Annotated in this window: 97 protein-coding genes (2 of these 97 only partly in view); 48 read left to right on the top strand and 49 right to left on the bottom strand. The window is 33.7% G+C overall.

Annotated elements, in window-relative coordinates; translation table 11 throughout:
- Together DFQ06_RS09710 and DFQ06_RS09705 are read right to left on the bottom strand one after the other, a co-directional pair.
- On the bottom strand, window positions 1–693 hold the 5' end (the start) of the coding sequence (locus DFQ06_RS09710) for a TonB-dependent receptor (RefSeq protein ID WP_042502457.1). Its footprint begins 2,046 nt before the window's first position; 693 of the gene's 2,739 nt are visible here — the first part of the coding sequence; the start codon lies at window positions 691–693; its stop codon lies beyond the left edge, outside the window.
- 271 nt (window positions 694–964) lie between these two features.
- A complete protein-coding gene (locus tag DFQ06_RS09705) occupies window positions 965–1,357 on the bottom strand; it encodes a carboxypeptidase-like regulatory domain-containing protein (RefSeq protein WP_052415189.1) in 393 nt (130 codons plus the stop codon).
- Window positions 1,358–1,524: 167 nt separating this feature from the next.
- Here DFQ06_RS09705 and dgt point away from each other — a divergent pair, with 167 nt between their 5' ends.
- The 6 genes from dgt (at window position 1,525) to DFQ06_RS09675 (ending at window position 6,092) form a co-directional block, all read left to right on the top strand.
- Window positions 1,525–2,865, top strand: coding sequence for a dGTP triphosphohydrolase (dgt, locus tag DFQ06_RS09700; protein WP_074936824.1), 1,341 nt, complete (start codon window positions 1,525–1,527; stop codon window positions 2,863–2,865).
- A 164-nt stretch (window positions 2,866–3,029) separates the two neighbouring features.
- On the top strand, window positions 3,030–3,965 hold the full coding sequence (locus DFQ06_RS09695) for a 2-hydroxyacid dehydrogenase (RefSeq protein ID WP_133967450.1): 936 nt from the start codon (window positions 3,030–3,032) through the stop codon (window positions 3,963–3,965).
- A 24-nt stretch (window positions 3,966–3,989) separates the two neighbouring features.
- Window positions 3,990–4,445 (top strand): DUF1801 domain-containing protein, encoded by a 456-nt coding sequence (locus DFQ06_RS09690; protein WP_042502461.1) that lies wholly within the window; start codon window positions 3,990–3,992, stop codon window positions 4,443–4,445.
- Window positions 4,446–4,478: 33 nt separating this feature from the next.
- Window positions 4,479–4,862, top strand: coding sequence for a VOC family protein (locus DFQ06_RS09685; RefSeq protein ID WP_042502462.1), 384 nt, complete (start codon window positions 4,479–4,481; stop codon window positions 4,860–4,862).
- Window positions 4,863–4,894: 32 nt separating this feature from the next.
- The gene (locus tag DFQ06_RS09680; protein WP_133967448.1) at window positions 4,895–5,659 is read left to right on the top strand and encodes a sulfite exporter TauE/SafE family protein; all 765 of its coding nucleotides are present in this window, start codon (window positions 4,895–4,897) and stop codon (window positions 5,657–5,659) included.
- A gap of 67 nt (window positions 5,660–5,726) precedes the next feature.
- Window positions 5,727–6,092 carry a TM2 domain-containing protein gene (locus DFQ06_RS09675; RefSeq protein ID WP_081958594.1) on the top strand — a complete coding sequence of 122 codons (366 nt, stop codon included), beginning with the start codon at window positions 5,727–5,729 and terminating at the stop codon, window positions 6,090–6,092.
- An 81-nt stretch (window positions 6,093–6,173) separates the two neighbouring features.
- Here the strand turns inward: DFQ06_RS09675 and DFQ06_RS09670 are convergent, their stop codons facing one another.
- From DFQ06_RS09670 to DFQ06_RS09660, 3 genes are read right to left on the bottom strand one after another with little or no spacing between them, the layout of a single operon-like run.
- Window positions 6,174–8,009, bottom strand: a complete 1,836-nt coding sequence (locus DFQ06_RS09670; protein WP_042502464.1) for a GNAT family N-acyltransferase — start codon at window positions 8,007–8,009, stop codon at window positions 6,174–6,176.
- 31 nt (window positions 8,010–8,040) lie between these two features.
- Entirely contained in the window at window positions 8,041–9,291 is a 1,251-nt protein-coding gene (locus DFQ06_RS09665; protein WP_133967446.1) for an aspartate kinase, read from the bottom strand.
- A gap of 25 nt (window positions 9,292–9,316) precedes the next feature.
- Window positions 9,317–9,802, bottom strand: a complete 486-nt coding sequence (locus DFQ06_RS09660; RefSeq protein ID WP_042502467.1) for a GNAT family N-acetyltransferase — start codon at window positions 9,800–9,802, stop codon at window positions 9,317–9,319.
- A 124-nt stretch (window positions 9,803–9,926) separates the two neighbouring features.
- Between DFQ06_RS09660 and fbp the strand changes: the two genes are divergently transcribed.
- Window positions 9,927–10,934, top strand: coding sequence for a class 1 fructose-bisphosphatase (fbp, locus tag DFQ06_RS09655; protein ID WP_074936831.1), 1,008 nt, complete (start codon window positions 9,927–9,929; stop codon window positions 10,932–10,934).
- 85 nt (window positions 10,935–11,019) lie between these two features.
- On the opposite strand, the gene DFQ06_RS09650 is transcribed toward fbp, so the two are convergent.
- Entirely contained in the window at window positions 11,020–12,378 is a 1,359-nt protein-coding gene (locus DFQ06_RS09650; protein WP_133967444.1) for a BNR-4 repeat-containing protein, read from the bottom strand.
- An 11-nt stretch (window positions 12,379–12,389) separates the two neighbouring features.
- Window positions 12,390–14,477: a glycoside hydrolase family 88/105 protein gene (locus tag DFQ06_RS09645; protein WP_133967442.1), complete on the bottom strand. Its 2,088-nt coding sequence runs from the start codon at window positions 14,475–14,477 to the stop codon at window positions 12,390–12,392.
- Between the two features lie 236 nt (window positions 14,478–14,713).
- Here DFQ06_RS09645 and DFQ06_RS09640 point away from each other — a divergent pair, with 236 nt between their 5' ends.
- A complete protein-coding gene (locus DFQ06_RS09640; protein ID WP_133967440.1) occupies window positions 14,714–15,874 on the top strand; it encodes a hypothetical protein in 1,161 nt (386 codons plus the stop codon).
- 159 nt (window positions 15,875–16,033) lie between these two features.
- Here DFQ06_RS09640 and DFQ06_RS09635 read toward each other — a convergent pair whose 3' ends face one another.
- Window positions 16,034–17,497, bottom strand: a complete 1,464-nt coding sequence (locus DFQ06_RS09635) for a glutamate synthase subunit beta (protein ID WP_133967438.1) — start codon at window positions 17,495–17,497, stop codon at window positions 16,034–16,036.
- Window positions 17,498–17,500: 3 nt separating this feature from the next.
- Window positions 17,501–22,015, bottom strand: coding sequence for a glutamate synthase large subunit (gltB, locus tag DFQ06_RS09630; RefSeq protein ID WP_231961830.1), 4,515 nt, complete (start codon window positions 22,013–22,015; stop codon window positions 17,501–17,503).
- 452 nt (window positions 22,016–22,467) lie between these two features.
- On the opposite strand from gltB, the gene DFQ06_RS09625 reads away from it, so the two are divergent.
- The 4 genes from DFQ06_RS09625 (at window position 22,468) to DFQ06_RS09610 (ending at window position 26,565) form a co-directional block, all read left to right on the top strand.
- Complete coding sequence (locus tag DFQ06_RS09625; protein ID WP_042496780.1) at window positions 22,468–23,454, top strand: outer membrane beta-barrel protein; 987 nt, start codon at window positions 22,468–22,470, stop codon at window positions 23,452–23,454.
- A gap of 81 nt (window positions 23,455–23,535) precedes the next feature.
- A complete protein-coding gene (locus DFQ06_RS09620) occupies window positions 23,536–24,825 on the top strand; it encodes an ammonium transporter (RefSeq protein WP_042502734.1) in 1,290 nt (429 codons plus the stop codon).
- Between the two features lie 155 nt (window positions 24,826–24,980).
- The gene (locus tag DFQ06_RS09615) at window positions 24,981–25,319 is read left to right on the top strand and encodes a P-II family nitrogen regulator (protein ID WP_042502472.1); all 339 of its coding nucleotides are present in this window, start codon (window positions 24,981–24,983) and stop codon (window positions 25,317–25,319) included.
- 22 nt (window positions 25,320–25,341) lie between these two features.
- Window positions 25,342–26,565: an ammonium transporter gene (locus DFQ06_RS09610; RefSeq protein ID WP_042502474.1), complete on the top strand. Its 1,224-nt coding sequence runs from the start codon at window positions 25,342–25,344 to the stop codon at window positions 26,563–26,565.
- 358 nt (window positions 26,566–26,923) lie between these two features.
- Here the strand turns inward: DFQ06_RS09610 and DFQ06_RS09605 are convergent, their stop codons facing one another.
- Window positions 26,924–29,512, bottom strand: coding sequence for a phosphoenolpyruvate carboxylase (locus DFQ06_RS09605; RefSeq protein WP_074936841.1), 2,589 nt, complete (start codon window positions 29,510–29,512; stop codon window positions 26,924–26,926).
- 287 nt (window positions 29,513–29,799) lie between these two features.
- On the opposite strand from DFQ06_RS09605, the gene DFQ06_RS09600 reads away from it, so the two are divergent.
- From DFQ06_RS09600 to nadB, 3 genes are all read left to right on the top strand, one after another.
- Window positions 29,800–31,608, top strand: a complete 1,809-nt coding sequence (locus tag DFQ06_RS09600) for a hypothetical protein (RefSeq protein ID WP_162857639.1) — start codon at window positions 29,800–29,802, stop codon at window positions 31,606–31,608.
- 176 nt (window positions 31,609–31,784) lie between these two features.
- Window positions 31,785–32,723 carry a quinolinate synthase NadA gene (gene nadA / locus DFQ06_RS09595; protein WP_394345340.1) on the top strand — a complete coding sequence of 313 codons (939 nt, stop codon included), beginning with the start codon at window positions 31,785–31,787 and terminating at the stop codon, window positions 32,721–32,723.
- Between the two features lies 1 nt (window position 32,724).
- Entirely contained in the window at window positions 32,725–34,281 is a 1,557-nt protein-coding gene (nadB, locus tag DFQ06_RS09590) for an L-aspartate oxidase (protein WP_074936848.1), read from the top strand.
- Between the two features lie 14 nt (window positions 34,282–34,295).
- Here nadB and DFQ06_RS09585 read toward each other — a convergent pair whose 3' ends face one another.
- On the bottom strand, window positions 34,296–36,662 hold the full coding sequence (locus DFQ06_RS09585) for a hybrid sensor histidine kinase/response regulator (RefSeq protein WP_159140057.1): 2,367 nt from the start codon (window positions 36,660–36,662) through the stop codon (window positions 34,296–34,298).
- A 250-nt stretch (window positions 36,663–36,912) separates the two neighbouring features.
- Window positions 36,913–37,245 (bottom strand): single-stranded DNA-binding protein, encoded by a 333-nt coding sequence (locus DFQ06_RS09580; protein ID WP_042496414.1) that lies wholly within the window; start codon window positions 37,243–37,245, stop codon window positions 36,913–36,915.
- Between the two features lie 329 nt (window positions 37,246–37,574).
- Here DFQ06_RS09580 and DFQ06_RS09575 point away from each other — a divergent pair, with 329 nt between their 5' ends.
- From DFQ06_RS09575 to DFQ06_RS09530, 10 genes are all read left to right on the top strand, one after another.
- The gene (locus tag DFQ06_RS09575; RefSeq protein ID WP_133967434.1) at window positions 37,575–38,984 is read left to right on the top strand and encodes a DUF1444 domain-containing protein; all 1,410 of its coding nucleotides are present in this window, start codon (window positions 37,575–37,577) and stop codon (window positions 38,982–38,984) included.
- A 35-nt stretch (window positions 38,985–39,019) separates the two neighbouring features.
- Window positions 39,020–39,481 carry a hypothetical protein gene (locus DFQ06_RS09570; protein WP_133967432.1) on the top strand — a complete coding sequence of 154 codons (462 nt, stop codon included), beginning with the start codon at window positions 39,020–39,022 and terminating at the stop codon, window positions 39,479–39,481.
- Between the two features lie 88 nt (window positions 39,482–39,569).
- Window positions 39,570–40,166 carry a hypothetical protein gene (locus DFQ06_RS09565; RefSeq protein ID WP_133967431.1) on the top strand — a complete coding sequence of 199 codons (597 nt, stop codon included), beginning with the start codon at window positions 39,570–39,572 and terminating at the stop codon, window positions 40,164–40,166.
- Between the two features lie 148 nt (window positions 40,167–40,314).
- Window positions 40,315–41,418, top strand: coding sequence for an alpha/beta fold hydrolase (locus tag DFQ06_RS09560; protein WP_160491508.1), 1,104 nt, complete (start codon window positions 40,315–40,317; stop codon window positions 41,416–41,418).
- 103 nt (window positions 41,419–41,521) lie between these two features.
- Complete coding sequence (locus tag DFQ06_RS09555) at window positions 41,522–41,908, top strand: VOC family protein (protein WP_133967427.1); 387 nt, start codon at window positions 41,522–41,524, stop codon at window positions 41,906–41,908.
- 74 nt (window positions 41,909–41,982) lie between these two features.
- Complete coding sequence (locus tag DFQ06_RS09550) at window positions 41,983–42,903, top strand: hypothetical protein (protein ID WP_133967425.1); 921 nt, start codon at window positions 41,983–41,985, stop codon at window positions 42,901–42,903.
- Between the two features lie 144 nt (window positions 42,904–43,047).
- The gene (locus DFQ06_RS09545; RefSeq protein WP_133967423.1) at window positions 43,048–43,494 is read left to right on the top strand and encodes a GNAT family N-acetyltransferase; all 447 of its coding nucleotides are present in this window, start codon (window positions 43,048–43,050) and stop codon (window positions 43,492–43,494) included.
- Between the two features lie 34 nt (window positions 43,495–43,528).
- Window positions 43,529–44,023 carry a hypothetical protein gene (locus DFQ06_RS09540; protein WP_194235714.1) on the top strand — a complete coding sequence of 165 codons (495 nt, stop codon included), beginning with the start codon at window positions 43,529–43,531 and terminating at the stop codon, window positions 44,021–44,023.
- A gap of 67 nt (window positions 44,024–44,090) precedes the next feature.
- Window positions 44,091–44,441 carry a hypothetical protein gene (locus DFQ06_RS09535; RefSeq protein WP_042496435.1) on the top strand — a complete coding sequence of 117 codons (351 nt, stop codon included), beginning with the start codon at window positions 44,091–44,093 and terminating at the stop codon, window positions 44,439–44,441.
- A 7-nt stretch (window positions 44,442–44,448) separates the two neighbouring features.
- Window positions 44,449–45,159 carry a hypothetical protein gene (locus DFQ06_RS09530; protein WP_042502487.1) on the top strand — a complete coding sequence of 237 codons (711 nt, stop codon included), beginning with the start codon at window positions 44,449–44,451 and terminating at the stop codon, window positions 45,157–45,159.
- A gap of 5 nt (window positions 45,160–45,164) precedes the next feature.
- On the opposite strand, the gene DFQ06_RS09525 is transcribed toward DFQ06_RS09530, so the two are convergent.
- Window positions 45,165–45,632 (bottom strand): CBS domain-containing protein, encoded by a 468-nt coding sequence (locus DFQ06_RS09525; RefSeq protein ID WP_042502489.1) that lies wholly within the window; start codon window positions 45,630–45,632, stop codon window positions 45,165–45,167.
- Window positions 45,633–45,764: 132 nt separating this feature from the next.
- Between DFQ06_RS09525 and DFQ06_RS09520 the strand changes: the two genes are divergently transcribed.
- Together DFQ06_RS09520 and DFQ06_RS09515 are read left to right on the top strand one after the other, a co-directional pair.
- Complete coding sequence (locus DFQ06_RS09520; protein ID WP_133967421.1) at window positions 45,765–48,065, top strand: M28 family peptidase; 2,301 nt, start codon at window positions 45,765–45,767, stop codon at window positions 48,063–48,065.
- Window positions 48,066–48,140: 75 nt separating this feature from the next.
- On the top strand, window positions 48,141–48,854 hold the full coding sequence (locus tag DFQ06_RS09515) for a hypothetical protein (RefSeq protein WP_074936865.1): 714 nt from the start codon (window positions 48,141–48,143) through the stop codon (window positions 48,852–48,854).
- A 74-nt stretch (window positions 48,855–48,928) separates the two neighbouring features.
- On the opposite strand, the gene DFQ06_RS09510 is transcribed toward DFQ06_RS09515, so the two are convergent.
- Window positions 48,929–51,019, bottom strand: coding sequence for a M13 family metallopeptidase (locus tag DFQ06_RS09510; protein WP_042502496.1), 2,091 nt, complete (start codon window positions 51,017–51,019; stop codon window positions 48,929–48,931).
- A gap of 126 nt (window positions 51,020–51,145) precedes the next feature.
- On the bottom strand, window positions 51,146–51,664 hold the full coding sequence (locus DFQ06_RS09505; protein ID WP_133967419.1) for a hypothetical protein: 519 nt from the start codon (window positions 51,662–51,664) through the stop codon (window positions 51,146–51,148).
- A gap of 247 nt (window positions 51,665–51,911) precedes the next feature.
- On the opposite strand from DFQ06_RS09505, the gene DFQ06_RS09500 reads away from it, so the two are divergent.
- From DFQ06_RS09500 to DFQ06_RS09490, 3 genes are all read left to right on the top strand, one after another.
- Window positions 51,912–52,502, top strand: a complete 591-nt coding sequence (locus tag DFQ06_RS09500; protein WP_042496450.1) for a HupE/UreJ family protein — start codon at window positions 51,912–51,914, stop codon at window positions 52,500–52,502.
- Window positions 52,503–52,746: 244 nt separating this feature from the next.
- Entirely contained in the window at window positions 52,747–53,181 is a 435-nt protein-coding gene (locus DFQ06_RS09495) for a deoxycytidylate deaminase (RefSeq protein WP_042496452.1), read from the top strand.
- On the top strand, window positions 53,178–54,782 hold the full coding sequence (locus DFQ06_RS09490; protein ID WP_074936868.1) for a S41 family peptidase: 1,605 nt from the start codon (window positions 53,178–53,180) through the stop codon (window positions 54,780–54,782). The genes DFQ06_RS09495 and DFQ06_RS09490 overlap by 4 nt, the downstream gene beginning before the upstream one ends.
- Before the next feature lie 87 nt (window positions 54,783–54,869).
- Here DFQ06_RS09490 and DFQ06_RS09485 read toward each other — a convergent pair whose 3' ends face one another.
- Window positions 54,870–55,619: a uroporphyrinogen-III synthase gene (locus tag DFQ06_RS09485; RefSeq protein WP_042496453.1), complete on the bottom strand. Its 750-nt coding sequence runs from the start codon at window positions 55,617–55,619 to the stop codon at window positions 54,870–54,872.
- A 23-nt stretch (window positions 55,620–55,642) separates the two neighbouring features.
- A complete protein-coding gene (locus DFQ06_RS09480; RefSeq protein WP_042496456.1) occupies window positions 55,643–56,290 on the bottom strand; it encodes a DUF4271 domain-containing protein in 648 nt (215 codons plus the stop codon).
- A 118-nt stretch (window positions 56,291–56,408) separates the two neighbouring features.
- Between DFQ06_RS09480 and DFQ06_RS09475 the strand changes: the two genes are divergently transcribed.
- Genes DFQ06_RS09475 through DFQ06_RS09465 form a run of 3 tightly spaced genes read left to right on the top strand, consistent with a single transcriptional unit; the run spans window position 56,409 to window position 59,133 of the window.
- Window positions 56,409–57,131, top strand: a complete 723-nt coding sequence (locus DFQ06_RS09475; protein ID WP_042496458.1) for a polyprenol monophosphomannose synthase — start codon at window positions 56,409–56,411, stop codon at window positions 57,129–57,131.
- Window positions 57,132–57,139: 8 nt separating this feature from the next.
- Window positions 57,140–58,486, top strand: a complete 1,347-nt coding sequence (locus tag DFQ06_RS09470; protein ID WP_074936870.1) for a dihydroorotase — start codon at window positions 57,140–57,142, stop codon at window positions 58,484–58,486.
- Entirely contained in the window at window positions 58,483–59,133 is a 651-nt protein-coding gene (locus DFQ06_RS09465) for a DUF4296 domain-containing protein (protein ID WP_133967417.1), read from the top strand. Before DFQ06_RS09470 ends, DFQ06_RS09465 begins: the two co-directional genes overlap by 4 nt.
- Here DFQ06_RS09465 and DFQ06_RS09460 read toward each other — a convergent pair.
- The 3 genes from DFQ06_RS09460 to DFQ06_RS09450 form a co-directional block, all read right to left on the bottom strand.
- A complete protein-coding gene (locus DFQ06_RS09460; RefSeq protein WP_133967415.1) occupies window positions 59,099–60,100 on the bottom strand; it encodes an NAD-dependent epimerase/dehydratase family protein in 1,002 nt (333 codons plus the stop codon). The two genes, DFQ06_RS09465 and DFQ06_RS09460, sit on opposite strands and share 35 nt — an antisense overlap.
- 265 nt (window positions 60,101–60,365) lie before the next feature.
- Complete coding sequence (locus DFQ06_RS09455; protein ID WP_042496465.1) at window positions 60,366–60,575, bottom strand: putative signal transducing protein; 210 nt, start codon at window positions 60,573–60,575, stop codon at window positions 60,366–60,368.
- A gap of 107 nt (window positions 60,576–60,682) precedes the next feature.
- Window positions 60,683–60,976, bottom strand: coding sequence for a hypothetical protein (locus DFQ06_RS09450; protein ID WP_042502502.1), 294 nt, complete (start codon window positions 60,974–60,976; stop codon window positions 60,683–60,685).
- A 78-nt stretch (window positions 60,977–61,054) separates the two neighbouring features.
- Here DFQ06_RS09450 and DFQ06_RS09445 point away from each other — a divergent pair, with 78 nt between their 5' ends.
- Window positions 61,055–61,516, top strand: a complete 462-nt coding sequence (locus tag DFQ06_RS09445) for a DUF1569 domain-containing protein (RefSeq protein WP_133967413.1) — start codon at window positions 61,055–61,057, stop codon at window positions 61,514–61,516.
- A gap of 57 nt (window positions 61,517–61,573) precedes the next feature.
- On the opposite strand, the gene DFQ06_RS09440 is transcribed toward DFQ06_RS09445, so the two are convergent.
- The 5 genes from DFQ06_RS09440 to DFQ06_RS09420 form a co-directional block, all read right to left on the bottom strand.
- A complete protein-coding gene (locus DFQ06_RS09440) occupies window positions 61,574–62,587 on the bottom strand; it encodes a phytase (protein WP_052415196.1) in 1,014 nt (337 codons plus the stop codon).
- A 5-nt stretch (window positions 62,588–62,592) separates the two neighbouring features.
- Entirely contained in the window at window positions 62,593–65,436 is a 2,844-nt protein-coding gene (locus tag DFQ06_RS09435; protein ID WP_174564430.1) for a TonB-dependent receptor, read from the bottom strand.
- A gap of 216 nt (window positions 65,437–65,652) precedes the next feature.
- Window positions 65,653–65,913 (bottom strand): 50S ribosomal protein L27, encoded by a 261-nt coding sequence (gene rpmA, locus DFQ06_RS09430; RefSeq protein ID WP_074936881.1) that lies wholly within the window; start codon window positions 65,911–65,913, stop codon window positions 65,653–65,655.
- A gap of 41 nt (window positions 65,914–65,954) precedes the next feature.
- A complete protein-coding gene (gene rplU, locus DFQ06_RS09425; protein ID WP_074936883.1) occupies window positions 65,955–66,590 on the bottom strand; it encodes a 50S ribosomal protein L21 in 636 nt (211 codons plus the stop codon).
- 98 nt (window positions 66,591–66,688) lie between these two features.
- Window positions 66,689–67,141, bottom strand: a complete 453-nt coding sequence (locus DFQ06_RS09420; protein WP_133967412.1) for a DUF4199 domain-containing protein — start codon at window positions 67,139–67,141, stop codon at window positions 66,689–66,691.
- A gap of 189 nt (window positions 67,142–67,330) precedes the next feature.
- Here DFQ06_RS09420 and DFQ06_RS09415 point away from each other — a divergent pair, with 189 nt between their 5' ends.
- Entirely contained in the window at window positions 67,331–67,834 is a 504-nt protein-coding gene (locus DFQ06_RS09415; RefSeq protein WP_235833517.1) for a heavy-metal-associated domain-containing protein, read from the top strand.
- Between the two features lie 58 nt (window positions 67,835–67,892).
- Here the strand turns inward: DFQ06_RS09415 and gldD are convergent, their stop codons facing one another.
- The 4 genes from gldD to mutY all read right to left on the bottom strand — a co-directional run bounded on the left by gldD (window position 67,893) and on the right by mutY (window position 71,480).
- A complete protein-coding gene (gene gldD, locus DFQ06_RS09410) occupies window positions 67,893–68,474 on the bottom strand; it encodes a gliding motility lipoprotein GldD (RefSeq protein WP_042502509.1) in 582 nt (193 codons plus the stop codon).
- 2 nt (window positions 68,475–68,476) lie between these two features.
- Window positions 68,477–69,781 carry a gliding motility-associated protein GldE gene (locus DFQ06_RS09405; protein ID WP_042502511.1) on the bottom strand — a complete coding sequence of 435 codons (1,305 nt, stop codon included), beginning with the start codon at window positions 69,779–69,781 and terminating at the stop codon, window positions 68,477–68,479.
- A 53-nt stretch (window positions 69,782–69,834) separates the two neighbouring features.
- Entirely contained in the window at window positions 69,835–70,284 is a 450-nt protein-coding gene (locus tag DFQ06_RS09400) for a single-stranded DNA-binding protein (protein ID WP_074936888.1), read from the bottom strand.
- 155 nt (window positions 70,285–70,439) lie between these two features.
- Window positions 70,440–71,480 (bottom strand): A/G-specific adenine glycosylase, encoded by a 1,041-nt coding sequence (mutY, locus tag DFQ06_RS09395; protein ID WP_133967408.1) that lies wholly within the window; start codon window positions 71,478–71,480, stop codon window positions 70,440–70,442.
- Window positions 71,481–71,618: 138 nt separating this feature from the next.
- Here mutY and DFQ06_RS09390 point away from each other — a divergent pair, with 138 nt between their 5' ends.
- The 3 genes from DFQ06_RS09390 (at window position 71,619) to DFQ06_RS09380 (ending at window position 74,484) form a co-directional block, all read left to right on the top strand.
- A complete protein-coding gene (locus DFQ06_RS09390) occupies window positions 71,619–71,909 on the top strand; it encodes an HU family DNA-binding protein (protein ID WP_042496479.1) in 291 nt (96 codons plus the stop codon).
- Window positions 71,910–72,265: 356 nt separating this feature from the next.
- Complete coding sequence (locus tag DFQ06_RS09385; protein WP_042502514.1) at window positions 72,266–73,813, top strand: Rne/Rng family ribonuclease; 1,548 nt, start codon at window positions 72,266–72,268, stop codon at window positions 73,811–73,813.
- 284 nt (window positions 73,814–74,097) lie between these two features.
- Window positions 74,098–74,484 (top strand): hypothetical protein, encoded by a 387-nt coding sequence (locus DFQ06_RS09380; protein ID WP_074936892.1) that lies wholly within the window; start codon window positions 74,098–74,100, stop codon window positions 74,482–74,484.
- Between the two features lie 32 nt (window positions 74,485–74,516).
- Here the strand turns inward: DFQ06_RS09380 and DFQ06_RS09375 are convergent, their stop codons facing one another.
- From DFQ06_RS09375 to aspS, 8 genes are all read right to left on the bottom strand, one after another.
- A complete protein-coding gene (locus DFQ06_RS09375) occupies window positions 74,517–75,107 on the bottom strand; it encodes a DUF6515 family protein (protein ID WP_133967406.1) in 591 nt (196 codons plus the stop codon).
- A 204-nt stretch (window positions 75,108–75,311) separates the two neighbouring features.
- Window positions 75,312–75,764 carry a hypothetical protein gene (locus DFQ06_RS09370; RefSeq protein ID WP_074936894.1) on the bottom strand — a complete coding sequence of 151 codons (453 nt, stop codon included), beginning with the start codon at window positions 75,762–75,764 and terminating at the stop codon, window positions 75,312–75,314.
- Between the two features lie 415 nt (window positions 75,765–76,179).
- Window positions 76,180–77,217 (bottom strand): aldo/keto reductase, encoded by a 1,038-nt coding sequence (locus tag DFQ06_RS09365; protein WP_133967404.1) that lies wholly within the window; start codon window positions 77,215–77,217, stop codon window positions 76,180–76,182.
- Window positions 77,218–77,306: 89 nt separating this feature from the next.
- Entirely contained in the window at window positions 77,307–77,543 is a 237-nt protein-coding gene (locus tag DFQ06_RS09360; RefSeq protein ID WP_042502521.1) for a hypothetical protein, read from the bottom strand.
- Between the two features lie 34 nt (window positions 77,544–77,577).
- Window positions 77,578–79,365, bottom strand: a complete 1,788-nt coding sequence (locus DFQ06_RS09355) for a chloride channel protein (RefSeq protein WP_042496494.1) — start codon at window positions 79,363–79,365, stop codon at window positions 77,578–77,580.
- Between the two features lie 145 nt (window positions 79,366–79,510).
- Window positions 79,511–81,304: a chloride channel protein gene (locus DFQ06_RS09350; protein WP_083415733.1), complete on the bottom strand. Its 1,794-nt coding sequence runs from the start codon at window positions 81,302–81,304 to the stop codon at window positions 79,511–79,513.
- 1 nt (window position 81,305) lies between these two features.
- Window positions 81,306–82,022 carry a DUF6503 family protein gene (locus DFQ06_RS09345; RefSeq protein ID WP_133967402.1) on the bottom strand — a complete coding sequence of 239 codons (717 nt, stop codon included), beginning with the start codon at window positions 82,020–82,022 and terminating at the stop codon, window positions 81,306–81,308.
- Window positions 82,023–82,066: 44 nt separating this feature from the next.
- Entirely contained in the window at window positions 82,067–83,821 is a 1,755-nt protein-coding gene (aspS, locus tag DFQ06_RS09340) for an aspartate--tRNA ligase (protein WP_133967400.1), read from the bottom strand.
- A 288-nt stretch (window positions 83,822–84,109) separates the two neighbouring features.
- Here aspS and DFQ06_RS09335 point away from each other — a divergent pair, with 288 nt between their 5' ends.
- Together DFQ06_RS09335 and DFQ06_RS09330 are read left to right on the top strand one after the other, a co-directional pair.
- Window positions 84,110–86,740, top strand: coding sequence for a TonB-dependent receptor (locus DFQ06_RS09335; RefSeq protein ID WP_133967398.1), 2,631 nt, complete (start codon window positions 84,110–84,112; stop codon window positions 86,738–86,740).
- 398 nt (window positions 86,741–87,138) lie between these two features.
- Window positions 87,139–90,027 (top strand): TonB-dependent receptor, encoded by a 2,889-nt coding sequence (locus tag DFQ06_RS09330; protein WP_133967396.1) that lies wholly within the window; start codon window positions 87,139–87,141, stop codon window positions 90,025–90,027.
- A 235-nt stretch (window positions 90,028–90,262) separates the two neighbouring features.
- Here DFQ06_RS09330 and DFQ06_RS09325 read toward each other — a convergent pair whose 3' ends face one another.
- Genes DFQ06_RS09325 through DFQ06_RS09310 form a run of 4 tightly spaced genes read right to left on the bottom strand, consistent with a single transcriptional unit; the run spans window position 90,263 to window position 96,999 of the window.
- Entirely contained in the window at window positions 90,263–93,790 is a 3,528-nt protein-coding gene (locus DFQ06_RS09325) for an efflux RND transporter permease subunit (protein WP_133967393.1), read from the bottom strand.
- A 52-nt stretch (window positions 93,791–93,842) separates the two neighbouring features.
- The gene (locus DFQ06_RS09320; protein WP_042496498.1) at window positions 93,843–95,012 is read right to left on the bottom strand and encodes an efflux RND transporter periplasmic adaptor subunit; all 1,170 of its coding nucleotides are present in this window, start codon (window positions 95,010–95,012) and stop codon (window positions 93,843–93,845) included.
- A 39-nt stretch (window positions 95,013–95,051) separates the two neighbouring features.
- Entirely contained in the window at window positions 95,052–96,392 is a 1,341-nt protein-coding gene (locus DFQ06_RS09315) for a TolC family protein (protein ID WP_133967391.1), read from the bottom strand.
- A gap of 1 nt (window position 96,393) precedes the next feature.
- A complete protein-coding gene (locus DFQ06_RS09310) occupies window positions 96,394–96,999 on the bottom strand; it encodes a TetR/AcrR family transcriptional regulator (protein ID WP_042496500.1) in 606 nt (201 codons plus the stop codon).
- A 125-nt stretch (window positions 97,000–97,124) separates the two neighbouring features.
- Here DFQ06_RS09310 and DFQ06_RS09305 point away from each other — a divergent pair, with 125 nt between their 5' ends.
- From DFQ06_RS09305 to DFQ06_RS09280, 6 genes are all read left to right on the top strand, one after another.
- The gene (locus DFQ06_RS09305) at window positions 97,125–98,099 is read left to right on the top strand and encodes a polyprenyl synthetase family protein (protein WP_133967389.1); all 975 of its coding nucleotides are present in this window, start codon (window positions 97,125–97,127) and stop codon (window positions 98,097–98,099) included.
- Window positions 98,100–98,135: 36 nt separating this feature from the next.
- A complete protein-coding gene (locus DFQ06_RS09300) occupies window positions 98,136–98,486 on the top strand; it encodes a hypothetical protein (RefSeq protein WP_042502750.1) in 351 nt (116 codons plus the stop codon).
- 68 nt (window positions 98,487–98,554) lie between these two features.
- A complete protein-coding gene (locus DFQ06_RS09295) occupies window positions 98,555–98,989 on the top strand; it encodes an RrF2 family transcriptional regulator (protein ID WP_133967388.1) in 435 nt (144 codons plus the stop codon).
- 48 nt (window positions 98,990–99,037) lie between these two features.
- A complete protein-coding gene (gene ric / locus DFQ06_RS09290) occupies window positions 99,038–99,769 on the top strand; it encodes an iron-sulfur cluster repair di-iron protein (RefSeq protein WP_133967386.1) in 732 nt (243 codons plus the stop codon).
- 200 nt (window positions 99,770–99,969) lie between these two features.
- Window positions 99,970–100,791: a universal stress protein gene (locus DFQ06_RS09285; protein WP_133967384.1), complete on the top strand. Its 822-nt coding sequence runs from the start codon at window positions 99,970–99,972 to the stop codon at window positions 100,789–100,791.
- Between the two features lie 59 nt (window positions 100,792–100,850).
- Window positions 100,851–102,038 (top strand): hypothetical protein, encoded by a 1,188-nt coding sequence (locus tag DFQ06_RS09280; protein WP_074936919.1) that lies wholly within the window; start codon window positions 100,851–100,853, stop codon window positions 102,036–102,038.
- Window positions 102,039–102,079: 41 nt separating this feature from the next.
- On the opposite strand, the gene DFQ06_RS09275 is transcribed toward DFQ06_RS09280, so the two are convergent.
- The 4 genes from DFQ06_RS09275 to DFQ06_RS09260 form a co-directional block, all read right to left on the bottom strand.
- Window positions 102,080–102,790, bottom strand: a complete 711-nt coding sequence (locus tag DFQ06_RS09275; RefSeq protein ID WP_133967382.1) for an SCO family protein — start codon at window positions 102,788–102,790, stop codon at window positions 102,080–102,082.
- A 5-nt stretch (window positions 102,791–102,795) separates the two neighbouring features.
- Window positions 102,796–103,569: a formylglycine-generating enzyme family protein gene (locus tag DFQ06_RS09270; protein WP_133967380.1), complete on the bottom strand. Its 774-nt coding sequence runs from the start codon at window positions 103,567–103,569 to the stop codon at window positions 102,796–102,798.
- An 8-nt stretch (window positions 103,570–103,577) separates the two neighbouring features.
- Window positions 103,578–105,026 carry a copper-containing nitrite reductase gene (gene nirK / locus DFQ06_RS09265; protein ID WP_133967378.1) on the bottom strand — a complete coding sequence of 483 codons (1,449 nt, stop codon included), beginning with the start codon at window positions 105,024–105,026 and terminating at the stop codon, window positions 103,578–103,580.
- 157 nt (window positions 105,027–105,183) lie between these two features.
- The gene (locus tag DFQ06_RS09260; RefSeq protein WP_133967376.1) at window positions 105,184–105,714 is read right to left on the bottom strand and encodes an alpha-ketoglutarate decarboxylase; all 531 of its coding nucleotides are present in this window, start codon (window positions 105,712–105,714) and stop codon (window positions 105,184–105,186) included.
- Between the two features lie 157 nt (window positions 105,715–105,871).
- Between DFQ06_RS09260 and DFQ06_RS09255 the strand changes: the two genes are divergently transcribed.
- Together DFQ06_RS09255 and odhB are read left to right on the top strand one after the other, a co-directional pair.
- Entirely contained in the window at window positions 105,872–108,610 is a 2,739-nt protein-coding gene (locus tag DFQ06_RS09255; RefSeq protein ID WP_042496513.1) for a 2-oxoglutarate dehydrogenase E1 component, read from the top strand.
- 41 nt (window positions 108,611–108,651) lie between these two features.
- Complete coding sequence (gene odhB / locus DFQ06_RS09250) at window positions 108,652–109,857, top strand: 2-oxoglutarate dehydrogenase complex dihydrolipoyllysine-residue succinyltransferase (RefSeq protein WP_042496515.1); 1,206 nt, start codon at window positions 108,652–108,654, stop codon at window positions 109,855–109,857.
- A 502-nt stretch (window positions 109,858–110,359) separates the two neighbouring features.
- Here the strand turns inward: odhB and DFQ06_RS09245 are convergent.
- The 4 genes from DFQ06_RS09245 to DFQ06_RS09230 all read right to left on the bottom strand — a co-directional run.
- Window positions 110,360–110,989 carry a response regulator gene (locus DFQ06_RS09245; RefSeq protein WP_042502537.1) on the bottom strand — a complete coding sequence of 210 codons (630 nt, stop codon included), beginning with the start codon at window positions 110,987–110,989 and terminating at the stop codon, window positions 110,360–110,362.
- Between the two features lie 51 nt (window positions 110,990–111,040).
- Window positions 111,041–111,484, bottom strand: coding sequence for a retropepsin-like aspartic protease (locus DFQ06_RS09240; RefSeq protein ID WP_074936931.1), 444 nt, complete (start codon window positions 111,482–111,484; stop codon window positions 111,041–111,043).
- Window positions 111,481–114,003 (bottom strand): CHAT domain-containing protein, encoded by a 2,523-nt coding sequence (locus tag DFQ06_RS09235; protein WP_133967374.1) that lies wholly within the window; start codon window positions 114,001–114,003, stop codon window positions 111,481–111,483. The genes DFQ06_RS09240 and DFQ06_RS09235 overlap by 4 nt, the downstream gene beginning before the upstream one ends.
- Window positions 114,004–114,065: 62 nt before the next feature.
- Window positions 114,066–115,343, bottom strand: partial view of a DUF7849 domain-containing protein gene (locus DFQ06_RS09230; protein WP_133967372.1) — the 3' portion only. 675 nt of this gene lie beyond the right edge of the window; 1,278 of the gene's 1,953 nt are visible here — the last part of the coding sequence; the start codon falls outside the window, past its right edge; the stop codon is at window positions 114,066–114,068.

Genomic DNA, 115,343 nt, shown 5'->3' with positions numbered 1-115,343 from the left:
ATCAACATTACCCGAAGTTTGGTCTGCGTAGCTAGACGTAGAATATGTTTTGCTGATTCCAACATTTTCAATAATGTTAGTTGAAAACAAGTTAAGGTTAATGTTTTTGTTGTTTACATCATCAGAAGGTATTGGTAAACCGTTCATGGTTGTAGAAAGGTATCTATCTCCTAAACCTCTAATGTAAATATCTCCAGAACCTTCACTTTTAGAAACTCCTGCTATTTTAGTAGTTGCAACAGCGGCATCAGAAACACCAATTTTAGATAAACGTTCTGCTCCAATACTTTCTTTTATTACAACGGCTTTTTTCTGTTCTAATAAAAGCGCTGTTTCACTTGCTCTTCGGGTTGTAGTTGTGATAACAACCTCGTCTAAAGAGGCAGCACTTGCACTCATTACTACATCAAGTTTTAGTTCTTGTCCGGCAACTACAGTAACAGGTATTTCTTGAGTTTGGTACCCAACAAAACTTACTATTAATATATAGTCTTTGGCTTCTAGATTGTTTAAAGCGTAAGAACCATCAAAGTCCGATGTTGTACCTGTTGTTGTACCTTTAATAATTACATTGGCAAATGCTAAAGGTTCGTTGTTGTACTCTTTATCTGTTAGTTTTCCTACTATAGATCCTGTCTGAGCAAAAGAAAACGCAGTTATTAAAAGCGTAAGTACTAGTATTAATTTTTTCATTATTATAATCTATTTTTTTGTCGTTGCAAAGAAACCAACGGTTTAAAAACTAAACGTTACCTGCGGATTAAATAACTGTAATAAAAGTGTTAGATAAATGTTAATTGAAAAGCTGTATTCTTTAATATCGTTTACATTCAGTTAACATTAAAAAACATGTTTATAAAGAGAGGTGTAATATTCGTCGCGTTTGTTGATTTAGATTTATCCATAAAAAAAACAGCCTCCGTTAAACGAAGGCTGTTTTTTGAATATAGTGAGTAAAACGGTTTTAGTTACTAGCAGTAGTAATTGTAGCCGTTTCATTTTTGTCCGAGCTTGCTAAGGTTAGCATTAAAGCATCTAAAGATAAAGTATTAGCTCCTAAAGATTCTTTAATTTGTGTGGTGTGGTTAGCGGCGACGTTAACTTCTATAGTTTTAGTTTCGTAACCTACAAAACTTAGTGATACGGTATATGTACCAGGGTTTAACCCTTTAAGTGTAAAATTACCTTCTTGATCTGATATTGTTTTATCTCCAGTTTCTTTAATAGATACACGAGCCATTTCTAGAGGTGTATTGTTAGCCTCTAAGTCTAGCACGTTACCTTTAATAGTTGCACCATCTTGAGCAAACATAATGGCCGATGATAAAAAAGCGAATATTAAAAAAATATGTTTCATTACTTTTTAGATAAAAATATTTTGCTCTGCAAAATAAAGGCACAAACGTAATTTTAAGGTTACGTAATTATTAAACAACAGTAATTAAAACGTTACCCTAATGTTAAGCGAATTTTTATTTATGTTTTAATAGGAAATGTTATCTTGCCTGCACATAAATTTTTACCATGAACTGGGAGCAATTACTATCCTTAAAGCGCTTTGGCGACACCAATAAACGTATTAGAAAAGAGCAAGACGAAACCCGTTTAGGCTTCGAGGTCGATTACGATCGTGTTATTTTTTCATCAGAATTTAGAAGTTTACAAGATAAAACTCAGGTTATTCCATTATCTGAAACCGATTTTGTACACACCAGATTAACCCACAGTTTAGAGGTTAGTGTTGTGGGTAGATCGCTTGGCCGTTTGGTTGGTAAAAAACTACTAGAAAAACACCCGCATTTACAAAGTTCATTGGGGTATCAAGCTAACGATTTTGGAGCCATTGTAGCCGCAGCAGCTTTAGCGCACGATATTGGTAATCCACCATTTGGACATTCAGGAGAAAAAGCAATAGGTGAATTTTTTATAACAGGAGCGGGAAAAAATTTCCGAAGCCAGTTGACAGATAAAGAATATCAAGATCTTTGCGATTTTGAAGGTAATGCTAACGGATTCAAAATTTTAACCGAAGATCGTGCAGGACGCCCTGGTGGATTAAGGTTGTGTTACGCCACACTAGGTGCTTTCATGAAATACCCAAAAGAGTCCTTGCCTAAAAAGCCAACAAAACATATAGCCGATAAAAAATACGGTTTTTTTCAAAGTGAAAAAGAAGCTTTTCAAGATGTTGCGAACGAACTTGGTTTAATAAAACGAAGTGAAAGCGATATTAGCTACTCACGCCACCCATTAGCATTTTTGGTAGAGGCCGCCGATGATATTTGCTACACCATAATCGATTTTGAAGATGGTATCAACCTTGGACTTATTCAAGAAGAATATGCGTTAGAATACCTTTCAAAAATTATTCGTCATAATATTAGACCCGAAAGTTATTATGCGCTTTCTACCAAAGAAGACCGTATAGGTTACCTACGTGCACTCTCTATTGGCTCGCTAATAAACGAAGCTGTAGATATTTTTATGGATAACGAAGAAGCTATTTTAAATGGCACTTTCGATACCGGATTGCTCGATAAAAGTCAATACGAAGCACAAATAAACGATATTATAAAAATAAGTATCGATAACGTTTACCAATCTACCGAAGTCGTCGATAAAGAAATTGCAGGTTACGGCGTTATAAACACTCTGCTAAATACCTACGCCACAGCAGTAAACAACGGCTTTAACAACACGGCATCAAATTACGACAAACTTATACTAAAAAGCTTGCCAAAAAACATCAATACCACCAGCACAAGTCTATATAAGCGCCTATCTAGCGTGTGTTATTACGTGTCTTTGCTGTCCGATAGTAAAGCCATTTTAGAATACAAAAAAATAAAAGGAATCGGATTTTAAAACCATAGTTTGGGCGTTACCCAAGGGTCGGGCTTTCACTACTCGCTTTTTTGTGTTGCAATAGGTGCAACAACACAAAAAGAGCTCAAACAAGCCGTTCAATCCCTAACGCAAATTCGGCTAAACCTTAAAGTTTAGTCGTTAAAATATTATAAATTTATCTCATGAAAATTTTACACCTCGATACCAATCACGAATTATTAATTGAGCAATTAGCCCAAGCAGGCTTCACAAATCACGAAGATTATACTTCTACAAAACCTGAAATAGAAGCTAAAATTGGTGAATATGATGGTATTGTTTTGCGTAGCCGTTTCACCATCGATAAGCAATTTTTAGATGCGGCTACAAATCTTAAATTTATAGGTAGAGTAGGTGCAGGCTTAGAAAATATAGATTGCGATTATGCCGAACAAAAAGGTGTGTATTTAGTTTCCGCACCCGAAGGAAACCGTAATGCCGTAGGCGAGCATAGTTTAGGTATGCTTTTATCATTGTTTAATAAACTAAACAAAGCCGATGCCGAAGTACGCGAAGGCAAATGGCTTCGCGAAGCCAATAGAGGTATCGAGCTCGACGGAAAAACTGTTGGGTTAATAGGTTACGGAAATATGGGGAAAGCCTTTGCTAAAAAGCTTAGAGGTTTCGATGTTGAGGTGTTATGTTACGATATAAAAGCCAATGTAGGCGATGCAAATGCAAAACAAGTAACATTAGCCGAGTTTCAAGAAAAAGTAGATGTAATAAGCTTGCATACACCACAAACGCCACTAACGGTAAACATGATAAATGCTGAGTTTATCAATGCTGTTAAAAAACCATTCTGGCTAATAAATACAGCACGCGGAAAAAGTGTAGTGACTACCGATTTAATGAACGCTTTAAAATCTAAAAAAGTTTTAGGTGCTGGACTCGATGTTTTAGAATACGAAAAAGCATCTTTCGAGAATTTATTTACAAGTAGCATGCCCGAAGCTTTTCAATATTTAATAGATTCGGAAAACGTGCTCTTAACACCGCATGTTGCTGGCTGGACTATAGAAAGTAAAGAAAAACTAGCACAAACTATAGTAGATAAGGTTCTAGCTAAATTTTGTTAACTTTATGTTTTCAAAATAAAAAGTATGCCAACTAAAGCTACAACCGTTACTGATTACTTAAATGCGTTACCCGAAGATCGGAAAGTAGCCGTAAATAAGTTGCGCGAGCAAATACTAGATAATTTACCAAAAGGCGTTGTAGAGCACATAAGTTACGGTATGTTGGGGTATGTAATTCCGCATACGGTTTATCCTAGCGGTTATCATTGTGATAATAAATTACCCCTGCCATTCATGAATTTGGCAAATCAGAAAAACTTTATAGCCGTATATAGTATGTTACTTTACGCCAAGCCCGATCTTATGGATTGGTTTGTTACCGAGTATTCAAAACGCTGTAAGTATAAACTCGATATGGGTAAAAGCTGTGTGCGTTTCAAAAAAATGGAGGATATTCCATTTGAGCTAATTGGTGAGTTAACAGCAAAAGTTACGGTCCAAGAGTGGATTGAAATTTACGAGAATTCAATAAAAAAATAATAATGCTTTCTTCCTAAGAAAAAAAATAAGGCTATGAAAAGAGTAACAGGGATAGGTGGTTTGTTTTTTAAAACAAAAGATCCAAAAGCAACAAAAAATTGGTACAAAAAACATTTAGGTTTTAATACCGACGATTATGGTAGCACGTTTTGGTGGAAAGATAAAGAAGGGAAAGATTGTTCTACACAATGGAGTCCGTTTTCCGAAGACACAAAATACTACGAGCCTTCTAAAAAAGATTTTATGTTTAATTATCGTGTAGAAAATTTACATGAGTTACTTAAAGTTTTAAAAGAAGAAGGCGTTACCATTGTTGGTGAAGTTGAAGAATACGAGTACGGAAAGTTCGGCTGGATTTTAGATAACGATGGTAATAAAATTGAGCTTTGGGAGCCTAACGATAGTGCTTTTTTGTAAATTACCAGCGGAATAATACAACTTCAATTTAATTGACTTACCTCGAAATTATTCAGGATTATAGTTTATCTACATTACAATGGTTAGCCATTGGTTTTGCTGTGTTTTTACTTGGGATTTCTAAATCTGGAATAAAAGGCATCGGCATTATTATTGTGGTTATGTTAGCCTTTGTTTTTGGCGAAAAAGCATCGACTGGTGTTTTGTTGCCCATGCTTATTTGTGCCGATATTTTTGCTGTAATTTATTATAATCGGCATGCACAATGGGATATTATTAAAAAGCTAATTCCATGGATGATTGTTGGTGTGCTAGTTGGTGTATGGGTTGGTAACGATATTTCCGAATTGGTTTTTAAACGGCTTATGGCTATCATTATAATAGGTTCGGTTTTAATCATGATTTATACCGAGCGTAAAAAATCAGATACTATTCCTACCAATAAATGGTTTTCTAAAACAGCAGGGTTTTTAGCGGGTTTCACAACTATGATCGGAAATTTGGCCGGACCGGTTTCAAATATTTATTTTCTTGCCATGCGTTTTCCAAAAAACGAATTTATTGGCACAGCTGCTTGGTTGTTTTTTATAATTAATGTGTTTAAACTCCCTTTTCATATTTTTGTTTGGGGTACGGTAACAAAACAGACCTTAGTTTTAAATTTTACTTTAATTCCAGTTGTGATTATAGGTTTTTTTACAGGTGCTTATTTAGTAAAACGCATATCAAATGTTAATTATCGTAATTTTATTCTTACATCTACTGCTATTGGCGGGCTTATAATGTTATTTCGTTAGGTTTTAATAGTTTTGTAGAATATTTTTTTTATTACCTTTAACATCTAATAAATTTTAACTTATAACAATGTCAGACGAAAAAAATTTAGGCGACGATCTTAACGATATGTTAGGCGATGCTAAAGATGGTGCAAAAAAAGCAGCTGGTGAAGCTAAGCAATCAGCTTCAGAATTCTCAAAAGGCGCAAGCGAAGTGCTAGACGCAGAAAATAAAAAATTAGTTGCAGGTGTTGTAGCTATTTTAATTGGTAGTTTAGGAATCCATAAATTTATTTTAGGATATACTAAAGAAGGTATTATTCAAATAGTAGCTACTTTTGTTACTTGTGGTATAGCGGGTATTATTCCATTTATAGAAGGAATCATCTATTTAACTAAATCTGATGAAGAATTTTATAATACATATCAAGTTGGAAAGAAAGGTTGGTTCTAACCCTTAATTTTTTCAAGATATAAAAAAAGCTGAAACCTTATGGTTTCAGCTTTTTTCATTTTATGTAACTAAGAATAAGTGTTAAGATTCAGTATTTGTGTTTCCTGTAAACTTACGTTCTAATTCTGCTTGAAACTCTTCCATTACTGGGCGAACTGTACTTTCTGGTAAGTCGGCTATTTTAATATACATTAAGCCGTCTACGGCATTATTAAATAGCGGGTCTACGTTAAATGCTACTAAGCGAGCATTTTGTTTTATGTACTTTTTAAGTAATACAGGCAGGCGCAATGCACCTGGTTCTATTTCGTCAATAAGCTTATCGAATTTGTTTAAATCTGCTTCCGTTTCATCGAAAACAAAATCTTTATCGGCATCTTTCAGCTTCACTTTAAATTCCTTTTTAGGGTGTACGTATTGCGCAATATAAGGATCGTAGTAATGCGATTTCATAAACTCAATCATTAACGATTTTGAGAAATTAGAAAACTGATTACTTATACTCACCCCACCAATTAGAAATTTATGCTCTGGGAAACGCAAGGTAATATGTACTATACCTTTCCAAAGTAAAAATAAAGGCATTGGTTTTTGTTGGTATTCTTTAATAATGAAAGCCCGACCCATTTCTATAGATTGGCTCATCATTTTATATAATTCAGGCTCGAATCTAAATAAGTCTTGAAGATAGAAGCCGTCTATGCCATATTTTTCAAATATTTGAGAGCCTAAGCCCATGCGGTAAGCACCAGCAAGTATGTTGCGCTCGCGATCCCATAAAAACATGTGGTGATAATATTGATCAAAGGCATCTAAATCTATAGCTTCATTAGTGCCTTCTCCAACTTCACGGAAAGTGATTTCGCGTAAGCGGCCAATTTCACGTAGTATGTTTGGTGCATCTTTAGCTTGAGCTAAAAACACCTCGTAATTTTTACTTTCTAGAAGTCTAGAGTCGCTTGCTCTAAGCGCTTCAACTTCCTTTGTCATAATAACAGCGTCTACCGGTGTTACAATGTTTTTAGGTGGTTTGGGGGTTTTTAATGTAGATGAAATGCTATCTAGTATTTTCGATTTCTTTTCAAAAGCATTAGCCAACATGTATGTTTTCTTTCTTAAAAAATTAGAAAAATCATCTAAGGAAACATGTTCTTTTTGGTCGGCAACCGAAATAGGTTTCCCGATTCTTACTTTTATAATTCGTCGTTTTTGACTTAAAACCTCCGATGGAAGTTTGGCTGTTCTAAAGGTGTCGCTAATTTTAGAAAGCCTGTAAAATAACTTACTGTTTTTAGCATGAAAGTATATTGGTACCACCGGTACTTCGGCACGTTTTATTAATTTTAGTGCAGATTCTTCCCAAGGTTTATCGATTACTAATTTCCCGTCTCTGTAAGTTGAAACTTCTCCAGCAGGAAACAAACCTAGCGGATGCCCGGCACGTAAGTGTAGAATAGAGTTTTTAAAACCAGCAATGCTCGATTTGGCATCTTTTCTCCCTTCAAAAGGGTTTACTGGCATAATATAAGGTTGCATAGGTTGTATGCGGTGTAGCAAGAAATTAGCTATTATTTTAAAATCGTCGCGTTGTTCTAGCATTAATTTTAAAAGTAAAACACCATCGATACCACCGAGTGGATGGTTTGAAACCGTGATATAAGCACCATCTTTAGGTAGACGTTTTAAATCTTCCTCTGGTATTTCGAATTTAATTTGAAATTCTTCTAAAATTTTATCTAAAAACTCGATGCCTTCGAGGTGATTATTACGCTTATAAAACTTATCTATGGTTGATATTTTAAGCACTTTCATAAGGAGCCAGCCAATAAAAGTGCCAATAAAACCATATTTATCTAGTTTTATCGCTTTAGCTACTTCTTTTGGGGTAACTAAGCCTATGTTCGTTGAGTTGGTCATGGCTGTAAATGTACTAAAATATACGTTTTAATTAAACAGTAACTATTTGCACGGTTTCTGGGGTTAACTGTTTTAATAACACGGTTTTGTCTGTTTCAATTTTATTAATTGCCAAATCGTTATAATGGCGAATGGTGTAAAGCGAGGCGTTTTGGTGACAAACAACCTTAAATTTTGATTTTAAATGATGTAATAATGAATCGAGATTGTTGTAATTATTTTCGATACAAACAGAAAAACTTATAGCTGAATTTTGAATAACATCGACCTTCATCTTGTATTGATGTAAAAGGCTGAATATTTCGCTAATGTTTTCTTCAACAATATATGAAAAATCTAAGGATGAAAGTGAAATTAAAACCTGATTCTTCTTCACAATAAAACACGGAATCATGGGGTCTAAAGTGGTGTTTTTACCAATTTTAGTACCGTTAGCTTCCGGATTTAAAAATGATTTTACATACAGCGAAATTTCTTTGCCTTGTAGAGGTTGTAAGGTTTTTGGGTGAATGACTGATGCACCGTAAAAAGCCAATTCTATAGCTTCGCGATATGATATATTGTTTAATAGTTGAGCGTTTTCAAAGTAACGCGGATCGGCATTTAAAACACCCGGAACATCTTTCCAAATGGTTACACTTTCTGCATTTAAGCAATAGGCGTAAATAGCTGCAGTATAGTCACTGCCTTCTCTGCCCAATGTTGTGGTGAAATTATTGGCATCGCTACCTAGAAAACCTTGTGTAATGTTTAAAACAGACCGATTAAATGTGCTCGAAATTAATTGCTGTGTGGCGCTCCAGTTTACGTTGGCTCTGCGGTAATAGTTGTCGGTTTTTATATGTGTGCGAACATCAATCCAATTATTAGCGATGTTTATTTGATTTAAATATTCGCTAATTATAGTTGTTGAAACAAGTTCGCCAAAACCTATAACTTGGTCGTAAACAAAACTGTAGTCGGGCGATTTATTACTAGTTAAAAACTGGTTGAGTTCACTAAAAAAAGTATTCACTTTTTTAAAAACTATATGGTCTTCATTTGGGAATAAATCTAGTAAAATTTCATTATGAAACTTTTTAATTTCTTGTATGGCACTTTGTAATTCTGACTTGTTTTCAAAGTAATTTTTAATAACAAGTTCTAGAGCATTGGTGGTTTTGCCCATAGCGGAAACAACTATTAGCGTGTTTTTATAACCTACTTTTTGTAAAACAGATGCTATGTTTTTTACACCATTTGCATCTTTTACCGAGGCTCCACCAAATTTATAGACTTGCATGTTTACTTGTTTTATTTAAAGGATTTTAGATATTCAATTTTTCAATATACGTTTTTATGCCTGCTTCATCTAATTGAACTACATCCCAATCTCGCATAACGTTTGCTCCTTTTTTCTCATAGAAAGCAATAGCCGGTTCGTTCCAGTCAATAACTTCCCAGTTTATACGTTTAACGCCTTTATTGTGTCCGTATTTTACAACCTCGTCTAAAAGTGCTGTGCCCATACCCGAACCTCTCATTTTCTGACTTACAATTAAATCTTCTAAATGAATTATTTTACCTTTCCATGTAGAGTAGCGGTTGTAAACCAGTGCAATGCCTTCTACTTTTTTATCCGCTTCAGCAACAAAACAATGAAAAGCGGGTTGGGTTCCAAAGCCATCATTTTCTAAGTCTGCTAAGGTAACTTCAACCGCATCGGGTTCTTTTTCGAAAACAGCTAACTCGTTGATTAGATGGAGAACTTGTGGCATATCCTCTTTTTTGGCGTTTCTTATTGTAAAATCCATAATGAAAATTAAATTTTTTCAAAGATACTTTAAAGTTAAATATGTTTGGGTACATAACTTTAACGAAAACGTTGTAGTTTCTTATTTTTTATAGATATTTGCACAAACAAAACAAAACACTTTTATGTCTCACAAAAAACAAACTTTAGGAGAGTTTATTATTGAAAATCAGTCGTCGTTTAAATATTCCTCGGGCGAATTATCTAGCCTTTTGAATTCTATTCGATTAGCGGCAAAAGTTGTAAACCATGAAGTAAACAAAGCCGGATTGGTGGATATTATTGGTGCTGCCGGTGATACTAATATTCAGGGCGAAGATCAACAAAAACTAGATGTTTATGCAAACGATAAGTTTATACAAACGTTAACTAAAAGAAATATTGTTTGTGGGATTGCAAGTGAGGAAGAAGATGATTTTATTGCGATAAATAGTCAAGATGAAAACCATCAAAATAAGTATATTGTTTTAATTGATCCTTTAGATGGTTCGTCTAACATTGATGTTAATGTTTCTGTAGGAACAATTTTTTCTATTTATAGACGTGTTACGCCAGTAGGAACACCTGTAACTTTAGACGATTTTTTACAAAAAGGAAGCGAACAAGTAGCAGCTGGTTATGTGGTTTATGGTACATCGACTATGCTAGTTTACACAACAGGAGATGGTGTTAATGGTTTTACTTTAAACCCAGCGATTGGATCGTTTTACTTATCGCATCCTGATATGCAATTTCCAGAAGATGGAACTATTTATTCTGTAAACGAAGGAAACTATATTCACTTTCCTCAAGGTGTGAAAAATTATATTAAATATTGTCAACAAGAAGAAGGAGATAGACCTTATACTTCTCGATATATTGGATCTTTGGTGTCGGATTTTCATAGAAATATGATAAAAGGTGGTATTTACCTTTACCCACAAAGTTCTAAAAATCCTGATGGTAAATTACGTTTGCTTTACGAATGTAACCCAATGGCCTTTTTAGCTGAACAAGCTAATGGTTTTGCGAGTGATGGGTTTACTAGAACAATGGATGTAGATCCAACGGAGCTTCACCAGCGCGTGCCATTTATTTGTGGAAGTAAGAATATGGTATTAAAGTGTGAAGAGTTTATGAAGAACGCTAAATAATAGTTAATAATTTTATAATGAAAAATGCGAGCCTTTTGGTTCGCATTTTTTTTGTTCAATAAATTAGGTTAAAAACAAATCTGTTTTATTTAATTGTTTTAGGCTTTTCTAGTACATAACCAATAATATCACTTTGGTAATTCAGAAAACTATGCCAGGGACCTGCTAGCCAAAGTAGCACTTTATAGCCTTCACCAGTTATAATAATTGGACGGATGTTTTTATGCTTCGAATCATAGGTGATTTGCTCCCATTTAATTTTTGAAGTTTCATCTTTGTTTTTCACCTTTCCAAAATAAATTTCATGTTTTTTATTTTTGACCTTACCCGTATTAGGGTCTACGGCAGAAGAAATAAATACATTTTTTGGATTATCATTATCTAGAGCCATTAAACCAGAATAACTACTTTGACCTGGGTATAAGCCAGGGCCAGCATATGCAATTTCTCTATCTATCCATTTTTTGCCATTCCAATTAGCCAAACGAAAACGAATATCGTTTTCTTTTACATACAGTGTATATCCAATAAAAGGTCTTTCTTTTTTATCTTTTCCTAAATCACATGTCCAAGCCGCATTAGGTACACTTCCAGAGTCTTTGGATTTTTCTTTGGTTTCACTACCAGTATATATTTTATCTGCTTCAGATGTTTTTAATGGACCTTCCGATAAATCTTTAATCTTCTTTCCATTAGCATTATAAAAAGAGGTCCCATCAAAATCAGCATAATAAATGCTATTACCATAATTTGCTGGGTGAGCATCAGTAAAGGAAACACCTATTAAATCCTTGTTTTTCTGCATATATCGTACATAAGGTCTATTCCTTCCTGGGACTTCATCTTCAATAAAATGTGTACGGTTTCCCCAAGTATCACCTTCATTAGTGGAGGTAATGAAAGTAGGATTTCGATTGTGTCCATCTCTAAAAAAATTATAAAGCAACTTTTTCTTTTTGATGGAATATAAATTCATGTAAGTAACACCCATCCATCTGTTGCCTTCAGGAATTTCAAAACCATGATCAAAAACCTGCTTTTCTCCCCATTTTAAATAGTTATTAGGCTTAGAAATACTGTAGTAATGATACTGTTCATGACCGTGTTTTGCCCATACAGCAACTAAACTTCCGTCAGGTCTAACATGAAAAACGGGTGAGTTATGGTCATCAATTTCAAAGTTTTTATCTAAAATGCTAACTCCAAGGTTTTTATTTGTTTTTAAGTCAAAAACTCCAACACGTATATCTCCACTTACACCACTAATAGCTCCTATAATCAATTTTCCGTTATGAATTATTGCTCTAGGAGATTCATACCAACACCATCCACCGTCTTTCATGAATGTTTTAATCTCTTCATCCATTTTAGGATATGCACTTTGTGAGTTACTTACTAATTGTGTAAGTAATAATAAAGCTAATAATATTAATCTGTTTTTCATTTTTTTTAATTCTAAAATTTTGAACTCATCATTATATCAGTATGGTATTCCTTTTCATTTATTTTCTGTCCAGACATCCAGAATAAAGCATGGTTTTGTCCGTCAGTTATAATTGGGTGAAACTGATTGTGGACCGGGTTAAAAGTTAATTGTTTCCATTGCCAAATTTTATTTATTTTTTCACCACTAAAAAGTTGGTATAAACCATTTGGCAGCGGCTGTTTAGTTTTAGGATGAAAGGCACTTGATATTATTACTTCCTGTTTATTTGGATGTAATGTTATACTTCCCTTTATATTGTTGTCACTTTTTTTATCATTTGAAAAAGAGCATAATAATTCTTTTTTCCATTTGTTCTGTTTTAAACTTGCTAGGTAATAATTATGTTTATTTCCCTCAATCGATGTATATGCTACTTGAATGTTTTTCTTTTGTTTTTTTACAGTAAAGAGTGTGTCGTTATTTGAAAGTAAGTTAATTAGCGGAATATCATTGTTCTCAAAACAATTTCGCCAATTTTGTAAACAATCAGCATTTTTATTAATAGTATTTGATTCTTTTAAGCCTTTCTTTTCCATTGGCTTCCATATTGGTAAATAAATATTTTGAGACAATAACGTATAGTTGTTTTTAGCTTTTGCATAAGTCACCTGTATAGTATCTTTGTGCAAAGGAAATATAGAAGGGGTAAATTCTGGAAAACCATTTTCTTTAGAAAATAACTTTAGTTCTTTACGAGCATATGCACTTACATTTGGATGTTTATTAAAATTAAAAGCTGTTAAAGCTCCAGTGCCATCGTGTTTAATATATGATGTGAAAAAACAATTACGATGTGTAATAACTGAATTCTTATTATATGTAGGCCAAAACCCGTCCCGTACTACTACGCGAGGAATAAAAGTATTGTCTATAAGTAGATTCATTTCAGACATGGCGTTGATTTTCAGTATTTCGGTACCTGCTAGTATAAATGCTCCTGCAGCATAATCAACATTATCATGTGGTCGGACTTCATGAGGTGATCCTGCTACGATTTGACTATAACCTAGTTTTCCATATGGGGTTACACAAGACATTAGTCCCGTCCAACCTTTTAAAACTGTAGATATAAAATATTCTTTAGGTAGCCATCCTTCTTTTATGCCTTTGGCCATACCGTATATATAAAAGGCAGACCCGCTTGTTTCTTTAGTTGTTATCCATTCAGGGTCGTTTAAGCTTGAACGCCAAAGACCGTCTTCCATTTGATATTTTGCTAGGCTATACGCCATGTCTTGAAACAACTTAATATATTTTTCTTTTATTGGGTCGTTATCAGGTAAATATTCAATTAAGCGAGCTAAACCAGCAAATACCCATCCATTACCACGGGCCCAATATATTTTTTTGCCATTGGGAGTACGATCCTTTTCTGTTTTTATTTTATCGTTTCTATGGAATAGTTTTTGATCCGGAGCATAAAGAAAATCAACAGAATCCCAATATAAACGATGTAGCATTTCGTAATAACGCTTATCTCCAGTGGCTTTTCCTAGACGAGCATATACCGGTGGTGCCATGTATAAAGCATCACACCAACTCCAAGTATTACGGCCTGTTAAAGGAAGATTCGTTTTTTGATTACTATTTTTTTCTCCTGGAAAGATTTCTTTTCGGTTGAAGTATACAGAAATTTTTTCATGTAAGGTTTTAAAAATCTTAGGGTCTTTTTTTACAAAATAAATGTCTAAGTAGGTTTGAGCAGGACAAATATCGTCTGCGTTTATGGGTCTGTGGATATCCCATTCCGATTTTTCTCCCCAGGCATAGGCCTTATCTAAATACCAATTATCACCTGTTACGTTGTAAGCTGCAACGAACGATGAGAAAAATGTTCCGGCTAACCAGTTTTTTGTTGGAATATCTTCTCCATATTTTTCTATTTGATATTCTGCAACTTTTCTAATAGTGCTTTTTATATTGTTTTCTTCATAAGTATGTGCATCTATGACTGAAAATGGAATAGTGCTAATTGAAGGGTATTTATGATAGCTTGTTTGAGCACTTACAGCTGTATAGATAGTTATATAAATAATAAAAATGCTGAAGTGTTTCATTTATATGAGTATTGAATTTTAGAATTGATGTAAATTTAACTTATAGTAATCGTATAAGTTTTATGTTGATGTTGTTTTACGCTTGTTTTTACGGTAAAAAGTTCTCGTGAACCCTTGTTTATTGGTGGTTTAGTGTTTTTTGTTTGTGTGAGATATTTTAGCTTATTTGGTTGGTCTTTGATATTTACTACCTTTGATTTAATTAAATACGATTTAATTTAGAGTTAAAAAGACACATGTTCAACCAAAGTGAAATAATTAATGCTTTAACTAAAGTATTAGAAAGTAAAACATTTAGTAAATCTACGACCACTAATGTTTTGCTAAAACTCTTAGTTGAATCTACGATAGAAGGACATACAATAACTGCTTATACAGTAGGTCTTGAATTATTTGGAAAAAGATATGATCCTAAAAAAAGTGATGTAAATATAAGAGTAAATATATCTCACCTTAGAAAACGTTTAAAACGTTATTATGAAGAAGAAGGAGTATATGATCCTATTGTTATTTCAATTAAACCTGGGCAATACAATACTACTTTTTCTGCTAGAGAGGAAAAGAAAAATAATAGTCTTAAAAGAAAAAAGATTGTAGGGTTTATTTTTTCGTTTGTAGTTTTTACTGCTGTTGCCTTTTTTTTATTAAAACCAAGTAATAAAGTATGGAAACCTATGTTTGATAATGGGTTTGAGACAACACTTTATTTAGGAGATGTATTTGGGTATTCGGGCTCTACTATTTTTAACAATACTGGTTGGCACAGAGATTCTAAAATTAATTCGGTTGAAGCTTTTTTAGAACATACTAAAAAGAACCCAGAGCGGTTTGAATCTCTTATACCTAGTGAATTTAGTTATATTGTTTTTGAGAACGCATTTAACATAAAGCCATTTACTCAATTTTTCACTAAGAACAATTATAATTTCTCTATAAGACCTATCTCTAATTTTAAAACAAGATCTATTAAGGACCGCAATACCATTTATGCAGGGCCTCTTTTTACTCAAAGCTCATTTAATGAATTATTCAATGATTTTTCGTACAACGTTAGTTTAGAAGTGAAAAAAGAAGAATCTAACCACTATTCATTTAATTATACGAATGAAGAAGGGGAAAATAAAATAATAAAGATAAACTCTAGAGATAGTGAGGGGGAATATGCGATAGCTTCAGGTTTTAATGGTCCAAATAATAGTAGGCATTATATCTTTTTCTCTAACCACGGTATGGGTTTAACATCAGTGATTGAATATTTTACAGATATAGATTCTGTTCAAGAGTTTTCAGACGCCTATTTAAGTGCGTCTAATGAATTCATAGCTATATTCTTTGTTAAAGGAAAAGACCGTACTAGTTTGTCTATGGAACTAGTTTTTTTTGATGATAATAAATAATAATACGAAAATAGAATTAAGGAACTCTAAGTCCTTGATTTCGTGATTTGATGAAGAAGATAAATGATATTTATAGCAGTATAAAAATCATGCATGCTAAGGCATAAAAAATGCGAGCTCTAAGGCTCGCATTTTTAATACACTATATTATTATCAATATTACATAGCTACTAAATCTCCAGTAATATCTTTAGAAGGTAAATTAGATTTACCCATTAAATATAAATCTACTTGTCTTGCAGCTTCTCTACCTTCAGAAATAGCCCAAACAATTAAAGATTGCCCACGGCGCATATCTCCAGCAGCAAATATTTTTGACACATTGGTTTGGTATTTACCGTATTCTGCTTTGTAGTTAGAACGGGCATCTTTTTTAATACCTAATTTATCTGCTAATGTGCTTTCTGGCCCTGTAAAACCTAAAGCTAATAACGCTAAATCACAAGGCCAAGTTTTTTCGGTACCTGCAATTTCAATAAGTTGTGGACGTTCTCCAGGAACCATTTTCCATTCCACATTTACAGTTTTTAAAGCGGTTAGTTTACCACTGTCATCTTTTATGAATTCTTTGGTATTAATTAACCAGTTACGCTCAACGCCTTCTTCGTGAGAAGAAGATGTTTTTAACTGTAATGGCCAGAAAGGCCAAGGTGTTGTTGGTGAACGGTGTCCTGGTGGTTTCGGCATAATTTCAAAATTAACTACCGATTTTGCACCATGACGGTTAGAAGTTCCAACACAATCCGATCCTGTATCACCACCACCAATAACAATGACGTTTTTGTCGGTTGCTAATACTTGGTCTTTTACTTCTTTACCTAGCACCACTTTAGTTTGTTGTGTTAAGAAATCCATAGCTTGTACTACGCCATCTGCATCTGCACCAGGTGTTGGTAAACCTCTTCTCTCGGTTGCTCCACCACATAATACTATAGAATCAAAAGCTTTTAAATCTTTAACATCGTAGTTTACACCAACGTTTACATTGGTTTTAAATGTGATACCTTCAGCTTCTAATATTTTTACACGACGATCGATAATTCCTTTTTCCATTTTGAAATTAGGAATTCCGTAGCGTAATAATCCACCAACTTCATCGTCACGTTCAAAAACAGTAACGGTGTGTCCAGCTCTATTTAATTGTTGAGCTGCAGCTAAACCAGCAGGGCCAGAGCCTACAACGGCTACAGTTTTTCCTGTTCTAGTTTTTGGTGGTTGTGGTTTAATCCAGCCTTCTTTAAAAGCACGCTCTACAATATTTTTTTCAATATTCTCGATAGAAACGGGATCTTCAATAATACCTAATACACACGATTTTTCACATGGAGCAGGACATAAACGACCTGTAAACTCCGGGAAATTGTTAGTAGAGTGTAATAGCCAAGAGGCTTTTTGCCACTCACCTTGGTGTACCATATGGTTAAAATCTGGTATTAAATTACCAAGTGGGCAACCACTATGGCAAAAAGGAATACCACAATCCATACAGCGAGAACCTTGTTTGGTAATCTCTTCTTCTTTTAACGGAACGGTAAATTCTTTATAATCCTTAACACGATCTGCTACGGGCGTGTAAGTTTCATCTTGTCTTTCAAATTCTTTAAATCCTGTTACTTTTCCCATTTCCTATCCTATTGTTAATTCTTCTACCATTGGTTCTTCAGTTGCTAAGCGTATTAAAGCGCTTTTGTATTCTGTTGGCATAACGCGAACAAAATTCTTTAAGCTTGTATCCCAATCTTCTAGTAATCGTTTACCTAATTTACTGTCGGTATATGTTACATGTTTTTGAATTGTTGCTTTTAAATCTTCTGCATCGTTTCCTGTAATATCTTCAAACTCGATGGTTTCAGTATTACAAAGTCCGTTTACAAATTTGTTTTCTGGATCGTAAACATAAGCAATACCACCACTCATACCAGCTGCAAAGTTTCTTCCTGTAGATCCAAGAACAACAACTTTACCACCTGTCATGTATTCACAACAGTGATCACCTACACCTTCTACAACTGTAGTTGCTCCAGAGTTTCTTACTGCAAAACGTTCTCCAGCAATACCGTTAATGTATGCTTCACCTTGTACGGCTCCAAATAAACACACGTTACCAACTATAATGTTGTTTTCGGCTAGGAAGTCTGCTTTAGCAGGTTTCTTTACAATTAATTTAGCTCCAGATAAACCTTTACCTAAGTAATCGTTGGTATTTCCGTCGACCATAAATGTTAAACCGTGTGCGCCAAAAGCTCCAAAGCTTTGTCCGGCAGAACCTGTAAACTTAATGTTTAAAGTGTCTTCTGGTAAACCAAGGTGTCCGTAAATTTTAGAAATTTCGTTACTTACAATGGCTCCAACAGAGCGGTCTGTGTTTTTTATTGGGTATGATAAGTTCATTTTTTCTTTTCTGTAAAGTGCGCGATGCGAATCTTTAAGAATTCTGAAATCAATAACATTATCTAAATTATGATCTTGTTGCTCGGTGTTTTTAACAGACATTGACTTGTATGCCTCTGGTCTGTGTAAAATAGCCGATAAATCTAAACCTTTTGCTTTGTAGTGGTTTATAGCTTTGTTTGAATTGATTTTGTGCGTTTGCCCAACCATTTCTCCTAAAGTTCTAAAACCTAATTGCGCCATAATACCTCTTAATTCTTCTGCGATATAGTAGAAGAAGTTAATAACGTGTTCTGGTGTGCCTTTAAAGTTTTTACGCAACTCTTTGTCTTGAGTTGCGATACCAACAGGGCATGTATTTAAATGACATTTACGCATCATGATACATCCAGATGCTACTAATGGTGCAGTTGCAAATCCAAATTCTTCAGCTCCTAATAAAGCTGCAATTGCAACATCACGACCTGTTTTTAATTGGCCATCACATTCTACAACAATACGGCTTCTAAGGTTGTTTAAAACTAATGTTTGTTGTGCTTCGGCTAAACCAAGTTCCCAAGGTAAACCAGCGTGTTTTAAAGAGGTAAGAGGAGATGCTCCTGTTCCTCCATCATAACCAGAAATAAGAACTACATCTGCTTTTGCTTTAGAAACACCAGCTGCAATAGTACCTACACCAACTTCTGAAACTAATTTTACATTAATTCTAGCTTCACGGTTTGCATTTTTTAAATCGTAGATAAGCTGCGCTAAATCTTCAATAGAATAAATATCGTGATGTGGTGGTGGTGAAATTAAACCAACAAAAGGTGTTGAGTTTCTTGTTTCAGCAATCCAAGGCAATACTTTATGTCCTGGTAACTGTCCACCTTCTCCAGGTTTTGCGCCTTGAGCCATTTTTATTTGAATCTCTTTCGCACTTGTTAAATAGTGAGAGGTTACCCCAAAACGACCAGAAGCTACTTGCTTAATAGCAGAGTTTCTGCTGTCGCCATTACTATCTTTTTGGAAACGTCTACGATCTTCTCCACCTTCACCAGAATTAGATTTACCTCCAATACGGTTCATGGCAATGGCTAAGTTTTCGTGTGCTTCACGAGAAATAGACCCATAAGACATAGCACCTGTTTTGAATCGTTTAACGATTTCAGTCCATGGTTCTACTTCATCTAAAGGAATTGGATCTAAGTTGTCGAATTCAAACAAACCACGAATGGTCATTAAATTTTCCGACTGTTCGTTTATTGCCTTTGCGTAAACATCATAACTAGCCTGGTCGCTTAAACGAACGGCTTGTTGAAGTTTAGCAACTGTTGTTGGGTTGAATAAGTGACGTTCGCCATTTCTTCTCCAACGGTAATCGCCACCAATATTTAAACCTAAGTTTTTATCAATAGTATTATCTGGGTAGGCTTGTTTATAGCGTTCGTTAATTTCTTTTTCAATTTCATATAAACCAATACCTTCAATTCTAGAAGCGGTGTATGGGAAATATTTTTCAACAAATTGAGAGTTGAAACCAACAATTTCGAAAATTTGGGAACCTCTATATGAGTGTAATGTTGAGATTCCAATTTTGTTCATTACTTTTAAAATACCTTTTCCAATCGCTTTGTTGAAGTTGTCAACTGCTTTTTGCTCGTCCATATCAGTAATGAAGCCTTCTTTAACTTGCATTCTAATAATTTCGTTTACCATATATGGATTTACAGCAGATGCGCCATAACCAAATAAAGTAGCAAAATGGTGTGGTTCACGTGGTTCTGCAGATTCGATAATAATATCGAAGTAAGAGCGCTTACGTAAACGGTTTAATTGGTGGTTTATGTAAGAACAAGCTAGTAAACAAGGTATTGGAGCAAACTCTTGATTAACACCTCTGTCCGAAAGAATAATGATGTTTGTTTTGCGGTCTAATGCCTTTTCAACTTGTACTACAATAGCCTCCAAAGCATCTTCTAGACCGTTAAGACCTTGTGCTTTTGGATATAAAATTTGAATAGTTTCAGCTTTAAAAGCTTCTATTGAAATGTTTCTTATCTTTTCTAAATCGGCGTTAGAAATTACCGGATTTTGAATTCTTAATTTTCTACATTGTCTATCTGTAATGCTGAAAATGTTTCTGTCCTTTCCAAGATTTAAACTAATGTCTGTTACAATCTCTTCACGAATACCATCTAAAGGTGGGTTTGTTACTTGCGCGAATAATTGCTTAAAGTAGTTTGAAATAAGTTGAGGTCTATCCGATAAAACCGCTAATGGTGTATCGATACCCATAGAGCCTAAAGCTTCTTTTCCAACAATTGCCATTGGTGTAATAACTTCTTGAATATCTTCAAACGTATAGTTAAATAAACGTTGTCTTGTTTTGATATCAATAGTTTCTATTGGGCAAGTTTCGTTGTTGTAAGGAACATCTTTTAAATGTAAGCGTGTTTTGTCCAACCATTCTTTATATGGTCTTTCTGAAACAATTTTACTTTTTATTTCTTCATCTTCGATAATACGGCCTTTGTTCATATCTACCAAGAACATTTTTCCTGGCTCTAAACGTCCGTGTCTTTCAACATCTTCAGGGGCAATATCAACCACACCAATTTCTGATGACATGATTAATTTACCGCTTTTAGTTACGGTATATCGAGATGGTCTTAAACCATTTCTGTCTAATAAAGCCCCAACATAATCACCGTCTGTAAAAGGTACAGATGCCGGACCATCCCAAGGTTCCATGATACAAGCGTTATATTCGTAAAAAGCTTTACGCTCTTCAGACATGGTAGCGTGTTTCTCCCATGCTTCAGGAATCATCATCATCATGATTTCTGGTAACGATCGTCCTGTGTGTGTTAATAATTCAACCACCATATCCATAGAAGCCGAATCGGATTTTCCTGGAAGGATAATTGGGAATAATTTATCTATTTGCGGTCCGAAAACATCAGATTTCATGATTTCTTCACGAACACGCATTCTACTTACGTTTCCACGAAGGGTGTTAATTTCACCATTCTGGCACATGTATCTAAACGGTTGTGCTAACTCCCAAGTTGGCATAGTATTCGTTGAGAAACGTTGGTGAACTAGCGCTAAACGAGTTACTAAATCTATTTGTTGTAAATCTGTATAGTATGGTCCAATATCTTCAGGCATAATAATACCTTTATATATTAACGTGCTAGTAGAGAAACTTGGTACGTAGAAGTAGTTGCTTTCAGAGATTTTAGACTGGCTAATTGTATGCTCTGTTATCTTTCTAGCAGCGTATAATTTAGCTCTAAAATCAGCATCGGTAATATCTTCTGTTTTACCAACAAATAACTGCTCAATATTAGGTTCAGATGCTAAGGCAATAGGTCCTAATTGAGATGAGTCTACAGGAACTTCTCGCCATCCTAAAATAGAAAGTCCTTGAGTTTTTATTTCGTTTTCGAAAGTGGTTTTACAAAAATTATATTGGTTGGCCACCTTTGGTAAAAATACCATACCAACGGCATATTCTCTTTGTTCTGGAATATTGAAATCGCATACGCGTTTAAAATAGTCGTGTGGAATATCAATTAGTAAACCAGCACCATCACCAGTTTTTCCGTCGGCACTAACGCCACCGCGGTGTTCTAATTTTACTAGAATTTCTAACGCGTCGTGAATGATTTGATTTGTTTTTTCTCCTTTAAGATTACAAATAAAACCAGCGCCACAGTTTTCGTGTTCAAATTCCGGTAAATAGAGTCCTTGTTTCTTCAGCATAATCGTTTAAAAACTTGAGTTGAATTGTAAAGATATGTACTCCTATTTAATATACCATAACCGCAAATCATTATTTCGATTTTTTAGGCGAAGCGAAGATTAAAATAGGTATATATCAATAATATCTCTGTTTTTTAATAAATACTCAATTCGGTTTTTTTAGTCAATATTGTAGATATATGAATTAATGGTAAAGTTTGGTGGCTTTAATAGAAAGAATGCTATAATTTTTTGTAAAAGACTGACAATAATTCAAACAATGTGTTTGTTGAAAAATCAAAAAATAAAAATATTTATGAAGATACCCCTAAAAAATTAGGGATAAAATTGAGTAATTGATAAAAGTTAACGAATTACCCCTATTTTTTGAGGGGTTTAAAATATTTTGCCATAGTTTTGAGGTGTTCTTAACGAATAAACCAATAACTTATAACTTTAAAATAAACACAATTATGAAAAAATTTATCACACTTTCAATGCTTTTTGTTGCTGCAATAGGTTTTGCTCAAGAAGATGAGGAGTCAAAATTATCTGTAAGCGGTAGTATTGATGCTTATTACCAAACTAACTTAACTACTTCTGATGATTTAGGTCAAAGTTTTGGGACATCTTTCGCAAATAGAACTGGATTTGCTCTTGGTATGGCGAACGTTATTGCTTCTTATGAAGGTGAAAAAACAGGTATGGTTGCAGATTTAGTATTTGGCCCAAGAGGTGTAGATGCTGCTGGTGGAGATAATGATCTTTACGTTAATCAACTTTATGCATACTGGAATGTGTCTGAAGGTACAACTTTAACAATGGGACGTTTTAATACGTATTTGGGTTACGAAGTTATTTCTCCAGTAGGAAACTTTAACTACAGTACATCTTACTTGTTCTCTAGCGGACCTTTTTCTCACCTAGGTTTAAAAGCTGATTTTGCTTTATCTGATGACTTTAGCTTAATGTTAGCTGTTATGAATGCTACTGATGTTTATGATAACATGACAGGGGATTACGCTTTAGGTGCTCAATTAGGGTATGCTGGACAATTCTTAAACTTTTATTATGATAATGATACTGTTTTAGGTTTTGAAATTGACTATACAGGTGGATTCGATTTATCTGATGACTTTTTCTTAGGAATAAACGCTGCTTACCAAACTAGTGATGATGCTGGCTTTTATGGAGCTGCTTTATATCCACAGGTTGCAGCTTCTGAATCTTTTACAGTAGGATTAAGAGGAGAGTATTTTGGTTTACATGCTAAAGATGTTGATGATTTACCAAGTGTATTTGCTGCAACTTTAACAGGTAGTTATACTTTAGAAAATTTAACTATCAAGCCAGAAATAAGATTAGATTCTTGGAGTAATGATATGCCTTACTTAGATTCTGATGCTGCAGCAACAGATAACTTAGCTGCATTTACTTTAGCTGCTATCTACTCTTTCTAAGTTTAAAATATTATAAATCCTCGTTTTTAAAACGGGGATTTAATAGTGCTATTATTAACTAACCAAAAAAAATATAATATGATGTCAATATTAAATTTACCTTTATTAATTCAAGATACCGCTGCTATTGAAGGCGATATGGGGATGATGTGGATGCTAATCTCTGGTATTCTGGTATTCTTTATGCAAGCAGGTTTTTTCTTAGTTGAGTCTGGAATGACAGATTCTAAGAATGCTGTAAACATTGCCATGAAAAACTTCCTAGATATTGCAGTAGGTTCTTTAGCCTTCTGGTTTATAGGATACTCTTTAATGTACGGAGCAGATCAAGGTGGTGGATTTTTCCACTGGGGAGGTTTTACATTCTCTCAAGGAGCTGCCGATTTATTCTTCCAAACTGTATTTGCTGCAACTGCTGCAACTATTGTTTCTGGTGCTGTAGCCGGAAGAACAAAATATACAACTTACGCTATTTTTAGTATTGTTTTAACTGCTTTTATTTACCCTATCGCTGGTGGTTGGGAATGGAACGGTGGTTGGTTAAACAACACTGATGGTATTATGCCTGCTGAATTTATCGATTTTGCTGGATCATCTATTGTTCACTCTGTTGGTGGATGGGCTGCACTTGTTGCTGCTTGGATGGTAGGTCCTAGAATTGGAAAATTCTTAGATGGTAAGCCTGTTGAAATGCACGGTCATAACCAAATGTATGCTACTTTAGGTGTATTTATCCTTTGGTTAGGATGGTTCGGTTTTAATGGTGGTTCTCAATTAGCTTGGGGTGGTGACGATGCTACTGCAGCTTCTCAAGTTGTTTTAGTAACAAACTTAGCTGCTTCTGCTGGTGCTTTGGGTGCTTTACTTTTAACATGGATTAAAAATGGAAAACCAAACTTAAGTATGACTTTAAATGGTGCACTTGCTGGTTTAGTAAGTATTACTGCTGGTTGTGGAAACATGAGCGAAGGTGGAGCTGTATTAGCTGGTCTTGTTGGTGGTCTTCTAGTTGTGTTTTCAATTGGTTTTGTAGAAAAAACATTAAAAATTGATGATGCTGTAGGTGCTATTTCAGTACACGGTATTTGTGGTGCTTGGGGAACTTTAGTTATAGGTCTTTGGGGTATCGATGGTGATGCTGGAATTGGAATCTTTAATGGAGGTGGCGCTGCTCAATTAGGAGCGCAAGCTATTGGAGTTTTAGCTTACGCAGCTTGGGCTATTGTTTTATCTTTTGTTTTCTTATTTATTATGAAGAAAACTATTGGATTAAGAGTTACAGAGAAAGAAGAAATTGCTGGTCTTGACTGGACAGAGCATGGATCTATCGCTTACCATGGTAAGAGACAAAGAGAAATCGACGAAGAATAAAAACTATTATTTACTATAAATGATTAAAAAGATGCCTCAAAAAGGCATCTTTTTAAGCGTTTATGATAATTCAAAAAAACCTTTTGAACTTCTAGTTTTATAGAATTCAAATAATTTTTACCTTAACAAACTAAACATATTTAAGAAATGAAATTATGAAAAAAATTGAAGCCATTATTCGGAAATCCAAATATCGTGTAGTGAAAGAAGCTTTGCATGATGTTGGTGTGATATTTTTCTCTTACTGGGACGTAACTGGTCTTGGTAATGAAAAGGAAGGGCATGTTTATCGTGGTGTTAGTTATAGTACTAGTGATATACAACGTAGATATTTATCTATAGTTGTAAATGATGATTTTGCCGATGTTACTGTAAAAACAATTATTAACTCTGCTGGAACAGGAGAAGTTGGTGATGGTAAAATATTTGTATCAGATGTACAAGAGTGTTACAGAATTAGAACCGGAGAAAAAGGGAGTGACACATTAAAATAAATAACACAATTAAACTAACAAAATGGAATTACTTACAATAAATAATGTATGGATGATGATCTGTACGGCCTTGGTTTTCTTTATGCATACTGGTTTTGCATTTTTAGAAATTGGGCTAACAAGGCAAAAGAACACATTAAACATATTATTTAAAAATATTCTTATAATAACTATCGGCTTACTTCTTTACTGTTTAGTAGGTTTTAATTTAATGTACCCTGGAGAATTTAATGGATTCATTGGTTTTGCAGGCTTTGGTTTAGAGGCTCCGTTAACTGCGGAAGGTGCTTTAGATTTAACATATAATGAAGGTTATACGTATTGGACAGATTTCTTGTTTCAAGGTATGTTTGCTGCAACTGCTGCAACTATTGTTTCTGGAGCTGTTGCCGAACGTATGAAAATTGGACCTTTTATGATTTTTACTATTATCTATGTTGGGTTGGTTTATCCAATTGCTGGTTCATGGAAATGGGGTGGCGGATTTTTAGATCAATTAGGTTTTTACGATTTCGCGGGTTCTACCTTAGTGCATTCTGTAGGTGGTTGGGCAGCAGTAGTTGCTGTTTTCTTATTGGGGCCGCGTATTGGTAAATTTAAAAATGGAGAACCTCAGGCTATTCCTGGTCATAATATACCGTTAGCAACTGCAGGTGTTTTAATTCTTTGGTTAGGATGGTTTGGTTTTAATGGAGGGTCTGTGCTTTCTGCAAATCCAGAATTAACATCTTTAACTTTAGTAACAACATGTTTAGCTGCTGCAGCTGGTGGTGTAGTTGCTGCTTTATTTACTTTTATTAAATACAAAAACCTAGATTTAACCATGTTTTTAAATGGTATTTTGGGTGGTTTAGTTGGTATTACTGCTGGCGCAGATGTTATGTCTCCAACAAGTGCTATTATTATTGGTGCTGTAGCAGGTATACTTATTGTTTTAGCTGTTAGTTGTGTAGATGCTTTAAAACTTGATGATCCTGTAGGTGCTATTGCGGTACACTTAATTTGTGGTATTTGGGGAACTTTAGCAGTAGGTATCTTTTCTACAAACCCAGAACATAACTTTTTAGCGCAATTAATTGGTGTAGCTTGTTACGCTGTTTTTTGTTTAGTAACCTCTTTTATTATTATATTTACCTTGAAGAAGGTTGTTGGTATTAGAGTTTCTGAGAAAGAAGAGCTTGAAGGTTTAGATGCTCATGAGCATGGCATGGAAGCTTATCCAGATTTTAGATCTAACGATCACTAGAAGAGAACTATTTAACTGATCAATTATATTATTTTAAAAAGGTGTTTTGCTTTATGCAAAACACCTTTTTTGTTTGAGGGATTTTTTAGATGTTATTGTTTGGCTATTGAGTGTGTTTTTGGTTATTTATTTGGCGTGTAAGGATAGTGTTTGCAAGGTTAAAACTATCGTTGCGATATGTGCGCAAGGGATAGTAGTGAAAAGCCCACAGCTGCCGCAATGGTAATTGCGGTGGCGCGGACTTGTAGCGTATAGCCCGACCCTTTTGGGTTGCGCCCTAATAAAAATAATAGAAGATGTTTTAACGTAAAAAAGCCCCCATAGTTGGAGGCTTTTTGTATTTAATTTGAATGTTTTATTATGCAGAGTTTCTACTTGCATTAATGTTTCCGAATAATGAACGGGTAACAATTTTTTCAAATATTTTAATTTGTTCTTCGTCTCTAACTTCGGCTTTTTCTAATTCTTGAATCTTTTTAAGCGCGTATTGTTGTATGGTTAACAATGGTAATACAATAGATTCGCGAACTTGAATAGAGGCACGGCCTGCTGGCTCGTTTTCCATGAGTTCTTTATAGCCAGTTAGTTTTAAAAGTAGCGATTTTGTTGATAGGTATTCGTTATAAATAATATCCCAAAATGCGCCAAACTCTTCGTCTTTAGACATGTATTTTGTTAAATCGAAAAACGATTTAGTTAAAGACATCATACTGTTTTCTAACAGGGTCTTAAAGAATTTTGAGTTTTTGTATAGTTGCTCAACTTTATGGAATTCTCCACGATCTTCGTAGGCTTTTAATGCTTTGCCAACGCCAAAGAATCCAGGTACGTTTTGTTTTAACTGACTCCAAGAGCCTACAAAAGGAATGGCTCTTAAATCTGAAAAGACTAACTTATCTGATGTGCCTCGTTTTGATGGACGAGAACCAATATTTGTTTTTGCATAGTATTTTAAAGTACTCATGCGCTCCAAATATGGTATAAACATGGCGTGACCTTTAAAGTCTTTGTAAGCAGTGTAACTTGTTTCGGCTAGATCGTTCATTACAATTTTGTCTTCTTCGCTCATGGCTTCGTTGTTTTTGCCAATGCGGTTAGAAATACCAGAACTTATTAATTGTTCTAGATTGTATTGAGATGAGTCTAGAGTTCCGAAATTAGAACTTATAGTTTGTCCTTGTATGGTTAATTGTACTTCTTTGTCCTCGATTGTTGGGCCTAAAGAAGAGTAAAATTGGTGTGTTTTTCCGCCACCACGCGCAGGAGGTCCTCCACGACCATCAAAGAAAATAGCTGTAATATCGTATTTTCTAGAAATAGCTGTTAAGCGCTCTTTGGCTTTGTAAATACCCCAGTTTGCCATAAGATATCCACCATCTTTTGTTCCGTCAGAGAAACCTAGCATAATAGTTTGTTTGTTTCCTCTTTTTTCTAAATGCGCACGGTAAGCAGGATTGCTGTAAAGTTGCTCCATAACGTCTGGCGCGTTTTCTAAATCTGGAATGGTTTCAAAAAGTGGACCAACATCTACCGTTAAATCATCTTGGAATGCTACTAATTTTAGCATTGCAAAAAGTTGCATAACGTTTAATGCGGTTTGGTTGTTGCTAATAATGTAACGGTTTGCACCGCGCTCACCATTGGTTTTCTGTATTTTCTTGATAGCCTTAATGGTTTTAAGCGTGTTGCTTACCATTTCGTCTTCAAAAACATCGATATCAATTTTATCTCCACTTACTTCTGATAAAATTTTAACTTGCTCATCATCGGATAAGTCGTGATAATTTTTAGGGAACGATGGGTGATTGTTTTCTATTAATTTATCGATAACTGTAGTAAACACGGTGTGGTGAATACGGCTATCTTGCCTAATGTCTAAGGTTGCAAAGTTGAAACCGAAAAGATTAATTTTATTAATTAAGCTGTTAATTTCGTTAATGTAAAGCGATTGGTGATCAGCTTCGATAACGTCTCTAATGCTTAATAATTCGTTAAGCAGCTCATCGGCTGTAATTGTTTTTTCCGTGTTTAAGTTTATACTAAAGTTGTATAAAATTGTTTCTAACTTAATAACGCGCTCTTCTACACCTCTAAACGTAAGTTTACGTCTTAGGTTTTTTAAATCGGCGTAGTACTTTTTAAGTATAGCTTGTTTTAATTTTTTAGCAACTTTTATTGTTGTGTTTGGTTTTACAAACGGGTTTCCGTCTCTATCACCACCTGGCCAGAAGCCAATGTTAATTATTTCGTTGTGCTTTTGAGTATCGTCGTAAATGTTAGTTTGGATATAGTTGTAAATATCTCCAAACGATTTATAAAATACGTTTTCTAAATACCAAATTAAGCTTTTTGCCTCATCATAAGGTGTTGGTTTTTCACGTTTAAAGAAAGGTGTTTTTCCTAATTGTGCAAACAAATCGTTAATGCCATTTAGGTTGTTTTCTTTAACCGCTTTCGATAAATCGGTAATGATACCTAAAACTGAACCTGGGTAAAATTGTGTAGGGTGAGCTGTTAATACAATACGTACTTTAAACTCTTCTAGGTATTGTTGAAGCGCTTCTAATTGGTTTTCTGAAGTTGCTTTTTCTTTAAGGTGTCTAAGTGTACCAATACCATCCATATTATTTACAATAGGGAAAGCAGCATCTTCAATAGCATCAAACAATACTACTTGGCGCTCTATGTATTGGATAAAACGGAATAATAGGTTTATTTGGCTTTCTTCAGATCTACGACCTTGATATTTTTGGAAAAATGTATCTACAATGGTTGTTGGATTGTCGCCTTGGGCGAATCCTTTTTCGCAAGTTTCGTGAAACAACGGTAATAATACACCGGTTTTTGTAATAGTATCAAAAGGAAGTGTCATAAAAATACTATTGTAAATTTGGTATTTAGACAACACACTTTGATTAAATCGTGTTAATTTTGGCTCTACAGACATTTTTTTCTTTCTATTCTAAAATTAAAACATAAAAGTACTAAAGGAAATCTTAAAGAACGAAGGGTGTTTGAAGTTTTGTCAATTTTTGTTGTTTGTAGATTCCTTATTATGAATAATTAAAAAAAAAGTTGATAATGCCATATTCTTTATAATGGCAAATAGCAGAATTTTAAGCTTTTCTTTATAAGAAGATTCAGAAATAAAAACATTGTACGTTATTAAAGTATGATATATGTCATTTTTATCAATCTATTCCTAGTCTACATTTGTTGATTAATTCAATTAATATGAAAAACACACATTCATTTCATATTCCTGTTATGGGAATAGGATTTACAATAGATACTCCTTTAAAAGTTGCTCAATACGGTATGGATTCTGTGATTTCTTTGGTAGATGATATTCTACTTGAAAAATTACGAAAAATGTATAGCGAAAAGTTTGAGGTGCCTTACCATGAAATTTCGGATAAAATAGAAGATTTTAGGGCAAAAAGAATTACTTCTTATTTAAATTTAATTAGCGATTTAGCGGGCAAGAAATTTGAAGAATTAAAAAATGTTTCTGCAGAAAAAAGCGAAGAACTTTTTAATTATGTCAGCATGTTGCCCGATGGTTCTAAAATGAAGGCTGAATTTGAAAAACTAACGTCTAAAGAATTAGATTTCTCTAAGGTTAAAAACTGGGTGAGTAACAATTTATCTATGGGCGCGATTGACGTTAATATCATGACTAAAGTTGATAAAGATAACTATATAAAAGATGAAAAATTACCTGTAGAATTTAACGATGCACATGCGGCGTTACGTGGTTTTGCTAACAGTAAATTAAACTCGTCTGTAGTGCTTTCTGCTGGTATGAATCCTAGATTATATGCGTATATGTCTCAGTTTAATGATTTCTTTCCAGATGAAAACGGTGCGTTTAAAAAGCGTATTATTTTAAAGGTTAGTGATTATAGATCGGCCTTAATTCAAGGAAAATTTTTAGCTAAAAAAGGCTTATGGGTTTCGGAATATAGAATAGAGTCTGGTTTAAATTGTGGCGGTCATGCTTTTGCTACAGAAGGGTATCTTTTAGGGCCTGTTTTGGCAGAGTTTAAAGCGCATAGAGATGAGCTTCAAAAAACAATTTATAGTGTTTTAAGTCAGGAGCTTTTAAATCAAAATAAACCTATACCAAACCAAGAATTAAACTTTGAAATTACTGCACAAGGTGGTGTTGGAACTTTTGAAGAGCATGAGTTTTTAATGAAGCATTACAACTTAGATTCTGTAGGTTGGGGTAGCCCGTTTTTGTTAGTTCCAGAAGCTACAACTGTAGATAAAGATACGCTGAGTAAATTAGCTAAAGCTGAAGAAGGCGACTTGTATTTAAGTGATGTTTCTCCGTTAGGTGTGCCTTTTAATAATTTAAAAGATAATACAAAAGATGCGGAAAAGCAGGTTAGGATTGATAAAGGTAGACCAGGAAGTTCGTGCCCAAAGAAATTTGTAGCCATGAACAAAGAGTTTAAGGAAACAGGTGTTTGTACGGCATCTAGAGAATATCAACATTTTAAAATAAAAGCTTTAAAAGACCAAGAATTATCTCCGGAAGATTATCAAAACCAATACAATAAAATTATTGAAAAATCTTGTACTTGCGTTGGTTTGGGTACTTCTGCGCTTTTGGCTTACGGGTTAGATACAAAAACGGAAGGCGAAGGTGTTTCTGTTTGTCCGGGGCCTAATATAGCATATTATTCTAAGGTAATGAGTTTAAAAAACATGACCGATCATATTTACGGGCGAGATAATATGGTTTCTAGAACAGACAGACCTAATTTGTTTGTTAAAGAGCTTGATATTTATATCGATTTCTTAAAAAACAAACTAGCTGAGGCTCGAGTGTCGATGAATAAAAAAGAAGAAAAATACTTATTGAATTTTACAAAGAACATGAAAGCCGGCGTGGCGTATTATCAATCGCTTTTTAATGATGTAAAAAATGAATTTGTAGATATTAAGGCATCTGTTTTGTCTGAACTTTTTAAAGGAGAATTAACGTTAAACGAGATTCAATTAGAAATAGAAAGCTTAACTATTAAAGCTTAAACTTAAAGCGTTTTGTGGTTTTTCGCAAAACGCTTTTTGTATTTTGACATTTATTTAAGAGTTTACTTAACAATAATTTAATGATTTTATAAAAAGAATGCTGGTTTTTTATTCTCATGTTTTTTTTATGGTATTCTGAATTTAATACGCATTTTAATTAAGATATTTGCAGTTAAATGAGGATTACTATGGATTTGGTGAAAGAAATACAACGCTTAAAAAAAGAGAAGAATGCCGTTATTTTGGCGCACTATTATCAGGTGCCAGAAATACAAGATATTGCCGATTATGTTGGTGATAGTTTAGGTTTGTCTCAAAAAGCTGCTGAAACCGATGCTGATATTATTGTGTTTGCAGGTGTGCATTTTATGGCGGAAACTGCAAAGATTTTAAACCCATCTAAAACAGTTGTTTTACCAGATTTGAATGCAGGTTGTTCTTTAGCCGATTCTTGTCCTCCAGAAGATTTTGCTGCGTTTACTAAAAAACACCCAGACCATGTGGTGATTACTTATGTAAACTGTTCGGCTGAAATTAAGGCGCTAAGTGATATTGTTTGTACATCTTCCAATGCATTAAAAATAGTGCAATCTATACCAAAAGAAACACCTATTATATTTGCTCCAGATAGAAATTTAGGACAATATATAATAAACGAAACGGGTCGTGATATGCTACTTTGGGATGGTAGTTGTATTGTGCACGAAGCATTTTCAATCGATAAATTAATTGAATTACATAAGAAATATCCAGAGCATAAAATTATAGCACATCCAGAATCTGAAACTCATATTTTAGATACGGCTACTTATATTGGTTCTACCTCTGGGATGATAAACTTTGTTAGAGAGCATGCTAACGAGAAATTTATTGTAGCTACCGAAGCAGGAATTTTGCACAAAATGCAAGAAGAAATGCCAGATACAGAATTAATTCCGGCGCCAGCCAAGGAAGATAATACTTGTGCTTGTAGTGAATGTCATTTCATGAAAATGAATACCATGCAGAAATTATATGATTGTTTGCTTAACGAATCGCCACAGATTGATGTTGACGAGAAAATTCGTGAACGTGCATTATTGCCAATTGAGCGTATGTTAGAACTTTCAAAATAATATGATAAAGGCAGACTATTTAGTAATTGGTTCAGGTATTGCAGGGTTAACTTTTTCGGTTAAAATTGCAGAGAAATTCCCCGAGAGAAATGTTGTTATTGTAACAAAAGCTTCCGAGGAAGAATCTAATACTAAATATGCTCAAGGTGGTGTGGCTATTGTTTTAAACCACGAAAAAGATTCGTTTAAAAAGCATGTAGACGATACGTTAATTGCGGGCGACGGACTTTGTAGCAAGGAGGTTGTGGAAATGGTTGTAAACGAAGGGCCAGATCGATTAAAAGAATTACTAGAGTGGGGCGCTAATTTTGATGAAGATGCTAGTGGAAACCTAGATTTAGGTAAAGAAGGTGGTCACTCAGAATTTCGTATTGTACATCATAAAGATATTACTGGTTTTGAGATTGAAATGGCTTTATTAAAGCGTGTACATCAATTACCAAATATTACTTTATTACCGCATCATTTTGCTATCGATTTAATTACAAACCATCATATTAAAAAGCTTAAGCCTTTGGAAAAGGGCTGTTATGGTGCTTATGTTTTAAATCAAAAATCGGGTGAAATTTTTACTATAAAAGCTAAGAGTACATTATTAGCTTCTGGCGGCATTGGTCGTGTTTACGGGCATACTACCAATCCGGTTATTGCTACAGGAGATGGTATTGCTATGGCGTACCGTGCCAAAACTAAAATTTCCGATATGGAGTTTGTTCAGTTTCATCCTACAGCTTTGTATGATGTGCGTGGCGATCAATCTTCTTTTTTAATATCTGAGGCTGTACGTGGTTTTGGAGCGTATTTACGCGACAAAAATGGACATCGTTTTATGCCTGATTATGATGATCGTGCCGAATTAGCGTCGCGCGATATTGTGTCTCAAAGTATTGATAGTGAGCTTAAAAAATCGGGGGAAACACATGTGTTTTTAGATTGTTCTCATTTAGATATTGATGCTTTTAAAGCACATTTCCCTAATATTTACCAAAAATGTTTAGATAACCATATTGATATAAAAACAGATTGGATTCCTGTGGTGCCAGCTTCACATTATTTGTGCGGTGGTATTGATGTAGATATGGATGGAAAAACATCTATTAAAAATCTATTTTCTTGTGGAGAATGTACTAAAACAGGACTTCATGGCGCAAATAGGTTGGCATCAAACTCTTTGCTAGAGGCTATGGTTTATGCACATAATATTTTTAAATTTCATAGCAAAAATACTTTAGAAACTTTTGATTTAGATATTCCTGACTGGGATGATAAGGGTACAACTATTGCTAAAGAGCACGTTATTATTCAGCATAATTTAAAACAACTACAAGCTATAATGCGCGATTATGTGGGTATTGTACGTAGTGATGATAGGCTTAAGAGTGCTATTAAGCGATTAGACTTAATTTATGATGAGGTAGAGGCTTTTTATAAAAAATCGAAAATAACGACCTCGTTGTGTGAATTGCGTAACATGCTAAATGTTGCTCATTTAATTGTAAACCAATCTATAGAGCGCAAGGAAAATAAAGGTGGGTATTTTAATATTGATAATGTTTAATACGAAGTTTTAAACTAAGCAATTTTTAAAATATTATCATCTGGGAAACAATGCGTATATATTCTTTCGAATAATAAATCTTGATTTAAAGGTTTGGTAATGTAATCACACATACCTAGTTTTAGAACGTGTGCTCTAGTTTCGTCTATAGCATCTGCTGTTATCGCTATAATTGGGATACCCGCTATAACAGAGCCTAAACTACCGCTTTTGATAATAGATGTGGCTTCGTAACCATCCATAATTGGCATTTGTAAATCCATCAAAATAATATCAAAAGTTTCGGTTTTAAGCATTTCTATGGCTTCTTTTCCGTTGTTGGTAACTGTGAATGAAATATTTTTTTTGGTCTTTAAAATTCTAGATAAAACCATTTGGTTTATCTTGTTGTCTTCTGCTATTAAAATTTTCAAAGGTTTGTCTTTGTGGGAGTTAATAATGCTTTTTACTGCGGGTTGTTCTTCTGAGATGTAACGGAAGTTTAAATTAATAAATACATTTGTACCTTGGTTTATTTTGCTACTAATTTTTATTTCGCCATCAAATAGTTTAACAATATGGTAAACTATGGTTAAGCCCAGGCCAATACCACCAAATTCACGTTTATGGTTTAGTCGCATTTGACTGAAACTTTCAAATACATTGTTTATGGAATTCTGGTCTATGCCAATACCTGTGTCCGAAATTTGAATAGAAAACTGGCAGGTGTCGGTATTTATTTCATTACAAATCAGCTTAAAATAAATGTTGCCTTTATCAGTAAATTTCAAAGCGTTAGCCAACACATTATTTATTACTTGTACAAAGCGTGTGGAGTCGGCTAGTATTTTTTTAGGAATTCTGTTATCTAAATCAAACTTGTAGTCGAGTCCTTTTTTCTCTGCTTCAATTTTCCAATTGTCGCTAATCTCTTGTAGTTGAATGGCAGGATTGAAAACGGTAGGACTGAGGTGTAATTTATCATTTTCAATTTTTTCAAAATCAATAATATCATTCACGTTACTTAGTAAGCTTAACGATGCGTTTTTTATAATTTCGAAAGATTCGTTTGTTTTTTTGTTTTTTTGTCGGCCTAATTCAATTTCAGCAATACCCATAATGGCGTTAATAGGTGTTCTAAGTTCGTGGCTCATGTTAGACATAAAATAGGTTTTAAGTTCACCTATTTCTTCCGATTTTATTAGCGCCTCCTTTTGTAATTTTTCTTTTTGAATGCGCATGTATTTTATCAGGTTCGTCATGGAAAGCGATAGGAAAATCACCTCTAAACCAGAGCCGAATTTAGAGCTATTCAGTGTGAAAAAGTTGTTTGGTAGCAGGCTTAGGTTGTTCATAACAAAACCTAATAAGCCAATTACTAAAAACAAAATACCAAAAGAGAAATAAGGATCTATTTTAATGCGTTTATAACGTAATGTAAATACACTAGATAAAATTAAAATTAAGCTGTATAAGCCATTTAAGTTACTTATTGGGTAGGCAATTTCTAAAGATTTCGAGTTTACAAATAGCAATGTAAACAAGAACGCTATAATGCCATAAGCCACGTAGTATGCCGTTTTAAAAGATTTTAAATACGTATCTACTTGTAAAAAGTATTCGCAATATTTAAGCAGGTAGAAGTTAGAGAATAGGGCGGTTATTAATACTATTCGGCTATTAAGAAAGCTTGCATCTGTAAAAATATACTCGTGTATAAAACCATCTAATGCTGCTTGCATAAAGCAAATTGAAAATACATAGATACCATAATACAAAAAGGCTTTTTCTTTTATGGTGCTATAAAAAAATAAGTAAATAATACCGGCTAAAAGGAGTAGTCCATAAAAAAGACCTAAAAATAATTGTTGGAAGTAATTTGTTTTCCAAAAAGAGGCTTCACTGTATACATTTAAGGGTAGGTTTATGGTTTCTCCATCACTTTTTAGATGAATATAAATTTGTTGTGTTTCATTTGGAGGTAAATTGATTTTAAAAATTGTAGACCTGTGGTTTACCTGTTTGTCTTTAAAATCTATTTGATCGCCACTTTTAAACACTTTAGTTTCGGCTTTCGAAATTTGATAAAGTTCTGCATAATCGGTTACAGGGCGTCCGGTTTCTAAATAGTAGGTTTTAGATTCTGTGCCACTGTTTTCGAGTTTAAAACGAATCCAATAACTATCAGATGTAAAACCAACACTTTGGTTGTTCGATTCTAAGTTTTCAAAATGGAGTAGTGGACTTTGGGTAACATCGTTAAGGCTTATGTTTAAGCTGCCTGCGTTGGTAAATTGGGCATATTCATATAACTCTCCTTTGCTCTTTTCTGGAAAATAGATGTCATCTTGAGCGTACAGGCATAGACTGAATAAGTAGATTAAAGCTAAAAACTGTTTCATGTAGGGGTAGGCATTAAACAGGTCAAACATAAGTAATAAAAGTCTATAATTGAATTTTATTAACATTAATATTGCGTTTTAACGTTTAAAAATGTATTTCAACGATATATTTTTTGAGTATAAATTCTTTCAATACGATATTTTTTGAAATAAATTTCGTGTTTAATAGGCTTAATGTAATGATGTGAAAAAAGCAGCACCTAATCCCTCAATTAGATGCTGCTTTTAAAAAACGTATTTAGGTTAAGTATTATTTACTTAGCATAAGGAGTTCGTTACAAACAATTTCGGTTACGTAACGTTTAGTGCCATCTTTATCATCGTAACTACGGTTTGTTAATTTACCTTCTATGGCAATTTCTTTTCCTTTTGTAACATAGTTTTCAACAACCTTTACAAGGCCGCCTCTAACCACAATATTGTGCCAGTAAGCACGCTCTACTTTGTTGCCATTTTTGTCTTTGTAACTATCGTCGGTAGCTAGCGAAAATTTCGCCATTTTATTACCATCGGTAAAATTTACAATTTCTGGGTCTTGCCCTAATCTACCAATCAACTGTACTTTGTTTCTAAGTGCATTCATAATTTAAATTTTTTAATGCTTACCATCTATAGTAAGCTCGTTAAACAGTTAATACTATTGAACCTCAATGGTTTCAACACTGCAAATATCTAACAGCTTGCAAATTTTATTCGGTAATTAATTGCTTAAAATCGTTTGTAAATGCTTGTAGTCGTTTGTAAATGGATAAGTCTTTTAATAAATAAAGTATGAAATAGGTGTCTAATTAACTGATGTAGAACTAAAATGAATTTTAATATGGCTTCTGTTTTATTTTTTTTTGAGTATGTTAGCGTTATAGGAGTTGGACTGTGTAGTTTGTACGATTGTTATGTGTTATTAGGTGAAAAATGAAATATAGAGAATTAGGGTGCTTTTTTGTTTTAAGTGTTATAATCGTTTTGCTTAGTCTTGATGTAGGGATGTTTTGGGATAATGTACTTTACGGCTCTAAAATAGGAAATCACTTAATTCAAAATTCTCTATTTAGATGGGATTCTATTCCTGTGTCGATTGATAATGGACACCCTCCTTTTTTAGCAACCCTATTAGCTAGTGGTTGGGTGTTGTTTGGTAAATCATTATCAATATCACATTGGATGATGCTCCCTTTTATTTTCGGATTGTTATACCAACTATATTATTTTGTATGTTTTTTTGTAGAAGGAAAATATTTAAAAATAGCAGCTTTTATTTTAGTGCTTGCCGATCCAACATTGTTATCTCAATTAGTACTAATAAGTCCCGAAATATTTCATTTATTCTTCTTCTTTTTGGCTTTAAATTCAATTTTACGGAATAATATTTTTTTCAAAATATTAGGTCTTTCTTTATTGGGGATTGTAACGTTTAGAGGGATGATGCTTTGTTTTGGGGTTTTTCTTATTGATGCATTAATTTTTACAGTAATTAAGAAACAAAAAATTCAATATTTTTTTTCAAAGGAAGTTCTTCTAACATATTTAGTTGCCGCTACTCCAGCTTGTCTGTATGTGGCTTGGAGATATGTTACCAAGGGTTGGTTGATTTCCCATCCACTACAAACGTGGGGCAATGCACTAGAGTTTTCTTCGATTCTTGATTTTTTAAGAAATTTCGGAAGAAATATTCTTGTATTGGGGTATCAATTTACTGATTTTGGAAGAATTGTGTTATTATTATTTATAGTTGGTACATTTTGCATTAAAAGAAAAACAATAGATTGGAAAAAATATAATTATTTATTGATTATAAGCGTTTTTTCAACTAGTGTTATATATTCAACTAGTTTAATAATTAGAAATACAATGGGGCATAGGTATTTCGTGATTTCATATGTAGCGTTGGCTCTATTAGCATTTATGCTTATTATGGAGTATAGAGCGAAAAAAATTATTTTTTCAGGTATGTTGGTTAGTTTGTTGTTAGGTAACTTAATTGTGTATCCCGATACATTTGCACAAGGATGGGATGCCTCTTTGGCTCATTTATCATATTGGCCTATTCGTAAGGAAGCTATAAATTATATGGAGGAAAAAGGAATCCCTATTGGAAAAACAGCATCGTTTTTTCCAAATAGCACATCAATAGATAATATTGATCTTAATGGAGATATCAGGGCGTTTGAAGGTTATTCAGGAGATGAGACTTATGTGTTTTATTCTAATGTTTATAATTTAAGTGATGAAGAGTTGCAAGAACTCCAGGAAAATTATTATACATTAAAATTATTTAAAAAAAACAATGTAAGAATTGAAATAATGATGAAAATAGCTAGGTAGTATAGTTGTATGATAGAATATTTAAAAAGCACAAAATGATAAAACAAAGATTGGTATCAAACTTCGAGAACATTCTTAGAGCGAAGGTTCACTTTTTTATGAAGAAATCCATCTGGAAATACTTGATATTGACTTTAATTCTTGGGTTTTTGAAACCAATAAACGGATTAAGCTCAATAGTAACAGCGCTGATATTTTTTGCAGGAATCAATTTAATATTGTGGCCTTTGCAATACATAAGTGCTAAAAGTTTTGCTAAAAAAATAAACTTTGACGCCACGGTAGAATTTAATGAAACTGAAATCAAAATTAATCATAACAATAAAGACTTAACCGAATTGAAAGATTGGAATTGGATTAAGAATATTGAATTGAACAAAGAAAGTATATGGCTAACTTTAAATCAAGCAAGACCATTTGCAATAGCAATTCCGAAATCAAAATTGAATGCTTCTGAAATTGAACTGTTCGAGAGAATGAAGAAAAACAACCAATAATTATAGATGATGATGTTGTATGTCGGTCTCGCCAAAACTCTTGTGAATTTTCTATTTGATAAATACTTCTGTTATGCATAGAAAAATAATGACTAAGAATACTTCTTTTATCCTAATTACTCTAATGACCTTGTTGTCTTATGGGCAAAACTCATTGACTGATTTTCTTTCAGCTGCTCCCATTTCTCTTTTTGATAACACTACCGAAGGAATTTCATCTGGAGAAATAAATAATTTGGTTAAAAAAGGAGAATCTACAAATTGGAAAGTTTCATTTCAAAATAAAGAAAGATTAACAATTTCATGTAAGCATCCGTTTTCTCAAGTAACATTGTTTTTTCTAACCAAAACTGATGGCACTTTAATACTTGTTTCTCATACAGAAAATGAAAAAACATCTACTATCGATACTTGGGAAAAGAGTGGTAGTAATATTCTAAAGAAAATTAATGTATTGCCATCTATACAAGCAAAAGATTTTTTCTTAAAGGAAAATCAATTTAAAGGAATATCAGAATACAATAGTCGTGTATATTATTACTTAGATATGGAAACATTAACAATTAAAGCACGCTTTGATACATGGATGATAGAGCACGAATATTTTACTGAAGATAAAAGTGTGGACTACAATATATCGTTAAAGTGGAATGGTACGAAATTTGAGGTGCAAAAGGCAAGGTAATTAAAGCAAGAAATCTCTTGTGTTGCATTTGGTTTTCTTCGGAAAATACAAGTGAGCAAACCATAGCACTAACCAAACATTGTAAACTACAAACTGCATGAAATGTTTCTATTTTAAATTCGTAATATTTTTATTGTTATCAATCTCAATGCATTCTCAAACCTTAGATACTCTTGTGGATATTGGAGGTTATAAAATGCATTTCAAAATAATGAAAGGAGAAGGAACTCCAATTCTTTTTGAAGCAGGTGGAGGGAATGATGCTTCTGTTTGGAGTGATATATTAGAAAATATTCATGAAGTTACAGGTACAACACTAATATCTTATGACAGGTCAGGGTTTGGAACAAGTGAGTTAAATTCGAATTCAAAAAACGAATCTGATTTTGGAATAGAAAACGGTGTAAAAGAACTAGAAGCAGGACTTTCGAGGTTGGGTTATAACCAAGAAATTATTCTAGTTTCTCATTCTTATGGCGGGCTTTATAATTTATTGTACGCAAATAAACACCCTAAAAAAGTGAGGTCTATTGTTTTAATCGATGTTACGCTTAGTAATTTCTGGAATGAGGAATTGTTAACAATGAGAGATCACAATGTTGATATTAGTACTATAAAAAAGCCTTCGGGTGATTATTATTTAAATGTGAATTTCAATGAAACAATGCGCTATGTGCGAAATATGGAATTCCCAAAAAACATATCAATTATAAATGTTTTCCCTGAAAATTCTTTTCCAAGTTACCCTGAAATACTTTCAGCTCGATGGCTAAAACTTCACAAAGAACTTGGTGACCAAAATGATAATGTAGAAAATGTTTTAGCCGAAGGAAGTGGTCATGCTGTTTTTCAAGATAATCCAGGGGTAATAATTAATACAATTATAAAGGCATACTCCGAAACCTTAGACGGGAAGAAACAAAATGAGTTTTTGAAAAAGGCTTTCGATAATGCTATCGATTTGTCTATTCAAACTAAAAAAGTTGAAACTGAGAATAAACATTCGGAAGGTGATTTAAATGAATGGGCATATTCGCTATTGAGAGGTGGAGCGTTAGACAAGGCGTTACAGATTTTTAAATTGAATATCATGCTGTTTCCAAATAGTTGGAATGCTTATGATAGTTATGGCGAGGCTTTATTGCAATCAGATAAAAAAGTAGAAGCAATTGAGGCGTATGAGAAATCCATTGAATTGAATCCGAAAAATGAAAATGCAAAAACAATGTTGTTACAAATAAAGCAGAAGTAGTTATTAAAGCCCTTAAAGTGAGTCTAGTCTAAATTGAAATTTAGATTGTTTTTTTATTGTTATGATAATAATTCCGATATTTGAGTGTCATAAAATTAAATAAATGAGTACTTTTTTATTCAATCATATAGCGCTTTCTGTAAAAGATGTAGATCAATCTATGGCGTTTTATCAAAAGTTGTTTCAGTTGAAAGAAATTGAGAATACAGCCTCCGGTTCTAAGACAAGGTGGTTATCAATGGGCGAAGGGAAACAGCTTCATCTTATTCCGCGTCCAGATGCTGAAATAAAAACAAATAAGGCTGTTCATTTTGCTTTAGCAACATCTAATTTTAACGCATTTGTATTGCATCTAGATGAGTTGAAAATAGAGTATTCCGATTGGCTCGATACGCCAAATAAAGATTACATACGAAAAGATGGAATCAGGCAGGTTTACTTTCAAGACCCAAATGGATATTGGGTTGAAGTAAATGATGATGTTCAGTAAATTAAAAGCTTTTCCTTGTAATTTATTTCATTAAAAAGCGTCATACACAGGGACTATTATAATTCAAAAAAAATATGAACTCACTATTAAAAGTAATCTGTTGCCTTACAATTTCTTCTTGCTTGGCTTGTCAATCCGATAAAAAGTCGACCACTGAAACTATCCTTGTAAAGGAACAGAAAACCATGCAGCGAAGCAGTGAGTTTAATGAGTATTGGTATAGTGGCACGGCAGAGTTAAATAGTTACACATTAAAACAGTCGCGATATGGAGAAATTCGTGAAGGTGAAGTTGTTTTGGTTTTTGTAACCGAGCCTTTTTCGCTAAGTAAACAAGTGAAGTTGGATAACCCGAAAGAAGCTGGAGAAGATTTAGTTCCGGTTATGAAATTAAATCATGTTCGAAAATTCACTACAGGTATTTACGATTATTCTATTGTAACCTCTTCTTTTACACCTGTAGATTTTCAAAAACATCCCAATACATTAAAGCTGAATACAAGCATTCAGGAATGGTGCGGACATACATTTACGCAGCTTAACTTAGATGGGAATAATTACGCTTTTAAACAGTTTTCTTATTTTGAAGCCGATGGAGATACAGAGAAAACTATCCCTGCGGCAATGCTGGAAGAAGAACTGATGACGCGTATACGTTTAAATAAAGGTCAGTTGCCTTTGGGGGAAGTTGATATCATTTTTTCAACGATATACAGTCGTTTTGCTTATAAAGATTTAGAAGCGACAAAGGCTGAAATTACTAAAACAGAACAAGACAGTACTATACGTTATAACATTGCCTATCTAAGTTACGATAGAAAGGTTTCTATTGAAGTAGAGAAAAACTTTCCGTATAAAATACTATCATGGACTGAAGATGATGGAGATGGGTTAGTAACGGAAGCACGATTGAAAAAAAGTATTCAAGAACCATATTGGAGCCAAAAGAAGTTGTCCGACGAAGTTAAAAGAACTGAACTACAATTGGAAAAATAGAGGTTTCATGAATTGCGCCTAAATAATTGTTTTACAGAGCATCTTCAAAGTAAGATTATTAGTAGAGAATCGAAATTTAAATTTTATTTGTTAAATTAGGCAAGTAAACAAGCTTCGCATGTGCTCTAGGCAATTCAATTTAAAATGAAAATATTAAGAACAAACTCTAAAAACCTAGATTTTATTGAGTTGGTAAAACTGCTAGATAAAGATTTAGCGATAAGAGACGGTGAAGACCACGCCTTTTACGCTCAATTTAATAAGGTAGATAGTATTAAATATGTGGTTCTTGCCTTAGAAAATCAAAAACCACTTGGCTGCGGTGCTATAAAAGAATTTAGCCAAGACACTATGGAAATTAAACGCATGTATACCTCTGAGGAAAGTAGAGGAAAAGGTATAGCTTCAATGATGCTTGCAGAGTTAGAGCAATGGGCCAAAGAACTCGGGTTTAAGCAATGTATTTTGGAAACAGGAATAAAGCAACCAGAAGCTATTGCATTGTATGCGAAAAACGGCTATCATTCAATACCTAATTACGGACAATATTCTGGAGTTGAAGATAGTAGGTGTTTTAAAAAAATAATATAAATTTTCAGGAAGTATAACCCTTAAGAAATCAAGGATGATAAGAAAAATATATGTTTTATGTGTTTCAATTTTGTTTCTGTCTTGTAAAGAAACTAAAAAGGAAAGCTCAAAAGTAAATTTAAAACCAGCAACTGCTATTGAAGCATCTGAGAATTTCGATTGGTTATTAGGAAAATGGAAACGCTTAAACGAAGAGGAAGGGAAAGCGACTTTTGAACACTGGGAAAAAATTAGTAAAACCGAATACTCTGGTATTGGTTTTACCATGCAAAACGCAGATACCATTAAGCAAGAAAATATAGGATTAGTTAAAGTTGGTAAGCAATGGGATTTAGTAGTGAAAGTTCCTGAAGAAACACAATCGGTTACGTTTAAAGGTGTGGCTCATGCTGCAGATCAGTTTACATGTGAAAACAATAAAATCGATTTTCCTAACAAAATAAAATATTGGAAACACGGAGATAATATGCATGCCATGGTATCTGGAGGTGAGATGAAAATTCAATTTGAATTCGAAAAAATAAAATAATATAAGCTCAGTTTTAGTATTTAGATACCTAAAAGGCTGTATGGAGTAAGAATAAACACAAACCACTATGCAAAAGGAATGTCCAGAGTGTGGCGATAAAATTGTTGGCAGAATTGATAAAAAATTCTGTTCCGATGGTTGTAGAAATGGCTATAACAATCGGGTAAATAAGGATAGTAAAAACTTAATTAGAAACACCAACAATAGACTTCGGAAAAATTATCGCATTTTAGAAACCTTAAATCCAGATAAAAAAACGAGAACCTCACGTGCTAAATTAATCGAGCATGGTTTCGATTTTAATTACTTTACTAGTATTTATACCACTAAAGCACAAACGGTATATTATTTTGTTTACGATCAAGGATATTTAGAACTCGAAGGTGATTATTACGCATTAGTAAAACGAGAAAGTTAATTAAATTATGGATAATGTTTTATCGCTTTTTCAAGAGAATAAGCACTTTTTAATTCCTGTTTTTATGTTTTCGACTATCATCCTAATAGGTTTGTTGTCGTATTATTTCAGTAAAAAAAACAGAATGCTTCGGGAGTTTAAAAAGACCCGTAAAAAAAGCATAAACAGTATAAAAAGAAACGAGTACGCAAAAATTATAGGTAAGGCCAAGCATGTTGGCGAGCCTTTGGTTGCGCCTTTAAGCGGCAGAAAATGCGTGTATTATCATGTTGTGGTTGAGGTTAAGGGTAATAAGAGTTGGCGTAAAATTATTGACGATGTTGAAAGTCAAGATTTTTTTATTTCCGCAGCAAGTGAAATGGCCATTGTAAAAACTTCTAACTTAAGAGTAGATTCTAAATACATTCATTTAGTGAAAGATTTTAGTAAAAACTCAGGATTTAGAAAAGATGCCCCAGCGAATTTAGAAGCTTATTTAAAAAAGCATAGAGAAAAAAGTACAGGGCTGTTCGGTGTTAATAAACAAATGCGTTATAGAGAAGGAGTTATTGAAATCGATGAGAATATTGCTGTAAAAGGCATGGCGGAATGGGAAAGTTTGAGGGAACCTATAAAAGGGTATTCATACTCTAAAATACTAACACTAACAGGTACAAAAAAACAAAAGCTTTTAGTTACAGATGAACCAAAAGCTTTGTTGCGTGTAAATGTATTGTAATGCGTTTATTTCCAATTTTGTCCCTTTAAAGTCATTGCGGCTTTTAGAACATCTTTTTGACTAATTTGCCCCACTAATTTGCCGTTTTCAACAATAGGGAATCTACGGCGTTTAGCAGATAAGAATTTGTTGGCAGCATCAAAAATATTCATGTTGCCATCAATAGTATCCACATTCATGGTAATATGGTTTTCAATAGTTTTATCTTGCATAGGCATATTGTAATAGCGACTTTCGCTAATTTGTTTAATACAATCTCCTTCAGAAATTACTCCAATCAATTCGTTGTTTTCATTAACAACAGGTCCTCCAGAAATGCGGTGCGTAATTAACTTTTGCATGACGCTTTCTATGGTTTGGTTTGGCGTAAATGTTATTAAATCTGTTGTCATATAGTCACTTACCTTTAGCGGTGTGCTATCGACTACGTTGGCTTGCTGCTTTCGCGCGCCTTGAAAACTTTTTATTCCCATAGTTGTTTAGTTTTAATTAAAGTAATTCTAAATGTAGGGAATTTATTCCGATTTTCCTAAAAGAACATCAACTCTAATAATGGCATTTATAAAAATTGTATATTTAGATATATAAATTTATAAGGTGTTGTTATGATAAAAAAGGCTGTCGCTTTGCTCATTATTATTGGCGGAATTTACTGGAGTTTTTTGGCGCTACTGCCTCAAAATATATCTAGTTTAGATGAGGTAAACCAAAATTTTTCTACACAACGTGCTTTAGTTCATCTTAAAGAAATTTCAAAAGAACCTCATTTTTTAGGAAGTGATGCACATCTAGACGTGCGTAATTATATTGAAACCCAATTACAGAAATTAGGTTTAGAAACTCAAATTCAAGAAGGCTATTCCATTCGTGATTGGGGTAATTTAGCAAAACCCAAAAATATAGTTGCTCGAATTAAAGGACGTGAAAATGGTAAGGCGCTTTTGTTGTTAACACATTACGATAGTAATCCACATTCCTCAATTGGTGCAAGTGATGCGGGGTCGGGTGTTGTAACTATTTTAGAAGGTGTTCGCGCTTTTTTAAGTAAAAATGAAACGCCTAAAAATGATATTATCATTCTTATTTCCGATGCGGAAGAATTAGGTTTAAATGGTGCCGATATTTTTGTTAATCATCACGAATGGGCAAAAAATGTAGGTTTAGTTTTAAATTTTGAAGCTCGCGGAAGTGGTGGTCCAAGTATTATGCTTGTTGAAACTAACCAAGGTAATGCGGGTTTAATAGAAGGCTTTGTAAAAGCTAATCCGCAATATCCTGTTGGTAACTCGTTGTTTTATAGTATTTATAAAATGCTACCTAATGATACCGATTTAACACGGTTTCGTGAAGATGCCGATATCGATGGTTTTAACTTTGCTTTTGTAGACGATCATTTCGATTATCATACCGCTATGGATACTTACGAGCGGTTAGATATAAAGACCTTAGAACATCAAGGTTCTTATTTAATGCCAATGCTTAAATATTTTAGTGAAGCTAATTTAAGTGCTTTAAAAAGTAATGAAGACTTTGTGTATTTTAATGTACCTGTTTTAAAAATGGTTAAATACCCATTTTCATGGATAATACCTATGGTTATTCTGGCATTTATCGTGTTTATTGGGCTTTTAATTTATGGAGGTAGAGCACGTGTTTTTAAAAGAGCCGATGTTGGTAAAGGTTTTTTTGCATTTGTTGTATCGCTTATCGTTTCGGCTGTAGTTGGTTTGTATGCTTGGCCGGCTTTAAAATTTATATATCCACAATATGGCGAAATTCTTCAAGGGTTTAGTTATAACGGGCATACTTATATTGCGGCTTTCACCTGTTTGTCTTTAGCAATCTGTTTCTTTGTTTACAGTAAAATCCACAAGCCAGGAAATGCAGCAAGTTTACTTATTGCTCCATTATTCTTTTGGTTGGCTATTTCGGTAGCCGTTGCCTTTGTTTTAGAGGGTGCTAGTTTTTTAATCGTGCCTTTGTTTTTTGGTTTGTTGAGTTTATTTATATTAATTCGAAAAAGGAAGCCAAGTATTATTAGTCATGCTATTTTAGCTTTGCCGGTACTTTTATTACTGGCTAATTTTGTGCAAATGTTTCCTGTGGGCTTAGGACTTAAAATGATGGTGTCTTCCATGGTTTTGGTTGTTTTAATATTCGGACTTTTAATTCCTGTTTTCTCTACTTTCAAACATAAAAAAAGATGGTCTTATGGTTTTCTTTTAGCAACTGTTTGCTTTTTAATTTCAGCTCATGTTAATTCAGGCTTTTCTCCAGAAAACCCAAAGCCTAACAGTTTGTGCTATATTTTAGATGCCGATGAAAATAAAGCAGTTTGGGCGACTTATGATAACGTTTTGGATACTTGGACTATTCCTTTTTTAGGAGAGCATCCTATGGCGGCCACAACCATAAAAGATTATACCATTGCAAGTAAGTACGGCACTAGTTTTACGTATGCTACAGAAGCACCGGTAAAATCACTAAAAGCGCCGCAAATGGTTATTGGGCATGATACTATTATTGGCGAATTTAGGCACGTAGAACTTTGTATTACGCCGCAACGCAAAGCAAACAGAATTGAGGTGTTTTCCGATTCGACAAATGTTTTTAATGCGGCCAAATTAAATGGTGTTGCTATTCGCGATAACGAAAAAACAGGGTTGGTGTTTAATAAGCGTAAAACTAATAGACTGTTTAGCTATTATATTTCAGATGAAGATCCTTTGGATATACAATTAGTACTTCCGAAGGAACAAAAAACAACTTTTGTTATTTACGAAACCTCTTTTAATTTGTTAGAAGATGAAAGTTTTGATGTTCTTAAAAGAGCTGATGATATGATTCCGAAACCTTTTGTTTTGAATGATGCTGTTATTCTTAAAAAATCAATTACTATCGAATAGTAAAATATTGGTAATCTTTTAACAGTTTAAATGTTAAATTTTTATAGTTTTAGCTTTTTAAATTAATATAGATAGATGAGAAAGATTTTATTACTTGTTGTTGTAGCATGTGGTTTTCAAATGCAAGCGCAAACAAATTCAGATTTATTAAAACATTACGAAGGATATTATAAGCAAATGAGGCTACAAGGTGATGTGCAAGGTATTATAAATGCCATGACGCATTTAAATGTTTTGTCTCCATCGGAAGCACGCCAAGATACATTGGCCTACATTTATATGAGTGAAGGTAAATATGTGCAGGCTTTAAACACAATAGGTGTTGTAAAAATGTCTACCGATTCTGATATTGCAGTTGAGGTAAAAGCAGTGTCTTTAAAAGCAGTAAAACGACCTAAGTTAGCTATAGAGCATTTTAACGAAATGTTTAAAAGAGAACAAAACCCGTTAGTAGCTTATGAGTTGGCAGAATTAAATATGCAAACTAATATGCAAGCAGAGGCCCAAAAGCATATTGATTATGGTATCGCCAATTCGGAAGCAGATATGAAAAAGGCTTTTTACGAAACACAATCGCCTTATGAAGTGCCATTAAAATCGGCTTTTATGTATTTAAATGCTTTAGCAACTTACAATAAAGATAAAAAAGCAAATATAGATGCAGCTGTAGATATTTTAGATAGTATTTTAAAAGAAGCGCCTAATTTTAATTTAGTACAGCTTACTAAAACAGAGTTGTTAAGGCAAAAGCAAGTGATGCAAGCTCAGGCTGCTCAGGATAAAAAATAAGAATAGTATAGTATTAAAAAAGGCGTTTTCTAAATATAGAAAACGCCTTTTTTGTTTTTATTAATTATATGTTATTACCAGATTTTTACACGATTTTCTGGTTCAATATACATGTTGTCTCCAGCTTTAATATCGAAAGCGCTATAAAATGCATCGATGTTAAGTAAAGGTTGTACAGCTCTGTTCATTCCAGGAGAATGCGGATCTGTTTTTATTCTTGTCTTTAAAGCATCGTCTCTCATCTTGCTTCTCCAAACGGTTGCCCAACTCATAAAAAAGCGTTGTTCTGGTGTAAAACCATCAATAGGCTCTGGTCTTCCGTTAGCTTCTAAATCCATTTGTAAAGCATCATAAGCAGCATTAACACCACCTAAATCTCCAATGTTTTCACCAAGTGTAAAAGCACCGTTAATATGTACATCAGGTAAAACTTCAATAGCGCTATATTGATCGGCTAAATTTTTTCCTAAAGCTTCAAATTGTTTTAAATCTTCATCGGTCCACCAGTTGTTTAAGTTTCCGTTTTTATCATAGCGAGATCCAGAATCATCAAAACAGTGTGAAATTTCATGACCAATTACAGCACCAATACCTCCATAATTTACAGCATCATCTGCAGTGAAATTGTAAAATGGTGGTTGTAAAATAGCAGCAGGAAAAACAATTTCGTTGTAAGGTGGGTTAAAGTAAGCGTTAACTACTTGTGGAGCCATACCCCATTCGCTTTTATCTACAGGTTTAGATAGCTCTTCAATGGTTTTTTTATGATTCCAAGCTCTAACGTTAAGTATGTTTTGTAAGTACGATCCGTTTTCTTCTGGACCTTCAATTTGCAATTCTGCGTAATCTGTCCATTGATCAGGGTAAGCAATTTTTACTTTTAGAGCTAGAAGTTTTTCAATGGCTTTTTCCTTAGTTTCTTCCGTCATCCATGATACATTCGAAATTCTATTCTGGAAAGCAAGAATTACGTTTTTAATCATGCGTTCTGCCTTTGCTTTAGCTTCTGGCGGAAAGTAGTTTTCTACATATAATTTACCTAGCGCTTCACCAACAGTATTGTTTACAGTGCCTAAAGCACGTTCGTTTAAAGGTTTTTGAGCCTTAGCTCCACGAAGTTCTTTACTATAGAATTCCCAGTTTGCTTTAGCTAAATCTGTGCTTAATAATCCAGCAGCATCATTAAAGCTGTTCCAGCGTAAATAAGCTTTCCAATCTGCTACGTTGTTTTCTTTTAAAATACCTTGTAAGGCATCAAAATACTTTACTTCGCCAACAATTACAGTATCGATAGATTTCACACCAATACCTTTAAAATAAGCATCCCAGTTTATAGCTGGCACCATGTTTTGTAAATCGGCAATAGATCTTGGGTTAAAGCGTTTACGTGCATCACGACGCTCTACTTTGTCCATTTTTGATTGTGCTAAACGTGTTTCGAAATCTAAAATTTGTAAAGCTTCAGAGCTTGCTTCTTCTTCCGTTTCTCCTAAGTGTTGTAACATTTTAGAAATGTGTGCTAAATATTTAGCTCTAATTTCTTTCGAGTTTTCATCGTCGTTAATGTAGTAATCACGATCTGGTAAACCTAAGCTGCCTCCACCTATATAACCAACATTTTTGTTACTGTCTTTAGGGTGAGCGCCCACATAAAAACCAACAAAACCAGAGCCACTTTTAGATTCCATTTCTATAATGTAATCTTGTAAGTCTTGGATGTTTTCTATAGCATCAATTTTTGCTAAGTAAGGTTTTAATGGTTCTATACCTTGCTTATCTCTAGCAATAGTATCCATTATGGTTTGGTATAATTTTACCGCTTTATCTTGATCCGAACCAGCAACAATTTCCGTTTTCTTTAAATCTTTATCTGTCGATAATGCTGCTTTTAAAATAGTAAGCGCATCGTCGTCTGTTTTTTGTCTAAGCTCGTCAAAACTTCCCCAGCGTGTTCTGTCTGATGGGATTTCGTTGTTGTCTAACCATTTTCCGTTAACGTATCTAAAGAAATCGTCGTTGGGTTTGGTTGTAGTATCCATGAATTCTAGGTTAATTCCTGGTACAGTTTCAACTTGAGCTATAGTTTCTTTTTTTTCGTCGGTTTTACAAGCGACAACAGAAAGAAAAGCAAGCCCACTTAATAGGGATAGGTAATTAGGTTTCATTTTCAATTTTTAGGTTTATAGTGAGTTATAGTGTTAAGATGTAATCTTATGCGCTAAAATACATATAAATTCTACTTTATAGAAGCAGATTTGTTTAAAAGTGAAAATGAGGTTAAAAAGAAGGTTTTATGGTTTAGCTATGTTAATACCGTCGGCTTCAATTTTTTGGTTCATTTGAAAGTTGAAGTTAGAGAACGATATTAAGAAATCTTTTATAGTTAAAAGAAGTTCGTCTTTGCTTGTAGATTCTAAGTTAGCTAAGCTTTTTAGTTTGTAAAGATGTGTTTCTAAGGCCGAAATTCTAGCTAGTGTAGCATCGCTATTCACGGCTTCTGGGATATCCTTTTTTAAATCGCGTAACAGTGTTTTTATATTTTTATCGTTATCATAGAAAAAAACTAAATCTCCTTTTTTTACATTGTTGATGTGGGTTTCTAATTGAAAATATTCTGCCCAATCTTCAATAGCTTTTTCTGTTTTAACATCTAAGGCGTATTCCACATATTTAAGTTGTGCTATACTTTTTTCTGAAAGGTTTTGAGAGGTGGTTTCTTCAATTTCGGTTTCAACCTCAGTGTCTTGTGTTTTTTTACACGCCGAAAATGAAAGCAAAATACTTAGAGTAATTAAAATTTTAAACGTCATTATAATTCAATTAAAAAGATAGGTTACAAATATATACTAATCCGCAATGTGTTTGGTAGTAAGTAGAACGAAATGGTGCTATATTTTGTTGTATTTAAGTTTGGTAATAGCGATAAACACTTGATTTGTAAAAAAATAAAGTGTTTTTAAAATAATTGTAATTAATTGTATCTTTGATGCAATGCCAAATGTGTTTAAAGAATAAAGCGTTTCTTAAACTTGGTGAAATCCCTAAATTGTAATTAATATGTTAGAAAATTTTTGGTTTAACGTGGAGTATGGTGTTAATCACGTACTTGATATAAATGCCTATGATCATGTTTTATTTTTAATTGTTCTAACGGTTCCGTACCTGTTTAGGGACTGGAAACGCGTACTTTTATTAGTTACAATGTTTACTCTTGGGCATACTTTATCCTTGGTTATGGCAGCTTATGGCGTGATTACTGTAAATGGTGCTATTGTTGAGTTTTTAATACCTGTTACCATTATGGTTGCGGCACTTTTTAATGTGTTTACAGCGGGTAAAGGAGCGCAAAAGGAAAAAGTTGGCATTTTGTTTTTAACCACACTTTTCTTTGGTTTAATACATGGTTTAGGTTTTGCACGAGAATTTAAAATGCTTTTAGGGAGCAACGATAATAAAATTTTATTGCTTTTAGAATTTGCCTTAGGTATAGAATTAGCACAAATAATTATTGTATTTATTGTGTTGTTCTTGGGGTATTTAGTGCAAACTATTTTTAGATTTTCTAAGCGTGACTGGGTTATGGTTATTTCGTCTATTGTGGTTGGTTTAGTGATTCCGATGATACTAAATAGCGACTTTTTATCTTAATTTTTGATAAAACTTTAACTTACAGAGGTTGTAATTAAAATACAATCGAACTATATTCGTTTAATCGAACAGACAGTTTTGCGTTAGGGATTGATGCGGCATCCTTTTTTTATGAATTCGACTGCCAAAGCAGTAGTATTAATAGAAAAAGATATAGCGGAAAGCCCGACCCGAATAAGCCTATTGTATTTGGGTTAATGCCTGAGATTTAAAATGAGGGTAACGCCATAATTAAAACGAATTGATGCCAAAAAATAAACAACAAAAATATGATAAGGCCTATTTGCGCATTGCGAAAGAATGGGGTAAATTATCGTATTGTAAACGCCGACAAGTTGGGGCGATAATTGTAAAGGACCGTATGATTATTTCGGATGGTTACAATGGAACACCGTCTGGTTTTGAGAATTTTTGTGAAGATGATGAAGGATACACAAAATGGTATGTTTTGCATGCCGAGGCCAATGCTATTTTAAAGGTTGCAGCTTCTACGCAATCTTGCAAAGGTGCAACACTTTATATCACAATGTCGCCGTGTAAGGAGTGTAGTAAATTAATACACCAAGCGGGTGTTGTAAAGGTGGTTTATCACGATTCTTATAAAGATGATTCGGGTTTAAGGTTTCTTGAAAAAGCAGGAATTGAACTCGAACAAATAGTTGATTTAACAGCAGAATGACCTATCAAAAAAAATATTTGCCATTGATTTTAGGCGTAGCTATTGCTGCGGGTATTTTTATTGGAGGGAAGTTGAGTTTTTCGGGGTCGTCGGACCGGGTTTTTACGAAAAACAGTAAAAAGGAAAAACTTAATAGACTTATTGATTATATCGATTACGATTACGTAGATGATATAAATACCGATAGTATTGTTGATGTTACCGTAAATGGAATTTTAGAAAATTTAGATCCGCACTCGGTGTATATTCCTAAGGAAGAAATGGAGGGTGTTGCCGAGAACATGAAAGGTGATTTTGTGGGTATTGGCGTTAGTTTTTATCCGTATAAAGATTCCATTGCCGTTATTCGTTCTATTGAAGGCGGGCCAAGTGAAAAAGCCGGTATCAGAGGTGGAGACAGAATTGTGATGGCCGATGGCGATACACTTTACGGAAGTAAACTTCGTGAAAACGATATGGTTAAAAAATTAAAAGGCCGTATTGATACCGATGTAAAACTTAAGATTTTTAGAAAAGGTGAGCCGGAACTTTTGGATATTACTGTAAAGCGTGATCTTATTCCAATAAAAAGTGTGGATGCGGCTTATATGTTAACTAAAAAACTAGGTTATATTAAGGTGAATCGCTTCGCGGAAACCACTTATGATGAGTTTAAAACAGGTTTAGATAAATTAATTGAAGCCGGAGCCACTGAAATTGCTTTGGATTTACGCGATAACCCTGGTGGTTTTCTAGATACTGCAAATAAAATTGTAGATGAATTTTTGGAAGAAGATAAACTTATTTTATTCACTAAAAATAGACGTGGCCAAATAAATAAAAGCTTTGCCACAGATGAAGGTGATTTTGAAGATGGTAAAATTTATGTGTTAATTGATGAGAACTCTGCTTCGGCTAGTGAAATTGTTGCGGGTGCTATTCAAGATAACGATAAAGGAACTATTGTAGGGCGACGTTCTTACGGTAAAGGTTTAGTGCAACGTGAAATGGAATTGGGTGATGGTAGTGCCGTACGTTTAACGGTATCTCGTTATTATACACCAACGGGACGTTCTATACAAAGACCTTATAAAAATGGCAATAAAGATTATTACGATGATTATTTTGAGCGTCTTGAAAGTGGTGAGCTTTTAGATTCTGAAAAAATACAAGTAGCCGACTCCTTAAAGTTTACAACACCTGGCGGAAAAGTAGTTTACGGTGGTGGTGGTATTATTCCTGATGTTTTTGTGCCTATAGATACAAGTATGCAGAATGAAACATTAACGTTTTTACAGCGTCGTGGTTTTATGGGGTATTTTGTGTTTGAAGAGCTTGAGAAAGACCGTCATAAATATGATGAGATTTCGCGTAGTGATTTTATAGAGTCTTTTGAAGTAGGAGACGATATGGTTTTTGCCTTTCAAGATTATTTAAACTTAAGAACAGATACCGCGATTACCTTTGTGGCTTATCAAAAAGAAATAAAACAGTTTATTAAAGCAACTCTAGGTGATCAATTATTTGGAGATGGCGCATTTGATGAAATCTTTAACAAGAGTGATACCATGATAGAAGAGGTGATTAAACTGAGTGATGAAGGTTTAGCTGTTAAGGAATAACTACTATTTAGGTTACTATATAAAACTAAAAACGCCCGATTTAATTAAATCGGGCGTTTTTGTTATCATCTAAAAAAAAAGGTGTTTTTATTTTCCTTTATTTACTTTATCAATGTATTTCTGTAAAGCCATAGTCATAGAAGGTGTTTCTGGTGTTGGCGCAGCAATATCTACACGTAAACCTTTTTCTTCTACTGCTTTAATTGTAGTGTTTCCAAATACAGCGATACGAGTATCATTTTGTTTAAAATCTGGAAAGTTTTGAAATAAAGACTCTATTCCCGATGGACTGAAAAATACAAGTATATCGTAAAGTACATCAGCTAAATCTGTTAAGTCACTAACCACAGTTTTGTAAAACGTAGCTTGTTTCCATTGCACACCTAAAGCATCTAAAGTATCTGGTACTTCCGGTTTAACTTTATCTGTAGTTGGTAACAAGAATTTTTCGTCTTTATATTTTTTAATAAGTGGAGAAAGTTCTGCAAACGTACGTTTTCCAACATAAATTTTACGTTTTCTATAAACCACATATTTTTGTAAATAATAAGCAACAGCTTCCGATTGGCAGAAATATTTAAGACTATCAGGAACTTTAAAACGCATTTCGTCGGCCACTCTAAAAAAGTGATCTACAGCATTTCTACTTGTTAATATAATGGCTGTGTACTGGCCTAAATCTATTTTTTGATGTCTAATCTCCTTGGCAGAAACCCCTTCAACATGAATAAAAGGACGGAAATCTATTTTCACCTTTTGTTTTTCTTCTAAATCGAAGTAAGGTGAGTTTTCTATTTTAGGTTCTGGTTGAGATACTAAAATGGTTTTCACTTTCATAAGCGCAATCAGTTTTTATTCTGTTATTTTGAAGCCAAAACCTTATATAAAAATAGATAAGGTGCGATTTCAAGTGCGCAAAGATACAAAATAAAATAAAACAAGTTGTTTTTTATTAAATTTTGATGTCTTTTAAATGAGGTTATTAGCCCGATTAAATTAACTAAAACAAGTAGCCCAATAAAGCCGTATATTACTTGTGTTGTTGGGGATAATGTGAAAAGTAAAAGGCCATTTATGGGTAGTAAAATAACACCTAAAAAGTTTTTGTAACTAATTTTTTGAAATACATACTGGTCTACAAGTCCATCTATAGAAAAAATACTACCTAAAAGGCGTTCTAAAAGTACTTTTATTAATATAAAAACCGATATGCCAACGGCTATTTTAAACATTAAATTAATAGAGACATCGGTAATGTTATAGGTGTGTTTATAAACAATGTAACTAAACACAGATGCCGATAGAATTAAGTTTCCAAATAGTAGAGCGTCAAACTTGTCGAAAAACTTCTGATCTCGAGCATAAATATTAAGATACTTCGAGTTTATTACCACAAAAGTGAAGTCCGTAAAACGTTTAGGCGCAGTAAGTTTTGCTATAGCAATAACCGCCATACCTATTATTAAAAGTATGGTAAATAGTTCGTTTGATGGAATAGCTCTAATCACGGTATAAAATTATTATAATTATTAGTAAAACAGCTAAAATATTAAGGAATTTTTAAAGAACCCGTATTTTAAAAAATGTACATTTGCTAAAAATTTGTAGGCTTTCAAAAGGAAAATGATGAAGGGTAGTGTTGTAATTATACCAACATATAACGAAATAGAAAATATAGAAGCTATTATCACAGCAGTGTTTGCTCAGTCTGATGACATTCACGTACTCGTTGTTGATGATAATTCGCCAGATTTAACACCTTTAAAGGTTAAGGAACTGCAAGGTGTATTTGCTAATCGATTGTTTTTGGAAGTTAGAAAAGAGAAATCGGGCCTTGGTACCGCTTATATTCATGGTTTTAGATGGGCTATCGATAAAAAATATGACTATATTTTTGAAATGGATGCCGATTTTTCACATAATCCAACCGATTTAATAAAATTATACAACGCTTGCGCGGAAGAAGGAGCAGGAGTATCTATAGGTTCACGCTATAAAACAGGTGTAAATGTCGTAAATTGGCCCATGAATCGTGTGCTAATGTCTTACGGGGCATCTAAATACGTGCGTATTATCACCGGAATGCAAATTCATGATACCACTGCTGGTTTTGTGTGTTACAAGCGCGAGGTGCTAGAAGCTATAGATTTAAACACCATTAAGTTTATTGGTTATGCCTTTCAAATTGAAATGAAGTTTAAAGCTTATTTAAAGCAATTTAAAATTATTGAAGTCCCTGTGATTTTTACAGATAGAACAAAAGGAGTTTCTAAATTAAGCGGCGGCATTATTTCCGAAGCTATTTTTGGAGTTATTACAATGAAACTAAAAAGTCTATTTAAAAAATAGGAAAGATTATGAAATTAAGAACGACACTTATTAAAAACGCTCATATTGTTACCGATGGAAAAACAATAAAAGGCGATATATTAATAGAGGGTAATTACATTAAAGAAATTAACGATTCTATAAGTGCAAAATCTGCCGATGTGCATGTATTAGATGCCGAAGGAAAATATGTTTTACCGGGAGCTATCGACGATCAGGTTCATTTTAGAGAACCAGGTTTAACGCAAAAGGCAAATATTGAAACCGAATCTAGAGCGGCTATTGCAGGTGGTATTACATCGTTTATCGAAATGCCAAATACCAATCCGCAAACTACAACTGTAGAAAAGTTAGAGGAAAAGTTCGATATAGCAGCTAAAACATCTTATGCTAATTACTCGTTTATGTTTGGTGGAACTAACGATAATTTAGAAGAAATTTTAAAAGTTGATCCAAAATCGGTTGCCGGTTTAAAGTTGTTTTTAGGTTCTTCTACCGGTAATATGTTGGTAGATGATCCAGCGGTTTTAGAAAATATTTTTAAAAGTACCGATATGGTAATTTCTGTGCATTGTGAAGACGAGGCTACCATAAAAAAGAATTTACAAGAACATATCGATAAATTTGGCGATGATATTCCATTAAAATATCATCCAATTATCCGTAGTGAAGAAGCTTGTTATATTTCATCTTCTAGAGCTATAGAATTGGCTAAAAAAACAGGTGCTAGACTGCATGTTTTTCACTTATCTACAGGTAAAGAAACAAACTTATTCAGTAATAAAATTCCTTTAAAAGATAAAAAGATTACAGCCGAAGTTTGTATACATCACCTTTGGTTTAGTGATGAAGATTACGATAAAAAAGGAACATTGATAAAATGGAATCCTGCGGTAAAAACTAAAGAAGATCGCGATCAACTTTGGGAAGCTTTACTAGACGATCGTATCGATGTTATAGCAACAGACCATGCGCCACATACTATAGAAGAGAAAAATAACGTTTATACAAAAGCACCATCGGGCGGACCATTAGTGCAACACGCTATACCTGCTATGTTAGAAATGTACCATAAAGGAAAAATTTCTATTGAAAAGGTTGTCGAAAAAATGTGTCATAATCCGGCTATTTTATTTCAAGTCGAAAAACGTGGTTATGTAAAGGAAGGTTATTTTGCCGATTTAGTTTTAGTAGATTTAAATAACCCATGGACGGTTAAAAAAGATAATATTTTATATAAATGTGGATGGTCTCCTTTTGAAGGCGCTACCTTTAAATCTAGAATAACCCATACGTTTTTAAATGGAGCTTTAGTGTACCAAAATGGTAAGTTTAACGAGGTAAAAGCAGCAAAAAGATTAACTTTCGATAGATGATTTTAAACCGATTTTCAACATATTTAAGCATCATGCTATTGGTAACAGCTTGTTATCAATTTAAAGCGCCTAAAAAGCCTAAGAATTTAATTTCTAAGGAAAAAATGGTCGATATTTTAATTGATGCAAAAATAGTAGGTTCCGCCAATATGGCTAATAAGCGTATTATGGAAAGCCATGGTGTCGATTTAGAAACCTATGTGTTTAAAAAACATAATGTAGATAGTTTACAGTTTGCAGAAAGCAACGAATACTACACGTTTAATATTGAGGAATACGATGAAATTTACCAAAAGGTAAAAGACAGTCTAGAAGCCTTAAAGTTGTTTTATAAAGACGTAGAGAAAAAAGAAGAAGCCGAAGTTGCTAGAAAAAGAAAGCAAGATTCTTTTCAAATGCTAACCACATTAAAAGATTCTATTTCTAATTTAAAACTTCATGATTCTATTAAAACACGTCTTCAAAAAGAAATTTTATTAGACACAACCTTGCTAAAAGAGAAGTTTAATAAAATTATAGAAGAAAATAAAACCGTTACCGACGATGTGTTGGAGAAAATTGAAAGTGTAGACCGCCAAAAACTTTCAAAAATAAAATCGAAATTAGTTAAACCTATTTCAGATAAAGACGTCCGGTCTCGCGAATAATATCATCAACAGCTTTAAATTCAAAATTTAAGGCTGTTTTTATTTTATCGCTATTGTACTGCGTATCGGTAGATAGCGTGCGCACCAAATTTCTCGTTAATTGCCTACGCATACCTGTAAGTTTAGTTTTGGCCCAATCTAATTGCCAACCTATATTTAGTAACCAACTTGATGCTAGTTTTTTAGGTGGTTTCCCATTAACAGCTGTCGCTAAAGTTTCTAAAAAACGTTTGTAAGTCCAATGTTCTGCCACCAAAACAAAACGTTCATTAGCAATGTCGCTATTCATTAAAGTTGTCATAGCGCGTACCACATCATTAACAGTAACTAGAGCAATAGTTCCCGAGGTGTAAAACGGAAACCCTTTTTTAGCTTTTTTAAATAAATTACCGGTGCCATTGTCCCAAAAACCAGAACCTAAAATAACACCAGGATTTACAATTACAGCATCCAAACCTTCTTGAGTACCGCGCCAAACTTCCATTTCGGCACCGTATTTAGTAATAGCATAAGCATTATTGTCTGCTTCCGGATTCCAAATGGTTTCCTCGCTAACAGGCTTGTTGTTTAACTCGCTGCCTAAAGTCGCAATCGAGCTTACGTAGCAAAGTTTTTCAACTTTTTCCGATAAGCATAAGTTAACAATATTAGCAGTCCCGTCAATATTTGTACGCCTTAAAAGATGGTATTTATTAGGCTCGAAAGACACAAAAGCGGCACAATGATAGACGTGGGTAATCCCCAAAAAAGCGTCCAACAATGCAGGAATATCCAAAAGATCAGCCTCCACCCATTCTATCGAATCAAAAAGCAATTCAAAATCAGTATCCAAAGACTCAAATACATTTTTTACCAACGGCAACCTATGTTCACTCCTATAAATTGCTCTAACTTTTTCGTTTTGTTTAGTCAATTTATACAGCAAATGCGCACCAACCAAACCTGTTCCTCCCGTTACTAATATCATGCAACTAAAGTAATAAATATTTAATCCAAAGCACTTATTTTAGTATAATTTGGGCAATTTTATTTTGGCTTTTAATGGCCAAAATAAACCGCGCTTTCCGCTATATCTTTTTGCAAAGCAATCCTGAACTTGTTTCAGGATCTGTTCAATTCCAAAGAAATTTCAGTTAAAAATTAAAGCATAGCCTATTTAAATGCTTTACAAAAAGGATGCCGCTGCAATCACTATCGCGTAAAGTTCTGCGACCTATTGAATAGTAATGCAATTAAACTTGCATGGCACTCATTATTTTCTCAACCTGTTCTAGATCAGAATTTAATACCTGAAGTTCAACTTCACAAGTAGGTACATAATGCATTAATTGCGTTGTAAACTCGTTTTTTAAGTAACAGGTAATACCTTCAGATTCTAGTTTGCCTTTTAGTATAATTAAATCCGAAGCTAAGTTCGATTTTTTAATGGTTGTTAAGCTCATTTATTTTTTTGGTATTAATTTTAACGTAAAATAATAACACCTTATCATTTAAAATAAAGTGTTATTTCATAATAAATAGAATTATTTTTATACAAGGTCAAACCAAATTAATCCACATGGTCTTTTTCAAAATACCACCATAAACTAGAATCTATAGACGATTTCATTTTGGTAATATCGGCATGATCCTTTAAAACTACGGTGATATTTTCGCTAACTCTATTTTGTCCGATACTTTCTGTAATTTCAATGGTTTCAATCTCATTAAAATGTTCTAAATGCTTTTTAATTCTAGAGTCTAACGATTCATCGCTCAAAAAAATCTTGATAGCTTGCTGGTTCGGGGAATTTCTAATTTCAGATCTAAACGGTAGCATAGGCGTAAGTATTAAATTAAACATTAAGGAATTGCAAACGCAATACTCTAAAGTTAATGATTTATTCAATATCTTTCAGTAAAATTATTAAATTAACATTGAATGAGTATTATTTTAACAGAAATGTTATTTAAACTGGAGAAGTGTGTTTCTTCTAAAGATAAAAAGAGTAGCCAAATTTCTAAATCTACCATAGGTTGGCATTTAGATCATGCCCTAAAAGTGATTAATTCGGTAAGTGAGCAAGCTATAGATTCTAATCCCGAAACTTATAAATCGAACTTTAGTTTTATGCGTGTAGTTTTATTTAAATTAGGTTTCTTTCCTAGAGGTAAAGCTAGAGCACCAAAATCAGTAAGACCTCCAGAAACGATTGTAGAAACAGAAATACATAATCAGTTACAAGTTGCTAGAACGCATATTAAAAAACTAGAAACGCTTCCGGAAAACGCTTATTTTAATCACCCTATGTTTGGCATGCTTAATAAAAAACAGACTGTTCGTTTTTTAGAAATCCATACCAATCATCACTTAAAAATTATACGCGATATTTTAAAATCATAAAAAAAAGGTTCTTAGAAATGCTTTCAAAGAACCTTTTTAATTAAAATTTAAAGTGATTTATTCTAATAATTTCAACTTTGCTAAATCGTGGAAATAGAAATTCTTTTCATCATTCATAGAAACAAAAACACCATTCGGAAATTTATCACCTAAAGCCACTGTTGTAACATCGCAACCATCGGTTTCCAAAGTGCCTAAATTTAATTCCTTAATAAAAGCATTTGTTTTTAAATCGAAAATACAAAACGTATGTGCTTGTTGGTTAGATACTATTAAAAACGATTTGTCGGCGTATTTTGCAATAGCAATACCTTCAATGTCGCGCTCAAAATATTCACCTCCAAAAGCATAAATTTCTTTATCTCCTTGCGATGGCTCAGCGTGATACTTGCGAATACCGTGCATTTCATCAGAATAATAAACCATACCTGTTTCGTTATCTACAGCAATGGCTTCTATTTCTTTTTTACCACTAAAAGTTCCAAAGGTTCTAACTAGTTTTGAGTGTATACCTAAACTATCTGAAGTTAATAAGTATTGATGTAAATAGCCTTCTTTTGGTCCGTTTTTACGTCCAACAATAGCGTAGATATCATTCGTTTTTGGCGATTTATAAAGCGCAATACCCATTGGAGCATCGAACTCTGGCGTAGTTTCATTTTCAAAAACAGGAAAACCACCGTTGTCTAAAGGTTTCATATCTGGCACCGAATACAAACGGATGGTTTTGTTTTCTCTTTCCGTAAAGGCGATGATATCGGTTTGTGTAGAGTCGTTAAGTTTAAAACCATATTCTAAATCGATATTGTTTGGTCGTTTTATGTTTCTAATGGTTTTGTTTTCTATAATTTTTCCGTCTAAATCAAAGGCGTAAATAGCACCATTGGTTTCTTTATCTGTCCCGAAAATGATACTTTTTGAGGCATCGTTTGGGTTTACCCAAATGGCAGGATCATCAGTATCGTGCAACGTGTTTTCTGTAATAACATCTGGTGCAATTTCTGGGAATTGAGTGCCGCATGCAGTTAATAATGTTAAGCTTCCTAGTAATATTATTTTATTGTAATTCATTATGTTTAGTTTCTTTTAAATAGATCGTATTTTAAGCCAAAAGCTAAGCGTTGTCCATAAGACTCAGACTGCATAGTTCTCGATTTTTCACCTTGATAATAACGTAAAGCCTGGTTTGTTATGTTATTTAAACTTACGTAAATACTTAGATTTTTGTTGAATTTATAACCAGCGTTAAAATCTAAGAAAAATTGTTTGTCGTAATAACGGTCTTCAAAAGCACGACCGCCAATTTCATCTACATAAGCTCCTGAATAATTACCAGAAAGCCTAGCGTTAAATTTTTTGTCTGCATATGCTAACGATGCGTTAAACATATTTGGCGCTGTATTTGGTAAATCTAAATCTGTACGTTCTTCGCCATCTTCATTTCTAATGCCATCTGCGCTAGATGATAAATGGGTGTAATTTAAGTAAACACTTAAGTTTCTTGCAAAACTTGGTAAGAAATCCAACTGACGTTGGAACGCAAATTCAAATCCTAAAATAGAAGCTTGGTCTCCATTGAAAGGTTGGTAAACTTCGTATTCATTTTCATCTTCATATTGAAAAACATAAATAAAATCTTGAATATCTTTGTAGAAAACACCTCCAGAAATAATACCGACAGATTTAAAATAATGTTCTGCCATAACATCAAAATTCATAGATGTTGTTGGATCTAGTTCTGAGTTTCCTAACTTAATTTCTTCATCTTCATTGTTTATTTCTCTAAACGGAACAAGGTCAATATAGTTTGGTCTTGCCAAAGTATTGGTCCATGCAAAACGTAGAACGGTTTGTTTTGTTAAGTCGTATTTTAAATGTAAACCAGGTAAAACATTGGTGTACGAGTTTTTATCTGTAACACTATTGTTTCCTTCAAAATCACCATCTTCATCAAAAATAATTTCGTTACCTGTGCTGTTAATACTGGTGTGCTCTAATCTAATACCAAGTAAAATGTTTAATTTATCGCTTACTTGTTGGCTTGTCATGGCGTAACCAGAAAATACATTTTCGTCGACGTCAAAGTTTGCTGTTAGGTATTCTTCTGGTAAGTCTTCAGCTTCAAATAAAGTAGCGTCGTTTAGATTTAATTGTCCAAGAAATTCGGTAGTTGCAAAAGACCCGATAGCATATTGATTGCCTGCTAAAAAATCTGGATTACTGTAATCTCTAGTTGGGATACCTCCTAATAGATCGAAGCTTGAGTCTTCTGGGCTATATTCAATAAAATCGTTATCTCTGTTTTTATTTTTCAATCTTGTTTTTACACCAAATTTTAATGATCCGTTATTATCGTCAAATAAGTTTAAAGGTAACTTGAAATTCGCCACAACGTTAAAGTCTTTTTCTTCGGTGTATTGGTTTTCTTCGGTTAATTCACCAAATTCAAAGCTATTGTAAAGGGCATCGTTATTGTCAACGGGAGTAAATAGAGGGTGTCTAGAGTCGTTGTTGTAGTTAATGGTATACTCACTTTCGTATTCTAGGTAGCGCTCGTTTAAACGCTCTTCAGAAGCTTTAGAGTAAGCTGCCATCCAATCTATTTGTAGTTTGTTAATTAAGTGTGCACCGCCAATATTGTAGTTTTGCATGCGTTGATCTTCTAATCTGGTGTTTTGGTTTCTATCGTTGTTAATACCACCTTTAGTTTGGCGTTTTGCTTCTATAGGGAACATACTTAAGTTACCACTAGAATCTACAGTAAAATCGCCTGAAGCAATATCTTCGCCGTCTAGAATTTCGTGCTCTAACCTAAATCTATTTTCACGATCATCTCTCCAATTGTAAATAGATTTAAAATAAATACTATTATTTTGATCAAGCTTATAATCTAAGTTAGCCGAAAAACTACGTCGTGTACGTTGTACAATATAATCTCTAATTTCAAAGGTTTTTGCATAAGGATTAACGTTTACCTCCTCTAAATTATCTTCGTCATCATTTGCGTTATATTCGAATTCATCTTCCCATTCGGCTTCAAAATTATGACTTCCAAAATCGTTGTCGTTAACCGAAGCAGAAAGCATCCATCCAAACTTTCCGTTATTACTTCTATTTCCTATTAAAAAAGAACCATTAAGTATTTTTTTATTCGAGATGTAGTTAACACCCGATCCGGCTGTAGCTGAAACTCGAAAACCTTCTGGAGACGTTCGGGTTACTAAGTTTACCGAACCACCTAAAGCATCGGCATCCATATCTGGTGTTACTGCTTTGCTAACTTCTATAAGCTGAATCATGTCTGCTGGAATTAAATCCATTTGTACATTTCGGTTGTCACCCTCGGCGGAAGGTATACGGCTGCCATTTAAAGTTACAGAGTTTAATTGTGGCGCTAAACCACGAACAATAATGTTTCTAGCTTCTCCTTGGTCTACTTGCATAGTAATGCCTGGAATACGTTTTATAGCGTCTCCGATGTTGGCATCTGGAAATTTACCAATTTGATCTGTAGAGACTACATTGGTGATGTTTTGTTTGTTTTTCTGTGCATTAAGCGCTTTTGCTTGTCCGCTTACATAGCTTGTAATAGTTACGCCATCTAGTTCTAATGCTTTTGGAGTAATAGTGAAGTTCAAAGTTGAAGTTGCGTTTGGTTTTACATTAACTTCCGCGCTACTATCATCATAGCCAATATATTTTACTGTTACGGTTTGGTTACCAGCAGGAACTCCAACAAGTGTAAAGTTTCCGTCAACATCGGAAATTGTTCCCTTTTTTAAAGATTCAATTATAATATTACTAAAAGGTACTTTTAATCCATCGCTATCTGTAATAACACCTTGAATATTACCTTCTTGTGATATTCCTGTCAACGAAAGTAGTAGTGTTATTATTAAAATTGCATTGTTTTTTCTCATGATTATTGTTAGTTATTTTGTCTCGACGAAATAATAAAAATGAGAATGAAATTGGATTATGCTTTTTTTAAATTAACGTTAACTGTGTAGAAGAAAATACTTTAGTTTAATCTGTAGTTAACATTAAAAAAACATTTAGAAAATATTAATTTTTGTCAACGCAAAAACCCTTTCTGGAAACAGAAAGGGTTTTAATTTTATTAAGAAAGTTAGTTTCTAAGCTTCGAAAGCTTCGATAGAAACGTAAGATTTGTTATCTTTTTTCTTAGTAAATTTTACTAGACCGTCAACTTTAGCATGTAAAGTGTGATCTTTTCCTTGGTATACGTTTTCACCTGGGTGATGCGTGTTACCACGTTGTCTTATGATAATGTTACCAGCAATAGCAGCTTGTCCACCAAATATCTTAACGCCTAAACGTTTCGATTCTGATTCTCTACCATTCTTCGAACTACCAACTCCTTTTTTATGAGCCATGATCTAAGGTTTTATATTGTTATACTTAAGTGATTTAGCAATTAAGCTTTACCACCATCTAATTCGTCTTGCCATTTTTTCAACTCATCCCATTTACCATCAGCAGCTAATTGAGCTTGTGCTGGCCATGTGTCAGTTACGTGGTTACCACGAACATCAGCGATGATTTCAGAAATTTTTGAAGCTTCAGTTTTTGCTAATTCAGCAAATGTTGCAATTCCTGCAGCAGCTAAAGTTTCAGCGATTTTTGGTCCAATACCTTCAACTTTTTTCAAGTCGTCTGCTTTACCTTTGGCTTTTTTAGCAGCTGGCTTAGCTTCGGTTTTTGGTTCTGCCTTTTTTACTGGTGCAGCTTTTTTTGCTCCAGAACTAGCAATACTTTCAATTACGATTTCCGTTAAAGATTGACGGTGACCATTTTTTACACGGTAACCTTTACGTCTTTTCTTTTTGAAAACAATAACTTTATTGCCTTTAAGGTGTCTTAAGATTTTAGCACTTACTTGTGCTCCATCTATAGCTGGGGCGCCTACAGTTACATTGTCACCATCTGCAATTAAAAGAACGTTATCGAAAGAAACTTCCTTACCTTCTTCTGTTGCTAAACGGTTAACAAAAACTCTTTGGTCTTTTTCAACTTTAAATTGATGCCCTGCTATCTCTACAATTGCGTACATAGCGTAACGTTTTTATTAATTAATTTGTTTATAAAATGTGCTTATTTTGTCCATAAGCGGGTGCAAATATACTGCTAATTAATTAATTTACAAACGATTTATTCTTTTTCAGGCATATTTCGGCTTATTTTAAAGCGTTGCATGATTACAAAGGCTGAAACTACTGTTGTTGCTAAACCCATTACAGCAACTATAAATGTGATTAAACCCGCATTAATGTTGAAGTTCCCGTTCATGGAATTTGTGAGTTCGGGTAAATAATTTAGATCTATTTCTGTAGAGTAAATTAAAAAAAAAGTTGTAAAAATTAAAGTTGCTATAACCCCAGTGAATACTCCTGTTTTAAAACCTTCACCATAACTAAAACTGTTAATGTTTTGTAGCTTACTCAGTCGTATTACTTCATATATGCCAAAACCAGTAATTACAGAATTGAATAAGCTAAATAAAGGATTTTTGTGTAAATCGAATAGTCCCAACACCAAGAAATATGCAATTAATACAGCACTTGTTACGAGTCCGAATCTAAGTGAGAGCGATATTTTTTTCATGGTTTTTATAGTTTAGTTCTTTTCAATTTCGTGAAAATTTGTGATTTATCATAATATTTAAATGTTTTTTGACTGTAAATATTGTAATCAGTCTGTTATAAGAATCATAAAAAATCTCAATTCTATGCTCTAAATAACAAGGATTTAGTAATTTTGTTATTCCATAAACTTAAAAAACTAGTTATGAAAATGATAAAGAATATTTTAATGCTTGTAGTGGTTACTATTTTTGCATTTAGTTGTAAAAATGAAGCTAAAGCTGAAGTTAAAACAGTTGAACACGCTAGTGAGGCTGTAGCTCAATTAGATCCAAACGCAACTTATGCTAAAGCAGAATTTACTATTGAAGGTATGACTTGTGCTATGGGGTGTGCTGCTACTATTGAGAAAAAAATAGCAAAAATGGAAGGTGTAAAATCTTCTAAAGTTGATTTTGATAAAAAATTAGCAATGGTAGAATATGATGAAGCTAAAGTTTCTCCAGAATCTCTTACAAAAACAGTAACAAGTGTTGCTGATATTTATAGCGTAAAAGATATGAAGACTGTAGATGCTTTTTCAGCAGGAAAAGAAACTGCAAAAGCATGTGAGCCAGGATGTGAAAAATCTTGTTGTACTGCAGGTTTAAAAGAAGGAGGGAAAATGAGTTGCGCTGCCGATTGTAAAGAAGCTTGTTGTGCTAAAAAAGCTTAACACTTTTACTAAGTAATATATTTTAAACGCTTTGTTTTTTTAAACTGAAGCGTTTTTTTTATTTCCATTTTATACTTTCCATAATGCGTTTCATGTCATTTTGTAAATAGTGAGCTGCTGGAAGTATGGAGTCGTAATTAGGTTTTGTTTTAAAATAAAGTGAAGCTGTTAAGAAATGATTGATACTATCTGTAATGTAAAACTGCGCGGGGGAGGCAACGTTTCCTTTTACTTCAGAAAATAAGCCGTAAACCTTTCGGTCGTTGTTTTCATATGGATAAGCGGGGATTTCATCAGCTTTTTTGGTGTGCTCCAGTGTTAGTTTTTGTGCGTCTTCAATAAAATCAACCAAGTTGTTTTTATCCTTTTCAATAGCTTTATAAGTTAAAAAAATGGTGCCTTTTAATGTTGAATATTCAATGTTTAGACCATAACTTTCCGTTGAAGCACGTAGTGGTTTTACTTTAATTTGTTCAGCTAAAGCATTTGTTTCAAACGTAAAAGGTAGCGCCTCTAAGTGTGTATTAGAATAATTTGGTTCAGGATACTCTAAGCTTAAAAAAGCTTTGGGTTTTGGTATGTAATCTTCATTACAAGATAAGCACGCTATGGCTAAAAAAAACGCGTAAAACTTTTTCATAATTATGTTATTGTAAACTTAACGAGTCTTATTCTTTTTTTATCTAAAGCCTCAATAGTGAAAACGTAATTTTTAAAATTTATTTTACTGTTGAGCTTCGGAAAACTTCTTGAAATCTCTAAAACAAAGCCGGCAACTGTTTCTGCTTCACCTTTATGGTCTTCAAAAATAGTTTCATCTTCAATTTTAATAATTTTATAAAAATCTTTTAAAGCTGTTTTGCCTTCAAAAACGTAATTATTATCATCTAGTTTGGAGTATTTTAAATCTTCATCGTCAAACTCATCACTAATATCTCCAACTATTTCTTCAATAATATCTTCTAAAGAAATTAAACCCGAAGTTCCACCGTATTCATCTACAACAACGGCTAAATGGACTTTTTTCTCCTGAAATTCCGCCATCAAATCATCTAGCTTTTTATTTTCAGGAACAAAAAATGGCTCACGGATTAAGGTAGCCCAATCAAATTGTTTTCTGTCTATAAAAGGTAGTAAATCTTTAACATAAAGGATGCCTTTTATATTATCTATATTATCTTGGTAAACAGGAATTCTAGAATAGCCGTTTTCTACAATTTCTGGCATAATATCCACGTATTTTTGATCAATATTAAGAGCGAAAATATCTATTCTAGGCCGCATGGCTTGTTTGGTGTCTGTATTTCCAAAAGATACAATACCTTGTAGAATGCGTTGTTCTTCTTTAGTAGTATCTTCTTCGCTAGTAAGTTCTAGAGCTTGCGATAATTGATCTATACTTAAATTCGATTTCTGCCTACCTAATTTACTGTGTATGGCTAATGTTACACTGCGCATAGGTAAACTAATAGGTGAAAGCAAAACATCTAGAACTCTTAACGGATAAGCCATAAAGCTGGCGAATTTTAAGTTGTTTCTGCTGGCATAAATTTTTGGTAAAATCTCGCCAAATAATAAAATTAAGAAGGTTACAATGATAACTTCTAAAGTGAATTTTAAAACGGGGTTTGTTATGCCTTCAAATAAACTACTGCTTAGGTAGGCGAATAAAATAACAACTGCAATATTTATAAAATTATTGGCAACTAAAATAGTGGCTAATAGTTTTTTTGGACGTTCAAGAAGTTGTAAAATAATTTGAATACGTTTAGATTTCGCTTCCAAATCGGCTTCAATATCAGATTTTGATAATGAAAATAAAGCGACTTCGGCTCCAGAAATAAGTGCAGAGCAAAATAAAAGTAAAAATAATAATAAGTATCCTAAGGCAACAGAAAAATCTATTGCTACAAATAAACTGATTAAACTTGTGGGGTCAGGATCCAAGAGCTTGAGTTTTAGTTAAACACAGGGTTCTCGAAAAAGCATCGAGAATAAAATTAAAATGGTAAGTCGTCATCGGCGTCTTCAATAGGTTTACTTGCTGGTTGCGGACTAGCTGCAGCAGGTTTTTGTTGTGTTGCTGCGTTGTTAGCATTGCTTTCACTTTCTTTTTTAGTTGAAAGAAAAGTGAAATCACTGCATTGTATTTCGGTAGAGTATCTATCGTTACCCTTTTCGTCTTGCCATTTTCTGGTTTTCAAACGGCCTTCGATATATACTTTATCGCCTTTGCTTAAATATTTTTCGCAAATTTCTGCGCCTTTATTTCTTACAACAATATTATGCCAGTCGGTGTTAGTAACGCGCTCATTGGTTTGCTTGCTAACATAGGTTTCGTTAGTTGCTAAAGGAAAACGACCAACACAGCCGCCACCTTCAAAGTAGTGCATTTTTACTTCGTCGCCCAAATGCCCAATTAGCATAACCTTATTTAATGTTCCAGACATAATTTCTTGTTTTAAGAGAAAGCAAAAATAGATAAATAATTCCTATTTATCTTTATTTAAAATCAACCGAAGTAGATCGTAATTTTTGCAAAAAAGTATTTTCTATTCCTTTTTCTAAAATTAATAAAAAAATATTGTTTGTGTGTATTAATTAGTTAAAAATTAAAAGCTTCAATAAAGTCACCAATTAAAATAGGGACAGCAAAATCGCGAATGTTTTCCATAGGAATACCATTTATAGGGAGTTTTCCAACATTAACAATCCAAAATTGAGTGTAAAGATGTTGGTGCGATAATTTGTGCACAATAGCCTCCTTATTATATAGGAGTAATTCAAATTGTTGATTTGCGAGTAATTCGTGTGTTTTTATTAAGCTTTTAAAGCTTTTTGGATCTACAGTACTTTCCGTTTCAACTAAAGGGAATTGATATAAATTTTGCCAGATGCCTTTGCCTTGGCGCTGTTGTAAAATAGTTTGCTCATCTTCAGAAATAAAAACTAAAAAATTGAAATGCTTTTTTTTAGCCTTGGCCGATTTAATTTTTACTGGTAACTCGCCAATTAAATTTTTATTAAAAGCAATGCAGCCTTTACTAAAAGGACATACACTACAATCTGGGTTTTTTGGTTTGCATTGCGTAGCACCAAACTCCATAATAGCTTGGTTGAATTCTGCAGGCTGCTTCTTGTCTATTAATTTTTGTGCAAGTAATTTAAATTCTTTTGCGCCTTTACTGGAGTTTATAGGTGTCGAAACACCAAAATAGCGAGATAGTACTCTGTAAACATTACCATCTACTACAGCCTCAACTTCGTTAAAGCAAATAGAAGCTATAGCGCTTGCGGTATAATCGCCAACACCTTTTAGTTTTAAGAGTTCTTTATAGGTGTTTGGGAAATTGCCATTTAAGTTGGTTGCTACATGTTTCGCTGTAGCGTGCAAATTTCTGGCTCTAGAGTAGTATCCTAAGCCTTGCCAAAGTTTTAAAACATCGTCTTCATTTGCGTTTGCTAAATCGAAAACGGTAGGGTATTTAGCGGTAAAAGCGTCATAATAAGGTAACCCTTGCTTAACCTGAGTTTGCTGTAAAATTATTTCAGATAGCCAAATGTAAAAAGGGTTTGTAGTTTTTCGCCATGGTAGTTCTCTCTTATTTATTGAGTACCAGTTAATTAAAATTTTTGAGAATATCATAATCGAATTTATAGCGGCTGCAAAAATAAACGTTTATAATCTTAAATTTTAATGAATTAGGTTTGAAATATTGAAAATTTAATTCCTATATTTGCATCCCTTTTAGAATTTATAGTAACATTAAAAATAATAGCAATAATGACAAAGGCTGATATAGTAGCAAAAATTTCTGAGAAGTTAGGAATTGAAAAAGGAGATGTTCAAGCAACTGTTGAAACATTCATGGAAGAGGTAAAAACTTCTTTAGAAGGTGGAGATAATGTATATTTAAGAGGTTTTGGTAGCTTTATCATAAAAACTAGAGCAGAAAAAACAGGTAGAAATATTTCAAAAAATACTACCATTAAAATACCTGCACACAACATCCCTGCATTTAAGCCTGCAAAAGTATTTGTAGAAGGCGTTAAAACAAATGTAGACGTAAAATAAAAACACAAGTACTGGAATCGCTTCAGTATTACAGAATTATTAATTTTAAAACACTCTATTTATGCCAAGTGGTAAAAAACGTAAGAGACATAAGGTAGCAACTCACAAACGTAAAAAACGTAGACGCGCTAACCGTCACAAGAAGAAAAAATAAATCAAAAAAGTAGTTAGATTAGCTACTTTTTTTGGTTTTAAAAAACAAACAAAGTTCTTTGAAATGAGTTCATTCAATTAAAAATAATGGACTCCACAGATTTATTAAAAAATCCTGTGAGTTTGGTGAAGCAATTTACCAAACCAAAATATTGTATAATCCATCTGTCTCGGTTTTTTCGAGGTGGATAAAAATTAACAAAATGGATAAAGAATTGATTATTCGATCTAGTTCCGAGCATGTTGATTTTGCCTTATTAAAAGATGGAAAACTTATTGAATTACAGAAAGATGAAGATGGTAACAATTTTTCGGTTGGCGATGTGTTTATTGCCAAAATAAGAAAAACGGTTCCTGGTCTAAATGCCTCATTTGTTAATGTAGGTTACGAGAAAGATGCATTTTTGCATTATCACGATTTAGGGCCAAAACTACCTTCACTTTTAAAATTCACAAAACGTGTAAGCACAGGTAAACTTAAAGATTTTTCTTTAAAAAATTTCCCATTTGAAAAAGACATCGATAAAGACGGTAAAATTGTCGATGCCTTAAAATCAAACCAATCGCTATTAGTACAAATAGTAAAAGAACCAATATCTACAAAAGGCCCTAGAATAAGCTCAGAGCTTTCTATTGCTGGTAGATATATCGTTTTAGTTCCTTTCTCAAACCGTATTTCTATTTCTCAAAAAATAGAAGACCGTGAAGAAAAAGATCGATTAAAACGATTGGTAAAAAGCATAACCCCTCCGGGTTTTGGTATTATTGTTCGTACAGTAGCACAAGGCAAAAAAGTAGCCGAACTGGATAAAGATTTACAAACATTGTTAGGTCGTTGGACCGCAATGTGTAAAAAATTACCGAAAGCACAACACCCCAGTAAAGTATTGGGCGAAATGAATAAAGCCTCATCAATTTTACGAGATATATTCAACGACACCTTTACAGGAATTACCGTGGATGATGAAACGCTTTTCGATCAAATTAAAGACTATTTGCAAGAAATTGCACCTAAAAAAGAATCAATCGTTAAATTGCACCAGTCCAAAACCCCGATTTTCGAAAAATTCGGCATCGAACGACAAATTAAAACATCGTTTGGTAAAACCGTATCTATGGCAAAAGGCGCCTATTTGGTAATAGAACATACCGAAGCCCTACACGTTATAGATGTAAACAGCGGAAACCGATCTAATAAAGCCAACAGTCAAGAAGACACAGCGCTAGAGGTTAACTTAATCGCAGCTACCGAAATGGCTCGCCAATTGCGTTTACGCGATATGGGAGGCATAATTGTAGTCGATTTTATAGACATGACCAATGCTGAAAACAGGCAAAAACTCTTCAATCACTTACGTGACGAAATGAAGGATGACAGGGCAAAACACAAAATATTGCCACCAAGTAAATTTGGACTAATACAAATAACGAGACAACGCGTTCGGCCAGAAATGAACATTAAAACACGAGAGGAAAATCCCGACGTAATAATTAATGGTTCCGAGGTAGAAGCACCAATAGGTATCGTGGAAAAAATTACTCACGACCTAGAAAGACTTATTAAAAAAGACTATAAAAAGTTGACTTTAAACACACATCCTTTTATAGCAGCCTTTATTACCAAGGGCTTTCCATCTATGCGTTCAAAATGGTTTTTTGAACACAAAAAATGGGTTAAAATTTTACCAAGAGATGCTTACACGTATCTAGAATACCATTTTTTCGATGAAGATGGTAATCAAATTAAATAATATAAAAAACCCTTACTAATATCTAGTAAGGGTTTTTTTATGCAATATATTTTGGGCGTTACCACAAGGGTCGGGCTTTCCGCAGTCGCTTTTTTGTGTTGCATAGGTGCAACCACACAAAAAGAGCTCCAACAATGCTCCAATCCCTAACGCAGTTTGTCGACTAAATTAGTTGCGTTTCGTTAATTTTTAGTACTTTACGGTAATCATGTTAAATATAATAATCTTTAATGTATACCTTTGCAGACCCCAAAAAAAACGAAATCTTACAAACTTAACCTCGCATGATACATTCCGTTTATAACGAAGAATTAAAGATTCTAGAAACTCAATTTAAAGACGATGTTAGTATGCACGACATCGTTGGTTACTTAAAATCTTTTCAAGAGAAAACAAGTTACCCAAGGCAATTAAGAACCATGGTCGATGCTAGAGACGCTACCTTTTCATTTTCATACAAAGCATTAAAATCCTTTAATAAAGTAAAAACAGAGTCTTTAAAATGCTACACTATAGTAGTAAGCGCTGTTGTAATAAACAGCCCCGCAACTGCCGCAATAAGCACGCTTTATGGTGCAATTGCTAGAAATAAAAAGTATAAATACAAAGTGTTTTCTACGCACGAGGCTGCTGTAAGTTGGCTAGAAGGCTTCGAGTTTTTAGACGAATAAGTTCCTTTTACGCCGTATAAAAAAACGGTTAATTAGTTTTCAACAAAGCCAATAACCTCGTAAGCTCTTGTGCCATCTACTTGTATTTTTTCGTAAAGCACATTGTTAAATTCGTAATATCTAGCACCATCGATAGTTACTTTTTCAACATCTTCAGGTAGTTCGTAAACTACAGTTCCAATTTCTGGAGTAATGACTTCATAGTTGTTATTTACCTTCACAAAATAAATACCGTTGTGTGCATAATAACTTCGGTTGTTAAAATTAACTCTTTTGTAGCCTACTGGAAGTGTTCTTATTTGAAAACCAACACTTGGTACAACTGGCAAATAACGGCCACCATTTAATCTAAAAAACTTATTGTTTGTATAGTATATAGAAACACCATTGTGCTTTATGGCTACAGAAGATTTTGGTATACTTCTAACCGATACTACTTTTCTTGTAGGTGTTTTGTAAGTGACTTTACTTCGTGAAATAGGCTTTGCCTTGGTTGTTGTTTTTGTTACGGTTTTAGTAACAGTTGTTCTTTTTGTGTTTTTTTTATTGTTTTGTGCGACACTTGTTGCTGAAAAACCTAATACTAATAAAAGGGCAATTGTTGTTTTTAATATAGTCTTCATGATATTTTTTTTAATGTTATTAATACCATTTAGACCATATAAAAACTCTAGTGTTTAATCGTTATATCGAGTTTAACATTTCTTTATCACATAAGGATATTGTATTATTAGCTGTTTTTGTGGCTTATTTGTTTGTCTGTTAGTGAAATAAAGTGCTTTTTAAGTTGTTATGTTTTTTACTCGAATAAAAGTTGAAGAGGCTTATTATTCTACGAAAAATATAGGTTCGTCTCCCTTCTGTGAGAGTTGATGCGTGTGGCGAACAATAAAATATAGAGCTAAGATGTAAAAAGCTCGATCTGCGTAGTAAACTGAATAGATCTTGTGGTAGTAGCCTGTAAAAGCACAAAGATCTGATAGTGCTAAGCTAAATGTTGCAAGCATGAAATACATAGATCGCTTAGTGTTTTCTTTAAAATTATGATTAACAGATAACGCACACATGGTTATTAATGAGGCTCCGTACATATAGAGTAACATTTCTTGAACATGATCTAAAAGCACGTATTTAATAGTGTGAATAATGTCGTATAGTTTGTAAACATTAAAAAGAATTAAAGCAACAAAAAAACTAATAACATATTTATTAAGGTTTTTTACCTGTACCTTTTTTATTATATAGCTAATTAGGGTAACATAACCTATTACAGTTACCATGGATGTGAGTTTGTTCAGTACAATGTTTTCATAGAATAGCATAAAGACATCAGAAACTACAAAACATAAAAAAGCAAACAGAAGTTTGTAGTATTTATAGCCTTTATTTATAAGAAATAAAATAAAAAAACTAATAGCAGTTGTAAGTCGCAATATCCTGCTTGTCTCAAGGTATTCGTGATATATAGAATAGGAGCTTACTAAAAGCAATATAACGGCAACTGTAATTAGTGTTTTAATGTTGAAACGCATTGGCTAACGTGAAATCTGGTACTGTGTTTAAACGGTTGTTAATTTATTGGAAATAAGTATAAAACACTACATAATTGTCATTCAAAATTGTTTTTTATATTCATTTTAAATAAAGATAAAATCTGTTTTTCTAAGTCAGTTGTTTATAAAAAGGAATTGTTTTTTACGGGGCGGGATTTGGTATCTCTGCATGTACAGCGTTTATTTGCTCTAAAATATCTTCGCTTAAAGTGATGTTAATAGTGTTTATATTTTCTTTTAATTGCTCTAGATTCGTTGCTCCAATAATATTACTAGTAAGAAACGGACGTTGATTAACAAAGGCAAGCGACATTTCTGCAAGCGACATATTGTTGTCTTCTGCTATTTTTAAGTAGCATTTTGTGGCTTCGGTAGCTTGCGGACTGCTGTATCTTGCAAATCTAGGGAATAGGTTAAGTCGAGAATTTTTAGCTTCGGTTCCCTTTATGTATTTACCAGATAGCACTCCAAATGCCATAGGTGAATAGGCTAGTAAGCCTAAGTTTTCGCGTATTGAAACTTCTGCCATGTCACCTTCAAAAACACGGTTTATTAAGGAATAGGCATTTTGTATGGTTGCCATTCTGGGCAAGTTATTAATTTTAGATTCTGTTAGGTAACGCATGGCTCCCCAGGCTTTTTCGTTGGACATACCGATATAACGAATTTTACCAGATTTGATAATCCTATCTAAAGTATTTAAAATCTCATTAAAATTATCTTCCCAAGCATCGTCCAGATTGTGTTTGTAGTCGCGTGTTCCAAAGTAATTTGTTTGTCTTTCTGGCCAATGTAATTGAAACAAATCTATATAGTCGGTTTGTAAGCGTTTTAATTCACCATTAACGGCATTGTGAATAGATTCCGGACTAAAACCAGTTGTACGAATGTGAGCTGTGTAATCGCCAACACCTGCAATTTTAGACGCTAAAATTACTTTCTCTCTGTGTCCAGTTTTTTTCAACCAAGTGCCAATAATTGTACTAGTTCTGCCTTGTGTATCAGCTGTTGCAGGAACAGGATAAAGTTCGGCTGTGTCAATAAAATTTACACCTTGTTCTAATGCGAAATCCAATTGTGAATGACCTTCAGCTTCACTGTTTTGGTTTCCCCATGTCATGGAACCTAAACATATTTTACTAACTTTTATATCTGTATTTGGAAGTGTTGTGTATTTCATGTGTTGTTTTAAGAGTGAATTTAATTTGAGAATTTAAAGATGAAACGGAGGTAGTTAGCCTATGTTTATCTTAATAAAATCTTCGGGATTTAAGATTTTTTGTCGCGTTGCGATGCGTTCATTTTTTCTAAATTCTCCTTAGTAAGCATATAATCTTTAGGGTCTTTATCTTTCCATCTGTAGTATGAAAATATAGGGAAAACAACCAAGAAGAGTCCGGTAACCCCAAAACCTATAAGTTTTTGAGCGTAATCTACTTCTAAAAAAAAACCGAGAAGAATACTGGTAAATGCCGCTATGGTTAATATTGTGATAAGGTATTTCATGCTTTAATTTATTCTTTTTTTATGGTGAACAGCGTTATTTTGTGAATTTTATAAGCTGTTGTCTGTATGCGGTTAAAAGTTTAGATTTAGAAATATATCCAAAGTATTTACCTTTTTTAATAACTGGTAAATTCCAGGCACCACTGGTTTTAAATTTCTCCATTATGGTGTTCATGTTATCGGCATCGTAATCTATAATTCCGGCATCTGCATGCATAAGGCTTTCGGCTGTTACGGTTTCATATAAATCAGAATTAAACATAATATGTCGTACATCATCTAGTCTAATCACACCAAGAAATTCATGTTCGTCATTAACCACCGGAAAATGGTTTCTAGAAGATTTTGCTACTGCATTATTCAGGATATCTCCCAATTTCATTTCTGGCTTCAGCGTTATAAAATTAGTTTCAATAACTTTATCGATATCTAAAACCATAAGTACATTTTGGTCTTTATCATGAGTCATTAATTCGCCACGTTCAGCTAATTTCAATGTGTAGATAGAATGCGAAATAAAATATTTTGTAAAGCTGAAAGATATAGCAGAAACAAGCATTAATGGTACAAAAAGCTCATAACCACTCGTAATTTCAGCAATAAGGAAAATAGCTGTAAGTGGTGCGTGTAGTACACCTGCCATTAAACCTGTCATTCCGATAAGCGTAAAATTAGATTCTGAAACGTGAAATCCGAGTCCGATATTATTAATAATTTTGGCAAAAGCATTTCCTAAAGCACTACCCATAACTAATGTTGGGATAAACACACCGCCAACACCACCGGCTCCAAAAGTCGTTGTCATGGCAATGGCTTTAAATATTGAAATACCAATAAGTAGGGCTATAACAATCCATATATTCGAGAGGTCTAAATCAAAAGGTGTTCTGCCAATAGCAGCCAAATGGTCGCCTTTTAATAAGTTGTTCATTAACCCATAACCTTCACCGTATAATGGCGGAATAAAATACAACATGGTACCTATGGCTAAACCACCAATGATAAGGCGGACCGCTCTACTTTCAAACTGTTTAAAAAAGTTAGTAATCGCGAAAAAAACTTTAGAAAAATATACTGATGCTATGGCGGTTACTAAACCAAGAAGTACATAAAAACCGATGTCTTTAATTTCAAATTTATCAGTTAGTTCAAAACGAAGTAAAACATCGGTTCCTAAAAACATATACGATGTTAATACAGCTGAAACTGACGCGAGTAATAAAGGAACGAGTGATGTGAAAGCAATGTCTAAACTAAAAATTTCTACAGCAAATACAATGGCCGCAATTGGGGCTTTAAACATAGATGCCATAGCTCCCGTAGCAGCGCAGCCAATGAGTAGTAATCTTGTTTTACTGCTCATATGAAACAGGCGAGCGGCATTGGACCCTAGCGCAGAACCCACACTAACTGCAGGGCCTTGTAGACCTACCGAACCACCAAAACCAGCTGTTAACGGTGCTGTTATTAATGATGCGTAGATATTATATCTCGGTATAATGCCATTTAACTTTGAAATAGCATGTAGTGTTGAAGATATACCGTGGCCAATATGCTTTTTTAGCCAAGTTTGTTTTATAATATACACAAGTAGTAACCCAATGATAGGAAAAATAAAATAGAGCGCGTGGTGGTGATTTTTGAACGTTTCGTACTCAAAAAGTAAACGGATGTAGTGTGTGAGGTTTTTAAGTACAACTGTGCCCATTCCGGCTAAAAAACCAGCTAGAATACTAAGAATATATACAAATTGAGGTTCGGAAACATGTTTGTATTTCCAAATTAAAAATTTACGTAGTCTTTTTTTAGTAGTTGTAGGCATGATTAAAAATTACTAAACGTCTGTATCATTTATTCATCATGGTTTGTATTTACATTTTTTGACACCAATACACGAATTTCAATAATTTTTTTGGCATTACATGATATTATCGGACAAATTTTAAGTTTTGAATAAAAAATTAGATTTAAGATTCGGCTTGTAAATTAATTAATTGACGTCTGTATGATGTTAAAAGTTTTGATTTTGTAATGAAACCATAATATTTTCCATCTTTTTTAACCGGTAAATTCCATGCGCTACTGTCTTGGAATTTCTTCATAATATCGGTCATTTTATCCTTATCTAAATTAATAACTTCTGGCGGTTTTTGCATTAAGTCTGAAGCGGTAACTTCTTTATAAAGGGATTGATCGAACATAATTGAGCGTAAATCATCTAGTAAAATAATGCCTACGAGTTTTTTGCTTTCCTTGTTAATAACGGGGTAAATATTTCGTTTTGATTTTTTTACAGCCTTTTGAATAATTTCTTCTAAAGTCATTGTTGGGTATAAAACCGTAAAGTTGGTTTCAATAACTCTATCAATGTCCATTAAAGTTAGAACTGCATGATCTTTATCGTGAGTTATTAATTCTCCTTTTCGACCTAATTCCATGTTGTAAACAGAGTGTGGTTTAAAGTATTTTGTAATACTGAAAGATATGGTCGATGTTAACATTAGCGGTACAAAAAGTTCATAACCTCCTGTAAGTTCTGCAATTAAAAATATTGCTGTAAGTGGCGCATGTAATACTCCAGCTAAAAGTCCGGCCATACCAACTAAGGTGAAATTACTTTCGGAAAGCGGTGAGTTTAATAAACCACTATGATTGATGATTTTAGATAAACAAAACCCCATAATGCTACCCATAAATAAGGTTGGAGCAAAAATACCACCAACACCACCAGCTCCAAAAGTAAGCGCACTAGCAACAATTTTAAAAAGCATAAGAGCTATAAGGAGAACAACAACATTCCAGATATTTGATAGGTCTAAACCAAATATGTTATTCTCGAGAGCTTTTTCGGGAGTTCCAACAATGAGGTTGTTAATTACATCGAACCCTTCACCGTATAATGGCGGAATTAAATAAACTAGCAAACCAATACCGGTACCACCAACTATTAGTTTTTTAATAGGCGATTTTAAAGAATCGAAAAGTTTTTGGATGCGATCATAAACTTCAGTAAAGTAAATAGAAATAAAAGCAGCTATAACCCCTAAAAGGATGTAAAATGGTGCGTCGGAAAGGTAGAATTTATCTTCAATTCTAAATGGTAAAATTACATCGTCTCCAAAGAAAAATTGAGAAGTTAAAATTGCCGAAAGAGAAGCTAATAATAATGGTAGCATTGACGCAATAGTTAAATCTAAACTAAACACTTCTATTGCAAAAATAATAGCCGCAATGGGAGCTTTAAAAATAGAACTCATGGCGCCAGCAGCAGCACAACCTACAAGTAGTGTTCTTGTGGTTTGGTTCATATGGAACATTCTGGCAATGTTTGAGCCTAATGCTGCGCCTGTTGCAACGGTTGGCCCTTCCAGTCCTACCGACCCACCAAAACCAACGGTTAGTGGCGCGGTTAAAATAGAGCCAAACATTTGAAAAGGTTTCATGATTGCCTTACGTTTTGAAATAGCGTAAAGCGTAGAAGGAATACCGTGACTTACCTTGTTTCTTATAATATATTTTATACCTAAATACACTAAGGTTAAACCTAGAATAGGAAATAGGAAATAGAAGGCGTGATGGTAGTGTTTTATTAGTTTAGCCTCTAATAAATGCTGAATAAAATGGGTTAAATTCTTTAAAACAACCGCTCCCATACCTGCGGTAAAACCTATAATGATACTTAATAGGTATACGAATTGCTTTTTGGAAATATGCTTAGCTCTCCAAATAAGTATCTGTTTTAAAACGGTTTGTTTAGGCATTTTATTTTGATGCGTTTTTCGATAAAATATCGGTAGCTAAATACTTATCGTTTTTGTTGTAATACCAAGCCCTATTTTTTGGCATTTTAATTCCGTTTATAGTCTCTAATTCGGTTAGCAAAATATATTCACCATCGTTTTTAGTTTCATCTTTAAAAAACTGATAAACCTCCATGGCGAAGGTTTCTGGGTTAAAATAGAAATACCAAGTATCTTTACCTACTTCTTTGGAGTAGGTTGCTTTTAGAACTAAATAGTCTTTTCCTTTAAATATTTTTTGAGTTACGTTTGGGTGTATTATGGTGCCTTCGTCGTTTAATTTCATTGGCAAACCATACAGATAGGTGTAGTAGTCTTTAAATAAATTAGCACGTTTGCAATTTAGGTTGTGTTCTTTTTTTAGTGTTTCAGATAAATCGGTACTCCCATTTATGGATAGGGTACAGTCTAATTTATTAATAACAGATTCTATTACCAAACTGTCTTTTATGGTTTGTAAAGAAAAATATTCTTTAGGTAAACTTATTGTAATATTGCTTTGTCGTTCGGGTTTGTTTGGCATTTTCATACTTACTATAAAACTACCATCGAAAGTTTCCCAATTGTTATTTGGATCGTGAAACTGGATTGATTTTTTTAATAATTCTGGGCCTGTTATAGTTTGAGCTAGGGCTATTGTTGAAGCGAAAACTAATAGAAAGAAGGTTAAGTTTTTCATATATTCAGTTTACTAAAAAATCCTGCAAAAGCAGGATTTTAATATTATGATTTTAAATTAAGTTTTAAACTCAATTCTGTTAATTGATCATCATCAATTCGAGCAGGTGCATCAATCATTACATCGCGTCCTGAGTTGTTTTTTGGGAAAGCAATAAAGTCTCGAATGGTTTCTTGGCCTCCTAAAATGGCAACCAATCTGTCTAGTCCAAAAGCTAAACCACCGTGTGGCGGTGCTCCGTATTGAAAAGCATCCATTAAGAAACCAAATTGTGCTTTTGCTTCTTCTTCAGAAAAGCCTAAATGTTTAAACATTGTGGCTTGTGTTTCTTTATCGTGAATACGAATAGATCCTCCTCCAATTTCGTTTCCATTTAAAACTAAATCGTATGCATTTGCTTTTACATCGCCAGGATTTGTGTCTAGTAATTCTAGTTGACCTGGTTTAGGAGATGTAAACGGGTGGTGCATGGCGTGGTAATGTCCAGTTTCTTCATCAAGTTCCAATAAAGGAAAATCGATAACCCATAATGGAGCAAATACTTTCGGGTCGCGTAAACCTAAACGTTCTGCTAATTCCATACGTAAAGCACTTAATTGCGCGCGTACTTTATTTTTGTCGCCAGAAAGTACACAAACTAAATCGCCTGGTTTAGCTCCGGTAACTTCTGCCCATTTTGCTAAATCGTCTTGATCGTAAAACTTATCTACTGAAGATTTAAAGGTTCCGTCATCATTACAACGCGAGTAAATCATGCCTAAAGCACCAACTTGTGGACGCTTAACCCAATCTATTAATTTGTCAATTTCTTTTCTTGTGTAGCTATTTCCTCCTGGTACAGCAATACCAACAACTAATTCTGCATTATTAAAAACGCCAAAATCTTTGTGTTGAGTTACTGTGTTTAATTCGCCAAATTCCATTCCAAAACGGATGTCTGGTTTATCGTTTCCGTATAAACGCATGGCATCATCGTAAAGCATTCTTGGGAATTTATCAATGGAAACACCATTAACTTCCTGTAGTAAGTGACGGGTTAAACCTTCAAAAACATTTAAAATATCTTCTTGTTCAACAAAGGCCATTTCACAATCAATTTGTGTGAATTCTGGCTGACGGTCGGCACGTAAATCTTCATCTCTAAAGCATTTTACAATTTGAAAATACTTATCCATACCACCAACCATAAGCAATTGCTTAAAGGTTTGTGGCGATTGTGGAAGGGCGTAAAATTCTCCTGCATTCATACGAGATGGTACTACGAAATCTCTTGCGCCTTCTGGTGTAGATTTTATTAAATATGGTGTTTCAACTTCAATAAAACCTTCTTTAGATAGATAGTTTCTAACTTCTTGAGAAACTTTCGATCTGAAAATTAAACTATTTTTTACCGGATTACGACGAATATCTAAATAACGATATTTCATTCTAATATCTTCACCACCATCCGTTTTATCTTCAATAGTAAATGGAGGGAGCACCGATTGGTTTAAAATTTCGAGCTCAGAAACTAATATTTCGATATCTCCTGTAGGGATATTTGGGTTTTTTGAAGCACGTTCAATCACCGTTCCTTTTACCTGAATTACAAATTCGCGGCCTAAGTTTTGGGCTTGCTCTATTAAATCTTTGCTAGTGCGCTCTTCATCAAAAACAAGTTGTGTAATACCGTAACGGTCACGTAAATCGACCCAAACAATAAAACCTTTATCTCTAGATTTTTGAACCCAACCAGATAGGGTTACTTCTGTGTTAATATGTGTGGCTGTTAATTCGCCGCAATTATGACTTCTGTACATTGTTGTAAAATTGAGGTGCAAATTTAATGAAATAGGACGGAGTATAAATTTTTATAATTGTTTTTTTGAGTAAATGAAGCTTTTAAAATTGTTAGGAGATAAAATAGGTTGAGATTGTATAGGTGTAATGAGGTGATAATATGAATTTGTATTTTACTGATGTTTTATGTTTTTGTGTTTAAAGCTATTAAAATCTAATAATAACGCTTAATATTTTGCGATATTCTTGTAAATGAAATAATTATATCCATATATTAGCATTAACTAACTTTTAAATAAAATAACATTATGAGTAAATTTTTGAACACAAAATGGTTGATGTTCCTCTTTTTTTTAGGTGCTCCAGCTTTAGTAACTGCACAGCAAGTAACCGGTGTGGTTAAAGACGACTCTGGAGCATTACCAGGTGTATCGGTAGTTGTAAAGGGAACGTCTAGTGGAACCACCACGGATTTCGATGGCAAGTATTCTATTAATGCTAGTAGCGGTGCTGTTTTAGTGTTTTCTTATGTGGGTTATGAGACACAAGAAAACACTGTTAGTGGAAATAAAATGAATGTGATTATGCAATCTGGTGTTGCTCTAGATGCAGTTGTGTTAACAGGTAATAGATCGAAACCGAGAACTATTTTAGATTCTCCTGTGCCTATTGATAATATAGGTTTAGATGAAATGCGTAGTACCGGGCAACCAACAATAGATAAAATGTTGACTTATAAAGTGCCATCTTTCAATTCTACAACCCAAGCCGTATCTGATGCAACTGCGCATTTTGATCCAGCAGATTTGCGTGGTTTAGGGCCAAGTAGAACGTTGGTTTTAGTTAATGGAAAACGTAAAAACCAAAGTGCTTTAGTTTATATTAATGATACACCTGGAAAAGGTGAAGTAGGTGTGGATTTAAAAAGTATTCCAGCTGCAGCCATTGAGCGTATCGAGGTTTTGCGTGATGGAGCTTCGGCTCAGTACGGATCGGATGCGATTGCTGGTGTAATTAATATGGTGTTAAAAAAGAATGTTGAATATACTACGGTAAACGTAAATTCTGGTGTTACTACTGAGGGCGATGGTTTTAATTTTGGAGTTGATTTAAACACAGGTTTAACTGGTGAAAATGGTGGTTATTTAAATATTACTGCTGGATATTATGAGCAAGAAAAAACGAATAGACCGGGGTCTCCAGGATCAGATGCTTTAATTGGAGTAGAGGCTAATGATCCAACTTGGGGAGCTTGGTTAGCTGATAATCCAGATTTAGGAATGAATGTTGGTCAGCCTGAATTACAAAAAATCGATTTGTTTTTTAATGCTGGAATTCCTTTTAAAAATGATTCTGGTGAGTTTTACTCCTTTGGTGGTTTTACTTCTAGACAAGGAACAAGTTTTGCTTTATACAGAGCGCCTTATTGGGTGGGAGATCCTTATAACTTATTACATGAAGCGGGGTCTGATTATAATGGGTTTCAGCCTACTTTTGAAACCGATGTTATGGATAACAACTTAACAGCTGGTGTAAAATGGAAATTGTTTAATTTCGATGTTGATTTTAGTGGGACTTACGGAAGAAATAGAATTGATTACGATGTGAACAACACGTTAAATCCAGATTTGGGAGCAAGCAGTCCTACAGAATTTGCAGTTGGAGGTTATACGTTTAGTAATACATTGGCGAATTTAGATTTCTCAAGAAATTTAGGGCAACTTAATATTGCTTTTGGAGCAGAAATTAAGCAAGAAAACTTTTCTGCTAGAGCTGGAGATGCTGCATCTTATTTCAACCCTACTGGGAATGGTAATGCACAATCTTTCCCTGGTTTGCAGCCATCTAATGCAGTGCGCGCCGATAGACATAATTATGGTGTTTATGGAGATTTAGAATGGGAACCTACCGAAGATTTATTGATTGGTGGAGCTATCCGTTATGAGGATTTTAGTGATTTTGGCGATAACGTATCATGGAAAGTTAGTGGGCGTTATTCTTTAGGAGATAAGGGTGCGATAAGAGCTTCTTATAGTACTGGGTTTAGAGCGCCATCGTTACATCAAATATATTTAAGTAATGTGCAAACCTTAGTTTCTGGAGGGAGTATTTCAAATCAAGGAACCTTTAGTAATGTAGATCCTGTTATTAGAGAAGATTTAGGTGTGCCACAACTTACGGCAGAAACGTCTAAAAATATATCGGCTGGTATTACATATAAAATTAAGCCTAACCTTTCTGTTTCAGCGGATTTTTATAATGTTAAAGTTGATGATCGTGTTTTATTTACTGGTGAAATTGGGTTTGATGGAGATGACTCGTCAATGAATCCTGTTGAGAGTGTGTTGGTGGCTAATTCTATTACAAGTTTGAAGTTTTTCGTAAACGCTGTAAGTACTAATACTTCGGGTGTTGATTTAGTGGTTAACTACACTAATATTGAATTAGGTGAAGGTATTTTGAATGCTGCATTAGCGGCGAATTTTAATGAGACTACAATTAAAGGTAAAATTGATGCTCCAGCTTTATTTGAGGCTAACGGGTATGATATCTTTAATAGAAAAGAGCAAGCTAGAATTACATCATCAAGACCGAAATCTAAAGTGTTATTAGGTTTAGATTATGATTTGAATAAATGGAATTTTATTTTGAATAACACTTATTTTGGCGAAGTTACATGGCAACACGGTAGTAGTCCAGCACTAGATCAAACTTTTGCCGGAAAAGTAATCACCGATTTAATTGTTGGTTATGAGTTTAGTGAAAAACTATCGGGTAATATTTCTGTAAATAATTTACTTAATGTATATCCAGATGAATTGGATGCTAAAGGCGATGTGGTTACCGATCTTGGAGGGCGTTTTAAATACCCTTGGGAGGTAAATCAATTTGGATTTAATGGTACTGTTTTAAATGCAAGCTTAGCTTTTAAATTCTAGAGCTCATTTTATTGTTTTGGCAGAGATGTTTATTTAAGCGTTTCTGTTTTATGTAAACCCCAGATTTTGGAAAAAACACCAAAATCTGGGGTTTCGTTTTAAGTTTAACATTTTTTTTAGAAAAATTAAAATAATCTTCAAACGCTAATAAAACGTTAATTGTACGTTTTATTTTTAATTGAATAGTTGTTTTTTTATTTTTTAGCGTGTTGAGTGTCATGGGGTTGAGAGGATTATTTCTTTTTAGGTTTATGAAATAATGATTAAAAATAGATTTTTTTACTTGTAAGTTTTTACTGTTAAAAAGCCGTTTTGTAAGTAATGTTTTATCGGTAAGTGTTTAAATTACAAGATAATATGTATATCTTAGCTAGAACTAATTCAAATAAATTATAACTATGAGTAAAATTCTACATTTAAAATGTCTGATGTTTCTATTTTGTATAGGTCTATCAGGAGCGGCATTAGCCCAAGAAATTTCGGGAACTGTAAAAGATGATTCTGGTGCCTTACCCGGAGTTTCTGTAATTGTAAAAGGTACGTCAACAGGTACAACCACAGATTTTGACGGAAAGTATAATGTAAAAGCAAAAACAGGTGATGTTTTAGTATTTTCGTACGTAGGTTATGAAACGCAAGACAAAACCGTTACAAGTATGGTTATGAACGTTACCATGCAATCTGGTGTTGCCTTAAATGAGGTGGTGTTAATTGGATCTAGAAATAAATCTAGAACATCTATTGATACACCGGTGCCAGTAGATGTTATTGATATGTCGCAAATTGCTACATCAGGACCGCAAACAACTATTACTGAGATTTTAAATTATGTAGCGCCTTCATTTACATCAACAACCCAAACGGTTTCAGACGGTACAGATCACGTTGATCCAGCCTCTTTAAGAGGTTTAGGGCCAGATCAGGTTTTGGTTTTAATTAATGGAAAAAGAAGGCATAAATCATCATTAGTAAATGTAAATGGTACAGTTGGTACAGGTACAGTTGGTACAGATATGAACTCTATTCCTACGGCAGCAATTGAAAGAATAGAAGTTTTAAGGGATGGTGCGGCAGCCCAATATGGTTCTGATGCTATTGCTGGGGTGATTAACCTTGTTCTTAAAAAAGCAACAAACGAGCTGACTTTAAACGTGAATTCGGGTGCAAATATGAGTAAGCACTCTAATCAATATAATGATGGTGGTACTGATGGTGAAAAATTTCAATTAGATGCTAACTACGGTTTAGATTTAGGAGATAATGGCGGATATATTAACTTTACGGGTTCTTTAAGTACAAGAGGAGCAACAAACAGAAGTGATTCAATGGGGCAACCTATTTATACTATGTTTGATATTGCTACTAGAACATTAGGTTATGATAATGCTTTTGCTATGGATCCAAGTGATTTAGCTAATTACGTTGCAGGTTTAGATCCAGCATTACAAACTGTTTATGATAATGGTGTTGCGGCAGGCAATTCTTTTTTAGATATTATTAATTCAGATTCGGCAACTTTTGTTGGTGATACAGCAAATTCTTCTCCTATTTCTGATTACGAATTGGCACAACGTGGTTTAACTCGTGATGATTTTAGAATGAAAGTTGGACAGTCTAAATTAAGAAGTGGACAGTTTATGATGAACATGGAAATACCTCTAGATGATAATGGTTCTGCGTTTTACTCTTTTGGCGGCATGAGTTTTAGAGATGGTATTGCAGCAGGATTTCATAGAAGGCCAGCCTATACAGATGGAAGGGCAAATACAGCGGCTTTACCTGATGGATTCTTACCACATATTTCTTCTCGCGTTATTGATAGGTCTTTAGCAACAGGTATTAAAGGAAAAATAGGTGATTGGGATATCGATTTCTCTAACACTTATGGTGTAAATAGTTTCGATTTCACAATTAAGAATACAGTTAATGCAACCTTAGGGGCATCGTCACCAAGAGAGTTTGAAGCAGGTGGGTTTTCTTTTTCTCAAAACACTACAAATTTCGATTTATCAAATTTTTATGAGGATACTTTTGAAGGTTTAAATGTTGCTTTTGGTGCGGAATATAGGCTTGAAAATTATCAGTTAATTGCAGGTGAAGAAGCTTCTTATTCAAAATATGATACAAACGGAGAAATTGTTACAAACTACACAGATGCGAGTAATATTGTAACGAGTTATTTTGGTGAAGGTGTTCCTGGTGGGGCTCAAGTTTTTCCTGGATATAGACCAGAAAATGAAGTGGATCAAAATAGGAATAGTTATGCTGCTTATGTTGATTTGGAAGCAGATTTAACAGATGCCTTTTTATTAAGTGCAGCATTGCGTTACGAGAATTTTAACGATTTTGGAGAAACCTTCAACTGGAAATTATCTTCTAGATATAAATTATCAGAAAACACAGCAATACGTGGTGCAATAAGTACGGGTTTTAGAGCTCCAGATTTACATCAAATTTATTTTAATGCTACCGCAACGCAATTTGTTGCAGGTATTCCAATTGAGCAAGGGACTTTTGCAAACAATAGTAGATTAGCCGATTTGTTGTCGATTCCAGAACTGGAAGAAGAAACTTCTTTTAACGCTAGTTTAGGTTTTACTGCTAAAATACCGAGCGCTGGTTTAAAAATAACTATTGATGGATATATGGTTAATGTTGATGATAGGGTTGGTATAACAAGAAGTTATACACCTTCTACAACAGAGCAACAAGAAATTTTTGATGCTGCAGCTGCAGGTGCTGCTAAATTCTTTACTAATGGTTTTGATACAGAGTCTAGAGGGTTAGATATTGTAATAGATCATAAAACAAGTATTGGTGCTAATGGAACTTTAAATAATATATTATCTGGAACGTTTTCTAAAACAGAAGTAAAGAATGTTAAATCTATTCTTGGAACAGAAATTTTAGATGAAACACTTAAAGGGTATATTGAAGATGCAATGCCAAGAGCTAAGGTGAATTTAACGAATAACTACTCTAATGGTGATTGGAATTTTATGTTACGTAATGTTTATTTTGGTTCGGTAAATGATCCTGATTTTGGAGGTTCAACTACACCAGTTACTTACGGAGAAAAAATTATTACAGATTTATCTTTAACTTATAGTTTTTCTGATAACCTAAAACTTACAGCAGGAGCTAATAATTTATTAGATGTTTATCCAGATGAGGTTCCTTTTGAAGGTTCTCAATACGGAGATCAATTTATATTTTCACGTAGAACCTCTCAATTTGGTTTTAACGGACGTTATGTATTTGGTAGATTAACATTTGTTTTAAAATAAGAATTAAAGTGTTTGTTAATATTAAAAGCCTCGTAAATCAATCGATTTACGAGGCTTTTTAGTTTGTATAATTATCTTATTTTTAAGTCATACCGACTATGAGGTTTCGCGCAAAAATTTCATGAGCATACGTCTATCTCGCGATTACAGATGCTTTCCTAAAACTAAAAACCCAGACGCTTCAATTAAGAAAGTCTGGGTTTTCGCTATTAATCGAGTTAGTCACACAATTAAATTAATCTTCTATTCTTTTATTCGTATTAAAAACTTCTTTGTTATCAATTGGTTTTAAAGCTACAACGCGATTGCTGTATATTTTCATTTTAGACCTTGTTACTAAGTAAAATAAAATAGGTACAACTATTAGTGTTAAAAAGGTTGCAATAAATAAACCATAAATTACGGTCCATGCTAATGGTCCCCAGAAAATAACGTTATCTCCACCCATATAAATATGAGGGTTGAATTCACTAAATAAGGTGAAAAAGTTAATGTTTAATCCAATAGCTAACGGTACTAGCCCTAAAATTGTTGTGATAGCTGTTAATAATACTGGGCGTAAACGTGCTTTTCCTCCTGTAATAATAGCTTCTAGAAGTTCGGCTGTTTGTAAATACTGGTCTTCTTCTAGGTTATGTATAGCCTTCTTTCTGTCTATTAAAAGTTGGGTGTAATCTAATAGTACCACACCGTTATTTACTACAATTCCGGCAAGTGAAATAATTCCCATCATGGTCATCATGATAACGAAAGAACTCCCGGTAAGTACTATGCCACCAAACACACCAATTAAGCTTAAAAAGATGGCTAGCATAATAATTCCTGGTTTCGACACCGAGTTAAATTGGAATATTAATATGAAGAAAATTAAACCCAAACCTGTAAAAAAGGCGCCCATTAAAAAGGCCATTTGTTTGTTTTGTTCTTCAATTTGTCCCGTATAATCTATAGTAACATCAGAAGGCTTTTGGGTAAAGCTTTTCATTTCATTTTGTATTTTAGAAACAATAGCAGCGGCATCGGTATAACCAGGAGCCAATGCAGAGTAAAGTGTTACAACACGTTTTACATCTTTATGTTTTATAGCACTAAAACCAGAGGTGTTGCTTTGTTTGGCAACTGCCGAAACCGGAATCTCTTTAACTTGCCCAGAAGCCATGTCTCTAAATGTCATTTTCTGATTGAAAATAGCACTAGTATTATAACGGTCTTCCTTATTGAAACGTACATAAATATCGTAATCTTCACCATCTTCTTTATAAATACCGGCTTTAGATCCGAAAATTGCATTACGTAATTGCTGACCAACTTGCCCTGTGGAAACACCTAGTTCTCCGGCCTTCTTTCTATCTACAATAACTTGCATGGATGGTTTAGATTTATTTACATCAATCTTTAATTCATCTATACCTTGTACGTTTTTAGAGTTTATAAAATCGCGCATGCTTTCTGCCGTAGCAATAAGTTCGCTATAATCATTTCCTTCTAATTCAACGTTAATAGGGTAACCTGCAGGCGGTCCGTTGGCGTCTTTTTCGACAGAAATAGCAATACCAGGATAGACATCTTTTAAATCGGCTTGCACCTTTTTAAGTAGTTCTTGACTATCTGCACCTTCTCTAAATTTGTACTCGCGCATACTCGCGGTAATTTTAGCACGGTGTGGCATTTCTGCAGCAGAACCACCATCGGTTTGCGGATTTCCGGCGCCTTCACCAACTTGAGACACAGCGCTTTCTGTTAAAAAGTTGAAATCTCCATTCATGTACATATCGTCGTTTAAGATTTTATAAACACGACCTTCGATTTCTTTTGTAATGGCATTGGTTTTTTTAATATCTGTACCTTCAGGGTACTCGATATAAACAATAATTTGATTTGGTTTATTGTCGGGAAAAAATTCTACTTTAGTACGTTGACTTCCTACCGATGCGCCAAAGCCCATAAAGGCTACAATTAACAAGATAAATGTTACAACGGTGATAAGTATTGGCTTTCTGCCACTCAAGGCGTAACGTAGCGATTTCTCGTAAGCTCTCTCCCAAACAGGTAATATTTTATTTTGAAAGCTATTAGACCAATTTCTAAGGAATAAACGGTAAATCCAAAGTAGAACAACAACAGATACCATTAGTGTTCCTAAGGCATTATAAGTGCCGCCTAAGAGCATGATTAAGAGTCCGATGACTCCAAATATTACTGAAATTCTTATAATTTGTTTTAAAGGCATATTTTTATCCTCAACTGTCATGTATTTAGATACTAAAACAGAGTTAAAAAAGATAGCCACAAATAATGAAGATCCTAAAACTACCGAAAGCGTAATCGGGAAGTACTTCATAAACTGCCCCATAACGCCAGGCCATAAACCTAAAGGAATAAAGGCGGCAACTGTAGTTGCTGTAGATATAATAATTGGGTAAGCAATTTCGCCAATCCCTTTTTTAGCAGCTTCAACACGACTCATGCCTTCTTCACTCATAAGGCGATATACGTTTTCTACTACTACGATACCGTTATCTACCAGCATACCAAGCCCCATGATAAGTCCGAAAAGAATCATGGTGTTCATGGTGTAGCCCAATAAGTCTAATATCATTAAAGACATGAACATAGACATCGGGATCGCAAACCCAACAAAAAGTGCATTTTTAAATCCTAAAAAGAACATTAAAACGGTGACAACTAGTATGATACCAAAAATAATGTTGTTTACTAAATCGTCTACTTGCCCAATGGTTTTAGAAGATTGGTCGTTAGCAATAGTAACTTTTAGATCTGGTGGAAATACGTTTTTTATGGCATCACTAACAATAACTTCTATTTGTTCGGCTGCTGCTACCATGTTTTTACCAGCACGTTTTTTAACGTCTAGCATTACCACTTGGTGTCCGAATTCTCTAGCGTAAGTAGTTTTGTCTTCGTCTTTAAAGCTGACTTTAGCAACGTCTTTCAAGTAAATAGGGTTGTTCATTTCAGATTTTACAACAAAGCCTTCTAGTTCTTTCGGGTCTTCAATTTCACCTAAAATTCGAATGGTACGTCGTTGTCCGCTAGAAATTAAATTTCCGGCAGACATAGTCATGTTTTCTCTTCCGATGGCATTAATAATATCGTCGAAACTTACTTGAGCAGCCATCATTTGGTAGATGTCTACAGCAACCTCAACTTCTTTTTCTTGAGCACCACGAATGTCAACTTGTTTAATTTCTTGAAGGTTTTCAATTTCATCTTCAAGATATTCTCCAAACTCCTTAAGTCTATCTACAGGATAATCTCCAGAGATATTAATGTTTAGAATGGGTATTTCTTCCGACATACTTAAATCGAAAACATTAGGTTCTACCTTAGCTCCGTTAAATGTTGGCCAATCTTCTCCCGAAGATTCCGAATCTATTTCATCTTTAACCTTTTGTTTGGCAGCTTCAACAGTAATTTTTTCGTCGAATTCTACAACTACAATAGAGTAATCTTCTTGCGATGTTGAGGTGATTTCAACAACATTACTTAAGGTTTTTAATTTATCCTCAATTGGGTCGGTTATTAGTTTTTCAATATCCTCGGCAGTATTCCCAGGGTAAATAGAACTAATATAAATTTTAGTTTCTTTAATTTCTGGAAAGTTCTCTCTAGGCATGCTAAAGTAAGAACCTGTTCCGAGAAAAAGTATGAGCGCAATTAAAACATACATCGTTGTTTTATTGTCTATTGCCCAAGACGCTAAGCGAAATTCTTTTAGTACTTCTTTCTTCTTTTTAGTCATCAGTATTTAATCTTTAGACGTTAGTATTATTGGTCTAGAATTTAGAATGATTTTATTCAATGTTTAAAATCTTTACACTTTGTCCATCTTTTACACTTCTGGCGCCTTCGTTTATAATTTCGCTTCCGTTTTCTAGTCCAGAAAGAATTTCTATGTAATCGCCTTGCGTTTTTCCTGTTTCAATAAAAACACGTTTTGCTTTAGCTTGGTTATCCGTTTTGTCGCTAATAGAATAAACATATTGTTTGCCTTCAGCATTTTCTGAAATAATACTTTGCGGAATAAGTATAGCGCTATTGTTGGTGTAATCGTTAATTTTAAGCTTTGCCGTTAGGTTAGGTTTAATACTTCTGTCTTTATTATCGATAGCTATTTCAACTTTAAACGTACGGTTTGATGGGTTGATAAAGTTTCCTGCCTGACGCACTTTAGCATCTATTTGTTTGTTAAGAATAGGGAAGTCTACTTTTACATCTTTCCCTGGTGCTAATTCAGTAATGTAACGCTCAGGCACATCAGTTTCAATGTACATGTCTTGAAGGTTTACAATACGAAAAAGTTGCGATTGTCCTGGAGAGACTACGCTACCTTGCTCTGTAATAACATCGTCTATAGTTCCTGAAAAAGGAGCTCTAACAATAGTTTTACTTAACTGTTGTTGCAGTTGTCCAACAGCTTGTTCTTGTGCATCGTAATTAGCTTTAGCTTGTAGGTATTGAATTTCGCTACCTATTTTTTGATTCCATAAACGTTCTTGACGTTCAAAGGTTGTTTTTGCTAAAGCGGTTTGAATTTTTAATTGAGCTAATTGTTGGTTTAATCCACCATCGTCAATTTTAGCAAGCGATTGTCCTTTAGTTACACGTTGGCCTTCTTTAACATATACATTAGATAAAACGCCCGAATATTCTGGATAAATAACAATGTTTTGTTTTGTGTCTACGTTACCTTGTAATTCCACATAGTGTTGAAATACGGAGTGTTTAGCTTCAAAAGTAGTAATTAAAGGAATTTTTTCTAGAGGGTCAATTTCCTTAATTTTTGTTTCTAGAAGTTTTAGTTGCCCTGCAAGTTCTTGCTCAATAGTTTCTAACTCGGCTTTCTTTTGGTGAATTAATTCTAGGTTATTAGTTGCAATAACATCTTCTACAGATTGCTTTTTTTCGCTACCACAAGAAGAAAGAACTAACGCTATGGCTAAGAGTGAATATATATGTTTCATTGTATTGTTGATTTTAGTAAATTTTATTTTGATGATGAATTAGTTTATTTGACTAGTTATGGTTTCTAAAGCTACTTTGTTGTTTATAACATTAAGCATAGCTTGTAGAAACTCTTGTTGTGCTGTGTAAAGTTGCGTTTGTGCTTGTCTTAAATCGAAACTAGAAGCAATACCTTCAAAAAACTTGGTTTGGTTTTTAGTTTCAATACGTTCGGCAAGGTTTAAGTTTTCCTTTTTATTGGTGTACTCTTCAATAGCAAATTGATAATCACTTTTAGCCGATGCAATTTGAAGTTTTAATTGTTGCTCGGTTTCTGTTAAATCGTCTTCAGCTTTTTCTAAGTTGATTTGAGCACGTTGTATTTTAGATTTTGTTGCTCCAGACGTAAAAATAGGCACACTTAATTTAGCTCCAAAAATGGCATAACCATAGTATTTTTGATCACTATTGAAAAACGTAAATTCAGGACTATAAGCGCTATAACCACCACTTAAAAAAGCACTAAGCGTAGGTAGATTTTTGTATTTCTCTAATTTTAATAATAGTTCTTTAGATGTTTTATCGTTTTCGGCAATTTTATAATCTATGGTGTTTTCTACACTGAATGGATTATCAATTAAATCTAAATCGATGTTTTGAGCCGTTAACGTTTCTAGGTTATCGGTAAGTGTTGTATTGTTATCAATATCTAAACCTAAAGTGATATTAAGCATTTGGTAAGCTACTTTTTTCAATCTAATGCTATTGTTTAGGGTGCTTTTAATGCTAGATAATGTTATTTTTAATTGCTCTACACTTTCTTCTTCCTCTAAACCGTTTTCGTAAATTTTGGTAATTTCATCAAGATTTTTTTGAAGTGCCGTTTTATTACGTTCTAAAATAGCAACACTTTCTTCTGTTAGCAAAACGTTGCCATAAGCATTAACTACTGCTTTTTTAACTTCTAAATCTGTTTTAGTTTTAGCATTTTTAGATATTTCTAAATATACTTTGGCCGATTGTAAACCAACAATGTAAGAACCGTCAAAAAGTAACTGACTTAGCGTTGCAGAACCAATTAAACTTTGTTCCAAGCCTAAAGCAAGTGCTGTGTATTCGCCTTCTGGACCACCAAAAGCAGAGGCTTCAACAACTTGTAGTTGCTGCTTTATACTGTTTTGGTAGTCTACGGCTGCATTAAGTTGTGGTAAACCTGCTGCGGTAGTTTCCCATTTTTGTTCTTTAGCGGCATCTATATCTCTAGAAGCATTTTTTGCCGTTCTATTATTTTCAAGGGCAAAATTTATAGCAGCATCTAAAGAAAAGCTATTGGTTTCTTCTTGAGAAATAGCCGTTATAGAAACTAATAAACTAAAAAATATAATTAGTTTGTTTTTCATTTTATGATTGAGTTTTTGTTATAAATTTATTTAAAGTTTCAAATCCTTTTTCGGTAACAATGGCTCTTAAGTGGTATTCTAAGTAACTTTCCATTAAGTAATCCATAGAGAATAAATCTGTTGGAAAAATGGTGCCATCCTTAATACCCGTCATTCCATTAAAATACATTCTAGAAATAAAATTGATATCTATATTGGCACGAAATAGGCCGGTGTCGATACCTTTTTGAAGGCTATCACTAACGGAATCGTGCATTTTTTCAAATTGTTTTAAATGCAGCGTTGCATAAATTTGAGGGTAATATTTTTTAAGTTGAAATTGAGGAGACGATTTTTCACTCTCTAAATGATTCATTACAAACATTTTTATATCGTATAATTCCTCAATAGGGTTTATGGAATTACAGCAAATATTGTCTATGCCATTGCAAATAACATCGAAAACAGAAAAAGAAACCGCTTCTACTAACTTGGTTTTATTGGCGAAATGCACGTAAATGGTTTTTTTAGAAATGCCCATTTCATGAGCAATATCGTCCATTGTAACGCTTTTAAACCCTAGGTTTAAAAACAAATCGGTGGCTTTGTGTACTATTTTTTCTCTCATAATTCGTGGCAAATGTACAACAGGAAACTTTAAAAACAAAAATAGTTTCCTGAGTTTTAATCATTTTTTAATATTAAATTTACTTTCAGGGTTTTTAATATGTTCAATTCCTTTATTTTTGCGCGATGCTTTCAATAGAAAAATACCAACACGAGTTTATAGAATATTTAGAGACGTATTCTACTGTAAAAGAGCCTGAAAATCTTTACGCGCCAATTCAGTATATTTTGGAGTTAGGCGGAAAAAGATTAAGGCCAGTTTTAACTTTAATGGCTGCCGATATTTTTGGAGACAATTATAAGCATGCTTTAAATGCTGCTTTAAGTATTGAGGTGTTCCATAACTTCTCTTTAGTTCATGATGATATTATGGATGATGCACCTTTGCGTAGAGGGCATGAGACCGTGCACGAAAAGTGGGATGTAAATACAGCTATACTTTCGGGAGATGCTATGCTTATTATGGCGTACCAACTTTTTGAAAATTACGAGGCTCCGGTTTTTTTAGAGCTTGCTAAGTTGTTTAGTAAAACGGCTTTAGAGGTTTGTGAGGGTCAGCAATATGATGTTGATTTTGAAACTAGAACAGATGTTAGTGTACCTGAGTATTTGAAAATGATTGAATACAAAACTGCGGTTTTAGTTGCTGCTGCCATGAAAATGGGAGCCATTGTTGCGAAAGCTTCAAAAGAAGATCAGGATAATATTTATAGTTTTGGTCGTTATTTAGGTATAGCATTTCAATTACAAGACGATTATTTAGATGCTTTTGGTGATCCAAAAACCTTTGGAAAGCAAGTTGGTGGTGATATTATTGAGAATAAAAAAACCTATTTATATTTAAAAGCTTTAGAGTTTTCTAATGAGGAAGATAGTGTGGCGTTAAGCCAATTATTTGCTTCTAATCCAGAAGATGTTACCGCTAAAATAGAAACTGCAAAACAATACTTTGTAAATTCAGGTTCGGCGGAAGCTACTAAAAAGGCGATACTAGCTTATACTGAAAAAGCCTTTGCAGTGTTGGAATCTTTAAATATTCCGGAGCCTAAAAAAGCCATACTTAAAACGTTTGGTAGTAATTTAATGAACCGTACGGTTTAAGTTTTTATTTTTTCCACGGAAGTGTAAATTTACATGATGCAGTTACCCACTAGTTTTGATCATTTAATTGAAGAAGCAAATGCTTTAAATTTATATAAAAAACTGATTTTACAGCTTAACAAAGACTTTTTGTTGGCCAATGTAGATTTAGATTTTCATGAAGAAGTTTTACCGTCTAGCTTGAAGTTACTGCTTCATGAAACGGTTTATAGGCTTATTCAAGAAAAATTTAACGAGTATTTAAATTTGCTTTACATTATAGATGTTCCCGAAAAAGATGTGAAAGCTTTAAATGGAGATGATGTTTTAGAACTATCGGAAGAAGTTATGTTTTTAATTTTGAAACGAGAATGGCAGAAGGTTTGGTTTAAAAATAAATATTCTTAAAATTTAATAAAGATGTTTTTATCCTATTTAAAAATATCTTCATATATTTGTATTATAAAATAAGTATTATGTTTTCTAAAGCTTGTGAGTACGGAATTAAAGCAGCAATTTTTATTGCTACAAAATCCTATGAAGACAAGCGTGTTAGTCCTAAAGAAATAGCCGAGAAAATTAATTCGCCTCAGGCATTTACTGCAAAAATATTACAATCTTTAGTACGTAATGATATTGTGAGTTCTGTTAAAGGGGCTTACGGTGGTTTTGAAATACAAAAAGATAGAATTAGTCAGGTTAAATTAGCCCAAATTGTAAAATCGATCGATGGTGATAGTATTTATATGGGCTGCGGTTTAGGTTTGGAAAAATGTGATGAAAATCACCCATGTCCGGCACACGATAAATTTAAAATTGTTAGAGATGAACTTCAGAATATGCTGGAAAACACTACTTTAGAAGAGCTGGCGCTTAATATTAAATCGGGGTCTGCATTTTTAAAGACATAAAAAAAATTTGAATATAAATAGGATAAATTTATCCGAAATAAAATAATTATGGAAACACTACATAAAGACGCACAAAAACACATCGGGCAATTTGTAGCAGAAGATTTTAGAACTGCTGCTGTTTTTTCTAAGTATAAAATAGATTTTTGCTGTAATGGTAATCGATCTGTGGAAGCTGCTTGCGAAAAAAAAGGAATAGATAGTAATATGTTATTAGAAGAATTGGAGTCTGTACTAAGCACAACTACAGGCCAATCTATAGATTATAAATCGTGGCCATTAGATTTACTGGCAGAATATATTGAAAAAACGCACCATAGATATGTAGAAGAGAAAATACCGGTGCTGCGCCAGTTTTTAGATAAGCTTTGTAGAGTGCATGGAGAACGCCATCCCGAACTGTTTAAAGTGAACGAATTATTTACAGCTTCGGCTGGAGAATTATCGGCTCATCTTAAAAAAGAAGAACTTGTACTTTTTCCTTTTATAAAAAAAATGGTGAAGGCGACTTTAGATGATAGCGCTGTGCAAGCACCACATTTTGGTACTGTTGAAAACCCAATAGCCATGATGATGAGTGAACATGATAATGAAGGTGAACGTTTTAGACAAATAGCTGAACTTACAGATAATTACAACCCGCCAGCAGATGCTTGTAATACCTATAAGGTAACCTACGCCATGCTCGATGAGTTTGAGAAAGATTTACATTTACACATACATTTAGAAAATAATATTTTATTTCCAGAGGCGATAAAATTAGAGAAGCGCTTTGTTTAAAAGTAACGTGTAATTATTGTTTTAATTTAAAAACCCTAATGTATATATTTTATAATATTCTAGGGTTTTTGTTTGTCTATAAGCATTGGTTTTTGATAAGATTTAAGCGTGTAACTATTTGCTTGATTGGTGTTTATGTGATTTTGGTCATGTTTTTTCTAGTTTTTTTAAAATAAATTGAAGGACTAATCGGCAACATTATGAAAAATATACTCTTACTTTCGGATTTTTCGGCTAATTCCATAAACGCCATACATTACGCCATGCATTTTTTTAAGAATCAAAAATGTAAATTTCATCTCATGAATGTGCATAAAATGGGGAGTTTCACTTCTGATGATTTAATGCGTTTCCCTGGTGAAAGTATTTATCAATCTATTACGCGAGAGCCTAAAGGGAAACTTTATGTGCTAAAGGCAGAATTAGAGAATACGTATAAAAACTTCGATTATCAATTTGAAATTCATATTGATTTTGATGTATTTATTGATGCTATTAATCAGGCTGTAGTAAGCAGAAATATAGATTTTGTTGTTATGGGAACCAATGGTGTTACTGGTGCCAAAGAAATTTTATTAGGCAGTAATACCATTAATGTTATCAGGAAAGTGGATTGTAAAATATTGGCTATTCCAGAAGGTTACAGGTTTACACCTATTAAAGAGTTACTTTTATCTGTAGGGCCTAGAGATGTTATAGACGGAAATCAATTTACCGATTTGTTAGAGTTTATGGAAACCTATCAATTACACCTCAATGTTTTAAGGCTTATGCCGAATAAAGAAAATCTAGACATAGTAAAACAAGATAGATCTAGCTTATCTATATTAAATTGTAAATATAATGTTGTAAACATGGTACCTATAGATTATGCTGTATTAGGTTATCTGCAAACAAATACTGTTGATTTTATGGCTTTGTTTGTAAGGCATGAAGGCTTTTTAGAGCATTTGTTTTCAAAAGGAAATAATAAAATCAATATTTCTAAATTACCAAAACCTATACTCGTGTTGCACAATTAGTTTTATATTTATTTACCATAAAAAGGTTTACTATATTTAGTGTGCCAGAAACCATAATAATGCCTAAAAAGTTAGTAGTAATTTGTTTATTTAATTTCTTAATTGCAGCCTTATTGGGTTTAGCTTTACGTTATTCCTTTTTAAATTCTATAGGTTTAAATTATAGGTTTTTAACCCATGCGCACTCTCATGTTGCTATGTTGGGTTGGGTGTATTTAATGCTTTATGTTTGTATTGTACATTATTTTATTCCTGAAAAAAAGCCGGTATACAACAAGTTATTTTGGGTTACTCAGTTTGCTGTTTTGGGTATGGTTTTAAGTTTTCCATTTCAAGGTTATGCTGTGGTTTCAATTTCATTTTCAACCTTGCATATTTTTTGTAGTTATTATTTTGCTTACTTAGTTTGGAAACATCATAAAACGGAATCACCAGTTACTAGCCGTTTATTAAAAACAGCGCTCGTGTTTATGGTAACCTCTACTATTGGGGTTTGGTGTTTAGGTCCTGCTGTTTCTATGTTGGGGCAAGCTTCTGCGTTTTATCAAATAGCAATTCAATTTTTTTTACATTTTCAATTTAATGGTTGGTTTTTAATTGCTGTTTTGGCTGTGTTTTTTCATCTTTTTAAAATAGGAAATTCTAAATTATTTAGTGCTTTCTATTGGGTTTTAATCGTGTCAACTGTATTAACGTTTGCTCTACCTATTCAATGGTTTGCACCGCATATGGTATTCCCTTTGATAAATGGTGTTGGTGTTGTGTTACAATTAGTTCTACTTGTTTTATTTGTAAAACTTATTAAGTTTAAGGAGAATAAAGTGGCTAGTGGAGATAATCTTGTCGTAATTAATTTGTATCGTTTTGCTGTGTTGTGTTTTGTTTTAAAAACCATTTGTCAAGCATCTTCTATTTTTTCGGAATTTGCCAATGCGGTTTATGGACATCGCAATTTTATAATTGGTTTTATCCATTTATTAATGCTTGGTGTGGTTTCTGGGTTTTTGTTTGCCTTCATTCTGAAAAACAATTTACTCTCTTATTCTAAAACTGCTTATCTTGGGATATATAGTTTTTTAGGAGGTTTTGTTTTAACGGAATTAATGTTGCTTATTCAGGGGTATAAGTTTTTTACAGGAAGCGGGTTGCTACCAAATTATTACCAATTATTGTTTTATTTCAGTATTTTATTGCCTTTCGGAATCACTTTAATACTGTTTAATTTAATTCGAAAAAAACAAGATTAAAAGGTTTTGTTTTAGTTGTAAACAGAAATGTAATACACCTATTAATGCACTGTTTTAAGTATGGTTTCAATAGTTTCTTTATTATCAACTCCCAAACCTTCTTGTTGATGTATTAATTCACCAGCCGGATTAAACACACTTATAATATTAGAGTGCGAGAAATCGATAGGAGAAATTTGTTTGTATTTCATAGAAAGTACATTAGCAAATTCGCGAACGCTACTTTCTGTGCCTTGCAAAAACATCCACTGTTCACCATCCATAATATTCTCAATAGCGAAAGATTTTAAGCGTTTTGGTGTATCGGTTAATGGATCGATACTTATTAAAACAAACTGAATATCTTTAATTTTCTCAGGAGGAAGTTGTGCTTCAATGTTTCGCATATCGGCAACTAATCTTGGGCATGCTGCTTTGCACGAGGTGTAAATCATTACCATCACTAAAGTTTTTCCTTTTAGTGCTTTGAGTTCAATGGTTTTGTTTTCTTCGGTTTGCCATTTTGAAGTTAGGTTAAATATCGATTCCTCGGAAATGTTATCGTCATTTTTTATAGTTTTAGCTGTTTCATTAATGGCTACTAAATCCATTTTACAAACAACGCAATTCCCTGATGCGCTATAAGTTTTATCGCCTTCGCAGGCCATTGGGCATTTAAAAACTTGAGAGATTTCAGTATTTTTATCAGACTTGCAGCTTTGTAGTAATAACCCTGAAGTAAATAGTATAAGGATGAATTTTAATGCTTTCATAATAATTAATTTTTAACAGGTTTCACGCAACGGAAACCTAGGTTTTTCATAGCGTATTTTGCTTTTAAACTTCCGCGTATAGCATAGCGCATAAAGGCAGCATAGTTCATTAAATCGGTGGCGTTTAAAGAGGCGCTTCCGCAAAATAAATTTGAATCTTTATCAACATCTTTTCGCGATTCACCTGTAATTAAAACAGAATTGAAATCGAGTGTCCATTCCCAAACCAAGCCGTGTAAATCGTAAACACCCCAAACATTTTTCGGGTGTAACCCGATAGTGTCTTCATTAGAGTGCGGCGCTTCATACCAAGCTAGTATTTTTTTATTAAACGATGGTTTAACGCGTGCATCTCTTGTGGTTTCGTCTGCCATGGCTGCATATTCCCATTCGTCTACGGTTGGCAAGCGCTTACCTTGGCATTCGCAATAGGCTTTAGCTGCATACCAAGATATATAGGTTGCTGGACTGTTTAAATTTTCTGTAGGTTTTAATTCTAAATTAGAATTCCAGTTTGCCAAATAGCTTTTATCCGAAAATAGTTTTAGAATGTTAGATTTTTGCCATTTTGGATTTTCTTTTAAAAAATTGAGATACTCTAAATTTGTAACAGGGTAGATGTCCATTTCGAAATTTTTAACTTCTACAACCGTCGAGTCCCTGCCATATAGAGGAATATATCGGCTACCTTCTATAAAAACCATACCTTTAGATTGGCTATGCGCCAATGTTTGGACAACCAACAAAGCAAGCAAGAATCTAAAGGTTAGGTTTTTCATAATATTAATTATTTACTGTTTTTTACTTTGTCTACCATTTCTTTTGTAACTACTTTTTTAGAGTTACCCCAGCTGTTGTATACATAGGTTAGTACGTTTGCTATTTCATCTGAAGATAGCATTTGTCTTGTCATAACACTATTGTAAGTTTCGCCATTAACCGTAATTTCGCCGGTTTTACCATGAAGAACAATACCAATAGCACGATCTACATCTGCATTTAAATAATCGGATTTTGCTAATGGAGGAAAGGCATGTGGAATACCTTGGCCTTCACCTTGGTGACAAGCAAAACAAGTTTGCATATAGGCTTGTTTTCCAAATTCCATTTGTTCTTCAAACGATTTTGCAGGAATTTCCGAAGCTACAATTTCATCTGTTGTTGGCATGTTTTGTATTCCAGGACCTTCTGGTAAGTAAATATCATCGCGTATTTCGCCAGAATAAAGTGTTTTGTTTTTCTCTCCTTCAACTTTAAGCATTCCTAAGGCTCCTTTATTAAAGGCTCTAAAAATAGAGTGGTCTACTAAAATAAATGTGCCAGGTACTTCAACTTTAAACTCCATCATGGCAGCGCCACCGGCAGGAATTAATGTGGTTTGTACGTTTTCGTTAATAAGGTCGCCGCCTTCTACATGTACTCTATCGAATATTTCACCAATAACATGAAAGGAAGATACTAATCCTGGTCCACCATTACCAACAAAGAGTCTCACGGTTTCACCTACTTTAGCTGTTAATGCATTGTCGCCAGTAAGTGCGCCTACTTTTCCGTTAAAAACAACGTAATCGGCTTTTTCGTCAACGGCTTTTTGCATATCAAAAGGTTGTAAGCCACGTTCACCATTCGCGCCTTTAGTGTAAAAATCACCTTGCATAATGTAATATTCTTTATCTACAGGAGGTAAACCGCCTTCGGGCTCTACTAAAATTAAACCATACATACCGTTGGCAATGTGCATTCCAACAGGGGCTGTTGCACAGTGATAAACGTATAAACCAGGATTTAAGGTTTTAAAGCTGAAAGTTTTTTCGTGGCCAGGTGCTACAAAAGAAGATTCTGCTCCACCACCAGGGCCAGTTACGGCGTGCATATCTATATTGTGTGGTAATTTGTTGTCTGGGTGGTTTTGTAAATGAAATTCTACCTCGTCACCAACACGAGTTCTAATAAAACTTCCTGGTACGGTGCCACCAAATGTCCAGTACATATATTTTACACCGTCTGTCATTTCGCCTTCTTTCTCAAGAATCTCCATTTTTACAATCAGTTTTTTTGCTTTACGTCGGCCAACTGGAGTTGGTACGTTTGGCGGAGATGTTAACTCTGCAATCATTTCTCTGCTTACAGGTATGTCTGCGGTATTTTCATACTCCTGTTCTTTCGATTTAAAACAAGACGTTAATAGTAGGGTGCTTAGAAAAGTTAAGCTTAATAAAAGGTTGGATGGTCTCATTAGTATTATTTTTTTAGTGATTTTATTTAAATTTTTAATTAGGATAAATTTATCTTAATTAAGGTTTATCAAAAATAATACTAAGCTTACTCGTAAAATATGACAAAAGTCAGTTTTATAAGTAAAGGATTAGAACATGTAATAAGTGTGTCTGTTTTTAGAAGTAAAACCGTACAAATGGGGCCCAGGCTTCAGAATATATACTTTTATCTTGGTCGTACAATACATCGTAACGAATACCAAAAGTTACGTTGCCATTTCTATAACCGGCTCCAAAATATAAGGCAGGAATCCAATAATTATCGTTCGGGATATCTAAATTTACATTATACCTGCGGTTTACATTAAGGTGCTCGAACTCGGCAGATAGTTGAATTTCGTTAATTGGGTTATAAAAACCTATTAAACTTCCTCCTAAAATAGTAGATTTATAAACATTTTTCTGACTGTTGTACGTACCATTTACACCTATACCTAAAGAAAAGGAGTTGTTAAACTCGTAAACTGCATTTGGAGCTAAAGTACCACTGAAAAATCCGTCTCCGAAATTTAAACCAATACCTCCTCCATATCTTACATGCTCCCAAAAATCGCTTTTGAAATTTTGAGAATTAGATTGGTTAACCAGAGATATAAAAAATATTGAAAAAACAATAACTGCTTTGTTAATTGGGAAAAAAAGTTTCATAAGAATTAGAAATGATTAATAATTTAACAGTTTTCACTGCCATATTCGTGAAATGAACATTATTTGCCATAAATATAGTTAAAGAAACCTCTAATTTTACTAAAAGTTGTATTTTTGAAAAATATTTTGACTAACCTACAAGGGATTAAAAATAGCAATGGATAAATTTTCATTTTTAAATACAGCACACACAGCATATTTTGCTGACTTATACGATCAATATTTGCAAAACCCAGATTCGGTAGAACCGAGCTGGAGAGCCTTTTTTCAAGGTTATGATTTTGGTAGCGAATACTCGGAATTAGACGGGGAAACAACAGGAGGTGTCTCGGTAGATGTGCCAGAACAACTTCAAAAAGAGTTTCAAGTTGTAAGACTTATTGATGGCTACAGAATGCGTGGGCATTTGTTTACTAAAACAAACCCAGTACGTGATCGTCGTACCTATTCACCAACTCTAGAAATCTCGAATTTCGGACTTAACGCAAACGATTTAGATACCGTTTTTACTGCCGGAGAAATTTTAGGTATTGGTACTAGAACACTTCGTGAAATTATTATACACCTAGACAATATATATTGTAGTTCTATTGGTGTAGAGTATATGTACTTGCGTAACCCAGAAGTTATTGCTTGGTGGCAAGGACAACTTAACAGAAATGATAATCAACCAAATTTTTCGGCTGAAACAAAAAAATATATACTTTCAAAATTAAACCAAGCGGTTACTTTCGAAAACTTTTTGCAAACTAAATATGTTGGGCAAAAGCGTTTTTCGTTAGAAGGAGGAGAATCTTTAATTCCTGCTATAAGTAATGTGCTTTTTTATGCCGTAGAAAAATATGGTGTTAAAGAATGTGTATTAGGTATGGCTCACCGTGGTCGTCTAAATACATTGGTTAATATTTTTAGAAAACCTTTGCACGAACTTTTTAGTGAGTTTGATGGTAAAGATTTTGAAGATATGGATATTGATGGTGATGTAAAGTATCATTTAGGGTTAACACTCGATAAAACTTACCAAAACGGTAAGGATATCAAGATGAATTTGGTGCCAAACCCATCGCACTTAGAAACCGTTGCTCCAGTAGCAGAAGGGATTACAAGAGCAAAAATTGATACGGATTACGATGGTGATGATTCTAAAATATTACCAATTATAGTACATGGTGATGCTGCTATTGCTGGGCAAGGTATTGCTTATGAGGTAGCACAAATGAGTCAGTTAGCAGGGTACAAAACCGGAGGAACTGTACATATTGTTGTAAATAACCAAATTGGGTTTACAACTAATTACTTAGATGCACGTTCTAGTACCTATTGTACAGACGTTGCTAAAGTCACTTTATCTCCAGTTTTACACGTAAATGCTGATGATGCAGAAGCTGTTGTTCATGCCGTAGAAATGGCATTAGAATACAGAATGAGATATAAGAAAGATGTTTATATCGATTTATTAGGGTATAGAAAATATGGCCATAATGAAGGTGATGAACCAAGATTTACACAGCCTAAATTATATAAAGAAATAGCTAAGCACGCTAACCCGTTTAAAATTTATGCGGATAAATTAATTGCTGAAAAAACAATTGATCAAGCTTATGTAGATGGTATTATTTCTGATTTTAAAGAGACTTTAGAAGCAGAGTATACTAAAGCTAAAGAAGCTAAATCTTCTATAGTTCGTGAGTTTATGCAAGAACGCTGGACAGATTTTGAACGTCAAGATGAAAAATCTATGCTTATTTCTGAAGATACTGGCTATCCAAAAGAAAAGTTAGAAGAGATTTCTAAAATTGTTTCAACAGTTCCTAAAGGTGTTAAGTTTTTACGTAAAGCTGAACGTATACTTGCCGGACGTGAAAAAATGGTTTTTGAAACCGATACCTTAGATTGGGGTATGGCAGAAACTTTAGCTTACGGAAGTTTGCTTGAAGAAGGATTCAATGTTCGTATTTCTGGGCAAGATGTAGAGCGTGGTACATTTAGTCACCGTCATGCTATTTTGCGCGATGAAATTTCAGAAGAACGTATTAACTTACTAAATACAAATCCTGAAAATAAAGGTAAAATGGATATTTACAATTCCTTTTTATCAGAATATGGTGTGTTAGGTTTCGATTATGGTTATGCCATGGCAAACCCAAATACATTAACCATTTGGGAAGCTCAATTTGGAGATTTTAGTAATGGTGCTCAAATTATATTCGATCAATATTTATCGGCTGCGGAAGATAAATGGAAATCACAAAACGGTATTGTTGTATTATTACCGCATGGTTACGAGGGGCAAGGTTCTGAGCATTCATCGGCAAGAATAGAGCGTTACTTACAGTTATGTGGAATGGATAATATGATTGTTGCAGACTGTACAACGCCAGGTAATATGTATCACTTGTTACGTCGTCAAATGAAACGTAACTATAGAAAACCATTAATTGTTTTCACTCCAAAGAGTTTATTACGCCATCCAAAAGCAGTGTCTAGTTTATCAGACTTAGCTTCTGGTCAGTTTGAAGAAGTAATCGACGATACTATTAATCCAACAAATGTTAAGAAATTAGTATTCTGTACAGGTAAATTTTATTACGATTTATTAGCTGAAAGAGAAGAATTAGGAAATGAAGATGTTGCTTTAGTAAGGATAGAGCAATTATTCCCACTTCATTTAGAAAAAATACAAAGTGTAATAGACAAGTATCCAAATGTAGAAAATTATATTTGGGCACAAGAAGAGCCAAGAAATATGGGAGCTTGGAGCCATATGGCACAGCGCATGGATTTAGTGAAGTTAGAAGTAATATCACGTCCATTTAATTCTGTACCAGCACCAGGATCTAGTACTAGAGATAAAAGAAGGCAACGTCGTGTAATCGATGAGGTTTTCGGAAATTAAATAAAAAGAATAAAATTCATATACCATTAAAATTATAAAGAATGATTTTAGAAATGAAAGTGCCTTCACCAGGCGAATCTATCACAGAAGTAGAAATAGCGACTTGGTTAGTTGAAGACGGCGATTACGTTGAAAAAGACCAAGCTATTGCAGAAGTTGATAGTGATAAAGCAACCTTAGAATTACCAGCAGAAGTTAGCGGAATTATTACGCTTAAAGCGGAAGAAGGTGACGCTGTAGAAGTTGGAGCTGTAGTTTGTTTAATTGATACAAGTGCAGAAAAACCAGCAGGTGGTGAAGCACCAAAAGCAGAAGCTAAGGTGGAAGCACCAAAAGCAGAAGCACCAAAAGCTGCTGAAGCTAAAACTTATGCAACAGGTTCTGCAAGTCCTGCTGCTAAAAAAGTATTAGCTGAAAAAGGAATTGATGCTGCATCTGTTTCAGGTACTGGTAAAGCGGGTCGTATTACCAAAGAAGATGCTGTAAACGCAGTGCCTTCTATGGGAACACCAACCGGTGGTAGTCGTGGTACTTCAAGAAGTAAAATGTCTATGTTACGTAGAAAAGTAGCAGAGCGTTTAGTTGAGGTTAAAAATACAACAGCTATGTTAACCACGTTTAACGAGGTTGATATGTCTCCTATTTTTGCATTACGTTCTGAGTATAAAGAAACGTTTAAAGCAAAGCATGGTGTTGGTTTAGGATTTATGAGTTTCTTTACTTTAGCAGTTGTTAGAGCTTTAGAGATGTATCCAGCAGTAAATTCAATGATGGATGGTAAAGAAATGTTATCATACGATTTTTGCGATATTAGTATAGCTGTATCAGGACCAAAAGGTTTAATGGTGCCAGTAATTCGTAATGCTGAAAACTTATCATTTAGAGGTGTAGAGTCTGAAGTAAAACGTTTAGCACTACGTGCAAGAGACGGTCAGATTACAGTTGATGAAATGACAGGTGGTACATTTACAATCACCAATGGTGGTGTATTTGGTAGTATGTTATCTACGCCAATTATTAACCCACCGCAAAGTGGAATTTTAGGAATGCATAACATTGTAGAGCGTCCTGTGGCAATCGACGGTCAAGTTGTAATCCGTCCAATAATGTACGTAGCTTTATCTTACGATCATAGAATTATTGATGGTAAGGAAAGTGTAGGATTCTTAGTTGCTGTAAAAGAAGCTTTAGAAAACCCAACTGAATTATTGATGAATAATGATGTTAAAAAGGCTTTAGAGCTTTAGGAAATAATAATTTTTAATTGCTAAAAAGGGTGTTTCATATCTATGAAACACCCTTTTTTTATTTGTTTTAGTCGTTTTATTTGAGAGAGACTAAGACAACAACATATATAAGTTAAACGATACAATTATAACAGCCAAAATAAAAACAACAGCGAGTGCTAGTTTATTTACAGGGTTGCTTTTTTCTTCCATGATTTGATCTTTAAGCATTTGTCTAGAATTTTAAGGGTTGGACTTGCGCTGGATTTGTTGGTAATTAATAGCACCGTAAAGGTATGTTACAGGTTCGAAAAAAAAAATACGCAATTGTACGTATTTTTATAATGCAGAAGATGTTGAATGCAAAGCAAGTTTTTTCCATATTTTGGAAAGTAGTAAAAAGCAAAAAACCCTAAATCATAACGATTTAGAGTCTTTTTTTAATTCTCCCTAAGAACTAATTAATAGCACTGTAAAGATATACTATATTTGCGTAAGAAAAAATACGCACTTCTACTTATTTTTATAAAAATTCTTTGTTAACGGTTGCCCAAATGGCAAGAGATGTTGGTTTTTTATCCAAATTTAATTTAGAAACTATATTGCTACGGTGTTTATCTACCGTTCTTACAGAAATAGAAAGCTCTTCAGCAATGATTTGGCTTGTTTTGCTTTCCGATATTAATCGTACTATTCTTAATTCAGATTTAGTTAAAAGCCCTAAATTCTTTGGTCTCGCGTTGTTATTGTGGTTTAGGTAAGATGCTATTTCTTCACTAAAATAGCGTTTTCCGTCTAGTACGTGTTGAATACAGGTTTCAATTTCTTCAACAGCAAATTCCTTTAAAATATATCCGTATACCCCAGATTGAATGGCTTGATCGTAAACTTCTTCTTCTTTATCAAAAGTAATTAGTATAATTTTGGTGGGAAGATTGTGTTTTTTACAGGCTTCAGCAATTTCTAAACCTGTTTTAAAGGGCATTCTAATATCAAGAATGGCAATTTCTGGCTCTAATTTTATAATTAAATTATATGCCGCTTTACCATCTTCGGCGCTTCCAATAATATTAAACCCTTTGTTGGTTAAAAAATCGGTAAGACCACGCAGCATTAACGGATGATCATCTGCTATGACGATATTTGTGTTCATTATTTATTTGCTAGGAAGAGGTTAATTGCTATATCGAAGTAATTTAAATAATTATAACTTTAAATACAAGTATTTCTTTTCATAATCAATAATGCCTTTTCCTTTTTTCAAAATATCGGCACCAATGATACCGTCTACCGGTTTTGCATTATGATTTATAAGAGCTGTATTTACGTGAGATAAGTTGAATAGAACTAAAACAACTTTGTTGTTGCTCCATTTGCCGATTTTTACTTTGTTTTTTTTAGACATTTTGGTTTCCATGTCTGTTGCTCCTGCACCTGCAGCTTTAATTAGTGAGTCTTCGGCATTAAGATTAAAGGTTTCAATAGCTTCAAAACCAACACAAGAGCTGGAAGCTCCAGTATCTAGAATAAACAAACCTTTTTTACCATTAATGGACGCTTTTATTTCAAAATGATTTGTTTTCGTTAAATGCAGTTTTACTTTAGTGTAACCCTTATTTAAAAGAAATTCTTGGAGGTTTGTTGTCATTTACGCTTTAATTTCATTGCTAAAAGTACTATAAACAGTACAATAAATATACCAATGCAAACATAAATTGTGAAGTTTTGCGATTTAACTTCCGTAAGGTCGCCGTAATAAACAAAAGCACTCCAATAATATGGCGATTTTTTAGAATTATTAATCGACTCGTTTTTAATATAACTTATTTTAGAGGCTTGGTTGGCGGTATATGCAGATTGTGATGTACTGTAGTTTTTGTAAAAAGACTCCATAATTTGAGCCGTAGATAAATCGTTTATTTGCCAAAGTGAAAACAAAATATTTTGAGCTCCTGCATATTGAAATCCGCGAGCTATGCTCATGGCGCCTTCGCCTTTGTATAATTTGCCAATACCCGTTTCGCAGGCGCTTAAAACGACTAGATTAGGGTTTAAATCTAAACTATAAAGCTCATTTAAAAATAAGGTGTCATCAAAAAAGGATAAGTTTGATGAGGTTACAAAATCGCCACTGCTCGCATGTGTTGATAGGTGTATAACATTGTAGTTTGGAGCGTTTGTGAAGAAGTTACTTTTACTAGCTTTCGCTTTCATGAATAGTTTTGAAGACATGTGTTTTTCAATGGCTTCAGATTCTTTAACAGAATAGGTTAATGCTTGAGTTTCATTTTCAAAAACCGGAAAAAAACCTAAAACGGTATTCGTGTTTTGCTTTATGCTTTCATTTAAATATACAACAGTGCTACTGTTGTAGACTACGTTTTGCTTTTTGATTAAAAAAGGCATTTTAGAATACAATGTTGTTTTAGTCTTGTTTGTTAATAAAGCCTCGAAAGGGATAAAGTTGATTAGACCGTCGGGAATTATAATTATGTTTTTGCTTGAAGGAGCCTTGTCAAGATTTAATAGCTTGTAAACCTCAAAAGCTTGTGTTGTGTAATTTTGAATATCATTATTTATGGTTGAAGCCTTGTTAAATAAGTTGATGAAATTAGAAACTTGTTGCTTAATGTCTAAGGTGAAATGGATACGATTTAAATTTATGTCTTGCTCTGAAATTATAAATTGATAAATGCTATTTTTTCCATAAAAATATTCGATTAATACGGCGTTGTCTTTTTTTAATTTAGATGTTAAATTGTTGAAATTAAAAGGTTTATTAGTGTTTGGGTGTTTTTTTGAAATCTTTGAATTAAGTTTTTTTAATTGAATACTAATGCTACTAAGTTTACTACTTAAATTGTTAATTTGTGAAGCTGATAAATCTTCTTTTACTAATAAACTTGTAAGCTGTTCTTGAGTTTTTAAAAGTTGAAACTCTTCTATGAGTAAGCTGTCATTAGGAAAATGTTGTAAGCGTTTTTTCTTTAAAAATATAGTTTTTAATACCGAAGACTTGCTGTTTTCGGCATATTCGAGTGCTGTTTTTAAAAGTGTTTTGTTTTTTGTTTTAGCGTAGGTGTCATAAAGAATGTCTATGCTTTTTTCGCTTCGTATGCGGTTGTTTGTTTCGTTTAATATCTTAGTTTCTTGAGAGGTCCAACCATTTTGCATTAATTTAGAAACATAAAAGCTTAGGTCTAAACTTTCTAGAGTTATTTTTGGGTTTGTTTCAATTTCAGCATACATATCGAAAATATCAATAAAGGTATTGTCGGCAAATAATTGATTTTTATTCGGTAAGTTATTGCTGTTGTGTGTTGGTAATAACGTTTTTATTGCAACGTGCAAGCTTTTTATGGCTTCGTTTGGTTGTTTTAAAAGGTAGTGCAGTTGGGCTTCTTCAATATCTAGTTGGGCTATTTTACGTTTTGTAGCACCTTGCTTTAATTGGTTTTTCTTATATGATGAAAAAGCTATAAAGGCCTGTTTAAAACTTTTATTTTTCAGATGAAATAAATAATTATTTCTGTCGCTATCTTTGATTGAAGTATTGTTGAATTGATTTAAAGCAGCAAGACATTCTGTTTTTATTTGAAGTAGTCGTGTTTTTTGTAATTCGGTAATAGGTTTGATTTTTAAGCCTTCTTCCACTGTGCTTATTGCTGTTTCATGTTTGCTTAAAGTGTAATATAATTTAGCTAAATTAATAAAGCCACTTATTTGGTGCGAACTATTTTTGTTGTTTTTAGCTAAATATATATATTGGTTTATGGTGTTTAAAGCATTGGTGAAATCGCTAGTTTTGGTGTATAACGTACCGAGTGGGTTTAAGCAGTTTTCAATAATATCAAAATCTGAAATTAGAGAGAGTTCGTTACTATTATAGCGTTTTAAAGCATCTTCGTAAGTAGAAATTGCTTTTGATAATTCCGATTCTTGAAATAAGTAAAAGCCTTTGTGCGTCTGTAAAAATACAAGAGCCAACTGTTCATCTTTCGATTTTACTTGCCGCTTAAAGGTTTCTTCTTTTTTATTTAAAATTCTAAGTGTATTGCTGCTAGGAGCTTCAATAAAAGTTTCTGCAGCTAAATAAATAGTTTCCTCTAAATTTTGAGAGAAGCTAAGTGACGTTATAAGAAAAAGAAGAAAGCTAATTGTTTTCATGTTATATTGGAAATCATGTATTTATCCAAAACCGCAGTTTTGGTTTTTATAGATTGTAATACTTAAAACTTCCATATAGCATAAAATTGCCAGTAGTTAAAATCGTCTTCAAAATTTAGAATATATCGTGCGCCTACACTAGGACCTATTCTCGCAAAACCAGCTGTAGCTTCAAATAATAAACCGGTCCTTAAGTTTGTGAAAGATTCGTTTGTGCTGCTAGTTTCTGTAAAGGTGTTAAATGGATCACCTTCAGATGTATCACCGTCAAACTGTTCAATAAGTGTATTTTGAGTAGATTTTTCACTTACAGATATAGTGTTTTGTACACCTGCACCAAGACCAATATAGTTGTTTAAATTGTAGCGCAGTAAAACGGGAACGTCCCAATCTATGTTTTTGTTAGAGGTTTCGGTTGTGGTACTTTGAAAGAAGCGAAAACCTTGCGGGCCGTCTACAAACTCTTCTGTTACTTCGATGTTACTATCGTAATTATGAAAATTATTCATAAGTTCAACCTGCCAATATAATCTGTACGATTTATAAGGAGAAAGTGTTGCTCCTATAAAATAACTTTCGGAATTACGTAAATCAGTAAAGGAATTATAACCCATTTTGGCGCCAATGGATATTCCTGGTAAAAATCGAGTGGTGGAATAATTAGTAATTATGGGATCGTTTTTATCAAAAATAATAGCCGTTTTACTTTTTGTTTTTGTTTTATGAAAATCCTTAGCAAATTTTATGCTGTATTGTACAAAGCCTTTTGTAGAATCGTATTCTTTTACGTTTTTCTGTTCGCTACCAGGTAAGTAAATGTTTTTAAAGGTGAAAATAGCTTGCGTTTTTGTGAATGCAGTATCGAGGCAACTGTAAAGTACTTCACGCTTTGGGCATATTTCACATTTGGGATACATATCGAGAACCTTCAAGGTCGTTTTGTCTAACATGTCCGGAATATCAGTTTCTAAACGGATTGTATTTGCAGGTCCTTCGCCATTATTTTGAAATTTTATTTTATATTTTAAAGTTTTAAAACGCACCAAACGGTAATTCATAAATGTAGCGTTAGACGACATTTTATTGGGGTCGTGCGAGGTTACAATTTCCATTTCCATGTCTTTCACTTTATGATTGTCGTAATTAGCATCAGGAATATAAATACCACGAACAGAAATTATGGCACTGGTATCTTTTACCATTTCTGGTGTGGTTTTTAAGCTGAAAAAGATATTACGTTCTTCTTCGGGTTGCATGTTATCGAATTCTAGAACACGCCAATTTTTGTATATGGATTTAGCTTCTGATAAGGTTAGTGGTAAATTGGTTTTTAGGGTAGA

The organism is Algibacter lectus, assembly GCF_004368925.1.
Classification (GTDB): domain Bacteria; phylum Bacteroidota; class Bacteroidia; order Flavobacteriales; family Flavobacteriaceae; genus Algibacter; species Algibacter lectus.
This window is presented reverse-complemented; position numbering and strand designations above follow the sequence as displayed.

Bases quoted from the DNA above. Each gene is read 5' to 3' on its own strand.
- DFQ06_RS09705 (WP_052415189.1), bottom strand. From the start codon at position 1,357: ATGAAACATATTTTTTTAATATTCGCTTTTTTATCATCGGCCATTATG.
- dgt (WP_074936824.1), top strand. From the start codon at position 1,525: ATGAACTGGGAGCAATTACTATCCTTAAAGCGCTTTGGCGACACCAAT.
- DFQ06_RS09695 (WP_133967450.1), top strand. From the start codon at position 3,030: ATGAAAATTTTACACCTCGATACCAATCACGAATTATTAATTGAGCAA.
- DFQ06_RS09690 (WP_042502461.1), top strand. From the start codon at position 3,990: ATGCCAACTAAAGCTACAACCGTTACTGATTACTTAAATGCGTTACCC.
- DFQ06_RS09685 (WP_042502462.1), top strand. From the start codon at position 4,479: ATGAAAAGAGTAACAGGGATAGGTGGTTTGTTTTTTAAAACAAAAGAT.
- DFQ06_RS09675 (WP_081958594.1), top strand. From the start codon at position 5,727: ATGTCAGACGAAAAAAATTTAGGCGACGATCTTAACGATATGTTAGGC.
- DFQ06_RS09670 (WP_042502464.1), bottom strand. From the start codon at position 8,009: ATGACCAACTCAACGAACATAGGCTTAGTTACCCCAAAAGAAGTAGCT.
- DFQ06_RS09665 (WP_133967446.1), bottom strand. From the start codon at position 9,291: ATGCAAGTCTATAAATTTGGTGGAGCCTCGGTAAAAGATGCAAATGGT.
- DFQ06_RS09660 (WP_042502467.1), bottom strand. From the start codon at position 9,802: ATGGATTTTACAATAAGAAACGCCAAAAAAGAGGATATGCCACAAGTT.
- fbp (WP_074936831.1), top strand. From the start codon at position 9,927: ATGTCTCACAAAAAACAAACTTTAGGAGAGTTTATTATTGAAAATCAG.
- DFQ06_RS09650 (WP_133967444.1), bottom strand. From the start codon at position 12,378: ATGAAAAACAGATTAATATTATTAGCTTTATTATTACTTACACAATTA.
- DFQ06_RS09645 (WP_133967442.1), bottom strand. From the start codon at position 14,477: ATGAAACACTTCAGCATTTTTATTATTTATATAACTATCTATACAGCT.
- DFQ06_RS09640 (WP_133967440.1), top strand. From the start codon at position 14,714: ATGTTCAACCAAAGTGAAATAATTAATGCTTTAACTAAAGTATTAGAA.
- DFQ06_RS09635 (WP_133967438.1), bottom strand. From the start codon at position 17,497: ATGGGAAAAGTAACAGGATTTAAAGAATTTGAAAGACAAGATGAAACT.
- gltB (WP_231961830.1), bottom strand. From the start codon at position 22,015: ATGCTGAAGAAACAAGGACTCTATTTACCGGAATTTGAACACGAAAAC.
- DFQ06_RS09625 (WP_042496780.1), top strand. From the start codon at position 22,468: ATGAAAAAATTTATCACACTTTCAATGCTTTTTGTTGCTGCAATAGGT.
- DFQ06_RS09620 (WP_042502734.1), top strand. From the start codon at position 23,536: ATGTCAATATTAAATTTACCTTTATTAATTCAAGATACCGCTGCTATT.
- DFQ06_RS09615 (WP_042502472.1), top strand. From the start codon at position 24,981: ATGAAAAAAATTGAAGCCATTATTCGGAAATCCAAATATCGTGTAGTG.
- DFQ06_RS09610 (WP_042502474.1), top strand. From the start codon at position 25,342: ATGGAATTACTTACAATAAATAATGTATGGATGATGATCTGTACGGCC.
- DFQ06_RS09605 (WP_074936841.1), bottom strand. From the start codon at position 29,512: ATGTCTGTAGAGCCAAAATTAACACGATTTAATCAAAGTGTGTTGTCT.
- DFQ06_RS09600 (WP_162857639.1), top strand. From the start codon at position 29,800: ATGAAAAACACACATTCATTTCATATTCCTGTTATGGGAATAGGATTT.
- nadA (WP_394345340.1), top strand. From the start codon at position 31,785: ATGAGGATTACTATGGATTTGGTGAAAGAAATACAACGCTTAAAAAAA.
- nadB (WP_074936848.1), top strand. From the start codon at position 32,725: ATGATAAAGGCAGACTATTTAGTAATTGGTTCAGGTATTGCAGGGTTA.
- DFQ06_RS09585 (WP_159140057.1), bottom strand. From the start codon at position 36,662: ATGAAACAGTTTTTAGCTTTAATCTACTTATTCAGTCTATGCCTGTAC.
- DFQ06_RS09580 (WP_042496414.1), bottom strand. From the start codon at position 37,245: ATGAATGCACTTAGAAACAAAGTACAGTTGATTGGTAGATTAGGGCAA.
- DFQ06_RS09575 (WP_133967434.1), top strand. From the start codon at position 37,575: ATGAAATATAGAGAATTAGGGTGCTTTTTTGTTTTAAGTGTTATAATC.
- DFQ06_RS09570 (WP_133967432.1), top strand. From the start codon at position 39,020: ATGATAAAACAAAGATTGGTATCAAACTTCGAGAACATTCTTAGAGCG.
- DFQ06_RS09565 (WP_133967431.1), top strand. From the start codon at position 39,570: ATGACTAAGAATACTTCTTTTATCCTAATTACTCTAATGACCTTGTTG.
- DFQ06_RS09560 (WP_160491508.1), top strand. From the start codon at position 40,315: ATGCATTCTCAAACCTTAGATACTCTTGTGGATATTGGAGGTTATAAA.
- DFQ06_RS09555 (WP_133967427.1), top strand. From the start codon at position 41,522: ATGAGTACTTTTTTATTCAATCATATAGCGCTTTCTGTAAAAGATGTA.
- DFQ06_RS09550 (WP_133967425.1), top strand. From the start codon at position 41,983: ATGAACTCACTATTAAAAGTAATCTGTTGCCTTACAATTTCTTCTTGC.
- DFQ06_RS09545 (WP_133967423.1), top strand. From the start codon at position 43,048: ATGAAAATATTAAGAACAAACTCTAAAAACCTAGATTTTATTGAGTTG.
- DFQ06_RS09540 (WP_194235714.1), top strand. From the start codon at position 43,529: ATGATAAGAAAAATATATGTTTTATGTGTTTCAATTTTGTTTCTGTCT.
- DFQ06_RS09535 (WP_042496435.1), top strand. From the start codon at position 44,091: ATGCAAAAGGAATGTCCAGAGTGTGGCGATAAAATTGTTGGCAGAATT.
- DFQ06_RS09530 (WP_042502487.1), top strand. From the start codon at position 44,449: ATGGATAATGTTTTATCGCTTTTTCAAGAGAATAAGCACTTTTTAATT.
- DFQ06_RS09525 (WP_042502489.1), bottom strand. From the start codon at position 45,632: ATGGGAATAAAAAGTTTTCAAGGCGCGCGAAAGCAGCAAGCCAACGTA.
- DFQ06_RS09520 (WP_133967421.1), top strand. From the start codon at position 45,765: ATGATAAAAAAGGCTGTCGCTTTGCTCATTATTATTGGCGGAATTTAC.
- DFQ06_RS09515 (WP_074936865.1), top strand. From the start codon at position 48,141: ATGAGAAAGATTTTATTACTTGTTGTTGTAGCATGTGGTTTTCAAATG.
- DFQ06_RS09510 (WP_042502496.1), bottom strand. From the start codon at position 51,019: ATGAAACCTAATTACCTATCCCTATTAAGTGGGCTTGCTTTTCTTTCT.
- DFQ06_RS09505 (WP_133967419.1), bottom strand. From the start codon at position 51,664: ATGACGTTTAAAATTTTAATTACTCTAAGTATTTTGCTTTCATTTTCG.
- DFQ06_RS09500 (WP_042496450.1), top strand. From the start codon at position 51,912: ATGTTAGAAAATTTTTGGTTTAACGTGGAGTATGGTGTTAATCACGTA.
- DFQ06_RS09495 (WP_042496452.1), top strand. From the start codon at position 52,747: ATGCCAAAAAATAAACAACAAAAATATGATAAGGCCTATTTGCGCATT.
- DFQ06_RS09490 (WP_074936868.1), top strand. From the start codon at position 53,178: ATGACCTATCAAAAAAAATATTTGCCATTGATTTTAGGCGTAGCTATT.
- DFQ06_RS09485 (WP_042496453.1), bottom strand. From the start codon at position 55,619: ATGAAAGTGAAAACCATTTTAGTATCTCAACCAGAACCTAAAATAGAA.
- DFQ06_RS09475 (WP_042496458.1), top strand. From the start codon at position 56,409: ATGAAGGGTAGTGTTGTAATTATACCAACATATAACGAAATAGAAAAT.
- DFQ06_RS09470 (WP_074936870.1), top strand. From the start codon at position 57,140: ATGAAATTAAGAACGACACTTATTAAAAACGCTCATATTGTTACCGAT.
- DFQ06_RS09465 (WP_133967417.1), top strand. From the start codon at position 58,483: ATGATTTTAAACCGATTTTCAACATATTTAAGCATCATGCTATTGGTA.
- DFQ06_RS09460 (WP_133967415.1), bottom strand. From the start codon at position 60,100: ATGATATTAGTAACGGGAGGAACAGGTTTGGTTGGTGCGCATTTGCTG.
- DFQ06_RS09455 (WP_042496465.1), bottom strand. From the start codon at position 60,575: ATGAGCTTAACAACCATTAAAAAATCGAACTTAGCTTCGGATTTAATT.
- DFQ06_RS09450 (WP_042502502.1), bottom strand. From the start codon at position 60,976: ATGTTTAATTTAATACTTACGCCTATGCTACCGTTTAGATCTGAAATT.
- DFQ06_RS09445 (WP_133967413.1), top strand. From the start codon at position 61,055: ATGAGTATTATTTTAACAGAAATGTTATTTAAACTGGAGAAGTGTGTT.
- DFQ06_RS09440 (WP_052415196.1), bottom strand. From the start codon at position 62,587: ATGAATTACAATAAAATAATATTACTAGGAAGCTTAACATTATTAACT.
- DFQ06_RS09435 (WP_174564430.1), bottom strand. From the start codon at position 65,436: ATGAGAAAAAACAATGCAATTTTAATAATAACACTACTACTTTCGTTG.
- rpmA (WP_074936881.1), bottom strand. From the start codon at position 65,913: ATGGCTCATAAAAAAGGAGTTGGTAGTTCGAAGAATGGTAGAGAATCA.
- rplU (WP_074936883.1), bottom strand. From the start codon at position 66,590: ATGTACGCAATTGTAGAGATAGCAGGGCATCAATTTAAAGTTGAAAAA.
- DFQ06_RS09420 (WP_133967412.1), bottom strand. From the start codon at position 67,141: ATGAAAAAAATATCGCTCTCACTTAGATTCGGACTCGTAACAAGTGCT.
- DFQ06_RS09415 (WP_235833517.1), top strand. From the start codon at position 67,331: ATGATAAAGAATATTTTAATGCTTGTAGTGGTTACTATTTTTGCATTT.
- gldD (WP_042502509.1), bottom strand. From the start codon at position 68,474: ATGAAAAAGTTTTACGCGTTTTTTTTAGCCATAGCGTGCTTATCTTGT.
- DFQ06_RS09400 (WP_074936888.1), bottom strand. From the start codon at position 70,284: ATGTCTGGAACATTAAATAAGGTTATGCTAATTGGGCATTTGGGCGAC.
- mutY (WP_133967408.1), bottom strand. From the start codon at position 71,480: ATGATATTCTCAAAAATTTTAATTAACTGGTACTCAATAAATAAGAGA.
- DFQ06_RS09390 (WP_042496479.1), top strand. From the start codon at position 71,619: ATGACAAAGGCTGATATAGTAGCAAAAATTTCTGAGAAGTTAGGAATT.
- DFQ06_RS09385 (WP_042502514.1), top strand. From the start codon at position 72,266: ATGGATAAAGAATTGATTATTCGATCTAGTTCCGAGCATGTTGATTTT.
- DFQ06_RS09380 (WP_074936892.1), top strand. From the start codon at position 74,098: ATGATACATTCCGTTTATAACGAAGAATTAAAGATTCTAGAAACTCAA.
- DFQ06_RS09375 (WP_133967406.1), bottom strand. From the start codon at position 75,107: ATGAAGACTATATTAAAAACAACAATTGCCCTTTTATTAGTATTAGGT.
- DFQ06_RS09370 (WP_074936894.1), bottom strand. From the start codon at position 75,764: ATGGTAACTGTAATAGGTTATGTTACCCTAATTAGCTATATAATAAAA.
- DFQ06_RS09365 (WP_133967404.1), bottom strand. From the start codon at position 77,217: ATGAAATACACAACACTTCCAAATACAGATATAAAAGTTAGTAAAATA.
- DFQ06_RS09360 (WP_042502521.1), bottom strand. From the start codon at position 77,543: ATGAAATACCTTATCACAATATTAACCATAGCGGCATTTACCAGTATT.
- DFQ06_RS09355 (WP_042496494.1), bottom strand. From the start codon at position 79,365: ATGCCTACAACTACTAAAAAAAGACTACGTAAATTTTTAATTTGGAAA.
- DFQ06_RS09350 (WP_083415733.1), bottom strand. From the start codon at position 81,304: ATGCCTAAACAAACCGTTTTAAAACAGATACTTATTTGGAGAGCTAAG.
- DFQ06_RS09345 (WP_133967402.1), bottom strand. From the start codon at position 82,022: ATGAAAAACTTAACCTTCTTTCTATTAGTTTTCGCTTCAACAATAGCC.
- aspS (WP_133967400.1), bottom strand. From the start codon at position 83,821: ATGTACAGAAGTCATAATTGCGGCGAATTAACAGCCACACATATTAAC.
- DFQ06_RS09335 (WP_133967398.1), top strand. From the start codon at position 84,110: ATGAGTAAATTTTTGAACACAAAATGGTTGATGTTCCTCTTTTTTTTA.
- DFQ06_RS09330 (WP_133967396.1), top strand. From the start codon at position 87,139: ATGAGTAAAATTCTACATTTAAAATGTCTGATGTTTCTATTTTGTATA.
- DFQ06_RS09325 (WP_133967393.1), bottom strand. From the start codon at position 93,790: ATGACTAAAAAGAAGAAAGAAGTACTAAAAGAATTTCGCTTAGCGTCT.
- DFQ06_RS09320 (WP_042496498.1), bottom strand. From the start codon at position 95,012: ATGAAACATATATATTCACTCTTAGCCATAGCGTTAGTTCTTTCTTCT.
- DFQ06_RS09315 (WP_133967391.1), bottom strand. From the start codon at position 96,392: ATGAAAAACAAACTAATTATATTTTTTAGTTTATTAGTTTCTATAACG.
- DFQ06_RS09310 (WP_042496500.1), bottom strand. From the start codon at position 96,999: ATGAGAGAAAAAATAGTACACAAAGCCACCGATTTGTTTTTAAACCTA.
- DFQ06_RS09305 (WP_133967389.1), top strand. From the start codon at position 97,125: ATGCTTTCAATAGAAAAATACCAACACGAGTTTATAGAATATTTAGAG.
- DFQ06_RS09300 (WP_042502750.1), top strand. From the start codon at position 98,136: ATGCAGTTACCCACTAGTTTTGATCATTTAATTGAAGAAGCAAATGCT.
- DFQ06_RS09295 (WP_133967388.1), top strand. From the start codon at position 98,555: ATGTTTTCTAAAGCTTGTGAGTACGGAATTAAAGCAGCAATTTTTATT.
- ric (WP_133967386.1), top strand. From the start codon at position 99,038: ATGGAAACACTACATAAAGACGCACAAAAACACATCGGGCAATTTGTA.
- DFQ06_RS09285 (WP_133967384.1), top strand. From the start codon at position 99,970: ATGAAAAATATACTCTTACTTTCGGATTTTTCGGCTAATTCCATAAAC.
- DFQ06_RS09280 (WP_074936919.1), top strand. From the start codon at position 100,851: ATGCCTAAAAAGTTAGTAGTAATTTGTTTATTTAATTTCTTAATTGCA.
- DFQ06_RS09275 (WP_133967382.1), bottom strand. From the start codon at position 102,790: ATGAAAGCATTAAAATTCATCCTTATACTATTTACTTCAGGGTTATTA.
- DFQ06_RS09270 (WP_133967380.1), bottom strand. From the start codon at position 103,569: ATGAAAAACCTAACCTTTAGATTCTTGCTTGCTTTGTTGGTTGTCCAA.
- nirK (WP_133967378.1), bottom strand. From the start codon at position 105,026: ATGAGACCATCCAACCTTTTATTAAGCTTAACTTTTCTAAGCACCCTA.
- DFQ06_RS09260 (WP_133967376.1), bottom strand. From the start codon at position 105,714: ATGAAACTTTTTTTCCCAATTAACAAAGCAGTTATTGTTTTTTCAATA.
- DFQ06_RS09255 (WP_042496513.1), top strand. From the start codon at position 105,872: ATGGATAAATTTTCATTTTTAAATACAGCACACACAGCATATTTTGCT.
- odhB (WP_042496515.1), top strand. From the start codon at position 108,652: ATGATTTTAGAAATGAAAGTGCCTTCACCAGGCGAATCTATCACAGAA.
- DFQ06_RS09245 (WP_042502537.1), bottom strand. From the start codon at position 110,989: ATGAACACAAATATCGTCATAGCAGATGATCATCCGTTAATGCTGCGT.
- DFQ06_RS09240 (WP_074936931.1), bottom strand. From the start codon at position 111,484: ATGACAACAAACCTCCAAGAATTTCTTTTAAATAAGGGTTACACTAAA.
- DFQ06_RS09235 (WP_133967374.1), bottom strand. From the start codon at position 114,003: ATGAAAACAATTAGCTTTCTTCTTTTTCTTATAACGTCACTTAGCTTC.